Origin of the sequence: Pseudoglutamicibacter albus (genome assembly GCF_022346425.1) — a bacterium.
Classification (GTDB): domain Bacteria; phylum Actinomycetota; class Actinomycetes; order Actinomycetales; family Micrococcaceae; genus Pseudoglutamicibacter; species Pseudoglutamicibacter albus.
Genome location: NZ_JAKRCW010000002.1, coordinates 57,006 through 172,348, shown reverse-complemented (window position 1 = coordinate 172,348; position 115,343 = coordinate 57,006). Strand labels below are relative to the sequence as shown.

The 115,343-nt window shown below is 59.4% G+C and carries 103 protein-coding genes, 1 tRNA gene and 1 pseudogene (2 of these 105 cut by a window edge); 33 read left to right on the top strand and 72 right to left on the bottom strand.

The window, feature by feature from the left end; translation table 11 throughout:
* The 4 genes in view from resB to MHJ63_RS02110 are tightly spaced (at most 18 nt apart) and all read right to left on the bottom strand, a layout consistent with a single transcriptional unit that may run on beyond the window.
* Positions 1–436, bottom strand: the 5' portion of a protein-coding gene (resB, locus tag MHJ63_RS02125; protein WP_083285446.1) for a cytochrome c biogenesis protein ResB. Its footprint begins 1,232 nt before the window's first position; only the first 436 of its 1,668 coding nucleotides appear in the window; the start codon lies at positions 434–436; the stop codon falls past the left edge of the window.
* Positions 433–1,257 (bottom strand): cytochrome c biogenesis CcdA family protein, encoded by an 825-nt coding sequence (locus MHJ63_RS02120; protein WP_239446037.1) that lies wholly within the window; start codon positions 1,255–1,257, stop codon positions 433–435. The genes resB and MHJ63_RS02120 overlap by 4 nt, the downstream gene beginning before the upstream one ends.
* Positions 1,254–1,889: a TlpA family protein disulfide reductase gene (locus tag MHJ63_RS02115; RefSeq protein WP_052048761.1), complete on the bottom strand. Its 636-nt coding sequence runs from the start codon at positions 1,887–1,889 to the stop codon at positions 1,254–1,256. The genes MHJ63_RS02120 and MHJ63_RS02115 overlap by 4 nt, the downstream gene beginning before the upstream one ends.
* A gap of 18 nt (positions 1,890–1,907) precedes the next feature.
* On the bottom strand, positions 1,908–2,576 hold the full coding sequence (locus MHJ63_RS02110) for a histidine phosphatase family protein (protein WP_239446036.1): 669 nt from the start codon (positions 2,574–2,576) through the stop codon (positions 1,908–1,910).
* A 201-nt stretch (positions 2,577–2,777) separates the two neighbouring features.
* On the opposite strand from MHJ63_RS02110, the gene MHJ63_RS02105 reads away from it, so the two are divergent.
* From MHJ63_RS02105 to MHJ63_RS02095, 3 genes are all read left to right on the top strand, one after another.
* Complete coding sequence (locus MHJ63_RS02105) at positions 2,778–3,329, top strand: YceI family protein (protein ID WP_239446035.1); 552 nt, start codon at positions 2,778–2,780, stop codon at positions 3,327–3,329.
* 235 nt (positions 3,330–3,564) lie between these two features.
* A complete protein-coding gene (locus MHJ63_RS02100; RefSeq protein WP_239446034.1) occupies positions 3,565–4,203 on the top strand; it encodes a hypothetical protein in 639 nt (212 codons plus the stop codon).
* Between the two features lie 34 nt (positions 4,204–4,237).
* Positions 4,238–4,921 (top strand): hypothetical protein, encoded by a 684-nt coding sequence (locus MHJ63_RS02095; RefSeq protein ID WP_239446033.1) that lies wholly within the window; start codon positions 4,238–4,240, stop codon positions 4,919–4,921.
* Positions 4,922–5,001: 80 nt separating this feature from the next.
* Here MHJ63_RS02095 and MHJ63_RS02090 read toward each other — a convergent pair whose 3' ends face one another.
* From MHJ63_RS02090 to MHJ63_RS02080, 4 genes and pseudogenes are all read right to left on the bottom strand, one after another.
* On the bottom strand, positions 5,002–7,428 hold the full coding sequence (locus MHJ63_RS02090; RefSeq protein ID WP_239446032.1) for an ABC transporter permease: 2,427 nt from the start codon (positions 7,426–7,428) through the stop codon (positions 5,002–5,004).
* Between the two features lie 4 nt (positions 7,429–7,432).
* Positions 7,433–8,110, bottom strand: coding sequence for an ABC transporter ATP-binding protein (locus MHJ63_RS02085; protein WP_239446030.1), 678 nt, complete (start codon positions 8,108–8,110; stop codon positions 7,433–7,435).
* Between the two features lie 73 nt (positions 8,111–8,183).
* Positions 8,184–8,537, bottom strand: coding sequence for a peptidase inhibitor family I36 protein (locus MHJ63_RS10095; RefSeq protein WP_420876128.1), 354 nt, complete (start codon positions 8,535–8,537; stop codon positions 8,184–8,186).
* A gap of 240 nt (positions 8,538–8,777) precedes the next feature.
* Positions 8,778–9,927, bottom strand: a pseudogene (locus tag MHJ63_RS02080) (IS3 family transposase).
* 141 nt (positions 9,928–10,068) lie between these two features.
* On the opposite strand from MHJ63_RS02080, the gene MHJ63_RS02075 reads away from it, so the two are divergent.
* Positions 10,069–10,764 (top strand): hypothetical protein, encoded by a 696-nt coding sequence (locus tag MHJ63_RS02075; RefSeq protein WP_239446029.1) that lies wholly within the window; start codon positions 10,069–10,071, stop codon positions 10,762–10,764.
* Between the two features lie 80 nt (positions 10,765–10,844).
* Here the strand turns inward: MHJ63_RS02075 and MHJ63_RS02070 are convergent, their stop codons facing one another.
* From MHJ63_RS02070 to MHJ63_RS02035, 8 genes are all read right to left on the bottom strand, one after another.
* Entirely contained in the window at positions 10,845–13,316 is a 2,472-nt protein-coding gene (locus tag MHJ63_RS02070; protein WP_239446028.1) for a hypothetical protein, read from the bottom strand.
* The gene (locus tag MHJ63_RS02065) at positions 13,279–13,968 is read right to left on the bottom strand and encodes an ABC transporter ATP-binding protein (RefSeq protein ID WP_239446027.1); all 690 of its coding nucleotides are present in this window, start codon (positions 13,966–13,968) and stop codon (positions 13,279–13,281) included. The genes MHJ63_RS02070 and MHJ63_RS02065 overlap by 38 nt, the downstream gene beginning before the upstream one ends.
* A 225-nt stretch (positions 13,969–14,193) precedes the next feature.
* Positions 14,194–14,646 (bottom strand): DUF4298 domain-containing protein, encoded by a 453-nt coding sequence (locus MHJ63_RS02060; protein ID WP_239446026.1) that lies wholly within the window; start codon positions 14,644–14,646, stop codon positions 14,194–14,196.
* A gap of 76 nt (positions 14,647–14,722) precedes the next feature.
* The gene (locus MHJ63_RS02055; RefSeq protein WP_239446025.1) at positions 14,723–14,956 is read right to left on the bottom strand and encodes a glutaredoxin family protein; all 234 of its coding nucleotides are present in this window, start codon (positions 14,954–14,956) and stop codon (positions 14,723–14,725) included.
* Between the two features lie 117 nt (positions 14,957–15,073).
* Positions 15,074–15,172 carry a 30S ribosomal protein bS22 gene (locus tag MHJ63_RS02050; protein ID WP_009882927.1) on the bottom strand — a complete coding sequence of 33 codons (99 nt, stop codon included), beginning with the start codon at positions 15,170–15,172 and terminating at the stop codon, positions 15,074–15,076.
* A gap of 145 nt (positions 15,173–15,317) precedes the next feature.
* A complete protein-coding gene (locus MHJ63_RS02045; protein WP_239446024.1) occupies positions 15,318–15,545 on the bottom strand; it encodes a helix-turn-helix domain-containing protein in 228 nt (75 codons plus the stop codon).
* A 217-nt stretch (positions 15,546–15,762) separates the two neighbouring features.
* A complete protein-coding gene (locus MHJ63_RS02040; RefSeq protein WP_275435757.1) occupies positions 15,763–16,308 on the bottom strand; it encodes an ArsR/SmtB family transcription factor in 546 nt (181 codons plus the stop codon).
* Between the two features lie 105 nt (positions 16,309–16,413).
* Positions 16,414–17,610 carry an acetoin utilization protein AcuC gene (locus tag MHJ63_RS02035; RefSeq protein WP_420876124.1) on the bottom strand — a complete coding sequence of 399 codons (1,197 nt, stop codon included), beginning with the start codon at positions 17,608–17,610 and terminating at the stop codon, positions 16,414–16,416.
* A 96-nt stretch (positions 17,611–17,706) separates the two neighbouring features.
* Between MHJ63_RS02035 and MHJ63_RS02030 the strand changes: the two genes are divergently transcribed.
* Together MHJ63_RS02030 and MHJ63_RS02025 are read left to right on the top strand one after the other, a co-directional pair.
* Positions 17,707–19,131, top strand: a complete 1,425-nt coding sequence (locus tag MHJ63_RS02030; RefSeq protein ID WP_239446020.1) for a TrkH family potassium uptake protein — start codon at positions 17,707–17,709, stop codon at positions 19,129–19,131.
* Entirely contained in the window at positions 19,124–19,795 is a 672-nt protein-coding gene (locus MHJ63_RS02025; RefSeq protein ID WP_035757842.1) for a potassium channel family protein, read from the top strand. The genes MHJ63_RS02030 and MHJ63_RS02025 overlap by 8 nt, the downstream gene beginning before the upstream one ends.
* Positions 19,796–19,808: 13 nt before the next feature.
* Here the strand turns inward: MHJ63_RS02025 and proC are convergent, their stop codons facing one another.
* From proC to MHJ63_RS01995, 6 genes are all read right to left on the bottom strand, one after another.
* A complete protein-coding gene (gene proC, locus MHJ63_RS02020; RefSeq protein WP_070492007.1) occupies positions 19,809–20,633 on the bottom strand; it encodes a pyrroline-5-carboxylate reductase in 825 nt (274 codons plus the stop codon).
* Complete coding sequence (locus MHJ63_RS02015; protein ID WP_239446019.1) at positions 20,630–21,469, bottom strand: sugar phosphate isomerase/epimerase family protein; 840 nt, start codon at positions 21,467–21,469, stop codon at positions 20,630–20,632. The genes proC and MHJ63_RS02015 overlap by 4 nt, the downstream gene beginning before the upstream one ends.
* Before the next feature lie 8 nt (positions 21,470–21,477).
* A complete protein-coding gene (locus MHJ63_RS02010) occupies positions 21,478–22,494 on the bottom strand; it encodes a Ppx/GppA phosphatase family protein (RefSeq protein ID WP_239446018.1) in 1,017 nt (338 codons plus the stop codon).
* Positions 22,495–22,502: 8 nt separating this feature from the next.
* Positions 22,503–25,340 carry a type I DNA topoisomerase gene (gene topA, locus MHJ63_RS02005; protein WP_239446017.1) on the bottom strand — a complete coding sequence of 946 codons (2,838 nt, stop codon included), beginning with the start codon at positions 25,338–25,340 and terminating at the stop codon, positions 22,503–22,505.
* A gap of 226 nt (positions 25,341–25,566) precedes the next feature.
* The gene (locus tag MHJ63_RS02000; protein WP_239446016.1) at positions 25,567–26,376 is read right to left on the bottom strand and encodes a helix-turn-helix domain-containing protein; all 810 of its coding nucleotides are present in this window, start codon (positions 26,374–26,376) and stop codon (positions 25,567–25,569) included.
* A 129-nt stretch (positions 26,377–26,505) separates the two neighbouring features.
* Entirely contained in the window at positions 26,506–28,131 is a 1,626-nt protein-coding gene (locus tag MHJ63_RS01995; protein WP_239446015.1) for a DUF7059 domain-containing protein, read from the bottom strand.
* 98 nt (positions 28,132–28,229) lie between these two features.
* Here MHJ63_RS01995 and MHJ63_RS01990 point away from each other — a divergent pair, with 98 nt between their 5' ends.
* Together MHJ63_RS01990 and MHJ63_RS01985 are read left to right on the top strand one after the other, a co-directional pair.
* Positions 28,230–28,928, top strand: a complete 699-nt coding sequence (locus MHJ63_RS01990; RefSeq protein ID WP_052048754.1) for a GNAT family N-acetyltransferase — start codon at positions 28,230–28,232, stop codon at positions 28,926–28,928.
* A 220-nt stretch (positions 28,929–29,148) separates the two neighbouring features.
* On the top strand, positions 29,149–31,548 hold the full coding sequence (locus MHJ63_RS01985) for a DEAD/DEAH box helicase (protein WP_239446014.1): 2,400 nt from the start codon (positions 29,149–29,151) through the stop codon (positions 31,546–31,548).
* A 35-nt stretch (positions 31,549–31,583) separates the two neighbouring features.
* On the opposite strand, the gene MHJ63_RS01980 is transcribed toward MHJ63_RS01985, so the two are convergent.
* The 9 genes from MHJ63_RS01980 to nth all read right to left on the bottom strand — a co-directional run bounded on the left by MHJ63_RS01980 (position 31,584) and on the right by nth (position 38,927).
* Positions 31,584–32,045, bottom strand: coding sequence for an Rv3654c family TadE-like protein (locus MHJ63_RS01980; protein ID WP_239446013.1), 462 nt, complete (start codon positions 32,043–32,045; stop codon positions 31,584–31,586).
* Positions 32,032–32,631 carry a TadE family type IV pilus minor pilin gene (locus MHJ63_RS01975; protein WP_239446012.1) on the bottom strand — a complete coding sequence of 200 codons (600 nt, stop codon included), beginning with the start codon at positions 32,629–32,631 and terminating at the stop codon, positions 32,032–32,034. The genes MHJ63_RS01980 and MHJ63_RS01975 overlap by 14 nt, the downstream gene beginning before the upstream one ends.
* Before the next feature lie 32 nt (positions 32,632–32,663).
* Positions 32,664–32,909 (bottom strand): DUF4244 domain-containing protein, encoded by a 246-nt coding sequence (locus MHJ63_RS01970; protein WP_035757832.1) that lies wholly within the window; start codon positions 32,907–32,909, stop codon positions 32,664–32,666.
* A gap of 255 nt (positions 32,910–33,164) precedes the next feature.
* Positions 33,165–33,815 carry a type II secretion system F family protein gene (locus tag MHJ63_RS01965; RefSeq protein WP_070491994.1) on the bottom strand — a complete coding sequence of 217 codons (651 nt, stop codon included), beginning with the start codon at positions 33,813–33,815 and terminating at the stop codon, positions 33,165–33,167.
* The gene (locus tag MHJ63_RS01960) at positions 33,812–34,492 is read right to left on the bottom strand and encodes a hypothetical protein (protein ID WP_141742513.1); all 681 of its coding nucleotides are present in this window, start codon (positions 34,490–34,492) and stop codon (positions 33,812–33,814) included. The genes MHJ63_RS01965 and MHJ63_RS01960 overlap by 4 nt, the downstream gene beginning before the upstream one ends.
* Before the next feature lie 188 nt (positions 34,493–34,680).
* Positions 34,681–35,889 (bottom strand): TadA family conjugal transfer-associated ATPase, encoded by a 1,209-nt coding sequence (locus MHJ63_RS01955; protein WP_052048742.1) that lies wholly within the window; start codon positions 35,887–35,889, stop codon positions 34,681–34,683.
* The gene (locus tag MHJ63_RS01950) at positions 35,889–37,046 is read right to left on the bottom strand and encodes a hypothetical protein (protein WP_239446011.1); all 1,158 of its coding nucleotides are present in this window, start codon (positions 37,044–37,046) and stop codon (positions 35,889–35,891) included. The genes MHJ63_RS01955 and MHJ63_RS01950 overlap by 1 nt, the downstream gene beginning before the upstream one ends.
* 313 nt (positions 37,047–37,359) lie before the next feature.
* Complete coding sequence (locus MHJ63_RS01945; protein WP_070507240.1) at positions 37,360–38,106, bottom strand: NUDIX hydrolase; 747 nt, start codon at positions 38,104–38,106, stop codon at positions 37,360–37,362.
* The gene (nth, locus tag MHJ63_RS01940; protein WP_370991866.1) at positions 38,103–38,927 is read right to left on the bottom strand and encodes an endonuclease III; all 825 of its coding nucleotides are present in this window, start codon (positions 38,925–38,927) and stop codon (positions 38,103–38,105) included. Before nth ends, MHJ63_RS01945 begins: the two co-directional genes overlap by 4 nt.
* A gap of 335 nt (positions 38,928–39,262) precedes the next feature.
* On the opposite strand from nth, the gene acs reads away from it, so the two are divergent.
* On the top strand, positions 39,263–41,269 hold the full coding sequence (acs, locus tag MHJ63_RS01935) for an acetate--CoA ligase (protein ID WP_239446010.1): 2,007 nt from the start codon (positions 39,263–39,265) through the stop codon (positions 41,267–41,269).
* Between the two features lie 176 nt (positions 41,270–41,445).
* Here acs and MHJ63_RS01930 read toward each other — a convergent pair whose 3' ends face one another.
* Positions 41,446–42,666: a MarP family serine protease gene (locus MHJ63_RS01930; RefSeq protein ID WP_239446009.1), complete on the bottom strand. Its 1,221-nt coding sequence runs from the start codon at positions 42,664–42,666 to the stop codon at positions 41,446–41,448.
* Positions 42,667–42,951: 285 nt separating this feature from the next.
* Here MHJ63_RS01930 and MHJ63_RS01925 point away from each other — a divergent pair, with 285 nt between their 5' ends.
* A complete protein-coding gene (locus MHJ63_RS01925; RefSeq protein ID WP_070491989.1) occupies positions 42,952–43,629 on the top strand; it encodes a Crp/Fnr family transcriptional regulator in 678 nt (225 codons plus the stop codon).
* Between the two features lie 13 nt (positions 43,630–43,642).
* On the opposite strand, the gene MHJ63_RS01920 is transcribed toward MHJ63_RS01925, so the two are convergent.
* From MHJ63_RS01920 to MHJ63_RS01910, 3 genes are read right to left on the bottom strand one after another with little or no spacing between them, the layout of a single operon-like run.
* Positions 43,643–44,662, bottom strand: a complete 1,020-nt coding sequence (locus tag MHJ63_RS01920) for an NUDIX hydrolase (RefSeq protein WP_239446008.1) — start codon at positions 44,660–44,662, stop codon at positions 43,643–43,645.
* Between the two features lie 17 nt (positions 44,663–44,679).
* Positions 44,680–45,174, bottom strand: coding sequence for a RidA family protein (locus MHJ63_RS01915; protein WP_052048736.1), 495 nt, complete (start codon positions 45,172–45,174; stop codon positions 44,680–44,682).
* A 54-nt stretch (positions 45,175–45,228) separates the two neighbouring features.
* Positions 45,229–45,438, bottom strand: a complete 210-nt coding sequence (locus tag MHJ63_RS01910) for a DUF4177 domain-containing protein (RefSeq protein WP_035757824.1) — start codon at positions 45,436–45,438, stop codon at positions 45,229–45,231.
* 153 nt (positions 45,439–45,591) lie between these two features.
* Here MHJ63_RS01910 and MHJ63_RS01905 point away from each other — a divergent pair, with 153 nt between their 5' ends.
* Positions 45,592–47,997 carry a transglycosylase domain-containing protein gene (locus tag MHJ63_RS01905; RefSeq protein ID WP_239446007.1) on the top strand — a complete coding sequence of 802 codons (2,406 nt, stop codon included), beginning with the start codon at positions 45,592–45,594 and terminating at the stop codon, positions 47,995–47,997.
* Positions 47,998–48,001: 4 nt separating this feature from the next.
* Positions 48,002–49,021, top strand: a complete 1,020-nt coding sequence (locus MHJ63_RS01900) for a metallophosphoesterase (RefSeq protein ID WP_141739830.1) — start codon at positions 48,002–48,004, stop codon at positions 49,019–49,021.
* 9 nt (positions 49,022–49,030) lie between these two features.
* Here MHJ63_RS01900 and MHJ63_RS01895 read toward each other — a convergent pair whose 3' ends face one another.
* Positions 49,031–49,978: a phosphoribosylaminoimidazolesuccinocarboxamide synthase gene (locus MHJ63_RS01895; RefSeq protein ID WP_070491977.1), complete on the bottom strand. Its 948-nt coding sequence runs from the start codon at positions 49,976–49,978 to the stop codon at positions 49,031–49,033.
* A complete protein-coding gene (gene purD / locus MHJ63_RS01890) occupies positions 49,975–51,294 on the bottom strand; it encodes a phosphoribosylamine--glycine ligase (RefSeq protein WP_070491974.1) in 1,320 nt (439 codons plus the stop codon). Before purD ends, MHJ63_RS01895 begins: the two co-directional genes overlap by 4 nt.
* 131 nt (positions 51,295–51,425) lie before the next feature.
* On the opposite strand from purD, the gene MHJ63_RS01885 reads away from it, so the two are divergent.
* The 5 genes from MHJ63_RS01885 (at position 51,426) to purM (ending at position 56,220) form a co-directional block, all read left to right on the top strand.
* A complete protein-coding gene (locus MHJ63_RS01885; protein ID WP_239446006.1) occupies positions 51,426–52,493 on the top strand; it encodes an asparaginase in 1,068 nt (355 codons plus the stop codon).
* 129 nt (positions 52,494–52,622) lie between these two features.
* The gene (locus MHJ63_RS01880; RefSeq protein WP_239446005.1) at positions 52,623–53,003 is read left to right on the top strand and encodes a sterol carrier family protein; all 381 of its coding nucleotides are present in this window, start codon (positions 52,623–52,625) and stop codon (positions 53,001–53,003) included.
* 75 nt (positions 53,004–53,078) lie between these two features.
* Complete coding sequence (locus MHJ63_RS01875) at positions 53,079–53,480, top strand: DUF2207 domain-containing protein (protein WP_239446004.1); 402 nt, start codon at positions 53,079–53,081, stop codon at positions 53,478–53,480.
* Between the two features lie 5 nt (positions 53,481–53,485).
* A complete protein-coding gene (gene purF / locus MHJ63_RS01870; RefSeq protein WP_239446003.1) occupies positions 53,486–55,027 on the top strand; it encodes an amidophosphoribosyltransferase in 1,542 nt (513 codons plus the stop codon).
* A gap of 50 nt (positions 55,028–55,077) precedes the next feature.
* The gene (gene purM / locus MHJ63_RS01865) at positions 55,078–56,220 is read left to right on the top strand and encodes a phosphoribosylformylglycinamidine cyclo-ligase (protein WP_070507250.1); all 1,143 of its coding nucleotides are present in this window, start codon (positions 55,078–55,080) and stop codon (positions 56,218–56,220) included.
* 1 nt (position 56,221) lies between these two features.
* Here the strand turns inward: purM and MHJ63_RS01860 are convergent, their stop codons facing one another.
* The 3 genes from MHJ63_RS01860 to clpB all read right to left on the bottom strand — a co-directional run bounded on the left by MHJ63_RS01860 (position 56,222) and on the right by clpB (position 60,343).
* Positions 56,222–57,235, bottom strand: a complete 1,014-nt coding sequence (locus MHJ63_RS01860) for a Sir2 family NAD-dependent protein deacetylase (RefSeq protein WP_239446002.1) — start codon at positions 57,233–57,235, stop codon at positions 56,222–56,224.
* 112 nt (positions 57,236–57,347) lie between these two features.
* A complete protein-coding gene (locus MHJ63_RS01855; RefSeq protein ID WP_070507251.1) occupies positions 57,348–57,578 on the bottom strand; it encodes a DUF3073 domain-containing protein in 231 nt (76 codons plus the stop codon).
* Positions 57,579–57,754: 176 nt separating this feature from the next.
* Complete coding sequence (clpB, locus tag MHJ63_RS01850) at positions 57,755–60,343, bottom strand: ATP-dependent chaperone ClpB (protein ID WP_239446001.1); 2,589 nt, start codon at positions 60,341–60,343, stop codon at positions 57,755–57,757.
* Positions 60,344–60,554: 211 nt separating this feature from the next.
* Between clpB and trmB the strand changes: the two genes are divergently transcribed.
* Entirely contained in the window at positions 60,555–61,403 is an 849-nt protein-coding gene (gene trmB, locus MHJ63_RS01845) for a tRNA (guanosine(46)-N7)-methyltransferase TrmB (protein ID WP_035757793.1), read from the top strand.
* 89 nt (positions 61,404–61,492) lie between these two features.
* Positions 61,493–63,562, top strand: coding sequence for a BCCT family transporter (locus MHJ63_RS01840; RefSeq protein WP_239446000.1), 2,070 nt, complete (start codon positions 61,493–61,495; stop codon positions 63,560–63,562).
* A 98-nt stretch (positions 63,563–63,660) separates the two neighbouring features.
* Here MHJ63_RS01840 and MHJ63_RS01835 read toward each other — a convergent pair whose 3' ends face one another.
* The 4 genes from MHJ63_RS01835 to dnaK all read right to left on the bottom strand — a co-directional run bounded on the left by MHJ63_RS01835 (position 63,661) and on the right by dnaK (position 67,882).
* Entirely contained in the window at positions 63,661–64,158 is a 498-nt protein-coding gene (locus MHJ63_RS01835; RefSeq protein WP_070507257.1) for a heat shock protein transcriptional repressor HspR, read from the bottom strand.
* A 114-nt stretch (positions 64,159–64,272) separates the two neighbouring features.
* Complete coding sequence (locus MHJ63_RS01830; protein WP_035757791.1) at positions 64,273–65,244, bottom strand: DnaJ C-terminal domain-containing protein; 972 nt, start codon at positions 65,242–65,244, stop codon at positions 64,273–64,275.
* Positions 65,245–65,408: 164 nt separating this feature from the next.
* Positions 65,409–66,017, bottom strand: coding sequence for a nucleotide exchange factor GrpE (locus MHJ63_RS01825; protein WP_239445999.1), 609 nt, complete (start codon positions 66,015–66,017; stop codon positions 65,409–65,411).
* An 11-nt stretch (positions 66,018–66,028) separates the two neighbouring features.
* The gene (gene dnaK / locus MHJ63_RS01820; protein WP_239445997.1) at positions 66,029–67,882 is read right to left on the bottom strand and encodes a molecular chaperone DnaK; all 1,854 of its coding nucleotides are present in this window, start codon (positions 67,880–67,882) and stop codon (positions 66,029–66,031) included.
* A gap of 214 nt (positions 67,883–68,096) precedes the next feature.
* On the opposite strand from dnaK, the gene MHJ63_RS01815 reads away from it, so the two are divergent.
* Positions 68,097–68,657, top strand: a complete 561-nt coding sequence (locus MHJ63_RS01815) for a low molecular weight protein-tyrosine-phosphatase (protein ID WP_239445996.1) — start codon at positions 68,097–68,099, stop codon at positions 68,655–68,657.
* Entirely contained in the window at positions 68,633–69,220 is a 588-nt protein-coding gene (locus MHJ63_RS01810; protein WP_239445995.1) for a nucleoside/nucleotide kinase family protein, read from the top strand. The genes MHJ63_RS01815 and MHJ63_RS01810 overlap by 25 nt, the downstream gene beginning before the upstream one ends.
* On the opposite strand, the gene cls is transcribed toward MHJ63_RS01810, so the two are convergent.
* Complete coding sequence (gene cls, locus MHJ63_RS01805; RefSeq protein ID WP_239445994.1) at positions 69,201–70,679, bottom strand: cardiolipin synthase; 1,479 nt, start codon at positions 70,677–70,679, stop codon at positions 69,201–69,203. The genes MHJ63_RS01810 and cls overlap by 20 nt on opposite strands.
* A gap of 162 nt (positions 70,680–70,841) precedes the next feature.
* Between cls and MHJ63_RS01800 the strand changes: the two genes are divergently transcribed.
* Together MHJ63_RS01800 and MHJ63_RS01795 are read left to right on the top strand one after the other, a co-directional pair.
* Complete coding sequence (locus tag MHJ63_RS01800) at positions 70,842–71,807, top strand: aminotransferase class IV (protein ID WP_239445993.1); 966 nt, start codon at positions 70,842–70,844, stop codon at positions 71,805–71,807.
* 10 nt (positions 71,808–71,817) lie between these two features.
* Positions 71,818–72,087, top strand: coding sequence for a DUF4235 domain-containing protein (locus MHJ63_RS01795; RefSeq protein ID WP_070491942.1), 270 nt, complete (start codon positions 71,818–71,820; stop codon positions 72,085–72,087).
* Positions 72,088–72,320: 233 nt separating this feature from the next.
* Here the strand turns inward: MHJ63_RS01795 and mnhG are convergent, their stop codons facing one another.
* Genes mnhG through MHJ63_RS01765 form a run of 6 tightly spaced genes read right to left on the bottom strand, consistent with a single transcriptional unit; the run spans position 72,321 to position 79,197 of the window.
* On the bottom strand, positions 72,321–72,743 hold the full coding sequence (gene mnhG / locus MHJ63_RS01790; RefSeq protein ID WP_052048780.1) for a monovalent cation/H(+) antiporter subunit G: 423 nt from the start codon (positions 72,741–72,743) through the stop codon (positions 72,321–72,323).
* Positions 72,744–72,748: 5 nt separating this feature from the next.
* Positions 72,749–73,144, bottom strand: a complete 396-nt coding sequence (locus MHJ63_RS10010) for an MrpF/PhaF family protein (protein ID WP_070507265.1) — start codon at positions 73,142–73,144, stop codon at positions 72,749–72,751.
* Positions 73,141–73,794, bottom strand: coding sequence for a Na+/H+ antiporter subunit E (locus tag MHJ63_RS01780; protein WP_232219327.1), 654 nt, complete (start codon positions 73,792–73,794; stop codon positions 73,141–73,143). The genes MHJ63_RS10010 and MHJ63_RS01780 overlap by 4 nt, the downstream gene beginning before the upstream one ends.
* Complete coding sequence (locus MHJ63_RS01775; protein ID WP_239445992.1) at positions 73,791–75,521, bottom strand: Na+/H+ antiporter subunit D; 1,731 nt, start codon at positions 75,519–75,521, stop codon at positions 73,791–73,793. Before MHJ63_RS01775 ends, MHJ63_RS01780 begins: the two co-directional genes overlap by 4 nt.
* The gene (locus MHJ63_RS01770; RefSeq protein WP_084590512.1) at positions 75,521–76,108 is read right to left on the bottom strand and encodes a Na(+)/H(+) antiporter subunit C; all 588 of its coding nucleotides are present in this window, start codon (positions 76,106–76,108) and stop codon (positions 75,521–75,523) included. Before MHJ63_RS01770 ends, MHJ63_RS01775 begins: the two co-directional genes overlap by 1 nt.
* Positions 76,105–79,197 (bottom strand): Na+/H+ antiporter subunit A, encoded by a 3,093-nt coding sequence (locus MHJ63_RS01765; protein ID WP_239445991.1) that lies wholly within the window; start codon positions 79,195–79,197, stop codon positions 76,105–76,107. The genes MHJ63_RS01770 and MHJ63_RS01765 overlap by 4 nt, the downstream gene beginning before the upstream one ends.
* Positions 79,198–79,299: 102 nt before the next feature.
* On the opposite strand from MHJ63_RS01765, the gene MHJ63_RS01760 reads away from it, so the two are divergent.
* Positions 79,300–80,667 carry an MFS transporter gene (locus MHJ63_RS01760; protein ID WP_239445990.1) on the top strand — a complete coding sequence of 456 codons (1,368 nt, stop codon included), beginning with the start codon at positions 79,300–79,302 and terminating at the stop codon, positions 80,665–80,667.
* 80 nt (positions 80,668–80,747) lie between these two features.
* On the opposite strand, the gene dcd is transcribed toward MHJ63_RS01760, so the two are convergent.
* The gene (gene dcd / locus MHJ63_RS01755) at positions 80,748–81,329 is read right to left on the bottom strand and encodes a dCTP deaminase (protein WP_070491920.1); all 582 of its coding nucleotides are present in this window, start codon (positions 81,327–81,329) and stop codon (positions 80,748–80,750) included.
* Positions 81,330–81,547: 218 nt separating this feature from the next.
* On the opposite strand from dcd, the gene MHJ63_RS01750 reads away from it, so the two are divergent.
* From MHJ63_RS01750 to MHJ63_RS01740, 3 genes are all read left to right on the top strand, one after another.
* On the top strand, positions 81,548–82,474 hold the full coding sequence (locus MHJ63_RS01750) for a M15 family metallopeptidase (protein WP_239445989.1): 927 nt from the start codon (positions 81,548–81,550) through the stop codon (positions 82,472–82,474).
* 46 nt (positions 82,475–82,520) lie between these two features.
* Positions 82,521–83,321 (top strand): SseB family protein, encoded by an 801-nt coding sequence (locus MHJ63_RS01745; protein ID WP_239445988.1) that lies wholly within the window; start codon positions 82,521–82,523, stop codon positions 83,319–83,321.
* Between the two features lie 135 nt (positions 83,322–83,456).
* Positions 83,457–83,530, top strand: a tRNA-Gly gene (locus tag MHJ63_RS01740).
* Positions 83,531–83,679: 149 nt separating this feature from the next.
* Here the strand turns inward: MHJ63_RS01740 and MHJ63_RS01735 are convergent.
* The 7 genes from MHJ63_RS01735 to MHJ63_RS01705 all read right to left on the bottom strand — a co-directional run bounded on the left by MHJ63_RS01735 (position 83,680) and on the right by MHJ63_RS01705 (position 92,114).
* Complete coding sequence (locus tag MHJ63_RS01735; protein WP_239445986.1) at positions 83,680–85,071, bottom strand: ABC transporter ATP-binding protein; 1,392 nt, start codon at positions 85,069–85,071, stop codon at positions 83,680–83,682.
* A complete protein-coding gene (locus MHJ63_RS01730; RefSeq protein WP_239445985.1) occupies positions 85,068–85,754 on the bottom strand; it encodes an energy-coupling factor transporter transmembrane component T family protein in 687 nt (228 codons plus the stop codon). Before MHJ63_RS01730 ends, MHJ63_RS01735 begins: the two co-directional genes overlap by 4 nt.
* Complete coding sequence (locus MHJ63_RS01725) at positions 85,747–86,343, bottom strand: MptD family putative ECF transporter S component (protein ID WP_035757768.1); 597 nt, start codon at positions 86,341–86,343, stop codon at positions 85,747–85,749. The genes MHJ63_RS01730 and MHJ63_RS01725 overlap by 8 nt, the downstream gene beginning before the upstream one ends.
* 36 nt (positions 86,344–86,379) lie before the next feature.
* Entirely contained in the window at positions 86,380–88,128 is a 1,749-nt protein-coding gene (locus tag MHJ63_RS01720) for an ABC transporter ATP-binding protein (protein WP_005395767.1), read from the bottom strand.
* A complete protein-coding gene (locus MHJ63_RS01715; RefSeq protein WP_035757763.1) occupies positions 88,125–89,912 on the bottom strand; it encodes an ABC transporter ATP-binding protein in 1,788 nt (595 codons plus the stop codon). Before MHJ63_RS01715 ends, MHJ63_RS01720 begins: the two co-directional genes overlap by 4 nt.
* Before the next feature lie 85 nt (positions 89,913–89,997).
* Positions 89,998–91,575 (bottom strand): recombinase family protein, encoded by a 1,578-nt coding sequence (locus MHJ63_RS01710; protein ID WP_070491904.1) that lies wholly within the window; start codon positions 91,573–91,575, stop codon positions 89,998–90,000.
* Positions 91,572–92,114, bottom strand: a complete 543-nt coding sequence (locus MHJ63_RS01705; protein ID WP_232219326.1) for a recombinase zinc ribbon domain-containing protein — start codon at positions 92,112–92,114, stop codon at positions 91,572–91,574. Before MHJ63_RS01705 ends, MHJ63_RS01710 begins: the two co-directional genes overlap by 4 nt.
* A gap of 137 nt (positions 92,115–92,251) precedes the next feature.
* Between MHJ63_RS01705 and MHJ63_RS01700 the strand changes: the two genes are divergently transcribed.
* From MHJ63_RS01700 to MHJ63_RS01685, 4 genes are all read left to right on the top strand, one after another.
* The gene (locus tag MHJ63_RS01700) at positions 92,252–93,172 is read left to right on the top strand and encodes a HamA C-terminal domain-containing protein (RefSeq protein WP_035757757.1); all 921 of its coding nucleotides are present in this window, start codon (positions 92,252–92,254) and stop codon (positions 93,170–93,172) included.
* Positions 93,165–95,807: a DEAD/DEAH box helicase gene (locus MHJ63_RS01695; RefSeq protein ID WP_239445984.1), complete on the top strand. Its 2,643-nt coding sequence runs from the start codon at positions 93,165–93,167 to the stop codon at positions 95,805–95,807. The genes MHJ63_RS01700 and MHJ63_RS01695 overlap by 8 nt, the downstream gene beginning before the upstream one ends.
* A 451-nt stretch (positions 95,808–96,258) precedes the next feature.
* Positions 96,259–97,506, top strand: a complete 1,248-nt coding sequence (locus MHJ63_RS01690; RefSeq protein ID WP_420876123.1) for an NRAMP family divalent metal transporter — start codon at positions 96,259–96,261, stop codon at positions 97,504–97,506.
* 83 nt (positions 97,507–97,589) lie between these two features.
* Positions 97,590–98,420, top strand: a complete 831-nt coding sequence (locus MHJ63_RS01685) for a putative hydro-lyase (RefSeq protein ID WP_239446100.1) — start codon at positions 97,590–97,592, stop codon at positions 98,418–98,420.
* Positions 98,421–98,731: 311 nt separating this feature from the next.
* Here MHJ63_RS01685 and MHJ63_RS01680 read toward each other — a convergent pair whose 3' ends face one another.
* The 5 genes from MHJ63_RS01680 to MHJ63_RS01660 all read right to left on the bottom strand — a co-directional run bounded on the left by MHJ63_RS01680 (position 98,732) and on the right by MHJ63_RS01660 (position 103,839).
* Positions 98,732–99,733, bottom strand: a complete 1,002-nt coding sequence (locus MHJ63_RS01680) for a siderophore-interacting protein (protein ID WP_239445983.1) — start codon at positions 99,731–99,733, stop codon at positions 98,732–98,734.
* A 31-nt stretch (positions 99,734–99,764) separates the two neighbouring features.
* Entirely contained in the window at positions 99,765–100,568 is an 804-nt protein-coding gene (locus MHJ63_RS01675) for an ABC transporter ATP-binding protein (protein WP_239445982.1), read from the bottom strand.
* 105 nt (positions 100,569–100,673) lie between these two features.
* Positions 100,674–101,708, bottom strand: a complete 1,035-nt coding sequence (locus tag MHJ63_RS01670) for a FecCD family ABC transporter permease (protein WP_275435780.1) — start codon at positions 101,706–101,708, stop codon at positions 100,674–100,676.
* A 17-nt stretch (positions 101,709–101,725) separates the two neighbouring features.
* Positions 101,726–102,766 carry a FecCD family ABC transporter permease gene (locus tag MHJ63_RS01665; protein WP_239445980.1) on the bottom strand — a complete coding sequence of 347 codons (1,041 nt, stop codon included), beginning with the start codon at positions 102,764–102,766 and terminating at the stop codon, positions 101,726–101,728.
* A gap of 2 nt (positions 102,767–102,768) precedes the next feature.
* The gene (locus tag MHJ63_RS01660; RefSeq protein ID WP_338110363.1) at positions 102,769–103,839 is read right to left on the bottom strand and encodes an iron-siderophore ABC transporter substrate-binding protein; all 1,071 of its coding nucleotides are present in this window, start codon (positions 103,837–103,839) and stop codon (positions 102,769–102,771) included.
* A gap of 339 nt (positions 103,840–104,178) precedes the next feature.
* Between MHJ63_RS01660 and MHJ63_RS01655 the strand changes: the two genes are divergently transcribed.
* Positions 104,179–105,039 carry an AEC family transporter gene (locus tag MHJ63_RS01655; protein ID WP_239445979.1) on the top strand — a complete coding sequence of 287 codons (861 nt, stop codon included), beginning with the start codon at positions 104,179–104,181 and terminating at the stop codon, positions 105,037–105,039.
* A gap of 61 nt (positions 105,040–105,100) precedes the next feature.
* Here MHJ63_RS01655 and MHJ63_RS01650 read toward each other — a convergent pair whose 3' ends face one another.
* The 8 genes from MHJ63_RS01650 to nrdI form a co-directional block, all read right to left on the bottom strand.
* A complete protein-coding gene (locus tag MHJ63_RS01650; RefSeq protein ID WP_070491714.1) occupies positions 105,101–105,868 on the bottom strand; it encodes an ATP-binding protein in 768 nt (255 codons plus the stop codon).
* Between the two features lie 3 nt (positions 105,869–105,871).
* Positions 105,872–107,116: an IS21 family transposase gene (istA, locus tag MHJ63_RS01645; protein WP_338110362.1), complete on the bottom strand. Its 1,245-nt coding sequence runs from the start codon at positions 107,114–107,116 to the stop codon at positions 105,872–105,874.
* An 11-nt stretch (positions 107,117–107,127) separates the two neighbouring features.
* Positions 107,128–107,514: a helix-turn-helix domain-containing protein gene (locus tag MHJ63_RS01640; RefSeq protein ID WP_239445977.1), complete on the bottom strand. Its 387-nt coding sequence runs from the start codon at positions 107,512–107,514 to the stop codon at positions 107,128–107,130.
* A 109-nt stretch (positions 107,515–107,623) separates the two neighbouring features.
* The gene (locus MHJ63_RS01635) at positions 107,624–108,250 is read right to left on the bottom strand and encodes a transposase (protein ID WP_239445976.1); all 627 of its coding nucleotides are present in this window, start codon (positions 108,248–108,250) and stop codon (positions 107,624–107,626) included.
* Positions 108,251–108,544: 294 nt separating this feature from the next.
* Positions 108,545–109,765, bottom strand: coding sequence for an ATP-binding protein (locus MHJ63_RS01630; RefSeq protein ID WP_239445975.1), 1,221 nt, complete (start codon positions 109,763–109,765; stop codon positions 108,545–108,547).
* A gap of 215 nt (positions 109,766–109,980) precedes the next feature.
* The gene (nrdF, locus tag MHJ63_RS01625) at positions 109,981–111,009 is read right to left on the bottom strand and encodes a class 1b ribonucleoside-diphosphate reductase subunit beta (protein WP_082784698.1); all 1,029 of its coding nucleotides are present in this window, start codon (positions 111,007–111,009) and stop codon (positions 109,981–109,983) included.
* A 114-nt stretch (positions 111,010–111,123) separates the two neighbouring features.
* A complete protein-coding gene (nrdE, locus tag MHJ63_RS01620; protein WP_239445974.1) occupies positions 111,124–113,298 on the bottom strand; it encodes a class 1b ribonucleoside-diphosphate reductase subunit alpha in 2,175 nt (724 codons plus the stop codon).
* Positions 113,295–113,810 (bottom strand): class Ib ribonucleoside-diphosphate reductase assembly flavoprotein NrdI, encoded by a 516-nt coding sequence (gene nrdI / locus MHJ63_RS01615; protein WP_198020675.1) that lies wholly within the window; start codon positions 113,808–113,810, stop codon positions 113,295–113,297. Before nrdI ends, nrdE begins: the two co-directional genes overlap by 4 nt.
* 244 nt (positions 113,811–114,054) lie before the next feature.
* On the opposite strand from nrdI, the gene MHJ63_RS01610 reads away from it, so the two are divergent.
* Positions 114,055–115,343 carry the 5' portion of a phosphoenolpyruvate carboxykinase (GTP) gene (locus tag MHJ63_RS01610; RefSeq protein ID WP_052048584.1) on the top strand. Its footprint extends 577 nt past the window's final position, so only the first 1,289 of its 1,866 coding nucleotides appear in the window; its start codon is at positions 114,055–114,057; its stop codon lies off the right edge, out of view.

Sequence of the window (115,343 nt, the reverse complement as noted above, 5' to 3'; positions counted from 1 at the left end):
GGACTGGTGTGCGTGCTGGCGGGCGTACCGTTGCCCGTGCGTGTTGGCGGGCGCGTGGGATCACGCAACCGATGAGGGAAACGAACAGCAGCAGGTAGATCGCTGAGAACCAGACGGATGTGAAGACATCGAAGAGCTGAAGTTTGTCCAGGATGGGGCCTGCGACCTCGTGCTCTGCGATGTACTGGGCCACACTCTGTGGGTCTTGGTTGCGCTGTGGGAACAGGGAGCCTGGAACCGCGGCTACCGCGAGCAGCATCAGCAAGACCATCGCGGTGCGCATGGTTGTCAGTTGGGTCCATGCCCACCGCATCATGCCGATCGGGCCGAGAGCTGGCGCCAGCTGTTTCTGCTGCTTCGCTTTCTTCTTGGCCTTAGCTTTCTTCGTGGCGGCCTCGTTTGCCGCAGCTTTCTTCGCTGCATCCTTTTTGGTCACAGCGGCAACCTCACTTCGTTAGCGAACCAGTTTTGCAGTTCGGTAATCCACGTGTTCCACAAGCCTGAGGCCATCACTATCCCTAGGAGTATCAGAATCACGCCGCCGGTACGCATCACGGCGAGTTGGTGTTTGCGGAAGAAGGACACCGCGCGTGTGACTTTGGAGAGGCCGAGCGCAACGAGCAGGAACGGGATGCCTAGCCCGAGGCAGTACACGAAAGTGATCAGCGCGCCTCGCGGGACGTTCGCGTTGGGTCCGGTTGTCAGGGCTAGTGCGGCAGCCAGGGTGGGGCCCATGCAGGGTGCCCAGCCGAGTGCGAACGTCATCCCTAGAAGGGGTGCACCCCATAGCCCGGCGGGCGGGCGTTTGGTGATGCGGCGTTCGCGTTGCATGAAGCCGAAACCGCCCATGAACACAACACCCAGCAGGGCGACAATAACGCCGAGCGCTTGGGTGACCCATTGGCCTTCGTGCATCATCCAGATGTAGGCGCGCGTGAACACCGCCCCGATTAGCACGAACACTACGGAGAAACCCAGCACGAACAGGCCGATGCCTGCGAAGACGCGGCCGCGTTTGTGTTGGTTGAGTTCCATGCCGGTCAGCCCGGTCACGTACCCCATGTATCCGGGCAGAAGCGGTAGCACGCACGGGGAAAGGAATGAGATGAGGCCTGCGAGTGCGGCGATGGGTAGCGCAACCAGCAGCGAGCCGTCGGCGATCGATGCGGCTGCTTGGTTACCTGCTGTTGATGCGGCCGTTGTTGCCGTGACCGCGGTTGCTGGGACTGCTGTCGCCGCCAGTGCGGTGTTGATCATGTGGCGTCTGCGGGGGTCTCTTGCGCGGTTTTGATCAGGGCGCGCAGCGTGGATTCTTCAACAACGCCCAGCACCCGTGCCGATACGCGGCGGTTTGGGTCTAGTACGAGTGTTGTGGGCACCGCTTGCGGCGGAACGTATTGGGATAGCGCGAGCAGTACGCCGCCGTCGAGGTCGCGGACGGATTCGTACGGGATTTTGAAGGTTTTATCGAACGCTTCTGCGGCGGCTTTTTCGTCGCGTACGTTGATGCCGAGGAAGGTCACGCCTTTGTTCTTGAATTCGTCTGCCACGGCTTTCAGTGCTGGGGCTTCCACGCGACACGGGGAGCACGCAGCGTACCAGAAGTTCAAAACCAGCACGTCGCCTTCCGCGTACGTTGCGGCGTCGATGTCTGTTCCGTTGAAGGTTGTGCCGGTGAATTCGACTGCTTCGCCGCGGTCTTCGGGTGCGTATTCGCTCACGGAGCCGTCGCCAGCAACATAGCCTTTCCCGCTTCCTTCTTTGTTTTGGTTAGCGAGGTCGCTGGATTCGGTGGAGCATGCGGCGAGCCCTGCGGCTGCTGTTGCGAGCATGAGCCCGAGTACGGCGCGGCGGCCGTAGCGGGGGTTCGGGGTGTGTGGAGCGTTCATTCCGGTGTGATTCATGGTTTATGCCCCTGGAACGTTGATGGTTCCTGGGAGGAGTTCTGCTGCTGGCTCTGAATAGGTGAGGTCTACGGCGGCACCGTTGCGGTCGAAAGAGATGGACGTGACCGAGGCCAGAGTGCATTCGCGGCGGAATGCGTTGAACGCGAGTGAGCGGCCTTCGGTTGCTAGCCGGGTGACCCAGATGGGTAGCTGGTGGGATACGACCACGATGTTGGCGCCGGGCCCGTGTTGCTGGTTTGCATGGTCACGGTGTTTGCTGATGGCTTGGGCCATACGGGTGGCTTGGTGGGCGTAAGGCTCTCCCCACGATGGTGTCAGTGGGTTACGTACGAGCGGCCAGAGGCGTGGCGTTGAGAGCAGGGTGTCCTTAATGTTGCTGTATCCCTCGAGTTGGGATTCGGCTTCGATGACTCCTGGTTCGGTTGTGATGGGTAGGCCGAGTGCTTGTGCGATGGGGGCCGCGGTTTGTTGCGCACGGATCAGTGGTGAGCTGATGAGCGAGACGAGGTTGGTTCCGTGTTCTTTTTGTTCCGCGAAGTGTTCGGCGACCAGGCGGGCCATGTTGTGGCCGCGTTGTGAAAGTTCGTATCCGGGCAGGCGCCCGTAGAGCACGCGGTGAGGGTTTTCGACTTCACCATGGCGGACAAGGTGGACAACAGCATGGGACATAATCCCCATTGTCTCAGAGGGAACGCTCAGGTGGAGATTCAGGGAACGCTCAGGTTGTTTTTCTTAGCTCTCCAGGGCTTGAACCGCTCCTTCTAGGTGGACAGGTGAGCCTCGCTCAGCCAAAGTAGTTGATATATCAACAGTTGATCTATCAAGTTCTGTTTGGTCTTCTGAACTCGAACTTATGAAGGAGAGGCCGCCATGAGCGCACTTCCATTGAACCTGACACCTGGCACCTGGAATCTGGATGCTGCACACACTGAGATTGGTTTCTCGGTTCGCCACGCGGCAATCGCCCGCACGCATGGCCGCTTCACCGCCGATTCCGGTGTGCTGACCGTGGGTGAGAGCTTGGAAGACACCAAGCTAGAAGTAACCCTCGATGTCGCTTCTGTTAACACGTCAAACGAGGGCCGTGACGAACACTTACGTTCTGCCGACTTCTTTGACACGGCAACCCATCCGAAGGCTCACTTCGTTTCCACGAAGATCAGCGGCGAGGGTAGCGCCTTGACCGTTGATGGCGAGTTCACTCTCCGCGGCACCACCAAGCCTTTGACTCTTGAGGTTGAATTCGCCGGCGTGGTAACTGATCCGATGGGCGCTACCCGTTGCGGTGGCGAGGCGACCGCGGAGCTGAGCCGTAAGGAATTCGGTTTGACGTGGAATGCCGCACTCGAAACCGGCGGCGTCATGGTTGGAGACAAGGTCCGCCTACAGATCGATGCGGAGTTCATCAAAGACAACGCATAGTCCAACAGCTGCGCATATGCCGTAACTGCGGCGTTTTTGCCTCGAGAGTTACGGAAGGTTCAAGGGGTTTCGCTCATACCAGTAGCATGGAGGTATGAGCGAAACCCCTGACGTTAACCGAAGTAGCAATCCTGAGGGACCCGCTGGCGGCACCCCGGATGAGCCTCGCTACGGAGTCCGGCGCGAGGATGTTCCTCCGGGCAGTTATCCCCCACCGGTGAATCCGCAGCAGCCTATGCCTGAGCAGAGTGCGTCTGAGCCGCGGCAGGGTAACTACAACGCTATGAACGGCTGGGATTCGAATCCGCAACCTGGCTGGGGGCAACCAGGTTCCGGTTATGACCAGAACGGCTGGCCGGTCAACAACTCTTGGCAACAACAGCAGCAGCCGATGCGCCGGCCCGGACTCATGATCGCCGGTTGTGTGCTCGCGTGGGTTTTGTCCGCGCTCGGTCTTCTTTCAAGCTTCGGTCTGTTTATGGTTTCGAATCTCTCGCCGCAACAGCTTGAACGCGTCCTCGTTGAGGAGATGCCGGCGGAGCTGATTGATGAGTTCCACCGCAGTGTGGACAGTATGGGTGGCTTCGATGCCTTGTCAGGGCTGATGCGCGGATTGGGTATCGGGCTCCTCGTGTTTTGCGCGCTGCTTTCTGTTGCCGCGATTTTCATTATCACTGGCTCCAACGCGTGGCGCATCGTCGGGGTGATCTTGGCTACAGTAGCTGGAGTCTTGGCTCTTTTCGGCTTCACAGAAAATCCACTTGTGGCCATCCTGTGGCTCGCGGCGACCGTCATCATGGTTGTTGGGTGGACTACCCCGGCAACAAACACGTGGATCCGGCATCAGACCCAACTTAAACGTTCACGCCGCTAGACAACGTTCTTCGGAACCGGAGCTTTGAGAAAACATGACGAACACACCTGACACTCCTAACTCCTCTGACCCGTACGGTGAACGCCAACCGCACATGCCGAATCAGGTGACGCCTGCTCAGCATGCCCAGTATGTTCCGCAGGATCCGCATATGTACCAGGCACCTCAGGGTGCGTATGCTCCGCAGGGGCCTGGCTGGGGGAATTATTCGAGTGACTCGATTCCGTCTAGCCCGCCTAAACGCCCTGCGAGTGTTGTGATCGCTTCGATCGCTGCGTGGATTTGGGGCACCTTCTATGTCGTGGGCAGCATTGCAATCTTCGTTTACGCGAGTTCCGCAAGCTACTCGGCTTTGGAACGCATAGCGAAGGATGAAAACATACTGGAAGCGGCGAGGCGGGGTATTTCTGCCGAGCAGTTCTTGGAGAGTATTAGGATCATGCTGTGGATCGCCTCCGCTTTTAGTATTGTCACCGCTTTGTTCGCGTTGATCACTGGCGTGCTGGCTTTCAAGGGCAGCAACGGTTGGCGAATTTTCGGCATTGTCGCCACCTCACTCATGTTGGTTCCGTTCATTGCTGCCACGATTCGGGATCCACACATAGTCTGGTTGCTATTTGGAATCCTGCCGCTTACTTCTCTTATCTGTTGGTCGGTTTCCGGTTCTTGGTATCGGGCGGTCAAGGACTATAAACGGTTGAGCCTCTACCGTCACTGAGAGCGTTGAGAAGGTTAATCGATGGGTGGCGTTCCCCCGAACTAGAGGGGGCACGCCACCCATCGTTTTTGGGTCAACCTTCAGGAGTGAGCGTTGTTCTTCCGACTTGATAGCCCCACAATAAGTAGGCCCACAATCGACCCTAGAACCAGTGCTGCCGCAGCATACAGGATAGTCATCCAGTCAATGGTGAAAGGCAACACATCACCCATGAGTTGTGAGATCAGAGCTGCGGTTCCAAGGCCCGTAATCAGCCCCAGCACGAACGCCTTGACCGCAATACTGCCGATGCTCCATCTGAGCACCCAGCGTTGCCACGAGGCCGGCAGGCCCAGCGTCCAGAACGTTGAATTCAATGCTTCCAAGCTCTTCGCATTAGTGCGGCTCACCATGATCACGATCACACAGGAGCCGATCAACGCGGACGCCAAGCTGAAATACACGTTGCTTGGCGTGCTCGCTTCTTGCTTGAGAGGAACCTGCAAGAGATCGCGGGAAATCCGGCTCTCTAACGCCTCTGCCAGCAGTTCTTTCTGCTGCGATTCAGACAGATCAGTGAAGACCCACCTCAATCCTTCAAGCGATAGCCGATGCTTTTTAGCTGTCTTAGTAAGCATGAATGCAGCTGCGTTTGCTTCCCAGTGCTCGCCGAAATCTGCCTGAGCTGCGGGGAGTAGCTCACCATCTGGAATGCTCTCAGAAAAAACACGAGCTTGAGATCCGTCTAGAAACGCCGAATCACGTACAAGCAGACCCCCCTTATCCAAGGTGGCGGCTTCCTCGCTGCTTAGCGCGCGACCAAGAATCCTCCCAAGATCGTCCGCATCATCAACAGCGCTGATACCGTACGACCCATCGACGCCCTCTATGATGTCGAACTGGCCTCCTGTGTTTGTCACTGCCACCGGCTCCTTGAGCCCGAGCTTATGCGCGAGGTCGTTGACTGTCTTCTCGCTAGCTTTAAGCCCGTTCGGGTGCTCCTGTTCTACACCGAATTGATCCTCAGGCAAGAGTGAGATCAATGACTTGTTATGGGCGGCCGTGATGCTTTGAGCAAAAGTCGAGCTGAACATGAGATTACCGATAGCGACACTGAGCAGAGCGATAGCAAAAACTGTCAAGGCTCGGTGGTACGTAGCTAGTCGCTGCGCGAGCGGCCGTGGTTTGATAGGGAATTTTCGGCTCACATAACCAGTAATTACCAACGACAAGAACAAAGACCACACAGCTACCGGCAGCGGCGCCCACGTTTCGAGGACATCAATTCCTAGTTGCACCGATGCGACACCCACGCCTACCAGCGTGAGAACTGCTGCAACACCCGTTCCCCATAGCAATTTCTTGGAAGAAAATACCCGTTGGGCTCTGTCCGCGGAAGCGCCCACGGCAACGGAGCGGCTTACTCGCGGACGCGTGATAATGCCACCCGCTACGAAACTGACGATCACCCCAACTGCGATGACGGCCAACCACTTGGTTGGGATCTGCGGCCCTGGGCCTTGAATACCTACGAGATCAGCCAGCGCCGGAGCTACCAACCAAGCAACACCAACCCCCAACGCCATACCCAGGACAGATGCAAGGGCGACAGCAAGCCCGATCTTTCTGAATGCGGTTTTCCACAAAGGCGCTGGATTCACACCCAGCGTATACAACTGGTTATTCACCGGTGCTAGAAGTTTCTTAGACCAGGCCCATAAGAAAGCGACAAGGGACATCGGCAAAAGGAGTGCGAATACACCAAATACAAAAGAGTATTGATCGGCTATCCCAAGGTGGGGGCGGTCCTCAACAAAAGAACGAGGTAAGAACCCGGCCCCCAACGTGACACCGTCAAGTGACTCGAGTTGCGCCGCCGTCTTCTCATCGAGATGTGTATAAACATACTCCTCCAGTGCCTCACGGTTAGTCATAGCGCTGGAATACAACGTTGTCGATATGGCCGCAGCACTGATCTCCGATGCCGCGGGGTCGATCGTGTTCCACGTGCCAGGGAACGCCAGAAGCCTTTCTACTCCGGGCAGGAATCTATTTTTGGCTTTACCAACAACCGTCAGGTTTACATTTCCTCCTAACCCGGTTACCGTTTCACCCTCCGAAAGATCGGATTCTCCGGCAACTACGACCTCGCCAGGCTTATCAGCCCACCGCCCAGAAGTGAGGCTATACCCAAACTCCTGACCAATGTGTGGCCAATCCCCCTCGCTCATGGCCCTACGACGCTCTCGATCAGTATCCAAATACAGGTCAGCAGAGGTGGCTATTGCAATCAGGCCGTCCCCTGGCCGGTTCAACGCCGACCGCACAGATTCCTTCTCTCCGGCATTTGAAAAAAGAGGTATCTCTAGTCGTGCTGTTCTGTCTCCAAACTGCATCTGGGCGTCATCGGCAGGTTTCATTGACATTTGTCTGTCAGCTGTGGCCACCCAGCTCAGCATGCCTACCACAACGGCTAGCACCACAAGCACAAAGCGATATCGGCCCTTTTTACCGAGGATCTTCTCCACATACCTACCCACCACGAACCTCACCTGCCTCTATACGCCCGTCAACCAGGGCATAGCCGGTATGGCAGTACTCATTCATGATCGGGTCATGGCTCGTAGCGATCACCGTGCTACCAGCTTCCGCTAGGTCACGGAACAGTCCGAACATTGCATGAGAGTTCTCAGTGTCCAACGCAGCTGAAGGCTCATCAGCAAGCAGAACGCGCCGCTCGCCGCTCAGCGCGCGCGCGATACCGACGCGCTGGCATTGGCCGCGGGAAAGCTCAGCTGGGTAACGGTCAAGTAACTCTCCCAAGCCCACGCGAGTCAACGATTCCCTAGCCATAGCTTCAGCATCGCGCTGCGAAACACCCGCTGCAGACAACACGAGCATCACGTTCTCAGCAGCCGTCAGTTCCTGGATCAACAGGTCGTCCTGGTGCACGAAACCGACCACGTTACGCCGCAGGTCCAGAACCTGCGCCTCACTGGCCTGACCTACATCGACACCAAGAACATCAATTCGGCCCTTATCCAGAGGAATCAAGCCAGCAATGGCACGTAAAAGGGTCGTTTTACCTGAACCGCTCTTACCTGCTAATCCAACAAACTCTCCGGCCGAAGCCTGAAGATCAATACCTCGCAAAACGTGTGTGCGCTGAGCGCCTACACCCAAATACTTGTGGACGTTTTCCACAGTCACAGCAGTCATCATGCCTCTTTAAAAAGACCGGGGTGCAGCTTGCTAACTGCACCCCGGAAACCAGTAAAAACAGTTAGCAGCCGCGATCCGTCCGCCAGGACGTAGCGGTATCATTAGCGAACCATCCGATAGAGTTTTGGATCGAATTTTGCCGCATGGTGTAACACTTACCTTTGCCATCCGCGTGCTCATACCAAGCAGCGTTCCGGCTAGTGCGGTTCATCCACGAGCTCATCTTGTCATTCGCTCCGCTTGAGAGGTTCATCACCTTTAACCCCGCTCGGCGAGATCCTAGAAGTCCTCCGAAGTCCCTATGTTCGAACAAGCAAGCTAGATTGGTGCCGCAGTCTTTAGCTGCGGCTTGCGCGGGTTGAGCGAAACCGATTCCGGCTGCAACCACGGCTAGAGCGGCACAAAGCTTTTTCATCTCCATGTCGTCATCCTTTTGAGCATGGCCTCACGAGGAGGCAGTGTCTTAAAAACACCTATGTGGTGTTGAGAAGATATTCCTATGTGACCTATATCACTGTCAATAGGGAAACACAGAATTTTTTTATGCAGGACCCAGGCTCGACATCTTGCCCGTTTTAACCGCTAAATCCCGGCCTCAAACGCTACGCTTGCGCTTATGAGACCGGGACGAACCAGACCTTCTGGGCCGCCCCCTTCATTCGGTCCGGACGTTTTGTGAGTCGTCGGTTTCGATTTGATGGGTGCATTGCCGAGCGTACTCGACTGGGGTAGGTAGCCGAGCGAGGAGTGTCGGCGGTGATGGTTGTACTCGTTTTTCCAGTCGCCGATCACGACTTGCGCGTGCAGCAGCGAGTAGTAGCTGTTGATGTTGAGGCACTCGTCGCGGAGCCGGCTGTTGAACGACTCGACGTACCCGTTCCGCCACGGCGATCCCGGTGGGATGTAGGACAGGCCGGTGCGGGTGCCTGCCCAGTCGGCCATCGCTTCGCTGATGAACTCCGGCCCGTTGTCCGACCTGAGCACAGCTGGAGCGCCGCGGACGGCGACGAGATCCTCGAGATGCGCGGTGAGCCGGTCGGCGGTGATCGACCGCTCGACCAGCCCGCCGATGCATTCCCGGGTGTGCTCATCGACGATCGAGCAGATCTTGATCGGCCGGCCCTGCTCGTCGGCGTCGAACTGGAAGTCCACCGCCCACACCACGTTCGGTGCGTCCGCTGTCGCCGGGCCGACGGTCGAGGACCCGACGCGTTTGCGACGCCGCCGCTGCAGGACGCGGAGGCCCTCGTCACGCCAGAGGCGTTGGATCTTCTTGTGGTTCACGACCCAGCCCTCGGCGCGGGCATCGTGATAGGCGCGCCGGTACCCGTAGCGGGGGTGCTTCTTCGCCCAGGCTCGCAGCCAGTCCCGCAACGCTTGGTCCGGGTCTGCGGTCGTGTCGCCCTTGAGCGGCCGCCGGTACGCGGAGCGGGACAGCCCGGCCAGACGGCACGCCATCCGTTCACTCACCTGCAGTGTCCTGATCAAGTGAGCGACGGCGGCGCGGCGCCTGCCCGGGCCTAGAAGTTTCCCTCAGCCAACTCCTTGAGCGCGGCCTTCTCCAACTCCGCCTCGGCGATCAGCCGCTTGAGCGTCGCGTTCTGCTTCTCGAGCTCCTTCAGGCGTTTCGCGTCATCGGCCTTCAACCCGCCGTACTGGTTACGCCACCGGTAATACGTCTGCTCGGACACCCCGAGTTCCCGGCACACCGCCGCGACATCCGCGCCGTCGGCGAGCATCCTGTCGGCCTGCCCGAGCTTGCGGACGACCTGTTCCGGGGTGTGACGCTTTCTGCTGTTCGACATGATCTGACCATTCTCCCTGCCCGAACCCTCGGGCGACAGGACGACTCTCAGAACCACCGGACCTACGAAACGGGGTCAGCCCACCCTGACCCGTACGGTGAACGGCAAGCGGATGTGCCGCATTCGTCTGCGCATGAGCCGGTGCCTACGCAGCCTTCGGGGCAGGGCCAGCAGAGCTTCGGATGGGATGGAGCACCGCAGCAACAACCGCACATGCCGAATCAGGTGCCGCCTGCTCAGCATGCCCAGTATGTTCCGCAGGATCCGCATATGTACCAGGCACCTCAGGGTGCGTATGCTCCGCAGGGGCCTGGCTGGGGGAATTATTCGAGTGACTCGATTCCGTCTAGCCCGCCTAAACGCCCTGCGAGTGTTGTGATCGCTTCGATCGCTGCGTGGATTTGGGGCACCTTCTATGTCGTGGCCAGCATTGCAATCTTCGTTTACGCGAGTTCCGCAAGCTACTCGGCTTTGGAGCACCTAACGAAGGATGAAAACATACTGGAAGCGGCGAGGCGGGGTATTTCTGCCGAGCAGTTCTTGGAGAGTATTAGGATCATGCTGTGGATCGCCTCCGCTTTTAGTATTGTCACCGCTTTGTTCGCGTTGATCACTGGCGTGCTGGCTTTCAAGGGCAGCAACGGTTGGCGAATTTTCGGCATTGTCGCCACCTCACTCATGTTGCTTCCGTTCATTGCTACCACGATTCGGGATCCACACATAGTCTGGTTGCTATTTGGAATCCTGCCGCTTACTTCTCTTATCTGTTGGTCGGTTTCCGGTTCGTGGTATCGGGCGGTCAAGGACTATAAACGGTTGAGCCTCTACCGTCACTGAGAGCGTTGAGAAGGTTAATCGATGGGTGGCGTTCCCCCGAACTAGAGGGGGCACGCCACCCATCGTTTTTGGATCGGCCTTTAGGAGTGAGCGCTGCCTCGATTTCGTGATAGACCGACAATCAAGAGCCCTGCCACGGTGCCGATGATGAGCGCCGCGGCAGCGAACACAATAGTCAGCCAATCGATGGTGAATATGAGAGCACTACTCTGAGTGGCGGCAATCAACGCTGCAGGACCAAGCCCCGCGATGAGTCCAAGCACGAACGCTCTCACTACAATGATGCTCACGCTCCACCGCAGAACCCAACGATGCCACGAGTCAGGCAAACCTAAGGTCCAGAATGTTGAGCGGATTGCCTCTAGACTCTTTGCGTTAGCGCGGCTCACCATAACCACAATCAAACATGAACCGATCAGCGCAGTGGCCAAACTGTAGTAGACAATCTCTGGCATCTCTTGCTCCTGCATGCGTGGAATGAGGAGTAACTCACGCGGAACACGTTGCTCGACCGCCTTTTCGATGAGCGCCTTCTTCTGAGGTTCTGACAGTTCAGTAAAAACCCACCTAGTCGCACCCAAGGGGCTTTTGTATTTTTCGAGAGTCTCAGTCAGAAGAATGGCGCCTGCTTCTAGCTCCAAGATTTCACCGAAATCAGATACTGTAGCCGGCAACGTATGTCCGTCAGGGAACACTTCCGTTATAAGTAGTGCTTGAGAACCTTGCAAGAAGCCCGGGTGACGCACGAGCATGCCCCCACTCTGCAAGACTGCTCTCTCCTTGGCATCCAAGGTTCTACCTATTAGACGCTCAAGTTCTTCAGCTCCGTCAACGGCAGAGACACCGAAGGCGCCTTCCATCCCCTCGACCCAGTCGAGCGAACCGCTGCCCGTAAGCAGGCGAACCGGTTCAGCAATACCTAGATCATGCGCAAGTTCAATAACTTTCTTCTGGGTAGTCTTCTGCCCGAGATCATTCGATTGTTCAACACCCACTTGGTCGCTACGAATCACATCCAGCACATCTTTATTCGCGGCAGTGTTGAAGCTCTTCGAGAATGTTCCACTGAAAATCAACATCCCTGACGAAGCCGTCAGAAGAAAAATGGCTATGGCGGTTGTTACGCGGTGACGGGCCGCTAGCCGTCGAGCGAAAACCCGAGGTTTAAGAGGGACTTTCGCCGAGATGGTGCGCACCACGAGCAAGGCTAGAAACAGAGAGAACGCGATGACTGGAATGGGGGCCCACACGTCGAAGACGTCTGGCCCAGTTCTTAGACCAACCAGCACAGTGCCACCGATGACTATTACGGAAGCTAGCCCCGTCATCCAAAGGGCGATTCCAGAACCGATGAAGGAACTACCCCGTTGCATCCGTGCCCCTTCCACCGCTGCCCTGTTCTTAGGATACGGATAGGTCCACAGCGCTCCGGCAATGTAACAGACTGCTATACCCGTGAAAATAAGGCCGAGCCATTTCCACGCCACTTGAGGTCCAGGGCCTTGAATACCAGCAAGGTCCGCAAGGAAAGGGGCCATCAGCCAAGCAACGCCGACCCCGAGCATGCTCGCGACACCAGCACTCAGAATGACACCGATGAAGCTCTTCCTAACTGTTGCTTTCCATAAAGGGGTCGAGTTTACACCCAACGTATATAACTGGCTTTTGACCGGTGCTAGCGCTTTTCGCGACCATGTCCAGAGGAACAGCACTACCGCACTAGGCATCAGAAGCGCGAAAACACCTAAGATGAAGGAGAAGTTCTCAGCGAAACCTTGGTGTGGCCGATCCTCAACAGCAGAACGAGCCAAGTAGCTCTCACCTAAAGTGACGCCTTCAAGGGAGTCCAGCTGCTCTTTCGTTTTCTTATCAACATGCCTAAGAACATACTCTTCAAGGGCATCCTTACCTGTGATGCCGGTTGAGAACAGCGTGGTGTTTATCATGGCACTATGGGTCTGTGCCGCTGCGGGATCAATCGTGTTCCAGGTACCTGGGAATGCCAATAGCGTGTTTGCTTTTGGACTGAACCTCTCGCCAGCCAGGCCAACCACCCTCAGCTTGATGTTGTGGTCCATTGCGGTCACTGATTCACCAATCGTCAGACCGGAATCTCCAGAAGCAACAATCTCGCCGGGTTTGGAAGGCCAGCGCCCAGTGGTGAGGTTATAGCCAAACTGCTCACCAATCTGAGGCCAGTCCCCTTCCAACATAGTCCGGTAGCGTTCTTTACTAGCATCTAGGTAGATATCAGCCGTAGTTGATATAGCCCTAACTCCTTCATCGGGACGGTCAAGAGCAGAGCGAATCGTGTCTTTCTTCCCCACACCTGTGTGCAGAGGTACCTGAAGTAGAGCCTGCGCGTCGCCGAAGAGATGTTGCGCTTTATCGGCGGGTTTCATTACCAGTTGGCGGTCAGCTGTTGCGACCCAAGACAGCAGACCCACCACAACCGCCAGGACAACAAGAATGAACCGATACCGGCCCTTCTTACCCAGAATTTTCTCTACATACTTACCCACCACGAATATCACCAGCTTCAATACGCCCATCAACCAAGGCATAGCCGGTATGGCAGTACTCGTTCATGATCGGATCATGACTCGTGGCAATCACTGTGCTACCAGCGTCAGCAAGATCCCGGAACAATCCAAACATTGAATGTGAATTCTCCGTATCCAGCGCAGCCGAAGGTTCGTCTGCCAGAAGAACTCGCCGCTCCCCACTCAAGGCACGAGCAATTCCCACACGCTGACACTGTCCGCGTGACAACTCAGACGGATACCGGTCTACCAGCTCATCTAATCCGACGCGTGCTAAAGAATCAGATGCCAACCGCTCGGCCTCACGTTCGCCAACCCCGGCTGCAGCCAACACCAGCATCACATTCTCAACAGCGGTCAGTTCCTGGATCAACAAGTCATCCTGGTGCACAAAACCAACTATGTTGCGACGCAAACTAAGAATCTGCGCCTCACTGGCCTGACCTACATCTACACCAAGAACATCAATCCGGCCTCTATCTACAGGAATCAAACCAGCAATAGCACGCAAAAGCGTCGTCTTACCCGAACCGCTTTTACCCGACAACCCAACAAATTCTCCAGCCGAAGCCTGAAGATCAATACCCCTCAAAACGTGAGTCCGCTGAGCCCCAACACCCAAATACTTGTGGACATTCGCCACAGACACAACAGTCATCATGCCTCTTCAAAAAGACCGCGGCGCAGTAATTTATGAACCACGCCTTCCTAGTGTTGAGAAGATATTCCTATGTGGTGTAAGTCACTGTCAATAGGGAAACACAGAAATTTTTTATGCAGGACTCAGGCTCGACATCTTGCCCGTTTTAACCGCTAAATCCCGGCCTCAAGCGCTGATTCGCGCATATGAGACCGGGATGAGCCGGGCCTTCTTACATCAGACTAGCTAGCTTTCTTGGTCGGGCACGCGGACGAAGAAGTTCGAAGAGATCGCTAGCAGTTCACGCATGAGTTCATATTGGCTGCCGTGCATGTTCCAAATCTCGTCTTCGCCGGCCGCCTCGGGCCTCTGATAGATCGACTCAGTGGCGTTAACGTCAGCTAGCCAGCCGTTATCGTAATAGTCCATGAGCGGCTCCATAGCCGCACTGAAAGCCTCAATTGCTTGCAGCCCTTCTGCAGCTTTCACATAAGCAGCTCGCGCTTTCACAAGATTCTCTTGTGCAACGCTCAAACGCTCGAGGCTCGCTCGCTGTTCCGGCGTCGGTTGCGACGAGCCAGCCCCAGTAGCTCCAGCATCGCCAGGCACGCTATCAAAGGCTGCAGCACCAGACGGCGCAGCAGAGGGGCCAGCAGCAGAGGGCTCATCGGCCAAGGGCGCAGTGTTGTTCTCGCTCATAGATTCAGTCTCGCACAAGTCGCTTGGCCACTGGCTGACCCGGCCACACCAAATGAGGCGGTTGCCGATGGCGCTACTATTCGCTGAGGATTCTTCGCAGCCGCTCCGGATCAATATGCCAGAAATCGCGCTGCACGCCATCCACCATGAGCACTGGTATCTCTTCCGCGAAACGGTCCATGAGTTCCGCATCAGCAGAAATATCGACGTCCGTCCACGCCACCCCACGTTCAGCGCAGACCTCCTCCACCGTGGCCCGCGCAGCCTCGCACAAATGACACCCCGGCTTGGTGTACAACTCAACCTTCATACTGATTCCCCTTCCGCATCCACGCCCGCGTCACTACTGGCCATTAAACATCCCGACCGTTAAACACAACGTGGGCCACACCCACAGGGTGGACCCACGTAGAAAGCTCAAAGCTACTTACTTCTTATTGCGACGCTGGTGGCGAGTCTTACGCAACTGCTTACGGTGCTTCTTCTTCGACATACGCTTACGGCGCTTCTTAATGACGGAACCCATCGATGCTCCTTTCCGTCCCACATCGGCCTGACAAGAATCGTGGCACCGCGCGGGCACCATTCACCCTAGTTTACAGGAAGTTCATCGCGGTGCGACTCGACGCCTCAACGCTACCCCTGCGCACGAATCAGCCCCTGCGCACGAATCAGGCAGTACCCGTCTGGCGGTTCCCCTGAACGTTCTGCGTCATGGCCTGGCCAAGATAGTGCTGCACAGCAGACTCCGGAACGCGGTAAGAGCGACCAAACTGAACCGCAGGCAACTCGCCAGAATGAACCAGACGATACACAGTCATCTTGGATACACGCATTACGTCCGCGACCTCTGCAACGGTCATGAAACGAGCATCAGAGAAGTTGCTGGGTTCAGTCATGAAGTGGACCTCTGCTTCCTAGTGAAGTGACAAAGCCGCGCCGCTGACCAAAAGAAACGAAAACGAAGCGTTCCACCAACATCAGGGCGACTCTACACAACAGTTTACGTTGCAGAAGTGCCAAGTGTGAATTCAGTTATCTGGTGTGTCGGATGAGAAAACCCTTAGAAAGCCTTCCACCCTGCACCTGAACCCCGCGTAAACATGCGGGAAACCGCTACTTACGGCGCCCGAAGCGCTGGAAAAACGTCTGTGCCTTCTCCGTCACAGACTCGATCTGACGGCCCACATTCTGCACAATCCGGTGAGCCGCATCATCAGCAACGCTCTCGGCCTCGCCCGCGGCCCCACTCTCAGCATCGGCAACCTCAAGCTCAGCGCTCTCAGCGACCCCCGAGCGCTCGATACTCTCGGCCGACTCATCTGCCCCTTCCGCCTCGCCGGATTCGATGGCATCCGAGCCTGTCCCCGCCGCCGCATCATGAACGCTCGTCAGCCACTTCAGCGCACCCGCCAACGAATCCGGCACCAGAGAGTACAAACGCCGCTGCCCATCAGCCCGCGTCTGGACCACGCCCGCATCACGCAGCACCTTCAAATGCTTCGACACCGTCGGCTGGCTCGCCTCAACCGAAGCCACCAAATCAGACACACTCAACTCATCCACTTCAGACAACAACTCCACAAGCTGCCGTCTAGTCGGATCACTCACAACATGAAAAATATCCTGCACCACACACCCAGCATATTCCTGGGTAGGCATGGAAAAGGGAGGGCGACACGCGTGCCACCCTCCCAAAATTCAAATCCCTGGGGTTATTCTCCCATCAAGTTACCCAAAAACACTGGGTTAATCGAAAACACTGGGTTAATCGAACCACGGATCCAACCCCAGACCAGGGAACGCTTCCTTCCTGGTAGCCATGATCGCCCGATCAACCGGGTCAGCCGGGTCATATCCCATCTCCCAGCCACGCCACCACAACTCGGCCTCATCCCCCATCTTTTCCGGAGCATCAACCCCATACCGCTCCGAAATATAGTCACGGAACTTCTGCGGCACCGGCGTCTGAACATCCAACGGCTTACCCGCCGCCACCGCAACCAAATGCGTCCACGCCCTCGGCACCGTCCGCGCAATGTCATAACCGCCACCACCCGTGGCCAGCCAACGGTTCTCCGTGAGCTCCTGCGCAAGGTAAGCAATCTCAACCGCAGTCTGCCGCTGGCCATCAATACTCAAACGCAGATTAGTCAACGGATCCAACTCATGCCCGTCACAACCATGCTGAGAAACAATCACCTCAGGCTCAAAAGCACGCGCAACAGCAGGAACAATCGCAGTAAACGCACGCAACCAGCCGTTATCGCGAATACCAGCCGGCAACGCGACATTCACCGCCGAATTCGGTGCATTCGGCCCACCCGTCTCATTCGGGAACCCCGTCCCCGGAAACAGCGAACGCCCCGACTCATGCAAAGACACCGTCATCACACGCGGATCATCATAGAAAATACCCTGCACACCATCACCATGGTGAGCATCCACATCGATATACATCACCTTCTTCAAACCCGAAGAAAGCAAACGCAAAATAGCGGCAGCCGCATCGTTATAGATACAGAAACCACTCGCACTGCCCGAATGCGCGTGATGCATACCTCCACCAAAATTCACCACCGGCACACCCGAATCACCCAAAACCAGGGCAGCCCCCATCAACGAAGCCCCATACAACCTCGCCGCCGCATCATGAATATCCGGGAAAATCGGGTTATCTTCCGTACCCAAACCAAAAGCCTCATCCGCGTGCCCCTCACCCGCACGCTTCACCGCCTCAACATACTCAGGCGTATGAATCTGAAAAAGCTCATCATCAGAAGCCGAATACGAAGACGAAAACCGGCCACCCACCTGCTCCATCACATCCAACTGCTCCAACAAATCAGCAGTCATCCGCATCCGTTCAGGGTTCATAGGGTGATTGTCAGAAAACCGGTACGCACTCATATGCCGGTCATAAACAACAGTCACCGAAGGGTTCGCTGAAGACATCACACTCATCACCTTAATTGTCATGGCCCAAGGTGGTTCAATGGAACCGGTAAGCACGCCTATTATGACGCGCGCGAGCGTACCGCACCCCCGCAGAAGGCCTCCATGACACCACGCTACATCCGCACCCCCCAAGACAGGCAACACAATGTCCTGTTACGCGGTATGCAACAAGCGCGGAACCACACCAACCGGCTCATCGCCAGCTCCCCCGCCCGGCTCACCATCCTCGTCTTCGCCGTCGGCATCGCCTTCTTCACGACCCTGCTATCGCTACCCATCGCATCCCGCACCGGCGAACCAACCCCACTCGCTGACGCGATGTTCACCGCCGTATCCGCGTTCTGCGTCACCGGCCTCACCACCGTCTCAACCGCCGGGCACTGGACCTTCTTCGGGCAGCTCATCATGATCATCGCCGTATTCGTAGGCGGCCTCGGCATCATGACACTCGCCTCAATGCTCTCGATGGCGGTATCCCGCAAACTCGGCGTCCGAGGCAAACTCATGGCGCAAACCGCGATGTCCCAAACCGCATCCTCAAAACTCGGCGAAGTCGGCTCCCTACTCCGCGTCGTCATCACAACAGCAGTCAGCATCCAGTTCATGATCGCGCTCTGCCTCACCATCCGGTTCTGGGCCCGCGGCGAAAGCCTCACCCACGGGCTCTGGCACGGCATCTTCTACGCCGTATCCGCATTCAACAACGCCGGATTCACCGCCCACCTCGACGACCTCAACAGCTTCAGCCACGACCTGTGGATCCTCTTCCCCCTCATGATCGCCGTGTTCACCGGCGCACTCGGCTTCCCCGTCATGCTCGTGCTCGTGCGCCACCACTTCCACGCGCACAAATGGAACCTCCACACCAAACTCACCATCACCACCGCACTCATCCTCGTCGTAGCCGGCTGGATCGTGTGGGGCGGCATCGAATGGAACAACAAAGCCACCATCGGCGACCTACCGGTAGGCGAGAAAATAGTCCACGCCCTCTTCGCTTCCATCATGACCCGCTCAGGCGGCATGGCGTTGGTCAACCAAACCGACCTCCACCCCGCAACCATGGTCGTCACCGACGCCCTCATGTTCATCGGCGGCGGCTCCGCATCCACCGCAGGCGGCATCAAACTCACCACATTCGCGATCCTCTTCCTAGCGATCCTCGCCGAAGCCCGCGGTACGCAACACGTCCACGTCTACGGGCGCCGCCTCCCCGAAGCCGCCCTGCGCATCGCGATCGCCGTGACCGCACTCGCAGCAAGCATCATCACGCTCGGGATCACCCTCATCCTCTTCGCGAAACCCGACGCACCCCTGGAACACGTACTCCTCGAATCGATCTCCGCATTCGCTACCGTAGGACTATCAACCAACCTCTCCGCAGAACTCCCCGACTTCGGCAAATACGTCCTCTGCGGACTCATGTTCACCGGACGCCTCGGGACCGTAACCTTCGCAACCGCGCTCACCCTGCGGCAAAGCCGCCAGCTCTACCAGCTGCCAGAAGAAAGGCCAATCATTGGCTGACCAACAAACACCCAAGCACTCCCCCGTACTCGTGATCGGGCTCGGCAGGTTCGGCGTCGCCGTAGCCGAACAACTCGTGAGCATGGGCCGCGAAGTCCTCGCAGTAGAACGCAGCCCTGAACTCGTCCAAAACTTCGCCGACCGCGTGACCCACGCCGTCGCAGCTGATGCCACCAACATCGAAGCCCTCCGCCAACTCGGCGCCAGCGACTTCAGCTCCGCTGTAGTCGGCGTCGGAACCTCCATCGAATCGTCCGTACTCACCACCGTGAACCTCGTAGACCTCGGCGTGGAACACATCTGGGCCAAAGCCATCACCCCAGCCCACGGGAAAATCCTCTCCCGCATCGGCGCAACCAACGTCATCTACCCAGAAGCCGACGCCGGGGTACGCACCGCCCACCTCGTAGGCGGCCGCATGATCGACTTCATCGAATTCGAAGACGACTTCGCAATCGTGAAAATGCAGCCACCCAAAGAAACCCAAGGATTCACGCTCGCCCAATCACGCGTACGTGAAAAATACGGCGTCACCGTACTCGGGGTGAAATCCCCCGGCGAAGAATTCGCCTACGCCGCGCCCGACACCCTCATCACGCCCCGAGACATGCTCATCGTCTCCGGACACGTAGACCTCATCGAACGCTTCGCCGGGCGCCCCTAGCCAGCGCGCAGCTTCAGCCGGCCATGTCAGCGGCGCGGTCAGCGCACGCCTTCTGCCCTGCCACGACAGCCTCGCTGAAACCCTCGCGCCCCATCGTATTAATCGCGGCCTCCGTGGTGCCGCCTGGAGAAGTCACCGCCTGCCGCAACTGCGCGGGCTCACGCTCATCTTGGGCCAGCATCGCACCAGCACCAGCAACCGTAGCGGCAGCAAGCTCACGGGCAAACTCAGGATCCAGGCCCAGTTCCACCCCGCCCTGAGCCATAGCCTCAGCCAAGAAAAACGCGTACGCCGGGCCCGAACCCGAAACCGCCGTCAACGCATCAATGTGCGATTCCGGGATCTCAAACACCTGGCCCGCACCCTCGAAAATGCTAGAGACCAAACGTACGTGCTCATCCGTGGCGTTGGTTCCGCGCACCAAACCCACCACACCAGAACCATACTGAAGCGGCGTATTCGGCATAGTACGGATCACAGGCTGTCCCTTAGCCACGGCCGCCTCAAGCTGTTCCACACTCACCGCGGCAGCAATCGAAACCACCACTGCATCCGGCTTGAGCTGCGGGGCAAGCTCCCCCAAAACATCAACCATCATGTGCGGCTTGACACCCATCAACACGACATCCGCGTCAGAAACCGCCTGCAGGTTAGCCCGCTCATCTTCGCGCTGGGACAACGCCTCAATGCCCTGATTCTTCCTCCACGCTTCAGCGCTCTCAACGCTGCGTGTGGTCACCACCACCGAATCCTTCGAAACACCAGCCTTCAGCGCGCCCTCAAGGATCGCGCCATTCATGTTCCCAGTTCCGATAAAAGCAATCCGCGTATCAGTCATGGGCCCAGTATGTCATTCGAGGCAGGGCGTTGCAGGTGGGTTCGCGTGAAGTCCAGACATTGGGCCAGGACCTGCTCAACACCATCGGGCTCTTTGCGCCAACGCCGCGTAGTGACCTCAACCGTGGCGGAGCCGCGCCAACCTGTTTCCCCCAGGTATTGCAGGGTCTCAGCGACCGGTTGGGTGCCCATCCCCGGCGGAAGGTGCTCATCCTTACCGTTGTCGGTGCCATCGCACACGTGCAGGTGGGTCAACCGGGAACCTAACGCCTGGACTGCGGCCAGAGAATCCGCACCGGCAATCGCGGCGTGCGAGAAATCCCAGGTCACAAAGTCATAGTCCAACGGGACCGGATCATAATGCGGACGATACATTTTGCTGTTCTGCTGCCCCGCGGCACGCCACGGGTACATGTTCTCCACCGCAATCACTACGCCGTATTCCTCGTTGGAGCGGCGCACACCTTCGGCGAAACCCGTCGCATACTTACCCTGCCAACGGAACGGCGGATGCACCACAATTGTGCGGACCCCCAGCTCATGCGCCAACAGAACAGAGCGCTGAATCTTCTTCCACGCACCACCCCACACTTGTTGCGTGAACAGCAGCGTCGGCGCGTGAATCGCAGCGACCGGCACCTGATACCGCTGCATCAAGGCATACAGCTCATCCCCGGTGCGGGTCGTCGAATTGCCGGTCACCAGAACCTCGATGCCGTCATAGCCAAGATCCCGCGCCAACTGGAACGCCCGCTCAGGCCCCTTCGGGAACGCGCACGTAGTGGAAAGATAAACCGGAACTCGTTCGGATGCAGATGACGATGGGTCAACAGACAACGTAACTCCTAGCGTGCCGGCGGGACCAGGTGAAGGTTCTCCTTGAGGGCATCAACATCACCCACACCAGCGTACTCGTCATCGATCACATCGTGATCCCGCAACAGGCGATCAAAGCGGTGCATCAAAAGGCCTTCGCGCAACGCCCACGGGCAAATCCGGACCTGCTTGACCTCCAGCTTCTCCATCACCATCTCAGCGGCGACAGCACCTGCCAACAGCTGCGGGGCGCGAATCGGAGACACACCATCCAGGTGTGCCCGCTCATCGAAGGACAACGAGACCAGCTTCTCAGCCCACTTGCGAACGTCCTTCAACGTCAAGGTGCGCACCAAGAACGGCCCGTCCGCCTCCGATGCCGCGCCACTCATGCGCGCCAACGTACGGAACGTCTTCGATGTTGCGACCACCAAATCAGGCTCGACCTGATCCGCGAACTGACGCAACGGCTCCTCGATGACCCCGGCGATGTATTCGCGCAAACGCCCCACGAGCGCTTCTTTGGGTGGGTCGCCCGGCAGAAAGTCCTTAGTCAACCGAGCCGCACCCAACGGCATCGAAACCGCCAAATCAGGGAACTCGTTACGGCCGATCGCAACCTCAAACGAGCCGCCACCGATATCCAAAACCATCAGATCCCGCACACCCCAGCCGAACCAACGGCGGGCAGCGAAGAACGTCATCGCCGATTCTTCCTCCCCCGTCAGCTCCTGAAGCTTAACCCCAGACAACTGCTCAACCTGGCGAATAATGTCCGGGCCGTTCAACGCCTCACGCAGCGCGGAAGTACAAAACGCCAAAAGGTCTTCGGCCCTGTGGCGGCGGGCGAAATCCACGGCCTCATCCACGAAAGACAACAACGCCTGCCGGCCCTCATCCGTCACCGCGCCGCGCGGATCAAGATAGCGCACCAACGAAAGCTGCTGCTTATAGGAAGCGAACGCCGTGGGGCGGGCACCCGGGAACGCATCCACGAGCAACAAGTGGACCGTGTTGGAGCCAATATCCAAAACACCTAAACGCACGGCGCAGCCTACTCGCTCTTCTTCTTAGCAGTCGAGGTTCGCTTGGTCGCGGTTGCCTTCGTTGCCGTGGTTTTCTTTGCAGCCGTGCTCTTGCGTGCGGCCGGTTTCTTCGCCGCAGCGCCCTTCTTCGCCGCCGTCTTCTTCGTGGCAGTGCCGCCCTTCGCGGCGACCTTGGCGCGCTTCTCCATGAGCAAGTCAACCGCTTGCTCCTTGGTCAACTGCTCAACAGTGGTGCTACGAGGGATCGTCACGTTCGTCTTACCGTCCGTGATGTAGTCACCGAAACGGCCCGACTTCACAACGATCTTCCCGCCCGAATTCGGGTCCTCACCGAATTCAGCCAACGGCGGCTTAGCGGCCCCACGGCCACGCTGCTTAGGCTGAGCATAAATCTCACGGGCTTTCTCCTCAGTGACCGTGAAAATCTCTTCCTCGCTCTGCAGTGACCGGTAATCCGTGCCCTTCTTCAAGTACGGACCAAAGCGACCATTCGCTGCCACAATCTCCGCACCATCGGAATCCGTGCCCACATGCCGCGGAAGCGACATCAACTTCACGGCCTCCTCGAACGTGACCGTGGCAGGGCTCATGCCCTTAAACAAGCTCGCCGTCTTAGGTTTCTTCTTAGCCGGCTTCTTCTTAGGTTTCGGGTTCCCGTTCTTGTAATACTCGGTCGGGATCGAATCGTAATAAGCCTGAAGTTCTTCCTCCGTCATCTCCGGAATAACCTCAGTCACATACGGTCCATAACGGCCGTCCTTAGCCACAATCATGTGTCCAGTCTCCGGGTGGCGGCCCAGCTCGCGGTCCCCCTCAACCGCGGCATCCATGAGTTCCTGGGCCTTCTGCGGCGTCAATTCATCCGGAGCCAAATCCTCCGGAACGTTCGCACGCAACGGCTCCTTGCCCGGCTCAGCATCATCAGGCAGAGACTTCTCAAGATACGGACCGAACTTACCCACACGCAACGTGATGTCATCGGTGATCTTGATCGAGTTGATCGCCCGTGCATCAATCTCGCCCAGGTGATCCACCACGCTCTTCAAGCCGGCATCTGCGGTGTCACCGAAGTAGAACGAAGACAACCAGTCCTCATTCTTCAACTGACCGGCGGCGATCCTATCCAGATCGTCCTCAAGACGAGCCGTGAAATCGTAATCCACGTACTGGCCGAAATGCTCCTCCAGCAAACGGATCACCGAAAACGCGGTCCACGAAGGAACCAAAGCCCCGCCACGTTTAGTGACGTAACCGCGATCCATGATCGTGGAAATCGTTGGCGCATACGTCGACGGACGGCCAATCTCACGTTTCTCAAGCTCAGCCACAATCGAGGCTTCCGTGTACCGGGCCGGAGGCGTGGTCTTATGCCCCGCCGCCTCGACGTCCTGGCTCGTCAACGAATCCCCTTCAGCCAGCTTCGGCAACCGGACCTGCTGACCCTTCTCCTTCGCCTCCTCGCTCTTACCTTCCTCATAAGCAGCAAGGAAACCCTGGAACGTAATCACCGTGCCCGATGCCGAAAACTCAGCAACCCGGCCATCCGCGGCCTTACCTTGAACCTTGACCGTGGCCGTCGAACCCTTCGCATCAGCCATCTGAGAGGCAACCGTGCGCTTCCAGATCAGCTCATACAAACGGAACTCATCCGGGCTCAAAACACCCTTGACCTGAGCCGGGGTACGGAACGAATCACCTGCCGGACGGATCGCCTCGTGAGCCTCCTGCGCCGCCGCATTCTTCGACGAATACACGCGCGGCTTCGGCGCAACATGATCCGCACCATACAGCTCCGTGATCTGCCGGCGAGCAGCGCTAACCGCCTCAGACGAAAGGCTCACCGAATCCGTACGCATATACGTGATGAAACCGTTCTCATACAGACGCTGAGCAACCTGCATCGTCACCCTGGACGAGAAACGCAACCTACGCGAAGCATCCTGCTGCAGAGTCGAGGTCGTAAACGGCGCAAAAGGACGACGCGTGTACGGCTTCTCCTCAACCGAGACCACCGAACACGTCGCCCCAGCCAACCCCTCAGCCAAAGACGACGCATCGGCTTCCTTCAAAACCAGCACATCGGCCTTCGCCGCCGCCGGACGCAACTGGCCCTCATCGTTGAAGTCACGGCCCGAAGCCACGCGGCGGCCATCAACCTGCGTCAAGCGTGCACGGAACGCCTCACCCGTACCAGCAACGAACTCACCGGAAACATCCCAATACTCGGCCGGAACGAACGCCATCCGTTCACGCTCACGCTCAACCACCAAACGCGTAGCAACAGACTGCACACGGCCCGCCGAAAGCCCCGGCCCCACCTTGCGCCACAGAACCGGCGAAATCTCATAACCGTAGAGACGGTCCAAAATACGGCGGGTCTCTTGCGCATCCACCAGATCCATATCCAGATCCCGCAGATTCTCAAGAGCACGCTGAACCGACTCTTTAGTGATCTCTGTGAACGTCATCCGGTACACCGGCACCTTAGGCTTCAAAACCTCCAAAAGGTGCCAAGAAATCGCTTCACCCTCACGGTCAGCATCCGTCGCCAGATACAAAGCATCAGCATCTTTCAGCTCACGCTTCAGATCCGTGACCCGCTTCTTCTTATCCGGGTACACCACGTAATACGGCTCAAAACCATGATCAACGTCCACCGCGAACTTACCCACGGAGGTCTTCTTCAACTCCGCAGGCAACTCTTTAGGTTGCGGCAAATCACGAATATGCCCCACAGACGCATCCACAACGAAACCATCGCCCAGATACTTAGCGATGGACTTACTCTTCGCCGGGGACTCAACGATCACGAGTTTTTTACCGGTTTTATTCTTAGTGGCGGGCACTGCTCTCCTTGAAACCCGACATGTTCAACACACCGAACGGTGCGCTACTCAACAGTTCCTAACCCTAGCGTGCCAAACCGATCTCGCGCTTGTCACCACACATTCACGTGTCACCACGAGTTAATCTGTAGCGCTGAATCTAGGGTTGCGGCCCTGGGTTTACGGTTGCCGTACTGGGTTGCGTTTGCGGCCCCGAGGTTCGTTCTGAGCAGCCGCGTTCGCCGCGTCAGAACCCGTCTTCACCAGGGAGCGGCTGCGTGCGGTCCGGCAAGCCTGACAGTAAATAGTATGTACGCCGGCGCGGAACGGCCGGGTCATCAGCTTCACGCGAACGAGCCGTGAACTCCTTCTCTAATTCGTTGATGCGCCGCAAAAACTCTTTCTCGTTCTCCTCATCCAGGAATAGCGACCCGAAATACATGTACGCCGATGCCGGGATCTCTGAATCATGGCGGCGGTTCTTCTCCCGGAACTCGATTTCCGCGACCAGTTTCTCCCGGTAGGTATCCAGACGGGTTTGCGCATAATTAGTCAGCTGCGAGTACTGCCCACCGCGGGAGGCCGTCACCACAGAATCCCCCATAGCCCGCCAATGCCGTTCACGGCCATCACTGTTGGCCCCTTTAGGTGGTGAAACCCGCTCCACCAGACCGAAACGCTCCAACTCACGCAAGTGATAACTCATCGCCGACGGGGTGAGACCCGTCAACTCCGCAAGCTCAGTAGCCGTACGCGTAGCTCGCGAACCTATCAGCTCATCGATCACCAAAACCCGCGCCCGATGCGTCAACGCCTTAATCGCTTTCGGGTCCGTCACCACAATCTGGCGGCCACCACCAGCCTTGAGCCCTGCAGCAGGGGCCTCTGTGGCAGGGGTTTCTGTGGCAGGAGTTTCCTCCCCGGTAGGCTCCGGCGCATCGGTGTTTGCTGCATTGGTGTTTGCCGCATTGGTGTGTGTCGCGGCGGTGTCTGCCGCAGCGGTGGTTTCAGCGGGGCTCGCTGATGTCGGCTCAGGAGCTTCAGGAGTAGGTAGCACGGATATCCCCCTGGCAACAGTGAGAAAGCCAGGAAGTACCCAGCACAAACACAATATGCAGAAAGAACTACAGATTAAATAATTATCTCACATTGTGGGATGGGTCACAGAAATAGCTCCAGACTCCGCTCATTCGATCACCAAGAGCCCTTGCCGCACCAACGTGGCCGCAAAATCAACCAAGTCCCGAACCTGCCGTTGCGTGCCGTGCTGGCCGGCTGCCGCATCGGCATCGGCATCGAGAGCATCGTCCGTCATGAGTTCAACGACAGCGGCGGCTAATGCACCCACCGGAACATCACCATCGCAGGCTGAAACCAAACCAGCCTGTTCCGTCGTCAACGCATGCGTACGCCGCAGCCCCGAGCCCTGCCGCAACACGATCATCTGCGGATGCGGATCCAAAGGCCGCCCATACGTCTCAGTCGTCACATCCTCGGCAACGACAGCGCGCGCTGAGGCCACATCGAGCCCCACCAACGCATCGGCCGCATCAATCTCACGCTTCAACCACGGCCCCAAAGGGGAATCCACCTCACGCAAAACCTCCTCAAACACGCGCCCCACACCATGCGCACGCCCCACCTCCGGGCGCCTCAACCACACATAACCGAACCCCACGCCCTCAACATCACGCGAGGCGAAATCCTCAAGATACTCACCGAAACGACGCTGCGCTGCCACCGGATCCCGGTCCTCAGAGGCATCCCGCAACCACATCTGCGCATAGTCGGCAGGCGACTCAACATCACGCTGAATCACCCACGCCTCAAGCCCCTGAGGAGTCCACTCATCCAAACGCTGAGCCCAATGAGCACCGGAAGGGATCTCCCAGTTCGCCAGCATCTGAGCCGTACCGCCCGGCGCTAGAACATCACCCAAGCCGCGCCACAAAGTCTCAACCAGCTGATCCCCCGGCAAGCCCCCATCCCGGTACGTGAAACGGTCCTCCTCCGATTCCCCCACCGTGCGCGGAGTAATCACAAACGGCGGATTCGACACGACCACATCAAACTGCCGCCCAACCACAGGCTCCAACAACGAACCCTGCAGCAAAGTGAGGCGCGCATCCATATCAGCGGGATCGATACCCAACTGCTCATAGTTCAGCAACGCATTGAAACGCGTGAACGCCAACGCACGCTCCGAAAGGTCAGTCGCCGTGACGTGCCCGGCATGCCGCAACAAATGAAACGTCTGAATACCGCACCCAACACCCACGTCCAACGCCGTATCAACGTCACGGCGAACCGTATTCGCCGCCAACGTCAACGACGCCTGACCAATCCCCAACACATGGTCCTTACGCAAAACACCCTCACGATGATGCGCCCCAACATCCGAAGCCACCCACAGCTCAAGCCCATCATCAGCCGCATGCGGGCGAAGATCTACAGCTGCCCGCACCCCGCCACCCGGGGCCGGCTCCACCAATCCCAGCCGCATCAAACCCTCAACGCCAACACCCGGCATCGCCGCGCTCAGCTCAGCCGACTCAACCACACCACCCAACACGAAAACCCACACCAACGCCGCCAACCCGGCATCCGTTCCGGCGGTCGACGCGCCGGCGGACCGGGCCTGCTCGACAGCCCAGCGGGCAGCCGCCGGCTGCTCACGAACCAGCGCATCCATCGCGTCCTCGCCCACCAACGCAACCACCGCATCGAACGTGAAGCGTGCCGCCACCAAATCAGCGCGCAAAACATCAACATCAGAAACGGAAGAAAACACTGGGAGATCCGGAGAAACCATGACAACAGTCTAGGTAAAAGCTGTGAATTATTGCCGTTCACGGGACATACATTTCAGCGCACTCCTCGTTACCTACCAGTAGGTTGTAGGCTCAACACATGAACGGTATTGCAAGCGATGAGCTCATCGGCACCTGGGTCAACGGCTGGGCCGAAGCCCGAGGCTTCGACACCTACCACGAAGGACCAGTCCACGCCTACCGCCGAACAGGTCAAGACGAAGCCCACTGGGAATACGTAGTCCACGAACCCGACAACGAACTGCTGAAAAAGCTCGCACACATGATGCGCGAACACAGCGGTCAACGCCTCACCGTCTTCACCGAAGACCCAGACAGCATGCCCGAGAAAGTCCACGAAGTCGGGCTCAAAGTCGTAGCCAACCGCGAAGTCATGATGACCAGCCCCATGGCCGCGCAAGACGTCGAACCACCCATCACCGAAGACAGCCTCGTCTGGCATGAAAAACGCGACGGCGCCCACACCTGGGTCTCCCTCCACCGCCGCGAAGACGGAGCCGTTCTCGCCTCCGGACACATGGCGGCCATCGGCGACTACGCAGTCTTCGACCGCATCGTCACCGCACCAGACCAGCGCCGCAAGGGCTACGGAACACTCGTGACCCGCTACCTCGCATCCGTCGCAACCGAAACCGAAGCCGAATACGGCCTCCTCGTCGCCTCAACCGACGGCTACGAGCTCTACCACCACCTCGGCTGGACCCTACTCGGCGCGATGCTCGCAGTAGAAACCCCAGAAGAAGCAGACGACGCCGCACGCACCGACCACACCAACTAACACGCGTGAACTGACCCGTTGAGCTGTGGCAATACATTTCGGCGCCGCCCTCCCGCACCTTGGGAGGGGCGGCGCCACGGCTTTAAGCCCACATCCGTGAAACAAGACGGTTGTTGCGCGGCTGTGGGTTGGCTGGCGGCGAGTTGGCTGGCTGTGGGTTGGCTGGCCGTGAGGCGGGTGGGGCTCTGTGACGGCGTGGCTGTGGGAAGATGCAGGGGATATGAAAGATTTTCGGACACTGGTTCCCCTGCTGGGCCGCGGCGATGAACCCGAGACGCTACGGCACGTCCGAGTCATGCCCTCCCGCGAAGCCGAATATGCTCCCTGGCCCGAATGGCTGCACCCGGATGCCCGCCATGCCTGGGGTGAGGCCGGAGTCCATCAGCCCTACCGGCACCAAGTCGAAGCCGCCAACCTCATCCACACCGGCCACGACACCATCATCGCCACCGGAACCGCCTCAGGTAAATCACTGGCCTACCTCATGCCGGTGCTCGATGCGCTGACCCGCGGAGCACGCATCAACACGACGCATCACAATGCGGGAGCCAGAGCGCCCCACAACGGTGCCGCCTCACCGACGGCCAGCGTCCTGTCGGGTGGTCGCGGCGAAGCGACCGCCCTCTATATCGCACCAACCAAAGCGTTGACCGGCGACCAACTCACCAGCATCGAGGAACTCGCCGTACCCGGTGTCAGGGCCGCAACATACGACGGCGACACCCCGCCCGAAGAACGACGCTGGGTACGGGACCACGCCAACTTTCTACTCACCAACCCAGACATGCTCCACTACGGGATCCTGCCCAACCACACACGGTGGGCGCCGTTCCTACGGAAGCTCACGCACATCGTGGTGGACGAGGCGCATTCTTATCGCGGGGTTTTCGGTTCCCACGTTGCCGTTCTATTGCGGCGCCTGCTACGGATCGCCGAACATTACGGCGCGGACGTACGGGTGGTCGGGGCGAGCGCGACGAGCGCTGAACCCGCCGCGACGTTCACGCGCTTGACGGGACGGGAAGCGTGCGCGGTAACGCAGGACACCTCGGAGGCCGGGGAGACGACCGTGGTGCTGTGGGAGCCGCCGTTGACCGACCAACGTGGTGAGAACGGCGTGTTCTTGCGCCGCTCCCTCGTCGCTGAAACCGCTGACTTGCTGGCCAACCTCGTCTCTGGACATGTACGGACCCTGGCGTTTATCCGCTCCCGGCGGGGTGCCGAGGCGATTTCCGCTTCGACTCGCCGGCTTCTAGAAGAAGTCGATGATTCCCTGCCGGGTCGCATCGCGGCTTATAGATCAGGGTATTTGCCGCAGGAACGCCGCGCTTTGGAAGACGCGTTACGCTCGGGCCAGCTACTGGGGGTCGCATCGACGTCCGCGCTTGAATTGGGTATCGACATCGCGGGTCTGGATGCGGTGCTGGTGGCGGGCTGGCCGGGGACGCGTGCCTCGTTCTTCCAACAGATTGGGCGTGCCGGTCGCGGCGGGCAGGAGTCTTTGGCCACGTTCATTGCAGGCGACGACCCGCTCGATGCGTTTTTGGTCCATCACCCGGAAACGTTGCTGGATTCCGGGGTTGAGGCGAGTGTTTTTGACCCTTCGAACCCCTATGTTCTACAGCCGCATTTGGTCGCGGCTGCCGCTGAGCTTCCCTTGACAGTCAACGATATGGGCTTGTTTGGGGATACCGCGCGGGAGTTGGTTGAGGATCTGGAGGAACGCGGTATTTTGCGTCGCCGCCCATCGGGATGGTTTTGGGTTCACGCTGAGTCTGCTCACGAGTTCGTGGACCTGCGTTCGGTGGGTGGCGACCCGATGCAGGTCATCGACTCCCAGACGGGTGCCGTGATCGCGACGATGGACTCTTCACAGGCGCACTATCAGGCTCATGAGGGTGCCGTGTATCTGCATCAGGGCAAGCGCTATGTGGTTGATGTTTTAGATGAGGAGAACCACGTGGTCCTCGCTACCGCAGCTGAGCCTGATTTCTATACTCAAGCCCGCGATATCACGAGCGTGAAAGTCCTGGATGTGACGCATGAGGAGAAATGGGGCGAGATAGGCGTCTACTACGGGGACCTACTGGTGACAACGCAGGTGGTTTCTTTCCAACGTAAAGCGTTGATTTCTAACGAGATTTTGAGTGAGGAGCCACTTGAGCTTGAGCCGCGTGAGCTGTTCACCAAAGGCGTGTGGTTCACGATCCCTGAGCCGCGCTTGCATTCGGCTGGAGTTCAGGCTGGCGCTATCCCTGGTTCGTTGCATGCCGCGGAGCATGCCGCGATTGGTCTGTTGCCGTTGTTGGTCACGAGTGACCGTTGGGACATTGGCGGGGTCTCTACCGCGATGCACATTGATACTGAGTCGCCCACCATTTTCGTCTACGACGGCCATGCAGGTGGTGCGGGTTTCACCGAGCGTGCTCACGCGATGGCCCCGTTCTGGCTGGAGGCTACACGGGATGCGATCCGCTCGTGCGAATGCTCTTCCGGATGCCCTTCCTGTGTTCAGTCCCCTAAGTGCGGTAACAAGAACAACCCTCTAGATAAAGCCGGTGCGATCGCTCTGCTAAGCGAAATCCTGCGTTTCGTACCCGCTCACCGTAAACGCCGCTGAGCGCGATTTGCTCCCCCTCCGTATTCTTCCGTGTTTCATTCCGCTTCCTCGATTGTTGGTGGTCCGGCGTAAGACTCAGCTTGCATCGCGGGTAGGGGCCATCCTTTGAACCATCCGCTCCTGTGAGCTTTCGTGACGATACGAACCGTGGCCCCTTCGCCAGCCAACAATGTGCATGTGGTGAGTTCGGACTCGTGCTTGGCAGCTATCGTTGCGGCGAGCGCGCACGGGTTTCCTGCTGAGATGACTCCGCGGTGTGCGTCCGCGGCGGCGAGCGCGGCGAGGTCTGCCGCGGTTTTAGCTCGCGCTTGGTCCGCTGCGGAAACAGCCCACATCGCAACGCTGAGTGCTGCCAGAAGGCCGAAGACCAAGAGGCCGATCACCAGCGCCGTAGCGGCACCGGTTTCCTGCGTCCAATCTTCGCGTGGGATCTCCTTGCGGGAGCTATCTTCACGCGGCTGTTGTTCACCGGTTCTCAGCGGTTTATTTGAGCGCATCGCTGACTACCTCTTCAACGCGTGCTGTCGCGGTGGCTTCCACCGGGATTCCAGGGCCGAGGAATTTCCATAGTTTGACGGTGTTCTTCACCTCAACGGTGACCCATTCGTTGCTGCGTTGGACTCGGTGGGTCGCACCAGCCCCCGCTACTCGCGCAACGTCGACGTGCGCTCCCCTGGCTTCTTCCCTGGCCGCGATTCCGGCCGCGTGTTGGGCACGCACCTGCGCAGTCCCCACTGTCGCGACGGCCCCGACAAAGGCCAGCAACAGTACGAGAGCAGGCAGGAGGACAGCGAACTCCGCTGTGACCGACCCCCGCGCCGCGCGCCCCTGCCCGGAGCAGCGCTGCATGGAGTAACCCTGCGGCGGGTAACCCTGCGGCGCGTAACCCCGTGCAGGATGGTTCCGCGTTTGCCGCATCGGGGCTGGCACTCCGAGCGGTTCCAGCGGCTGCTCTACCACCACGCTGCGTGGGTGAGCGTGTGTCCCGCTCGGGTGGGCCTCTGTCCTGCTCGGGTGGGTCCCTATGCCGCGTGGGTGGATCTGCACGCCACGCTTGCGGGTCTGGTCGGATGACGAGTTCATTGTGTCCTCCTGCCTGCTTGATGTTGTGCCGTCTATGAGCCGAGGGCTTTGGAGATCAACCCCATCAACATTCCCTTGACTTGGCCTCCGCTCAAGATCGTCACCAGCAGCCCCGCAAAACCAACGGCGGCCAGCGTGACGATCGAAAACTCAGCGGTCGCGATCCCTGCTTCGGGGTCGAGAATCTGCCGAGGTTGCGTCCTTCGCTGTGACTGCGGCTGTGTGTGCCGCAGCGGTTGTGGCTGTGGCGATGCGGTTGCGGTGCGGTTCTTTTCCATGTGGTCCTCCTGACCGTTTGAGGTGTTGTGGATCGTGTTTACTGCCGGGAACTACCCGGTTCTTATCGGGTGTTGCCCCGATGTTTAGAGTCTTCCGGCTGCGGTGATACTTCTGGGTTGTGGAAGAGAATCTGTGGATGGCCCCACCTGGAATTCAGAGCCGTGGATAACGGAACTGCGTCTGCACTGGCACCTGTACCTACTCGCCCGCATATCTGCCGGGCCTAGCACACGCCGTGAATGCAGAATGCTGCGTTATTGGTTCCACGGTTGGAGCGCGAGAGCTACCGGGATCACGCCGAGGCATATAAATGCGGGGAGGGCGCAGAGCCCGAGTGGGATCACCACGCGCACACCGAGGCGTTCCGCTTGGGCCTTCATCCGGTCTTCGTTCGCGGCGCGTTGATGTTTACTCGACTGTCTCAACAGTTCGGCCACGGGCGCTCCGGTGCTCCTGGAGACCTGGATGAACGAACCTAGTTGTTGGGCGTTTGGTGCGTAGCTGAACGCTTTTTCGCCTTCTATGCCCCACGCCAGCGCGGTAGCGACCCGGTTGAGCCCTAAAGCGTTACCGGTCGAGTTATCCAGCGTCGCCAACGCGTACTCGAGGGACATGCCTGATTCGATGCATAAGGCCAGGGCCTCGGCTATCAACGGCGCATATTCGGCATCCCCAAAATCATCCGCTAACGAACTCGCCGGATCGCGCGGCAAGGGATTCGCAGAAGACCGAGCCGAAGGGCTAGCAACCTGTTCGCTGCCCCTGGGGTGCGTCGTGGTTAGGCGTTGCCTCCCGTTGGATCGCGGGGCCCACGCCAGGATCGCCACAGCCAGCATCCCGGCACAGATCCATGCGCTCAGCGTCATCGTGGAACCTGGCTGCGCTGTAAGGATCAGTGTTGTCATGAGCCGGCCTCGGTGGTGTTGTAGGACATTTTTCGGATGAGGTGCCGCGACCATATGAGGGATGCGGCCCAGAGCAGGCAACCGGCGAAGAGGCACACGTGCCCTGCAGTGGTCGTGAACAGGGTCCCTACCGGGTCGGCTCCTAGTAGTTGCGCCATGAGGAGTCCACCCAGCGGCAAGAGTGCGAGAATGCGGCGGGTCGTCTGGGCCGCGGCTATCCCGGTGACTTGGCTGCGGATAGCCGCCGCCCGGGCTTGGGCGTGTGATGCCAGCGCTTCAAGCAATTCAGCATGAGCAATCCCGGTGGCTTCTGCCAACTGTTGGGCCCAGTACACGTGCCGCAGCATCGCCGGTAGTTCATGCTCATCCGGGTTCGTTCTCTTGAGGCCTGTAAGAGTCAATGGGGCGCCAAGAGCTATGCGCGATGCGGTCATTGAAGCGGCGTGATGCCACGCCTCTAACTCACGTGCATGAGCCCGTGTTGAAGCGGGGCCGGCAGTTGCTTGGGTTTCAACCTCGAGTGCCGAGGTGAGGGCTTCCCACGCGTAGCGGTGGTGCGCACCTGAACGCATGAGTGACGCGAGCGTTGAGATGACCCGTTGGGCGATGTCATAGGTGACTGCGAGCTCTTCGCTGGGTTCCTCACCCGCTTCTTCTCGCCGATCTTCGCGTGGCACTGCACGCCGCGATGTAGCCGAGGGGTGTTCAGATGCCTTGCCTGTTGATGTCTCCGGGTTGATGGATGAGGTGGCACGGGAGGCCGCGCTCGTTCGGAGGGAGGTTCCTGTCGGCGAGCGCCTGGCGCCCCACCCCTTCCATGACAGTATGCTGACGAACAAGAGTGTTGCGGCAATCCACGCGTACATCACGGCCGCTCCGCCTTCCCGGGGATCCACAGCCCGTCGGCACCCAACCCAGGTGCATCCACGCGTTGAGGGGCACCGGTTTCATCGGCGACATAGTGGACGTCAATCTCGAGCGAACCTTCTTTAGTGAGCCGTAGCGAACCTAGTGCGGACGGGCCTCGTCCGCGATCTGTTCGTTCCACGTGGATCACTGTGGCGATCGCGCTCGCTGCCTGCAGTGCCGTGGTGCTCGGGCGCCACCCGGCGAGCGACCCTAACGCGATCAGGCGTGCTGGGACATCGTTGATCGAGTTCGCGTGTACCGTAGCGCCCGCGCCGGTGTGTCCGGTGTTCAACGCCATGAGGAGGTCCTGGATTTCCGCGCCACGGCACTCGCCGACAATCAGCCGGTCCGGCCGCATACGCAGCGCCTGCCGTACGAGTTCTTGCAACGTGACCTCGCCCGTTCCTTCCGCGTTGGGTTGCCTCGCCTGCATGGAAACCGTATGCGGATGGTGGGGCCGCAGTTCACGCGAGTCCTCGATCATAATGAGCCTCTCGCTGGCCACACATTCGGCCAGCATCCCGGAAAGCAGAGTTGTTTTTCCTGCACCGGTGCCGCCGCTGATCATGAATGTTTCCCTCTGTTCAACCACCCGTTTCAGTACGGGAACCCAGGCTTGCTGCGGCCCCGCCAACATCTCGCCGAGCCGCGCTTGCGCCGGGCTAGGGACGCGGATCGATAAAACAGGGGCATCAACGATGGGCGGCAACACAGCGTGCACTCTGTAGCCGTCCACCACCGCGTCGCCATACGGGTGGGCAGTATCCAACGCACGCCCTGCCCTGCCAAGCACCCGCACCGCTATACCCACAACCTCCGCAGGTTCCAACCACACCCCAGTTCGCTCTAAACCTGCCGTTTCATCGACCCAAACACAGCCATCAGAGGTCACCAGAACATCGCTCACCCCAGGCTTCTCCGCGAACTCCGCGAGCGGCCCCAAACCAGTCAGATTCCGTTGAACCGTTTGCGCAGCCTCACGTAAAGCACCCGGCCCACGCACCACCCCGTCCGAAGACAACAGGCTCGCGATCACCGACGGATCGGCCCGCTCACCCCGCTCGAGCAACTGCTCCCGCACATGGTTCGTCACCTCGTGCGAATACCCACCCCAGCCCCCGTGCCGCAGCACCGTCCGGCCATCCCGTTCACGTGGCGCCCCCATCAGGCTGCCCTCCTCGAACCACCGGCAACCATGTGTCCAATACTTCGCCCCTCTTCCATCTGCGGGATCCACAGTTTCCGAGCCAACGCCCGGGCACCCGCAACAACCCTGCGTCCCTGAATACTCCCAGCCCACGCCGCACCCACCTTCGCGGCCTCCGTACGAGAATCACAGCCACGCGGCCCAACCCCCACAACACTCCAACCAGGACCCACCACAAGACCACCCGCCCCACCACCAGCCGCCGCCCACGGCCTCTGCAAACACACGATGCGCTCGCCGTGCCGCCTCGCGCCGTCCGCCGCGCTCAAGGCGCGCAGAGAGACCGGTCCGCGATCGACGAGCACCACGTCCACGGCTCTCGAGAACGCGGCGACGGCAAGAGAAAGGCTCTCCTCCCCCAGTTCGCCGCCCGTATCGGGTGGGAAGGTGACAAGATATGCGCCCGCCAGCCGAGGCAATAGTTCAAGCGTGCTGGCCGCTGGGCCGTCTTCGATCGCGGCCAACACCGCCGGCCAGCGCAGTCCGCCCGGGGCTGCCCAACACGTGTCCGAGGACGGATCCGCGTCCAGGATCGCAACCGACCAGCCGTGGTCCCCCATCGCTTTGGCGGTACCCGCAACGACCGCCGCGCTATTGCGCGACCCGGGGCCATCGGCGATCTCGATAACCTGCCCCATGACCGGGCCGTGCCGGCTACCCCACACGATCTTGCTCAACAGTTCAGCACCCGCAGGCATCACGATCGGATGCGCTCCCGGATGCCTGGCCGCCGCCGCATACACCGCGGCGGAATCAATCCCAACGAAACATATCTCGGCACCGCTGGCTACCGGGGGTGCCGCCGTGTGAACACCACTCACTTCCACCAGGTGCGCCACAACATCAGGGTTCCCGCGCAACGTGCACGCATCGTCTGTGTTTGCGTCGGTGAGTTCAAGCCCCAGCCCATGCACCACCACGGCCGCTTCACCCCGAACGTCACAGTTCGGACGGCCGCCGCCCAGGCCACTGTTCCTCGCCGCCACGCCACCCAGCGTCATGCTGCCCACCGCCATACCAGCCAGATTGTCCGGCCCTTTCGGCTCAGCTGCGGGATGCCACATCACGATGGGCTTGCTGGCCGGTGCACGCCGGTGCCGGTGGGTCTGAAGCATGCGTGTGGGTGCCGCACTTGTGCGCGGGTCCGCGCCAGAGGCCCGGCCTTGATCGGGGCCGGCGCGGCGCGCTTGAGACGCGCGCCTTTCCCGGGGCGGGCGGTGAGAGCGAGCATCGCCTGAGGTGTTGGTGAGAGTCCACATGCACCCAGCACAACGTATGTGCCACCCGAATGGCGCTGCACATCAAAAACTGTGGAAGAAGGGCGCTATCGACGCGCGTGTGGATTCCGGGACTAGCAGGTCCGCAGCGCCCTGCGCCCTTCACGCGAGCCCCCGCCAATAACCGCCGTGGTCGCTACGTATACCTGTTTCAGGTTTTAGGCTTGACCTTCACGGGGTTGGCTGCCGGGCGCATCCACCCGGTTTCGAGCCAACCGGCATCGGTGAGGATCGAGGTGAGAACGGTCGCGGTGAAGCCCCACAAGAGGCCCTGTTGCAGGCGGTAGGCCGGCATGCGGAACGGTTTTCCGTTGCGTTCGAATTCGGTGATGCACCGTACGTCTGCGCTCAAGAGGTCGGCCACGGGTGTGCGGAAAACATCAACGGATTCATTCACATCAACGGGGGCGACCTTGCTTGGTTTCTCCCACACCGCCAATACCGGGGTGACCTCGTAGCCGGACACGGTCGGTGTTACCGGTAGGGTCCCCAGAACCGTGACTCCTTCAGGGTCCAGCCCGGTTTCCTCAACTGCTTCACGCAACGCGGTATCGACCAGTGTGGCGTCGCCTTCTTCCCAGCCGCCACCCGGGAACGCGATCTGCCCTGCATGCGAACGCAAGCCGTCGCTGCGGCGTAGCAGCAAGACATCCAGATCAGCGGGCACTACCTCGGAAGAATGCACCGCCGGCACCGAGTCAAGAGCACCAAACAACACCAGCACAGCCGCCCGCTTACGCACCGGGAACTTACCGCGCAACCGCGCATACATCGGCAACCGTTCAACATTTCCTTCTGAACCGCTTCCACCGGGCCCGCCTTCGAGGCCTGATTCACCCCCGCGCACGCCTGCATACATATCGACAACGGCCTGGAGTTGTTCGCGTACTGTGCTCATGCGTTCAGCCCGTACCCCATCGCGCGTAGTTGCCGGCGCGAATAGCCTTCAACCATGAGCCGGTGTAGCTCTTCGCGGCCTGGGGCGAGCTCGTACTTCAAAAGCTTCTTCGCCTCTTCCGGGTCGGTTTCCCCTTCGCCATACGATGGGCACCACTGCGCTACGGGGCACGCCCCGCACGCTGGCCGTTGGGCGTGGCAGATGCGGCGGCCGTGGAAGATGAGGTGGTGGGAGAGGTTGGTCCAGTCTTTCTTTTCGAACAGCTCCCCCACTTGGTATTCGACCTTGACCGGGTCGGTTTCCTTAGTCCACGCGAAGCGGCGGGCGAGCCTGCCAAAGTGGGTGTCCACCGTGATTCCGGGGTGCCCGAACGCGTTACCCAACACCACGAAAGCCGTCTTGCGGCCCACACCGGGCAGGGTTACGAGGTAGTCGAGATCGTCCGGGACTTCACCGCCGGTGTCTTCCATGAGGGTCCGGGCGAGGTTCTGGATGTTCGCGGCTTTGGTTTTATAGAAGCCCGTGGCCCGCACCACGTCTTCGACCTCGCTCAGGTTCGCGCCAGCCAACGATGCCGCGTCCGGCCAACGCCGAAACAGCTCCATGGTGACTTGGTTGACTTTCACGTCAGTGGTTTGCGCTGACAAGACAGTCGCTACGAGCAGCTCGAAGGGGTTCTCGAAGTCCAGTTCCGGAACCACGTACGGGTATTTCGTTGCCAGTTCGCGGTTGATTTTCCGGGCACGTCTCTTGCGCCCCAATGGGGTTTCGCGTTCCCACATCCGTTCCCGCTTCTCGGCAGGGGTGAGTCTGCGTGCCATGCCGGTGGTATCCCTTCCTTGGCATGCGCTGGCGGCATGCTCTGGTCTTGCGTTGCAGTTTCACGTTCCGGTTTCATACTCTGAGAGCATGATGCGTCTCACTTCACCCTACCGGTAGGCCACCGCTACGTCCCGCCTGATGCTCGTCTTGCACACCTGCCCGGTAACGGCCCCGTAGGCCGCTGCCTAGTGCGTTCTGTTTTGTGTCTGCTGATTTGCTCCTGAGAGAAAGCCCGTGTATCTCTATTTATAGGGTGACCTGCCTCACATAAGATGGAAGCTAAGTGATCCAGATCACCAGTTGTCTTATCGCTTACTTGTCCTGAGGAGTCTCCATGTCAGAGAACACGGCAATGGATAACCTGAGCCATGAGGATCGTTCGTTCCCTCCTGGCCCGGATTTCGTGAAGAACGCCGTCGCACACGCAGACCTTTACGAGCGCGCCGCGCAGGACCGCTTGGGTTATTGGGCGGAACGTTCGCGTGAGGCATTGACGTGGGCTGAGGATTTCACCACGGTTCTCAACGATTCTGAGGCGCCTTTCTATAAGTGGTTTGAGGACGGCAAGCTCAACGCTGCGTATAACGCTGTGGACCGTCACGTTGAGGCCGGAAACGGTGATCGTGTAGCGATCTATTTCGAGGACGAGACCGGCGCGACGTCAACCTACACGTACGCCGAGCTCGCTACGGCCGTGAAGAAGGCCGCCAACGCGTTCAGTGAGCTGGGTGTTGGTTCTGGGGACCGCATCGCTGTCTACATGCCGATGATCCCGGAGGCCGTGATTACGATGCTGGCCTCAGCCCGCCTCGGCGCGATCCACTCGGTTGTGTTCGCTGGTTTCTCTGCGGATGCTTTGCGTTCGCGTGTGGATGATGCGGAAGCCAAGCTGGTTGTCACCGCTGACGGGAACTGGCGCCGTGGGAAGCCGAATCCGGTCAAGAAGGTTGTGGACGCCGCTCTTGAGGCTGATGGCCACACGGTGACTAACGTTGTGGTTGTACGTAACAACAAGGAAGAGTCTGAAACATGGGTTGATGGCCGCGATGTGTGGTGGCACGAGGTCGTGGAGAACGCTTCGGATGAGCACACCGCTGAAGCGTTCGAGGCCGAGCATCCGCTGTTCATCCTCTACACCTCGGGAACCACAGGTAAGCCGAAGGGTATTCTGCACACCACCGGCGGCTACCTGACTCAGGCCGCGGTCACCGCGAAAGACACGTTCGATCTGCACCCAGAGACTGACGTTTACTGGTGCACCGCGGACATCGGCTGGATCACCGGCCACTCGTATGTCACCTACGGCCCGCTCATCAATGGCGCCACGATGTTGATGTACGACGGCACGATGGACACCCCGGATAAGGGCCGTTGGTGGGATCTTGTTGAGAAGTACAAGGTCACCATCATGTACACCGCTCCAACCGCTATCCGTACCGCTATGAAGTGGGGCCGCGAGATCCCTGACGCCCGCGACCTCTCGTCGTTGCGCGTGCTCGGTTCCGTGGGTGAACCGATCAACCCGGAAGCGTGGATGTGGTACCGCGAAGTCATTGGCGCGAACAACGGCGCCGGTACGGATGGCGCGCCGGGCCCACGCAAGGAATACCCCGCCCCGATCGTGGATACGTGGTGGCAGACCGAAACCGGCGCCCACATGATCAGCCCGCTACCGGGCGTCACGGCAACCAAGCCTGGCTCCGCGCAGACCCCTGTTGCGGGCGTGACCGTCGATGTTGTGGACGATTTGGGCACCCCGCTCGGCAACGGCGAAGCCGGCCTGCTAGTGATCCGGGAACCGTGGCCGTCCATGTTGCGCGGCATCTGGAACGACCCAGAACGCTATAAGGAAACCTACTGGGACCGCTTTGGCGACATGTACTTTGCAGGCGATGGTGCCAAGAAGGACAAGGACGGCGACCTGTGGCTCATGGGTCGTGTGGATGACGTCATGAACGTTTCCGGGCACCGCCTCTCCACCACCGAAATCGAGTCTTCACTCGTCGCTCACGAAGCGGTCGCTGAAGCCGCGGTGGTCGGTGCGGCGGATGAGACCAAGGGCGAGGCGGTTGTCGCGTTCGTGATCCTCAGCGGAGACGCCGATTCCTGGCCTGAAGACATCACGGAACAGCTGCGCCAGCACGTCGCTACCGACATCGGCGCGATCGCCCGCCCGAGGGCCGTATTCGCAGTACCTGAACTTCCAAAGACCCGCTCCGGCAAGATTATGCGTCGCTTGCTCAAGGACGTCGCTGAAGGACGCCCAGCAGGTGATTCCTCGACGTTGGCGGACACCACGGTGATGAACCAGATTTCCGAATCGATGCGGAATAAGGGCTAATTCTTCACCGGGGTACCCCGACGCGCGTAAACGGCGTGGCTGGAAACTTCCCCGCCAGGCCACATAAAAAACGATGCGGTGGACAGACGAACTGTCCACCGCATCGTCCTTTAAAACTTGTTGCCTTGTTACTCGCAGGAATCCGTCGGTTGATACTGGCAGGAACCGGCCGGCACCTACTCGCAGGTGCCTGTTGGCACGGCGGCAGTCCGGCTCGGGGCTTCGGCAACGATGGTTTTGAGCTCATCGTTGGTGATCGCGTAGCCGACGTTGTCTTCATCTTTGGACTTAGCGAAGATCATTCCGCTGAACTTGCCGTCATCATCCACGAGCGGGCCGCCAGAGTTACCGCGTTTGACGTCAGCGGCGAGCTGGTACACGTCCACAGAAGATGAGCCGTTGCCGTAAATGTTAGGCAACTGGGCCGCCGCGCGTTGCTTCACAGCGGCATGCGAAACCGTGTACGGGCCGCCGGCAGGGAAGCCCATGAACGTAGCGTGATCCCCAGCGCGCAGGGTTGGCCCCATCTCAAGCGGCTGCATTCCGAGCCCATCCACCGCGATCACGGCGATGTCTCTGCGTGGATCGAAGGTGACCGTCCGGCCCGTGAGTGCCCGACCATCCGGGGTCTCGACAACGGGTTGTTCGATGCCGCGCACAACGTGGGCGTTAGTGATCAAACGGTCTGGCGCGATCGCGAACGAGGTGCCTGTCTGGTTCACGCCACACGCGCTCGCGATACCGGAAACACGCGCGATCGAATCTTTCGCGGCGTGCTGCTGCTCAGTAGTCTGGGTGCCTTCCGGGATTGAGGCATGCGGTGACGCTGCAGGCGACGGATCCCCTGGGGCCGGGCCGGAAAGAGAGAGCTTCGGAACGGAGATTTCCGGCAGCTCGAGCGCGGCCACCGCCAAGCGAGCCTCACCGAAAGCACGCTCCATAACCTCCGGCGTGGTGTCACGCACCGACTGAACCACTTTGGAATTAGCTAGCTGCGGCGAAAGCCATGGCATCCCCAACGCAGACCACGTGAACGCGAGAGCTGAAATAGTGATCCAGGTCGCCACGAAATACAACACGGAACCACCCAAACGGTCCCACCAGCGCGGGCGTGGACGGTCCATCCAACGCCGGATCTGTGCCGCCGTCGCTTCGCCGAGCCCCTGGCCGAGCGCCAACAAGACAGCGAACGTCAAGAATAGGCCGGCGGCACGCCACGCGGGGTCTTGAATCCAGCGGGCCATCAACGGGATGCAGAAAAACGCCGCGGTAGCCCCAGCCAGAAAACCCGCTGTGGCACCTAAAGAAACAAGGAACGCTTTACGCCAACCGGTCCATAACTGGGCGATGATCAGAATGATCAGAATCCAGTCGATGAGGTGCAGACCTAGAAACACCGCACCCCCTCCATGCGTCGCTACGTTCCTACGGCGCCACACGATTTCAGTCGCGAAGAATTCAATCGCGGCGCTCAGTAATGTGGCACGGCACGCAACTTTACACGCACCTGCCGTGCTGAACATCCTAACTAAGCACGCACGGCCAACCTCACCTTCTTTGCAGAACGTTATGTAATTGTTTTCAAAATAGTGAGGCGCGGCCGAAATCTGCTTGCAAGACGTGTCATGCGGCACAATAGTATTGAACGAAGGCCATAAATCTGCAATTTCTGAAGGAGACCCATGGACATCGAGGTCCTTCGCCGGGCGCCGCTGTTCGCGCATCTGAGCGACGAAGCTTTCAACGTTCTGACCGAAGAACTCACCCAGGTCGATCTGACCCGTGGCATGTCCGTCTTCCACGAAGGCGATCAAGGCGATCAGCTCTACGTGATCATTTCCGGCAAGATCAAGCTTGGTCGCACTGCCGCAGACGGCCGTGAGAATCTTCTGGCCCTCCTCGGCCCGGGCGAACTGTTCGGCGAGATGGCGCTGTTTGATCCGCATCCGCGTAACGCGACAGCTACCGCCGTAACCGAGACCCACCTCGCTGGCCTGCGCCACGAAAACCTGCGCCGTGCACTTGCCACCAACCCTGAGGTTTCCGCGCAGCTACTGCAGGCGCTGGCCCGCCGCTTGCGCCGCACCAACGATTCGCTGGCAGACCTCGTGTTCTCCGATGTTCCAGGACGCGTGGCGAAAGCCCTCCTGGACCTCGCGGACCGTTTTGGCCGCCCGACTGCGGACGGGATCCTCGTTCCTCACGAGCTCACCCAGGAAGAGCTCGCTCAGCTGGTTGGCGCTTCCCGCGAGACCGTGAACAAGGCACTGGCTGAGTTTGTGCAGCGCGGCTGGCTACGGCTTGAGGCTCGCGCCGTCGTAATCCTCGATGCCCAGCGCCTCCGCCAGCGTTCACGCTAGGCATCCAGGAGTCCTAGGTGTCCCGGCGCTGTTCAGGCGGATGGTCTGTCACGAGTTTTAGTCCCCACTCGAATCCGCCAACCATCCGGTGAATCAGCTCCATACGCCCGTGCGACCATGCACGCGGTTGTGACATGAACGCCACCAGACCGCGCGCATGGTTCACTTCTTCCATGACGGCCTGGATTGGCGGGGCTACAGCCTCAGACCAAGGTGCCGCGTTCTTCGTAGCCGAGTTCATCGCAGCCGAGTTCATCGCAGCCGAGTTCTTCGCAACCATGCTCACCGTTGCTGGGCGGCTAGGGTCCGCATTGCCAGGCCATGCCGCGCCAGGCTCGATGCTGGGTGCGGGGCCGTCCGGTTCTGCGATCTGCTTGGCGGCCTCATCGCGGTCTACCGAGACCCACGCACCCCAGCCGTCGCCGCCTGGGGGTAGGGAGACTTCCTGACCTACCGGCAAAGCGATAGCGAATACGGTGCTCTCGACCCTGCGCAGAGCATAATCGGCGCTTTCCCACCGGCACACGAATCTCAACAGATCAGTGCGCAATCCCCATCCGCGATGCTCGATCCATTGAGAGAAACGCGTGCTGTCGGCCTGGATCTCAGACCGTGCCGTGGTCCATTCAGCGCTACCGAGCGAATCCACGATGTCCACATCCGAGACCCCTGCAAGCAGGATCCCTGTCTCCAGGAACAACCCCCGTACCGCGGCCATCACCGAGCGGCGCGCACCTGCAACGTCATCGGTACCGATCCTGGCAGCCCATTCGCGTGCGGAAGGCCCAAACCATCGCACGTTGTCGTCATCGACCGGCTCGACCAGCGCCGATGGCGGCGCGATCGACCCCAACGGCGAGTCCGGTTGCCGCTGCGTAAGCCATGTGACCAGGCCGTGGGATTGCTGATCCAAAACCATGACCTGGCTCGCGTGCCGTACCCTCACCGGATGCGGATGCTCAAGCTCAAACCAGTTCCGGGCCGCGGCCCTCTCCCACCGTGGAACCGGATACACCCGGCGGTTCAGCGCCAAGGGGCGGTACAGACGCTTCAATCGAATGCGACGGTGACTTCGACTTCAACGGGAGAATCCAGCGGCAGAACCGGAACGCCAACCGCTGAGCGCGCGTGAGTGCCCGCTTCCCCGAAGATCTCACCCAACAGTTCGGAAGCGCCATTGACTACACCCGGTTGCCCCGTAAAATCAGGAGTTGAAGCCACGAACCCGGTGACCTTGACAACGCGAGTCACACGGTCCAAGGAGCCCAGTTCCGAACGGATCGCAGCCAACGCGTTGATCGCCGCGGTACGAGCCAAGCCATACGCCTGCTCCGCGCTGACCTCGCCACCGACCTTGCCGGTTGCCGGCAACTGGCCGTCCACCATCGGCAACTGGCCTGAGGTCTGGACCGTACCGTTGAACGTCACCGCAGGAACATAAGCCGCCAACGGCTTCACAACCTCCGGCAACTCAATCCCTAACTCGCTCAGCCTCTGCTCGAAAGAGCCCTGCTTCCCGCTGCCTTCTTGACCTGCAGATGCCATCACAATCCCCCACTCAACTCAGCTATATAGCTACGTGTTTTAAGTCCCGAGCGCTTACTCAGCTTCGAGTGGACGCTTAAAGTAGCCCACCAAGTTCACTGCCGGTGCGGAAACAATCTCAGCGCCGGTCGCCGGAGCCGCAGAACCAGCGGCAGGCATCGAAACAACCTGCACCAGTTCCCAGCCCTGCTTGCCGAAGTTATCCAAAATAGCTTTAGTGTTATGCACCATCAAAGGTGCCGTGAAGTACTCCCACTTAGTCATGCCTCTAAGCCTAACCCGCTCAACTACTTGTACGTGAGCGCTTCCGTACGCATGCAAGCTACATCCACAGACTCGTGTGAATACATCCACAGTCTGACCCGCTTCTAAGGTCCCTCCGGTACGCTAGAGCCTATGTCCCAAGGTAAGTCCCTCATGAGCACGTCTACCTCAACCGTGCGTAGACTCATCGGATTCTTGCTCGCAAGCGTCCTCGCTGGCGCGCTCACGGCAGGCACCCTGGTGCCTCTCGTGGTATTCACTGGCACAGCGACCAACATGGCTTCTGACGCTTACGCATCGATCCCGTCGTTCCCTAAGACGACGTCGGTGCCTGAGTCCTCGGTTGTTTATGACCGCAACGGCAAGGTCGTGGCGAAGTTCTTCGCGCAAGACCGCAAGCCAGTCAAGCTCAAAAATATTTCGCCTTGGATGCAGAAAGCGATCGTCTCCGTTGAAGACGAGCGTTTCTACGAACACGGTGGTGCGGACCCGCGCGGTATTTTGCGTGCAGCTGTAGCTAACTTGGCGGGCGCCGGCGGCCAGCAGGGTGCGTCCACACTGACCCAGCAGTACGTCAACAACCGCAATATCCTCAACCAGATCGCTGACGGCGTTCCAGCTTCCGAGCTGACTATCTCCGGCAACAAGTCCGTTGCCGATAAGGCTCGGGAAATCAAGTGGGCCAACGAGATCGAGCAGACGATGAGCAAGGACGAGATCCTCGAGGGCTACCTCAACCTCGTCTTGTTCTCCGGAACCACCTACGGTGTCGAAGCCGCCGCGCAGCGTTTCTTCTCGATCCCTGCGAAGAAGCTCAGCATTGAGCAGTCCGCGATGCTCGCTGGCATGGTTCAGCGCCCGGGCTACTTCAACCCGCTCACTAACCCTGAAGCGACCAAGCAGCGCCGCGATGCCGTGTTGAGCCGTATGTTGCACAACGAGGCGATCACGAAGGAACAGTACGACAAGGCTGTCAAGAAGGACTTGGGACTGAAACCTTCTGACACCAAGTCAGGCTGCACGGCCGCGAAAGAAGCCCCATACTTCTGCACGTACGTGTACTGGGAAATCTTGAAGAACCCGGAGTTCGGTAAGACCCAGCAGGACCGCGAATACCTGCTCCTCAACGGTGGTCTTCAGATCCACACAACCTTGGACATGAAGCTGCAGAAGGCAGCGAATAAGCAAGTCCGCGAGGCAGTTCCAGAAGGCGATAAGGGCGGCTTGGGCTCCGCAATCGTCTCGCGTGACAACAAGACCGGCGACATCCTCGCGATGGCTCAGAACACGCGTTTCGGAACCAGCGAGAAGAACCCTGCCGCCTACACCGAATACAACTTCACCACGGACCGCTCCCACGGCGGCTCCGGTGGCTTCCAGGGTGGTTCTACCGCTAAGCCGTGGACTGCGATGGCCTGGATCGAAGCCGGTAAGAGCGTGAAATCCACCGTCAACGCGTCCCGCCGTGACTACAGTGGCACGTCGTGGGATGCCTCATGCCTGGCGGGCAAGCGATACAAGATCTTCGAAGAGTGGGACGTCGGCAACGCGATCGCGAACCAGTACAAGAACATGCCGATGAATAAGGGCCTCTACTGGTCCATCAACTCCGCGACCGTCGCTGAGGCCTACCAGTTGGACTTGTGCGACATCACCTCCGTCGCTGAGCGTATGGGCTTGCTCGAGGGCCAGGTCACAACGCAGGGCGAACCTGCTGACGCTAAATCACTGGCGTCCTCCGGCCCTTCGTTGGTTCTTGGCGCTCAGCCCGTGACACCTCTGGCCCAAGCACGCGGTTTCGGTGCCTTCGCTAACAAGGGCATGATCTGCAACAACCGTGTCTTCACCAAGATCAAGGGTGCTGACGGAACCAAGTACAAGGTTCCTGAGCCTGAGTGCAAGCGCGTCTTCGAAGAAAACGACGTCTCCACTCTCAATAGCATCCTCACTAAGATCGCCCGCGAACGCGTGGTCATGGGCCGGTTCAGCGCCCCTACCGGCGGTAAGACCGGTACTAACGACAACGCGACCTCAACCTGGTTTGCCGGCTACACCGAAGGCATGACGACTGTTGCCTGGATTGGCCGTAAGGACGGCACAACCCAGCTTGGTCTGAACAACGGCATCAAGCTGCGCGGTATCCCTGTTCGCAAGGGTGACTCGATGACACACGCTGGCCCGATGTGGGCTAAGTACATGGCTCAGGTGTACCAGAACTACGATCACGGTCGGATCCCGAACGAGGTCAAGCAACCGCACGCCTCTTCCTCCGATGACTCTGATGAAGAGGTAGACAGCATGCCGGCTCCATCCTCCCCGAGGCCGTCCCTAGGCTCGGCGCAGGGCGAGACGGCTTCGGTTGAGTCCTCCTCATCTTCAGACTCGACGCAGTCCTCGACGACGGCATCGTCGTCCGGCTCCTCTTCCCCTGCTTCCTCGCGCAGTGAGTCACGTGGTGCCTCACGCAGTGAGAGCTCGAACCCTCCTCGTAGGAACGAGCAACCGGCTAGGGAGAACAACAACGGCAACAGGGGTAATTCTGGCCAGGAGGACGACTGATCCTGTGCCACGACTGAAACGTTGTGCCGTCTATGCCGGCGGCTCGGCAGTAGCTTTGAGCTCCGTCATCGCCGCGAAGGCCGCCTGGAATGCGCTGGATTTCCAACTCGAAGAGCACACCGTGCCCGTCCTGGAACCGGGTGCCCAGCCGATCCGTCTGCTACACATTTCGGATATCCACATGGCTCCCGGGCAGAGCGCGAAAGCTATGTGGTTGCGTTCCCTGGCTGACCTGGAACCGGACCTTGTGATCAACACGGGCGATAACCTCGCCCGCCACAACGGCGAGGGCCCGCTCATCGAAGCTCTCGCACCGCTGCTCGAGCGCCCCGGCGCGTTCGTTCCGGGTTCGCACTGCTATCACACCTCGCGGCTGAAGAACCCGCTCTCCTACCTCAACAAGAAGCGCCTAACGGGTGAAAAGATCCGTTATGCACGCAAGGACGAACTCGATTGGCGGCGGATGCATGCCGCATTCGAAGACACCGGCTGGGTCAACGCCGCGAATGCGAATGGTTGGATCAAACTCCCCGCAGCGAATACATCGGGTGTCGCGGGTTCTGAGCCGCGCTCTGGGTCAGGCTTTAGGAATGCTCAGGAGGCCGCGTCGGCTACGCGCTGGGTCGCGGTCTCCGGGGTTGATGACCCGCACATCGGGCTGGATCAGCCCACGGGCTGGCCGGAGCCAACTATGGAACAGACCATCGGGACGGTCGCGTTCCGTTTAGGGCTCACGCACGCCCCCTACCGGAGGGTTCTGAACCAGCTCACGACGGCGGGCGCTGACTTGATCTTGGCTGGCCACACCCACGGCGGTCAGCTTGCCCTACCGGGTTTCGGCGCCGTGGTTTCCAACGCTGATATTCCGGCGGGCCGCGCGGCTGGGCTGGGTGTGTGGATCGCAGGCCGCAAACGCACCTACTTGAATGTTTCCCAAGGTATTGGGGCGAGCCGCTTTGTCCCGTTCCGCACCGGTTTCAAACCGGCCGCCTCCCTCATCACCCTGGTTGCCCGCGAGGTTTGATCTCGCTGCTTACGCGTAGGGCTGTGACAGCGGGGTGAATTCGCGGCCGGTGAGGCGCTCGTACGCTTCGACATAGCGCCGGGAGGTCGCCTCGACGATCTCGTCTGGCAGCGCTGGTGGGGCGGTATCGCTGGCTTTGTCCCAACCGGAGGCTTCAGAAGTCAGCCAATCGCGCACGAACTGTTTATCGAAGGACGGTTGCGACTGACCCGGCTGATATTCCGCGGCGTCCCAGAAACGTGAAGAGTCTGGGGTGAGAACCTCGTCGCCCAAAACCGTGCGGCCTGTGACGGGGTCTTGACCGAATTCGACCTTGGTGTCGGCAAGGATGATGCCGCGTTCGCGCGCGATCTTCTCGGCCCGCGTATAAACATCCAGGGTTAGCTCGGCGAGCTCTTCGGCTGCTTCACGGCCAACTCGGGCAGCCATCTGCTCGAACGTGATGTTCTCATCGTGCTCCCCAACCTCAGCTTTAGCGCTCGGGGTGAAGATCGCTGGCTCCAGCTTGGAGCCGTCAACCAGGCCCTCGGGTAGCTCGATGCCGGTCACGGTCTGGGTCTGCTTGTATTCAGCGAGCCCCGAGCCGGTCAGGTAGCCGCGGGCGATGCACTCGATCGGGTACATATCCAGCCGCTGGCAGATCATGGCGCGATGCGCTACAGGCTCCGGCACGTCCGTGGAGAGTACGTGGTTGGCAACGCCTGTGAGTTGTTCGAACCACCATAGGGACAGCTGGGTCAGCACCTCACCTTTATGGGTGATGGGCGTGCTCAGCACGTGGTCGTATGCGCTGATGCGGTCGGAGGCGACCACCAGGACGCGGTCGGTGATGTCTGGATCTTCCGGGACGTAGAGGTCACGCACCTTACCTGAATAGGTGTGCTTCCACCCTTCCAGCTGGATCGGATTGGTCGTGTACCCGCGCGCTGCTTGATGGTTCGTGCCCGTCTCACTCACTGTGCGTCTCCTTCCGTGGATGCGCCTTGGCCTACGCCGACGCTCGTGACGGTGATCTCGCCGCGGGCGGCTTTCAGCGCGATGTCGCTGCGGTGTTGCGCGCCGTCGAAGCTGATCTTGCCTACGCCTTCGTAGGCAGTTTCGCGGGCTTCGTTGAGGTCTTCGCCGAGCCCTACGACGGCGAGGACGCGCCCGCCTGCGGTGATGAGCTCGCCATCGTTGTTGAGTGCGGTTCCGGCGTGGAGGACGGACACGGCATCGTCAGCTTCAGCGGCCTCAACGCCGGTAATGACATCCCCCTTGGAGGAGGACTCGGGGTAGCCGGCCGAGGCCAACACGACCGCCACCGCGGTGCGTTCATCCCATACGAGCGGCTCGATCGTATCGAGCGTGCCACGCGCCGCAGCGAGCAGGATGCGCCCCAACGGCGAGCGCAGCCGTTGTAGTACCGGTTGGGTTTCTGGGTCGCCGAAGCGGGCGTTGAATTCGATGACACGCAGCCCGCGGCTTGTTACGGCAAGCCCGCAGTAGAGGACTCCGACGAACGGGGTTCCGCGGTTCTTCATTGCCGCCAGCGTCGGTTGAGCGACGCGTTCCATGACCTGGGCGACGAAGTTCTCCGGTAGCCACGGCAGTGGCGTGTAGGCGCCCATCCCGCCGGTGTTGGGGCCTTCGTCGTTGTCGAAGATGCGTTTGAAGTCTTGTGCCGGTTCGAGTGGGACGGCGTTGGTGCCGTCGGAGAGCACGAACAGCGAGACCTCTGGGCCGTCGAGGAATTCTTCGATGACTACGCTTCCGCCGGCTTCAAAGCAGGCTTGGGCGTGGGCGAGCGCTTCGGCGCGGTCGGAGGTCACAACAACGCCCTTGCCTGCCGCGAGACCATCATCCTTGACGACGTAGGGGGCGCCGAAGGTATCGAGCGCATCGGCGGCTTCTTCAGCGTTGACAGCAACCCGCGCCATCGCGGTGGGGACCTCGGCCTCGGCCATGATTTCTTTGGCGAAGGCTTTGGAAGCCTCAAGTTGGGCCGCGGCCTTCGATGGGCCGAACACCGGGATGCCGGCGGCAACGAGCGCGTCGGCGGCACCTGCAGCGAGCGGGGCCTCGGGGCCAACGACCACCAGATCAACCGCGAGCTCACGCGCGAGCGCTACGCACGCATCGGGATCTGTGGTGCTCAGTTCGTGGACGGGCACATCCGCGGCGATTCCGGCGTTACCGGGGGCGGCATGCACCTCGGTAACGGAGTCATCACGCAAAAGCGCACGGACAAGGGCGTGTTCGCGGCCGCCTGGGCCAATTACCAAGACCTTCACAGTTATCCATCCTATAGATTCCGCGCCGCATATTCTCGGAGTAGCGCAGTGCATTACTGCAGTGCACTACCCCGGTTGCCCGGCGGCGCCGTGGCCCCGCCCTGCAGTAACTGGTGCACTACCCTGGCTGTATGACTTCAGATGCTTTCACTCCTTCGGATCCGCACTACAACCCGGACCGTTCGATCACTGCCGCTGACGCCGTTGAGTTGGCGCATGTGACCCGTAACGGTGCGGTGGAATCCAGGCACCTCGGTGTCCTTGCCGTGGTGGGTCCTGATGGCGAGCTTGTGGCTTCGCTCGGTAACCCTGAGGCTCTGATTTTCCCGCGTTCTACGCTCAAGCCGTTCCAGGCTTTCGCCTCCTTGCGTGCCGGCGCTGAGTTGGACGATGAGGAGCTCGCATTGGCGTGTGCGTCTCACCAGGGTGGGGTGCGGCACCAGGAGTTGACCAAGCGGATGTTGGCTGAAGCCGGGCTGGATGCGGGGGCTTTGAAGTGCCCGGATGCGATGCCTCGCGATAAGGATGCCCGCCGCGAGAGGATCAAGCAGGATGCCGGCCCGGATAAGCTCGCGTTCAATTGCTCGGGTAAGCACGCCGGGTTTTTGAAGGCAGCGGTCGCTAGTGGCGCGGACACGGGTTCGTATCTTGACCCGGAGCATCCTGTTCAGCAGGATGCGTTGCGGCTTCTGGAGGTTCTGGGTGGCGCCCCGTTGGGTGTGGTGGGCGTCGATGGGTGCGGCGCCCCGGCCCCGCAGCTCACGCTCACGGCTTTGGCTCGCGCGATTTCCCGCTTATCCTCAGGCACGTTGCCTTCGGATGAGGGTTTCACGGATGAGGATGCGGCGTTGTGGTCCCGGATTGCTCCGGCGATGCTCGCCCACCCGTGGGCTGTTCACGGCGAGGGTGAGGAGAACACTGTCACGATGCAGTGCACGGGCGTGGTCGCCAAGCTGGGTGCTGAGGCCGTGTTAGTTCTGGGCACCAAGGATGGTTATGGCCTTGCGTTGAAGATGCTCGATGGCAGTGACCGCGCGAACACCCGTGTTGGCTTGGATGCCTTGGTTGCGTTGGGGCTTGCTGATCCCGATGCGGTTGCGGCCGCGCTCGCTGAGTTGGATCGGCCTGTTTTGGGTGGCGGTGCCCCGGTGGGTGAGGTCCGTAGTTCTGCCGCGGTGGCCCAATTGCGCCGGGGCTGAGCGCCCGGTGACTGGCTTATGTCGTGAATGAGTGCGCTCGGTCACATGAAACGCCTATGCTGGGGTTAAGGTAACTCGGTCCTGGTGGCCGCATACGGCGGTTGCCAGGGGAGCCTTGGGGAGGTTCGTGTGGCACAGAAACGTAAGATCTCGGTTGAGCAGGGCGAAGCTGCTGTTGCTGCGTGGCGCAATGACCGTCAGAGCCTTGATAAGAAGACGGAAGCGATCGCTGTCCGTTATGTTTTGCAGCTTCTCACGGAGAAAGCTCCGGGCGGTTCGGTTGAGGTGCGCATTCCACCGCATGGGGCCGTCCAGTGCATCGAAGGTACCTCGCATAAGCGTGGGACCCCGCCGAATGTTGTTGAGATGACCCCGGATACGTGGCTTCAGTTGGCGACTGGTTCGCTCGAATGGGCCGATGCCGTTGACCGCGGGCTCGTGGATGCATCCGGTACCCGTAGCGACTTGAGTGAGTTCCTGCCTTTGTGCGAGGCCTCCCTCAGCAACTAGCGTTCCTGGCTGCGGCGTTGCGGTTACGTGCACTCCCAACGCCGCATGCACGCACAACTGGGTAGGCTTGTCTTTATGACTGAAAAGCCGATCGAGAACCCTGCATCTTCCGCGCGCCCAGCTGATACCCAAGGTGCCGGCCCAGCTGACGGCACAGCTGAGGCAGGCTCCGCTACTGAGGCTCGACAGCCGGTTGAGTTTGAGGTTCGTGTTGCACCTAAGCCTGGCGCGTTCATGCTCACCGGCGGTGTGCTCGGTGTGATTCTCGCGTTGATTTCGGCGTGGTTGCGTGGTGGGACCGAGGACCATTCGATGGGGGCTGTTTTCGGTTTCCTCGCTGTTTTGTTCGCGATCATCGGCGTGGGGGTCGGTGCGATCGTCTTCTTGATCTTCGACCGTGTGGGCCGTAAGCGCACTCAACACATCTACGCAGTCAAGGAAACCGACCAAGAAACCGGCAGTGGTGTGACAAAATAGGCCGCATGGCTCGTGGCAACGGAATGCTCAATCATGACCTCCTCCCTGATGAACGCCCCGCACAGGAAGAATGCGGTGTTTTCGGCGTGTGGGCGCCGGGTGAGGACGTAGCGAAACTCACCTATTACGGCCTCTACGCTTTGCAGCACCGCGGGCAAGAGTCCGCCGGTATCGCGGTTTCCAACGGCGAGCGCATCAATGTGTATAAAGACATCGGCTTGGTTTCGCATATTTTTGATGAGAACACTCTCAACGCGTTGTCGGGCCACATGGCGGTGGGTCACTGCCGGTATTCGACGACGGGCGCGAATAAGTGGGCTAACGCTCAGCCCACACTCGGGCCGACCCCGTTCGGTACGGTTGCCCTGGCTCACAACGGCAATATCACGAATACGCGTGAGCTCTCCCGCTTGATTGGTGAGCTGCATGGTGAGGAAACACGCGGCGAGGTCCGGGCGGGTAACACGACTGATACCGCGCTGATCACCTCGCTGTTGGATAACAACGCCCACGATTCCCTTGAGGCTACGATCGCTGAGCTTTTGCCTCGCTTGCGTGGCGCGTTCTCTCTTGTGTTCATGGATGAGCACACGCTGTATGCCGCGCGTGACCCGTGGGGTGTTCGCCCACTGGTTTTGGGGCGTCTTGAGCGCGGCTGGGTTGTCGCGAGCGAGCAGGCCGCGCTGGCCACGGTGGGTGCCAGCGTGATCCGGGAGATCGAGCCAGGCGAGATGGTTGCGATCGACGCCAACGGTGTTCGCACGACCCGTTTCGCTCAAGCCGACCGTGCCGGATGCATCTTCGAATACGTGTACCTCGCCCGCCCGGATGCGACCATCCAGGGGCGCAACGTGTATGAGTCCCGTGTTGAGATGGGCCGCGTCTTGGCGCGCGAGAACACCGCTGATGCCGACATCGTGATCCCGGTCCCGGATTCCGGAACCCCTGCCGCGATCGGTTACGCGGAAGCCTCCGGCATCCCGTTCGCACACGGTTTCGTGAAGAACGCGTATGTGGGACGGACCTTCATCCAGCCGACACAGACGCTGCGTCAGCTGGGTATCAAGCTCAAGCTCAACGCGATGGAGTCCGTGATCCGCGGCAAACGCGTAGTGGTTGTGGATGATTCGATCGTGCGCGGCAACACACAGCGCGCAGTGGTGCGTTCGCTACGTGAAGCCGGTGCGGCGGAGGTCCACGTGAAGATCTCTTCCCCGCCGGTCAAATGGCCGTGCTTCTACGGGATCGATTTCGCGACCCGCGCCGAGTTGATCGCCAACGGTGCCGATGAAAAACAGATCGCGCAATCGATCGGCGCTGACTCACTAGCCTATATTTCAGAAGAAGGCATGATCGCCGCGACTGAACAGCCACGAGAACAGTTGTGCACCGCGTGCTTCACCGGCGAGTACCCCATCGCGCTTCCTGACTATAAAGACCTCGGCCCGGAGGTCAGCGAACGTGACCCGGGCCGCCACCCGGAAATCGCAGAGAAACGTGCGCAGGCTCGCGCGCAGGCTCGCGCGCAGGCTCGCGCGCAAGCCTAAGCCCTAGCCCAGAGCCCTAGCCGCCCTTCAAACAAAGGAACTGAAACCCCATGAGCTCCCTTGATCAGCAACCCATTACCTATGCCGATGCTGGTGTGGACGTTGAGGCCGGCGACCGTGCGGTCGAGCTGATGAAGGCCTCCGTCAAAGCGACCCACTCCCCTGCCGTAGTGGGCGGTGTGGGTGGTTTCGCGGGCATGTATGACGCGTCTGCTCTGTTGAAGTACAAGCGTCCACTGTTGGCGTCCTCGACCGATGGTGTGGGCACCAAGGTCGCTATCGCTCAGGCGATGGATAAGCATGACACGATCGGTTTCGACCTGGTCGGGATGGTTGTTGATGACATCGTGGTGGTCGGCGCTGAGCCGCTGGTCATGACTGATTACATCGCGTGCGGCAAGGTGGTTCCTGAGCGGATCGCGGCGATCGTATCCGGTATCGCGGAAGGCTGCCGCCTGGCTGGCACCTCGCTCGTTGGCGGCGAGACCGCTGAACACCCTGGCCTGCTGGGCCCGGATGAGTACGATGTGGCAGGCGCCGCAACCGGTGTTGTTGAGGCTGATGCGATGCTCGGCCCGGAACGGGTCAAGGCTGGCGACCGCGTGATCGCGATGGCTTCCTCCGGTATCCACTCCAACGGCTATTCGCTGGTACGCCGCGTGATCCACGCCGCCGGGTGGGACCTGAACCGTGAGGTCACCGAGCTCGGCCGCACCTTGGGTGAGGAGCTACTCGAGCCGACCCGGGTCTATGCCGGGGACTGCCTCTCTCTCATGCGTGCCCTCAACACCGAACCAGAGTCCCCAGAGGCGCCGTTGCGCGGCTTCTCCCACGTGACCGGCGGCGGCCTGGCAGCGAACCTCGCCCGTGTTCTACCAGCCGGGCTCGCCGCGACTGTAGACCGCGGAACGTGGGAGCTTCCGCCGATCTTCTCGCTCATCAGCGAGCTCGGCAAGGTTCCACAAGATGACCTCGAACGCACCCTCAACGTCGGCGTCGGCATGGTCGCGATCGTCGCCCCCGACGCCGCGGCGGACGCGATCGCGCACCTCAACGCTCGCGGTGTGCAGGCGTGGGACATGGGTCAAGTCACCGAACTCACTGACGAGATCCGCGCGGATGAAGCCACCGTCCAGGGAGCTAAGGGCGTCGACGGCGGCGCAGTACGGCTCGTCGGCAACTACGCGGCCTGACTCACTCTTGTGAGCGCAACAGCCTAGCTTCGACCTCAAGCAAAGCCGGGGTGGCAAGCGTTCGCCACAGCACATCGACCTTGTCGTCGGCGCGGCCTGGGCCCGCGGTGATCGTCGCCGTGGGCTGGCCGCGCTTGATCGCATCAAGCACAAAACGGTATCCCGACATCACAGCCAGCGAGCTACCGACCACCAGCAACGCATCCGAGTCCGCTTTGAGCTCTTCAACCCGCTCGCGGCGCTCCTTCGGCACGTTCTCACCGAAATACACGACCGAAGGCTTCATCCTCTCCGCGCCGCACACAGCGCACGCAACCGTGGTGAAGCGAGCCACATCCGCATCGGACAACGTCACGTCACCGTCCGGGTTCACGTGCGCATCACGTACCGTGACCGTCTCCCGGTACCCAGGATTAGCCGCCTCCAAACGAACCTCATAGAGTTCGCGCGGCTCGGTGGCGCCACAATCGAGGCATTCGACCTCGCTCATATCGCCGTGCAAAGCGATCACATCCGCGGCACCGGCTTGTTCGTGCAAGCCATCCACGTTCTGCGTCACGATCCCGGAGAGCAGACCACGGCGCTGCCATTCGGCTAGAACACGATGGCCCAGGTTCGGGCGGGCCTGATTCATCAAACGATGCCCAATGAAAGCCCTCGCCCAGTACCGCTTCCGGGCCGCCGGGTCAGCACGGAACTCCTGGACCGTCATAGGGCGGGTGCGGCGCAACGAACCCTGCGGGCCACGGTAATCCGGGATACCTGAATCAGTAGAGACACCCGCACCCGTCAAAATCAGGACCTTGCCGCCGCGGACCATGCGCGTCACGGCCTCGCGGGCTTCAGCGTCCGGGGTCGGCTCGGCGCTATGCCCCACGGCACGCTCAAGGGAACGCAACGCAGCCTTATGCGCATCGGCAACGCGAGGATTATCCGTAAACGCCGTCTGCTCCTCGCTCCAGCGAGGCAACGGCGTCACACCCTGACGGCCAGCATGACCAGCGTTATCAGGCACTCAACCCTCCCTGCCTTTCAAACACGAAACGGGAACGCGAAAGGCCGCTGAACCCAACGGGTTCCAGCGGCCTCTCACACGACGTGTACCCACTCACGAGCGGGAGCAACGATCAATATCGGCGATCGTTCTCGTCTTCGTCATCATCATCAAAGGCGCCATAGCGGGCTGCAAGATCCGCGTATGGGTCATCCTCGTACTGCTCTTCAAGCTCGTCCCGAGAGTTCTGAGAACCCCCGATACCTAGCTCGCGCTCGAGAGCACTCAAATCGGTGCCCGGGGTGAAGTACTTCATCTCCCGGGCCTGACGTGTTGCCTTAGCCTTCTGACGGCCGCGCCCCATGGCGTGACCCCCTCTTCCGCTCTTCACCTGGGGAAGTCCCGATAACTGGAAATCCAGCACACGAGAGGCCCCAGTGGATGATCTACAAATGTTTCGTGAGACTGATTCTACACGTTCACCCCTATGCACTGCGAAGCGAGCCGCAGTGCATAGGGAGCGGGACGAAACAGTGCGGTTTAGCGTTCAGCCTCAACCGTGAGGCCATCGGCATCCTCAGCTGCACGATCCACGCGGACCGTCTCGCCATCGAGCACCTCACCGGCAAGGATCTTACGAGCCAACTGGTCGCCGATCTCCCGCTGAACCAAGCGGCGCAACGGGCGGGCACCATAAGCCGGGTCATAGCCCGTCAATGCAAGCCACTCACGAGCCGCAGGCGTGACATCGAGCGTCAAACGACGATCAGCCAACCGCTCATCCAACTGCCGCACCTGAAGATCAACAATCTTCGACAGATCCTCAAGCGAGAGCGGATCAAACATGATGACCTCATCAAGCCGGTTCAAGAACTCCGGCTTGAAGGAGGCCTCAACCACATCCATGACCGCCTTCTTCTGAGCCTCAGCCTCCATGGTCTGATCAACCAAGAACTGCGAACCCAGATTCGAGGTCATCACCAAGATCACGTTCCGGAAATCAACCGTGCGACCCTGGCCATCCGTGAGCCGGCCATCATCGAGGACCTGCAGCAAGATATCGAAAACCTCAGGGTGAGCCTTCTCAACCTCATCCAGCAAAACAACCGAATAAGGCCTACGGCGCACAGCCTCAGTCAGCTGGCCGCCCTCGTCATAGCCGACATAGCCAGGAGGAGCACCGACCAGGCGGGACACCGCATGCTTCTCGGAATACTCCGACATGTCGATGCGCACCATCGAACGCTCATCATCGAAGAGGAACTGAGCCAAAGACTTAGCAAGCTCAGTCTTACCCACACCCGTAGGCCCGAGGAACAAGAACGAACCCGTTGGACGGTTAGGGTCAGACAAGCCAGCACGGCTACGACGCACCGCATCAGAGACCACCGCGACAGCCTGCTTCTGGCCGATCAAACGCTTCCCAACGTTCTCTTCCATATGCAGCAGCTTCTGCGATTCACCCTCAAGCATGCGCCCGGCAGGAATACCGGTCCACGAAGAGATCACCTCAGCGACGTCATCGGCGGTAACCTCCTCAGAAACCATGCGGTCCTGACGGTCATGCTCAGCCTTCTCTTCGGCCTTGGCGAGCTTTGCCTCCAGTTGCGGGATCTCGCCGTAGAGAATCCGGGAGGCCTCCCCCAGATCCCCCTTACGTTGAGCCACGTCAGCCTGGCTGCGCAGATCATCGATCTGAGCGCGAATATCGCCCGCCTCGTTCAGGGAGGTCTTCTCCTCTTCCCATCGCAGAGTCAGCGCTTCGAGCTCTTCCTTCTGATCAGCCATCTCCTCACGCAGAGCAGCCAATCGTTCAACCGAGGCTGGGTCAGTCTCATCCTTGAGCGCCAGCTCCTCCATCGTCAAACGGTCAACCGAACGGCGCAGCACGTCGATCTCCTCCGGCGCGGAATCGATCTCCATACGCAGACGCGATGCCGCCTCATCCACAAGGTCGATCGCCTTATCAGGAAGGCGACGGCCCGTCAGATACCGGTCCGAAAGCGTTGCCGCGGCAACCAGCGCGGAGTCAGCGATCGCGACCTTATGGTGCGCCTCGTAGCGTTCCTTCAAGCCACGCAGGATCGCAATCGAATCATCAACCGACGGCTCACCCACGAAAACCTGCTGGAAGCGACGCTCCAGAGCAGCGTCCTTTTCGATGTTCTCGCGGTACTCATCCAGGGTCGTCGCACCGATCAAGCGCAACTCACCGCGGGCGAGCATCGGCTTGAGCATGTTGCCGGCGTCCATCGAGCCTTCGGAGGCACCAGCGCCGACCATCGTGTGAATCTCGTCGATGAACGTCACGATGCCGCCCTCAGCCTGCTTGATCTCCTCAAGCACAGCCTTGAGCCGCTCCTCGAACTCGCCACGGTACTTAGCGCCGGCGACCATCGCCCCAAGATCCAGGGAGATGAGCTTCTTGCCGCGCAAAGACTCCGGAACATCCCCGGCAACCATACGCAACGCAAGGCCTTCGACCACCGCGGTCTTACCCACGCCCGGTTCACCGATCAGAACCGGGTTGTTCTTGGTGCGGCGTGAAAGCACCTGAATCACGCGGCGGATCTCCTGGTCACGGCCAATCACCGGGTCAAGGTCACCCTTGCGGGCAACCTCCGTGAGGTCCGTACCGTACTTCTCAAGCGCCTGGAAGCTACCTTCCGGATCTTGGGAATCAACCTTCCGATCCCCGCGCACGCTCACCATCGCGGCCTTGAGCGCCTCAGTGGACGCGCCGTTATCACGCAACGCGACACCGGCCTCGCCAGCGTCCGCCGCCAAACCGAGCAACAGGTGCTCAGTCGAAACAAACTGATCCCCATTAGCCTGAGCCGCCTGCTGCGCCGCAGAAATAACCTGCAGCACCTGCCGCGAAGCCTGCGCCTGAGCAACCGAGGTGCCCGAGGCCTTCGGCAGCTTGCGGATCGCCGTCGATGCGGCAACCGAGACCGCATCAGGATCCGCCCCGGCCGACTTCAAAACGGCAACAGCCACCGAATCCCGCTGATCCATCAGCGCCTTCAAAAGGTGCACCGGCTCAAGATTCGGGTTACCGGCAGTCGCAGCGTTCATGCTCGCCGCAGAGACAGCCTCCTGGCTTTTAGTCGTCAAATTCGTGTCCATGCCCTACCCCTTTCCTACTCCTATAAGAGCCATTGAACTTAAAGTTGAGTCTACCTAACTCAACTTCTGTTGGGTAGAAATTATTCCCAGGGATGAACTCTTTTCTTGAATCTCTTGCTGTCCCCAAGCAACAACCGGCCAGCGGGCCATTGCAACTGGCGCCCCCACTTGGTTTCGCACCTAACAGCGGCCGCAGATTAGGGTTAAAGACATGAGCCCCAAACCTCAGCCCCGCCCGGGCCTTGCAGAAACCGACCCAACGTACTTCCGCGCCGAACCCGTCTCATTCGTCCGCCGCGGAGAACGCATGACGAACGCCCAACAACGGGTTTGGGACACACTGCGCGAAACCATCCTGATTGACGTACCTCGCCACCACGCGGCAACCTCGATCCACCCGGACGCGACCATCGACGTCCCATCCCACTTCCCGCACCCTGAGCGCCCCCTCATCGTGGAGATCGGAACCGGGCTCGGCGAAGCCATCGCGCACGCGGCACACAACAACCCCGAGACGAACTTCCTCGCCGTAGAGGTCTACACCCCCGGGCTAGCCAAACTCATGGAACGGATCGAAAAACTCGAACTCACCAACGTTCGCGCAATCCAAGCGAACGCACCCGAAGTCCTCGATGTAGCGCTCACCCCGGAATCCGTGGACGAACTCTGGATCTTCTTCTCCGACCCGTGGCATAAAACCAAACACCACAAACGCCGCCTCATCACCGATGCTTTCGCCGAACGCGCCGCCCGCGTCCTCAAGCCAGGCGGAACCTGGCGGTTAGCGACCGACTGGTCCAACTACGCCGAACAAATGCGCGAGGTCATCGACAACAGCCCGCAGTTTGAAAACCTGCACGCCGGCGAGCGCAGCGGCGAAGAATCCCCGCTGACCGCGATCCGCCGCATCGATGCGGAAAAACACGAGGCAGATCCGGAGTTCACTGACACTCGCGGCGGGTGGGCTCCGCGTTTCGAAGGACGCACACTGACGAGCTTCGAAGCTAAAGCCCACAAGGTCGGACGCAAGATTTTCGACCTCGCCGCGCGCAAGATTTGATGACATTAACCACACATAGCGTCAGAATCGGGTAGCCTGTGAGGTTGCACATACGCAACCTAACTGAGGAACCGTTTTACGGATTTGGCATGAGTAATAAACCCAGCCCCGAAAATAACCAGCGTCCGAGTGAGGAAGCTTCCCCAGCGGACACTACCCAAACGGCCACCAAGAAAGCCCCGCAGAAACGAGGAAACCCCCTCACCCGCGGACGCTCCTCACACGTAGGCCTCTACCCTCACAACATCCACCCGGGGCTGGTTCCCGGAATCGGCGTTGACGAACAGCGTCACGTCTTCAAACTCGACAAGCTCGTCTTCGGCATCACCGCGGCCCTCATTGTCGCGTTCGTCGCGTGGGGCGTCATCAACCCGGCATCCGTTGGCGAGGTCTCCTCGGTAGCGTTCGCGTGGACCATGAAGAACATGGGCTGGCTGCTCAACATCACCGTCATGGTTTCGATCGGTGCGATGCTGTTCATCGCGTTCTCCCGCTACGGCCGCATTCGCCTCGGTAAAGACGGCGAAAAACCAGAGTTCAGCCGCTTCGCATGGGTCGCCATGATGTTCGGTGCCGGAATTGGCGTTGGTATCTTCTTCTTCGGTCCATCCGAGCCGCTCTACTACTTTGTGTCCCCGCCGCCGCAAACCGGTGTTGAAGCAGAAACCCCGGGCGCGATCCACATGGCCGTAGCCCAGTCCTCCTATCACTGGGGGCTCTCCGCGTGGGCGATGTACGCGCTCGTCGGCGGCGCTATGGCCTACTCGAGCTACCGCCGCGGCCGCGTAACCCTCATCTCGAGCGTGTTCCGTTCCCTGTTCGGCAAGCAGACTGACGGCTTCGCAGGACGCCTCGTGGACATGTTCGCGATCATCGCGACCCTCTTCGGTACCGCCGCTTCCCTCGGTCTTGCCGCGATCCAGCTCGGCAAGGGCGTGGAGATCGTCTCCGGTGCTGGGCCCATCGCCAACAACGGGCTGATCATCATCCTCGCGATCCTGACCGCCGCGTTCATCATCTCCGCGGTCTCCGGTGTCTCCCGAGGCATCCGCTACCTCTCCACGACCAACATCGTGCTGACACTCAGCCTCGTTTTGTTCGTGTTCTTCGCAGGACCAACCCTGTTCCTGCTGAACCTGTTGCCATCCGGTGTCACCGAATACGCCAACGAGTTCCTCGCTATGATGGGCAAGTCGCTGTCCTGGGGCGCTGACGTGGTTGAGTTCCAGGCCGCATGGACCGCGTTCTACTTCGCATGGTGGGTCGCCTGGACCCCATTCGTTGGTGCGTTCATCGCCCGCATCTCCCGCGGCCGCACCCTGCGTGAATTCTCGCTCGTGGTGATCGCTGTTCCTACCGCGATTCTGATCTTCGCGTTCACGATCTTCGGTGGTGCCGCGATGTGGATGAAGCGCGCTGGCGTGGAAGGCATCAGCGCAGACGACTCGCCGCAGACGATTCTGTTCCACCTCTTCGACAAGTTACCGCTTGCTAACGTCACCCCGTTCCTCATCATGATCGCGCTCGCGATCTTCTTCGTGACCTCCGCGGATTCGGCATCCGTGATCATGGGTACGTTCTCCTCCCGCGGTAACCCGGCCCCAAGCAAGCTCATCGTGATCTTCTGGGGCCTGGCGATGATGGGCATCGCAACCGTGATGCTGCTCTCCGGCGGTGAGTCCTCGCTGACAGGCCTACAGAACCTCACGATCCTGATTGCGATCCCGTTCTGCATCATCCTGCTACTCATGATTGTCGCGTTCATCATGGACTTGCGAACCGACCCAGCCTCGATCCGCAGCGACTATGAGTCCACGATGCTCTCCAACGCTGTGGTTCGCGGTATCGAGAAATACGGTGATGACTTCGAGCTGACAGTGCGCCACTCCGGCGACGGGCGCGGCGCAGGTGCGGACTTCGACTCCACCTCGGAGAAGGTCACTGAGTGGTATCAGCGCCACGACGAGACCGGCGCGGAAGTCGGCTACGACTACGAAACCGATACGTGGGACGACGGCTACGAGCCAGAAAACCCGGGCCCTATCACCGAGCCGAAGGTCGGCGAGCCAGGCGCTGGCGACAAAAAGCCTGCCGCCGATGCTGGCAAGAACGCTGACGGCGACGCTGAAGCCGGCAAGGACTCGGCGCTGAAGGAATAGGAGCCTTTAGCAAGTGCGATTAAACGGTCGTGGGCCGGAGAACATTTCTCCGGCCCGCGACCGTTTCTGTGTGCTGAAGCGACTAGTCCTCAGTTGATCTAATCCTCGGGTGGCATAAGCTGGAATTGTGCCCACGCCTGCATCGTGCGTTGTTGCAGACGGTCGGTGTCGCGCCCCGTCCGGGTGATCGCGACCTCGCCTGACGCGCCGGCCGCGAAAATCCGCTGCGCCGCGATCGCGACACCTTCGGCACGGCCACGCCACCGCTCAACATCCTGCTCCAACTCAGCCACACGTTCCATGAGCGTTTCTACACGCTTCTCCAAGCCGATCATCCGGCGGATCCCCTCAAGTGAGACCCCCTCGGAAGACAGTTCCTGCACTCGACGCAAACGGTCGATGTCCCGCTGCGAATAGCGGCGATGCTTTCCCGCCTGACGCTTAGGCACAACCAGACCTAAGCGGTCGTATTGCCTCAAGGTCTGCGGGTGCATCTGGGCGAGCTCAGCGGCAACGGAAATCACGAAAACGGGCGCGTCCCACTCGCCGTCCCGCCCGGAACCAGGCTCGAATCGTTTACTTGCTGACGCGTTCATCCACGCCTCCTTCCGTTACCTCGAAACATTCACCACAGCGCTGTGTTCAGACCTACGCCGTGTTCAGAGCTGTGCCGTATCCACAGCTTCGCAGTGTCTACAGTTTTGCAGTGTCTACAGTTTTGCTTGGGAAGCAATGCTAGCCCGCGGGTCCTCGCCGGCTGTAGCCTGCGCATAGTCCTCGATTGCTTTCTTCGCTTCCTCCGAGAGGTCCTTAGGGACCACTACGTTGAGCACAACGTACATGTCGCCTGTGCGTTTAGACGTCTTCACGCCGCGGCCGCGCAAACGCATCCGCTTGCCCGATGGGCTACCGGCTGGAACCTTCATCCGTACGTTCTCGCCGGAGATGGTTGGAACCGAGATCGTTGCACCTAAAGCGGCCTCGTTGAAGCTCACAGGGATCTCAACCGTGATGTCGTTGCCCTCACGCTTGAAGAACGGGTGTTCATTCACGCGCACCGTGACCATCAGGTCGCCGTTGCCGGCCGGGCCTGGTTCGCCTTTGCCTTTCGCGCGGATCGTCTGACCATCACGCACCCCGGCAGGTACGCGGATCTCGATCACTTCACCATCGCGGGTACGCAAACCGATCGTGGTGCCCTCAATGGATCCCTTGAAAGAAATCGTGGTCTCAGCCTTACGGTCGGCACCACGCTGCGGACGTTGCTGGAAGCCACCAAAGCCTCCGCCGCCGCCTCCGAACATGCCGCCCAGCAGATCCTCAAACCCGCCTGCGCCGCCACCGCCAGAGGAGTAACGGACTCGCTGCCCGCCACCGCCACCGAACACGTCCCCGAAGATGTCCTCGAATCCGCCGCCGGAACCACCGGCGCTAAAGCGAGCACCCGAGCCCATAGCGCGGATCGCATCGTACTCTTTACGCTGCTGCTCATCACTAAGCACCGCATAGGCTTCCGAGATGTCCTTGAACTTCTTCTCAGCCTCAGGGTTGTCCTTATTCGTATCCGGGTGATACTTGCGGGCCAACTTCCGGTAGGCCTTCTTAATATCGGCCTCACTGGCGTCCTTGGAGACGCCCAGCGCCGCGTAAAAGTCTTTTTCGACCCAGTCTTGACTGGCCATCGTGACGCCTCCTAGCCTCACTCAAAATCTATAAAAATCTATACCTACAACTATCGAAAACAGGCGACGGCGGGCTCAATAGACCTACCGTCTAGACCCGCCGCCGCACTGAATCATTTCACGCGATCATTTCCCGCGATCATTTCCCGCGTTCACGTCACGTTTTATTCGCCGGTGGAAACCATGACCTGCGCTGCACGCAGAACACGGTCACCGCGTTTGAAACCGATCCTGAAGACCTGCCCCACGTGATCCTCCGGAACACCCTCAACGGGTTGGCGGAGCATCGCCTCGTGGATGGTTGGGTCAAACTCGACACCGGTTTGATCGATCCGTTCAAACCCGATGCTGGCCAGGGAACGCTCCAACTTATCGGCTATCGCCGCGAACGGTCCCTCTTCCAGATCACCGTGAGCACGAGCCGCATCGATATCATCCAGAACCGGAATCAAGCTAGCCACGGCCTTGTTGAGTCCCTCGTCGTGAGCGTTCTTCTTATCCCGCTCTACACGGCGGCGGTAGTTCGTGAACTCCGCCTGCAACCGCTGGAGGTCCTCCTTGTATTCGGCCGCGAGGCCCTCCGCATCCATGTCGCCGGATGCGGAGGCCTCTTCGGCTCGTGCGGCGTCGTCGAGGATCTGCTGGGCTTGGCCCAGTGCATCGGTGTCAGCGGCGCCTTCCTCCGGGGCGGCAGGGGCTTGTTCTTCACCCGCTGCTTCTGGCCCGGTTTCTTCAGGCTGCTGATCGCCTAGATTCTTCTCCTCGTTCGACATGTGCCACTACCTCACTTCTGGTCTTCGTCTTCGTCAACGACCTCGGCGTCTACAACGTCGTCATCATCCGAGCCGCCGGCGTTAGCCGCACCCTCAGCGCCAGCCTCAGACTGAGCCTGTGCGTAGAGAGCCTCGCCCAGCTTGGTCTGGGACTGCTGCAGCTTCTCGAACTTGGCCTTGACCTCGTCGTCGTTGCCCTCAGGGGTTTCAAGTTCCTTCTTGAGCGCATCGACATCAGCCTGGACCTCGTTTTTGACGTTCTCCGGCAGCTTGTCAGCGTTGTCCTTGATGAGCTTGTCCACCGAGTAGGCCGCGGACTCTGCAGCGTTGCGGGTCTCGGCGGCCTCGCGGCGTGCCTTGTCCTCTGCAGCGTGCTCTTCAGCTTCCTTGACCATGCGGTCGATGTCCGACTGATCCAGCGACGTACCGCCGGTGATGGTCATGGACTGCTCGGTGCCGGTGCCCTTGTCCTTAGCGGAGACGTGCACGATGCCGTTGGCGTCGATGTCGAAGGTCACTTCGATCTGTGGCAGGCCGCGTGGTGCCGGGGCGATGCCGGTGAGTTCGAAGGTGCCCAGTGGTTTGTTGTCGCGAGTGAATTCGCGTTCGCCCTGGAAGACCTGAATCGACACGGATGGCTGGTTGTCTTCCGCGGTGGTGAAGGTCTCGGACCGCTTGGTTGGGATAGCGGTGTTGCGTTCGATCAGCTTGGTCATGACGCCGCCCTTGGTCTCGATACCGAGGGAGAGCGGGGTCACGTCGATCAGCAGAACGTCCTTACGTTCACCGGCGAGCACACCTGCCTGCAGTGCCGCGCCCATCGCGACAACCTCGTCAGGGTTGACACCCTTGTTTGGTTCCTTACCGGCCAGTTCCTTCACGAGCTCTGCAACGGCTGGCATGCGGGTCGAGCCACCCACCAAAACCACGTGGGAGATGTCGCTGACCTTCACGCCGGCTTCAGCGATGACGTCGTTGAACGGCTTGCGGGTCCGCTCGAGCAGATCTGCGGTCAGTTCCTGGAACTTAGCGCGGGAGAGGTGCTCGTCCAAGTGGACTGGGCCTTCAGGGGTCACCGAGAGGTACTGCAACGAGATGTTGGTGCTGGTTGCCGAAGACAGCTCACGCTTTGCCTGCTCTGCGGCTTCACGCAGACGCTGCAGCGCGATCTTGTCCTTGGACAGGTCAGCGCCCTTGTTCTTTGCGGACTCGAGCAGCCAGTCAACGATGCGCTGATCCCAGTCGTCACCGCCGAGGCGGTTGTCACCTGCGGTTGCGCGAACCTGAATGGTTGCGAAGCCGTCTTCATCCTTACCGACTTCAAGCAGGGAGACGTCGAACGTACCGCCACCGAGGTCATAGACCAGGATGAGCTCGTCTTCCTTACCCTTATCGAGCCCGTATGCCAGCGCTGCCGCGGTTGGCTCGTTGACGATGCGGGAAACCTTCAAGCCTGCGATCTCGCCGGCTTCCTTGGTTGCCTGACGCTCGGCGTCGTTGAAGTATGCAGGGACCGTAATCACGGCGTCGGTGACCTTTTCACCGAGGTAATCTTCCGCATCGTGCTTGAGCTTCATCAAGATGCGTGCAGAGATTTCCTGCGCGGTGTACTTCTTGTCATCGATGTCGACGGTCCAGTCAGTGCCCATGTGGCGCTTGACGGAGAAGATGGTGCGGTCAACGTTGTTGACGGCCTGGCGCTTAGCGATGTCGCCCACCAGGACCTCGCCACCTTTGGAGAACGCGACCACAGACGGGGTGGTGCGCGAGCCTTCAGCGTTGGCGATCACGGTTGGCTCGCCAGCCTCCAGGATGGAGAGCACCGAGTTGGTAGTACCGAGGTCAATACCTACAGAACGTGCCATTGAATTCCTCTTTTCCGGCCGTTCAGTCAACGGCCTTCACCTTGTCTATTCGACTCAACGCTTGAGTTCCGCGGTTGATAGTTCACCGTCCGGTGATTCACCAACCGAAGCCCCAAACCTGAGCCATCTGTACTCAAGTATGTAACATGAGCCGAGTCTTGTCAACTTATCCTGAGTCACACCGGCTCAACTTTGGTTTAGCTAGTCTGGACTCATGTTGGAAAACGCCTCAACCTCCGCCGGCCACCCCGGCACCACAACGGAACAGAACGCCTCAGACCATGCCCCGTTCACAATCCTTGTGGTGTGCACCGGCAACATCTGCCGCTCCGCGATGGCCCACTACATGCTCCAAGACGCACTCGCCAACGCAGGCATCACCAACGTTCGCGTGGACTCGTGCGGTACATCGGATGAAGAAGCCGGCAACCCAGCCGACCCACGCACCGAGCGCATGCTCAACGAACTCGGCCTCACAGCGAAAGGGCACGTAGCCCGCCAACTCAACGACAACGACTGGGCAGCAACCGACCTGTTCCTTGCAGCAGACGTCCGCCACATCGAAACCCTGCGCGCACTCGCCCCGGCGGAAATCAACCGCTCCCGCATCCGCATGCTTCGCTCCTTCGAACCAGGCGCGGCCCACCAAGACGAAAGCAGCCTGCGCATGGCAGACCCCTGGTACGGCGACATCAACGACTTCGAAATCACGCGCGAGCAAATCACCGCCGCGATCCCGGGAATCATCGAATGGGTACGCGAAGCAAGCCACTGATCATCGCGCTCGACGGCCGCTCAGGGACAGGGAAAACACACCTGAGCTTACGGTTGGCCGAATGGGCGCGGGACGCAGGGCTACACGGCGAGCGCCATAGCGTCGATGTGCTCCACCTCGACGAGCTCTACCCCGGCTGGGACGGCCTCGCCGCAGGCCTTGAAACCTACACGCAACAGGTCCTGCCCGATCTCGTGCGCGACGGCAAGGCGATCTGGACACCCTGGAACTGGCACACCTCACGCCACGATGCACCCCGCACACTCGGGCCCGCGGACATCATCATCATCGAAGGAGTCGGCGCCGGACATCCCGCCGCACGCCCCTTCCTCGCCGGAACACTCACACTCATGCTTGAGACCGCTGCCCGCAAAGAACGCGCACTCGCCCGCGACGGCGCAACCTACGCGCCCTACTGGGACACCTGGGCCGCACAAGAAGAACAGCTACCCGCCGCAAGCGACGGCCCCAACGACATCAGCATCAGCGTCGATAACGGGAACGGCGACGTGCTCGCCCAAGCCCAAGCGTGGTTCAGCACCCTTACTGCACGACCGCAGTGAGGCGCACTACGTTATCCAGCCAGCGTTCGATGCGTGAACGCGAAGCCCACACTTCTTTCGTGAGTAGCTCCGATTCGGCTTTATACGAATCCATGATCTCGTTGAGGGAGGCCACACATTCACTGCCCAGCGTCAACACGGTGATCTCGTTGTTGAGGCTGAAGGAGCGCATATCCATGTTGGAGGAACCGAACACACCCACCGTGTCATCGACCGTGACGCACTTGGAGTGCAGGACATCCGGTGACGGGTATCGGTAGATCTCCACGCCCGCTTCCAACAGGGTGTCGTAGTAGGACTGTTGCGCGTGGTTGGTGATCTTGTTATCGCCCTCGCGGCACAGATACAGTTCCACATCCACCCCGGCTTGCGCGGCAGTCGTCAACGCATACAGTAGCGAATCATCCGGAACCAGGTACGGGGTCGTGATGCGCACCTGCCGGCTCGCGTTATAGATGAGCGAGTTGAACATACGCAGGTTGTTCTCCTGCGGATACCCCGGCCCGGAAGGGATCATCTGCGCGAGCGTGTCCGCGGGACGGTCGTGTTCGGCGAACTGGAGCTGATCGAACACTTTCTTACCGGATTCGAGGTACCAGTCTGTAGCGAAGATGAGGTCGAGGTGGTCCACCATCGGGCCTTCGATGCGGGCCATCATGTCTATCCATTCGCGCCCCTTGCGGTGGGCGGAACGCCGCAGATAGCTTGGCTCGATCAGGTTGATCGAACCGGTCATGCCCACCCGGCCATCGACCACCAGGATCTTGCGGTGGTTACGCAGGTCCGGGCGGCGCCAACGCCACTTGAACGGCGCGATAGGCAACATGCGGTACCACTCGATACCCGCCTCAGTGAGGCGTTCCTTCATCTTCCGGTAACCGGGCAAGCGCCAGCTACCGATCTGATCGAAGAGGAAACGCACCTTGACCCCGCGAGCGGCAGCCCGCTCGAGCGCTTGGAACACCGGCTCGGTGTATTCCTGATCAATACCGGCGATATAGAACTCGACATGCACGTAGTCGTTGGCGGAGTCGATGTCCTCGGCCATCGTCTTCAGGATGTTCTTATAGTCGGCGTCGAAGCGGAACCGGTTACCGCCAGCCAGCGGGTAGCCGGTCAGGTTCTGGTTAAGTTCGGAAACACTCGTGACCCAGCGCGGGAAATGGCCGGGAACTCTATCGAGCGGGTCCGGGCCGACCGCCGTCATGATCTCCCAGTTGACGGCCTCTTGGCGTTCACGCCGCGGCCTGTTGAGCCGGTGCGAACCGAACAGCAAGAAAATAATCAGGCCGACGTAGGGCAACAGGAAGATCGCAAGCAGCCACGCCATCGCGGTGGTGGGGCGGCGGCCCCCAGGCACAATACCGAGCATCGCGATACGGATCAGCAAGTCCACCGTGAGCAACGTGTACGTGAGCCACTCAGGCCAATTCGCTGGCAAAAGCCAGATATCGCCCATCCGGGAGTCCTCTCGCGTTCGTTCCCTGTCGTCGCCGCATCAACCGGCCCGCATGTGAGCCGCCTCAATAAATACCGATACGTGTAACTCTATCTGTGAACGCGCTGTACACCGGTACGCTGAGACAATAATCCTTTGTGGCGGCCTACACGCGGAGGGCTCATGAGCCAGCAGAAGAAGCCGAATTCGATGGTCGCGGTGTGGATCGAGCCCTGTACCGCAACTGTGCCAGAGCCAGCAGCCTCCGATGCGCCGGCGGCTATCGATGCGGGCGCGGGTTGGTCTGTTCGTTGCGTTGATCCTGCGGCGGGCTGGCTGCGGCTTGACGATGCGGGCGTGACCCGCGGTGACGGCGTATTCGAGACATTGCTGTACCGGCGCGGCAGGATCCGGTCTGTGATCGAACATTTGGCGCGGATGGAGCGCTCGGCAGCGGCGCTTGCTCTCGAGATTCCGCCGGCCGCAGTGTGGGAGCGCGCAATCGCGTTGGGCCTGGATGCGTTCTTAGGTCAGGATGCGGATGGCGAACCCGAGGCGTCCATCCGTTGCGTCGCAACCCGCGGAGCTCCTGGCACAGGCCCCGCGTGTTTTGTGACCCTCTCCCCCGTCCCTGCGAGGGATCCGGACCCGAAACCGATCAAGGTTCTGACCCTTGATCGCGGATACGATTCGGGCGCGGCACAGCGCGCCCCGTGGCTGCTGTTGGGCGCTAAGACGCTGTCTTATGCGGTCAACGTCGCCGCGTTGACGTACGCGAAGAAGCACGGCGCCGATGACGCGATCTTCGTGACCAGCGACGGTCTCATCCTCGACGGCTTGACCGCCTCCGTGGTCGCTTCGTATCGCTCTGGCGAAGGCTCCGGGCAGATTGTTGTGCGCACCCCGAGCGTTGAAACGGGCGGCCTCGCTGGCACAACGGTCGCGGCGGTTTCTGAGGCCGCCCGAGCCCTCGGCTGGGAGGTCGAGGCGGTTCCGATGCGGCCTGCCGACCTGCTCACGGCGGATGCGTTGTGGCTTGCGAGCTCGGTCAAGATGCTACGCCCGGTCTCGCATGTGGATGGGGTTGAAGTCGGTGTAGATGCGCAATTACATCGGATTCTTTCCCACGCGCTCGAACAAACGCTGTAGTGTGGAACCCGTGAATGCTTTGAACAAGATTTTCGCGTCCATCTTTTCGCTCGTTGCGGGAATCGTGGGTTCCCGTGTTCTGGAGAACGTATGGGCCCAGGTCACTGGTGCCGACGCTCCAACGAAGAAGAACAAGGAAGCCCGCGAAGAAGCCTCCGCTACCCGCGTTGCCCTGTTTGCGGCGATCTCCGCTGGCATGATGGCTTTGATCCAGACCTCGATCGAGCAGGGCTCTAAGAAGGCCGCCAAGCGCTCTAAAGACAACCCGGAAGAAATCTAGACTCTCCCGGACAAAGATGCACTGCTCCCCATGAGTTGGGCTGTGTCAACAGCGCCCAACTCATGGGGAGCAGTGCTCGTATCAGCGAAACCGCCGAGGCCCCAATACGTGTACGGAACGCCTAATTCGTCAGCAGTGACATCGACGCGAGGCCACTCAATATTGCTCTAGCGCTGTCAGTTGTGGCGGTCATATCCGCCTCGTGATCACTGCTCAACTCACTGATCACTGCCCTAGTGATGGCCGTCGACTTCCGCCTGGACAGCCGTCGGGTGGTGCAACGCTTCACCTCGCGGCGTGCGGTGGTCTTCCGCGTCCTCGGCGGCCTTCACCACGGCCTCAAGGTCGTCCTCGATCAGCGTCGCCCGCTTCAGATGCTTAGAACGGTACGCGGCACGCCCCACCATATGAGCCGAGACCGGGTTGGTCAGAAGCATCATGAGCCAGATCAACGCCAAAACCGGGATCCACTGCCACACCGTGGTTTTGATCGCTACCGCAAGCAGCATCATCAACAGCCCTAAAACCTGCGGTTTAGCCGCCGAGTGCATGCGGGAGAGTACATCCGGGAACGTGAGCATACCGATCGCCGCAGACAAGCTCATGAGGCTGCCGCCGATCATCAAGACCGCGGCGACGATGTCCCAAAACAGCATCCAGTTCACGCCGAATCACCCCGCTCAGCCGGCGCCTGCGCTGCCGGAGCCTGCGCTGCGCCCGGCGTCGCGTCCCCGGCGGCGTCCGTGCCCGTTCCTTCCACGGGCATCTGAGTCGCAGCAGAAGAGGCCGTGACGCGGGCGACCGTCACCGAACCTAAGAAGCCGATCACCGATGCCAAGAAGACCATCGGCAACGAAGAGAAATCACTCGATACTGCCATCCAAATCAACAGGCCGCACGAGATAATCACCAGCAAAACATCCGAGGCGATAATCCGGTCCAGAAGCGAAGGCCCCCGCACAATACGCACCACCGTCAAGATGGCGGCCAAACCCAATATGACCGCAGCCACCATCGCGGCCCAGCCGAACCAACCGTATTCAGTCCACCACATCATCGGGCGTCACCTCCCTTACCGCGCTGAGCATCGACCGCGGCATCAACCGAATGCCAGCCATCAGCTTCACGACGCGCAGCGACCAGCTCACGCGCCACACGTAGCTCCTCTTTACGCAACAGATCCAGCTCCGCGCGCGAACCCATCACATAGATCAGCCGTCGCTCGATCTCCAGGACATCGGCCCGGAACCTGTTCGCGTCTTCCGTGTTCCTGATCCCCAGAACATGCAGGTACAGCGTCCCGTGGCGGCGATCAACATCAACCACGAGTGAGCCCGGGATCAGCGAAGCCACATGTCCCACCGCGGTCATCAGCAAGTCGTCACGGGTACGCAACGGAACCTCAACCACGGCGTTCGTGACGTCCTTGCCCTGCCTCCAGGAAACCCACGTGACCTGGAGCGAACCAGAGACAATCTGTCCCACAAACCAGCCGAGGAACGCCAGCCCACGCACCGGCGAGAAACGGCCCGAAAGCACCACCGGCGGCAAACGGAAAACCCGGACGATCAGCAGCGAGAGCGCCAACCCGAACAGTATGTTCGCCAACGCGAAGGACTGCCACAGGATGCACCACAGCACCACGAGCCACACCAGCAGGGGTAGCTCAACCAGCAGGCGGCGCGTCATTTTCCCGAAACGCTTCACTTGCCTGCACCACCTTCACCGGATCGGTTGGCTTCACCGGACGGGTTCTCCAACGTGCGCCGCTCACCATCTGTTGGGCCGCCGCGTTCCGGTTCGGCGCGGTTCGAAGCCTCGTACACGGCCACGCGGTACTCCTTGCCCTCGAGCATCGCGGCTGATGCTTTATCAGTCAGCTGGAACAGTGGGCCCGCGAAGATCGTCAAAGACAACGATGCGCACACCAGCGCTGCCGTCGAACCGACCATGATGCCTGGCAGGACCTTGACATCGCCGCGGTCTGAATAACGCGAATCCGGGAACTGGGCTACCGCCTCGTAGGTGCGTACGCGGCGGAACTTCTTGTTCATCGCCTCAAGCAGCATCGGGTCCGCGTCCTCAGCGTCCTCAGCACGCCGCCAGAACGCACGGTTCCATACGCGAGCCACCGCGACCAGCGTCAGCAAGCTCGTCAGCAGCGAGGCCGCGATGTTGACCCACGCCATCGCCGTACCGTCCTCGACACCGCCGATGACCAAGCCGACCTTCCCGATGAAGCCCGAGAACGGCGGGATACCGGCAAGGTTCATGGCTGGGATGAAATACAGGACCGCCAAGAACGGAGCGAGCTTAGCGAGCGAACCCAGCCTCTCGATGTTCGAGGTGCCGCCGCGCCGCTCAATCAACCCCACAACCATGAACAGCGAAGTCTGAACCAAAATATGGTGCGCCACATAATAGATCGCGGCAGCGTAACCGGTCTGCGTGCCCAGTGCGATGCCGAAAACCATGTAGCCGATGTGGCTTGTGAGCGTGAACGAGAGCATACGTTTGATCTCGGTCTGGACCAGCGCACCCAGAATACCGACGATCATCGTCAGTACCGCGACCCACATCAGAAGAGCCGAAAGATCGTTGTCCCGGAACAGCAGCGTCTCGGTACGAACAATCGCGTACACGCCCACCTTGGTGAGCAAACCCGCGAACACCGCCGTGACCGGCGCCGGAGCGGTCGGATACGAGTCCGGCAGCCAGAAACTCAACGGGAACACGGCCGCCTTGACGCCGAACGCGATCAGAACCATCAGGTGCAGCAACGTCTGCGTCGTCGGGCCAAGCTGAGCGATCTTATCCGAAACATCCGCCATCGAAACCGTGCCCGTCGCGGCATAGATCACACCGATCGAAATCAGGAACAGCATCGAAGACACAACCGAAACAACAACATAGGTTGTACCGGCGCGGACACGCTCAGCGGAACCACCCAGCGTGATCAACACGTAGGAGGCTGTCAGGAAAATCTCGAAGCCCACATACAGGTTGAACAAGTCACCGGCGACAAACGCGTTAGAGACGCCCGCGACCAAGAACATGTAGGTCGGATAGAAAACCGAGATCGGTCCATCACCGTTCTGGTCCGTATAGCCCTGTCCCGTCGCATAAATCAGCACCGCCAGCGAAACCACATTCGAGACCACCAGCATCAGGGCCGCGAACTCGTCCACCACCAGCGTGATGCCAAACGGTGGAGCCCAGCCACCCATAGTGACCGCGGCAGCACCCAACGAATAAGACCGCAACAGCAACACGAAACCGATCAGCAACGCAAGCGACAGCGTTGTGATCGAAACGAACCGTTGAGCACGCGGGGAACGCTGGAACACGAACGTCAACGCAGCGCCCAGGATCGGCAGCACAACCACCAGCGGAGTCAGCGAAACAACATCGAAAGGCAACGCTTCCCAATTCATCAGCGCTCACCCTTCTCTTGCTCTTCGCGTTCAGCTTCCCGCGCCTTCTCGGTCATGTATTCATCAACAACCCTGCGCGCCTCCGCACGTGTCCGCGCAGCCTGCGCCGGTGTGCAGTTCTCAGGGTCCTCACCCAGGCCGCCATCGTCATCGGAATCAACTTCATCCTGGGTCGCGAACTCCGAATCCTCAACGGGCATCTCGCCGTCCTCTTCAGGGTCGTGCACAATGCCTTCCTGCGAAACACGCACGTCTTCGGCGTCGGCCTGGATCTCATCGGCACGCGAAAGCCACCACGAACGGTAGATCATGCCCAGCAAGAAAGCCGTGACGGCGAAGGAAATCACGATCGCGGTGAGGATCATCGCTTGCGGGAGTGGATCCGAATAATCCTCCGCAGGCACTTCCCCACCTACCAGCGGGGCCAAGCCTCCCGGCCCGCCGGCCGTCAGAATCAAAACATTGACGCCATTGCCCAACAAGAGCGTGCCCAACAAAACCCGGGTCAGGGTGCGCTCAAGCATCAGATAGATGCCCGCGGAGACCAACACCGCGACCATCAACAGCATCGTCACATCGATCGTCATCGGGTCACCTCCGGGCTTGCCCCGGTTCCTTCAGCTGTGTCATCGCTGAGGCTGCCTCGCATCATGTTTTGGCCGCGGACCGCTTGCCCCTCGAAGCCCACCAACGCTTGTTTCGCCTCATGTACGTGATGAATTTCCGCGTCCAAGCGCACATCAAGCTCCGAACCGAGGGATTCCAGCACATCCAGAACCAGGCCCACCACAATGAGGTACACACCGATGTCGAAGACCGTTGAGGTCACAAAGTGGTGTTCACCGAAGAACGTGAAATCGATGACCGCGGATTGGAAGATCTGCCCGCCGAAGAACAGCGGCACAACGCCTGAGATGACCGCGAGCGTCAAACCCGTACCGAGCAGCGCGCCCGGACCCACACGGATCGCTTCTGCGAGCTCAACGCGGCCTCCGGCGAGGTAACGCAGCACGAGCGCAAGACCTGCGAGCAACCCGCCTGCGAAGCCACCGCCTGGCGAATTGTGGCCCGCGAACAGCAGATAGATCGAAAACAGAACGAACGCGTGGAAGATCAGGCGGGTGATGACCTCGATGATGATCGAGCGGCGCTCCGGCGCCAGCGTCCGGCCGGCCACGAGCCACGCCGAGGAGGATCCCGAGCGGTCATCGTCGAGGAACACGCTCGCGACACGCTGACGCACCGGCGAGGCATAGACCGTGCCGATCGAACCGGTGTCCACGCTGCCGACCCTCGTCCTATCCGCGCCGCGAGCCACCACGAAAATCAGCGATGCAACACCGGTTGCCGCGATCGCGAGCACCGTGATCTCACCAAAGGTATCCCACGCGCGAATGTCAACGAGCGTCACGTTCACGATGTTGTGGCCGTGCCCGCCATCGACTGCCAGCTGTGGATACTTCAACGAGATCGGGTCAGCGGTCCGGGCAGCCATCGCGAGCCCTCCGGCAACCGCAGTGAACACGCCGAACGCGACCGCAACCAGAAGTTGCATGCTGCGGCGTCTCCGCGGGCGAGCCTGCCACGCCGAAGCCGGCAAAACACGCAGAGCGAGCAGGAAAGCGATCAACACAATCGTCTCAACCAAAAGCTGAGTCACAGCCAGATCCGGTGCGCCGTGGAACGCGAACAAAGCAACCATGCCCGAGCCGGTCAGCGAAACCATGAGCACACCCATGAAACGCCGGCGCGAACGCATCGCGGCGACCGCGCCGACCGCCATCACAACCAGGATCAAGACGTTGACGAGCTTGGTTGTGAACACCAGGGTTGTGGTTTGCTCGCCGCGGTCGAAGGAGACTCCCCCGCCGATGAGGACCCCGACGGTCGGCACCAGGAGCGCAGTCACGATGATCACGCCGAGGTAGTAGGGCAGCTGGCCGCGCTGCAGTGCGGCGGTTACGCGGTGGGCGGTCCAGTCGATCCCGCTGATGATGTAGCGGTAGGTGCGTTCACCGTCGATGAGCGCCGGTACACGGGCCTGCAGCTTGGATACAGGTTCCCGGGCGAAGAACATGATCAAACCAAGAGCGATGATCCCTGCGGTGATCGCAAGCTCGATGGTGAACCCGTGCCACAGCTCGAGTGGCGCGGTGTGCGGTTCCGCGTCTGGGAAGACGTTGGCGGCCGGGCTCAGTAGCGCATCGGCAGGACCGGGGACGAAACCGAGGGTCACGCTCGCAAGCGTCAAGACCGCGATGGGCACCGCCATCGTCGGTAGTGTCCAGCTGATCGGGGTCGGGTCAACCCCTGGCTTGGTAGCGAATGAACCCCACACGAAGCGGGCCGCGTATGCGAACGTGATGACCGCGCCGATCGTGAACACGACGGTCACGAAAGTGCTCGCGCTGGTTGGTGCGTCGATGAGTGCGGCGAGCGCGGTTTCTTTGGCGATGAACCCGAACGTGACAGGAAGCCCAGCCATCGACGCCGCGGAGATCACGGCGCACACGAACAATACGGGGCGTGCTTTCCACAGCCCGGAGAGGTTCCGTAGATCGCGGGTACCGGTTCCGTGGTCGATCGCACCGACAATGAGGAAGAGCGCGGATTTGAACAGACCGTGCCCGAGCATGAGGGCGAGCCCACCGAGCATCGCTGATGGGGTACCCATCCCGATGACCGCGATGATGAGGCCAAGCTGGGACACGGTCCCGTAGGCAAGGACGAGCTTGATGTCAGTTTGACGCAGTGCGCGCCAGCCACCCAGCAGCAACGTATAGAGACCGAAGCCGACGGTGAGCAGCGTCCAGCCCGGAACGTCCGAGAACCCGGGCGCCAATCGAGCCACTATATAGACGCCGGCTTTGACCATTGCGGCCGCGTGCAGGTAGGCGGAAACCGGGGTTGGAGCGGCCATAGCGCCCGGAAGCCAGAAGTGGAACGGGAACAGTGCGGACTTAGAGATCGCACCAACCAGGATCAGGATGATCGCCGCGGTGACTACAGCGTTGGATGGGGTGATGGGGTTGGGGCCGGTGAGGTCCCCGGTCATCATGAGGATCTCAGAGAGCCGGAAGGTTCCGGCCGTTACTCCGAGCATCACGAGCCCACCGAACATCGCAAGCCCACCAGCGGTGGTCACGATGAGCGCGGTGAGTGCGGAACGGCGTGCTGAGAGCCTCGAGCGGGCGTAACCGATCAGCAGATAGGACAAGATGGTGGTCATCTCCCAGAAAATAAAGAGGGAGATCAAGTCATCTGAGGTCACAAGGCCGAACATCGCGGCCGCGAACGCGGTGAGTTGGGCTGCGAACGGGCCGATCGAGGCGTCTTCAGATTTGAAATAGCGGGCGCAATACAACAACACGAGCGCGCCCACGCCGAGGATCAAAAAGCTCAGAACGGCAGCCAGCGGATCCAAGCGGAAAGCGAATTCCACATCGAACGTAGGAATCCACGTATATTCCTCTTGATGAATAAGATCTTGTCCGACGGTTCCCGGGGCCAGCACCCCCAGTTTTCCGGGCATTCCACGCACAGCCACCACAGTGAGCCACACGAAGCCCGCTGCCGGAACAACAGCCAAAAGATAGAAGGCATTCCTACCGATCCAGCGCACTAAAAACGGGGCTACAAACGCCGCTAGGAACAGTGCAAGCAGGACCGGAAGCACGGTGTCACCTTACATATAGAAGTGCGTTACACGCCGGGACTGCCCAACCAAACAGTCCACAATGCTCTTTCATTCTACAGAACACCGCCATAGGCTCTTCACATGAACACAAGACCGGCTGCCCCATACACGTATGGCCAGGGGACTAAAAAACAGGTTTTCACGTGGTCCTTATGGGACTGGGGCGAGGGCGTCACCAACGCCATCATGCTCACGTTTGTGTTCACCGTTTACCTGACATCTTCGGCGTTTGGCGACCCGGATGCCAACGCGTCATCACTTGCGTTAGCGGTCGCGCTCACGGGCGCGGTGATCGCTCTCACGGCACCAGTCTTGGGGCAACGGGCCGACCGCAGCGGTAAACGCAAACACTGGCTTGGCTTCCACACTGCGGTAATTGTGCTCGCGACCGCCGCATGTTTCTTCATCAAGCCAGACCCTGCATACCTATGGCCGGGTATCTTCCTGATCTGTGTCGCGACGTTCTTCAGCGAGATCGCGAGCGTGAACTATTACGCAATCCTCCCCCAGATCGCACCGAAGGAAAAGATCGGCCGGATCTCCGGCATTGGCTGGGCTTTCGGCTACCTGGGCGGGATCGTATCCCTCGCCGTGGTCTTGTTCGTGTTCGTCCAGCCTGCGACCCCTTGGTTCGGTTCAAACCCCGACGAGGGCTTCAACATCCGCCTGGTCGCTGTATTTTGTGCCGTGTGGATGGCGGTGTTTTGCGCACCGATGTTCTTCACCATCCCGGAGATCCCCGCAACGCCGGGACCTAAAACGAGCTGGCGTGAGTCTTATGTATTACTGTGGCGCAGCATCAAGGGCTTGTGGCATAGGGACCGACCGACGTTGTGGTTCCTGTTGGCTTCTGCGGTGTACCGGGATGGTTTGGCGACTGTTTTCACGTTCGGCGGGATCATCGCGGGAACGGTGTTCGGGATGAGCACGGCCGAGGTGATCATGTTCGCGCTGGTTGGCAACATGGTCGCGGCAGCTGGCGCGTTCATTGGCGGTTGGCTCGACGACGTTGTGGGCCCGCGCGCGGTGATCATGACTGCGCTGTTCGGGCTGATCGGCGCCGGTCTGGGCGTGTTGTTCGCTCAGCACAGCTGGCAGTTCTGGATTTTCGGGCTCGTCCTGTGCCTCTTGGTAGGCCCGGCACAGTCCTCTTCCCGCGCGTTGCTCGCCCGCCGTACCACCGAACACACCGCGGGCGAACTCTTTGGTCTCTACGCGACCACGGGCCGCGCCGTCACTTTCCTCGGCCCGGCACTGTTCGGACTCTCAAGCTTCGTTGCGTCGAACATCATGGACAGCGCAGGTGTGACCGGTAGCGCTACCCGCTACGGCATCGTAGGCATCCTTGTGATTTTCGTGGTCGGGATCGTGTTGTTCTCGCTCGTGCCTGGCATCAAACGTGAAGACACCACTGTCCATGAGGACGCAACCGCGCGCGTTGCGAAATAGCCAACGCTAGGCGGCCGGCAACCGGCGTGGAAACGCGGCGGGGCGCCTAGTCTTCGATGCTTCCTAGTCTTCGATGTTGCCTAGTCTTCGATGCGGGTGCGGTGGAAGTTCAGGTGTGAACGCGAGGCTGTCGGACCGCGCTGGCCCTGGTAACGGTTGAGGTATGGGCCGGTTCCGTATGCATGTTCGGCGGGTGAGGAGAGCTGGAAGAAGCACAGCTGCCCCACTTTGGAGCCGGGCCACAGCATGATCGGCAGGGTCGACATGTTGGATAGTTCCAAGGTGACGTGCCCGGAGAAGCCTGGGTCGATGAACCCTGCGGTCGAGTGGGTCAGCAGACCGAGCCTGCCGAGTGAGGATTTACCTTCGAGACGGGCAGCGATATCGCCGGGGAGGGTCACTTTTTCGTACGTGGCGCCCAGCACGAATTCACCGGGGTGCAAGATGAACGGCTCGTCCGCATCAACTTCAACCAGGCGGGTCAGTTCCGCTTGCTCTGTTGAGGGGTCGATGTAGGGGTACTTGTGGTTGTCGAACAACCGGAAGTAGCGGTCCAGGCGCACATCCACGCTGGAAGGCTGGACCATGTCCTCGCCTCGTGGTTCGAGCGCGATCTTACCGGAATCTAGGGCCTTACGAATATCACCATCTGAGAGCAACACAGGCCCAGAATATCGCGTGTGCACGCTCGCCGGCGTGAGGGTTGCATTCCCGCAAGGAATTTCGGAACCTCGGCAGCTGCATCGGCGGCATTAACCGGCGCCCTTTAATCTGACATAGTAAAGAGGTGCGTAGCGGGTGCGGCGTTTCCGACCGAACGCGTTCACGTTGCGCCCATTCAACCGGCACTAAACCAGCACTTAACCAGGAGGATCAGCTCGTGGTAGGCAGGCATGCTGCGGCGTCGACACAGCGCATCCCGCGCTGGGTTATTCCTGCGGGTGCGATGCTGGCTGTTCTCGCGCTGGTCTTGGTGTTCGTTCTCCCCCGCTTCACATCTGGCCCTACCAACGATGCTTCGGGCACCTCAACCGGGGCGTTCAGTGACACGAAGCAGCGGGCCGGAGCGAACGCATCGGGCACTGATAGTGATGGGCGTGGCGCTGACGATGATCGCGGCAGTATCGCAGGGCCGGAGGTCACCGCCCCGGCTTCAGAATCTGAGTCAGAGAAGCGCGAGAAGAAACCGAAGCGTTCAAAGAAGCCGAACGATAAGGATTCGAAAGACTCCGCGGGAGGCAACCCCGAGATCCCGAGCGATCCTAAGAACATCGAGGTTCTGGCGAATAAGAAGCGGCCCATAGAGCCATTGACGTACGCGCCGACCGACCTAGTGAGTATCGGTAGCGGGCAGAGCCTGCGTAGCGAGGCGGCGAAGGCGTACAAGAAGATGCGGGACGCCGCGGCGGCCACGGGCGTGAGGTTCCATCCCATCAGCGGTTACAGGTCATACAGCCAGCAGGCGGCCACATATAACCATTGGAAAGCGACATACGGGCAGCAACACGCGGATTCGGTTTCCGCAGCGCCCGGCACGAGCGAGCACCAACTAGGGCTGGCCGTGGACGTGACCGATGGGATCTGTAAACTGCGGCGATGCTTCGGCAACACGGAGGCCGGCCAGTGGGTCGCCAAAAACGCGCACAAATATGGTTTCGTGATTCGCTACCCGGAAGGTAAAACCGACATCACCGGTTACTGGCCCGAGCCGTGGCATCTGCGCTACGTAGGGGTGGACCTCGCTAAAGAGCTCACAACGAAAGGGCTAACACTCGAGGAACACTACAAATGGAAGCCTGATAAATAGTGCGTCGTTTGCTCACGGTGGGGTTGAGCTCCGGTAGGTTGGAACTATGAGCACACATGAGCCAGACTCACACGAGAACCAACAGCCTGAGCAGGTAGAACAGCCTGAACAGCTGGATCAGGTGACCCCGGCTGAACAGCCAGTGCAGACTGAACCTGCAGACGAGGTTGCGTCTGCTGATCAGGTCGCGCAACCAGAGTCGGCTGAACAGCCAGTGCAGCAAGAAAAAGCCGAGCACGTTGAAGCCCCGGCGCAAACGGAAGAGTCCGTGCCAGCTGAAGCGGCCGCGCATGTTGAAGATATTGAGCCGGTTGAGGATGCTGGGCTTGCTAAGGACGCGGAGCCGGTAGAGCAGCTCGAGGGTGTTGAGTCCGCCGAGCAGGCTGAACAGTTCCAGGGTGATGAGCACGCTGACGATGCGGAAGCTGCTGAGCCTGAAGACGGTGAGCGTGTTCTGGATGCGAGCGAGCTTGAGCCGTTCAATGACATTGAGCGTGTGATTCTCGAGGGTTCTGAGGGCAAGCTGGCTAGCAACGAGGTGCTCTCCAAGATCGCCGCCGCGAACCTGTTCTTCCTCACCGAGGAAGAGGTTACGGATGAGCAGCAGGAAGTTCAGCCGCTGCTGTTGCAGGGCCCCGACGAGAAGACCGTGCTCGCGGTGTTCACTCACCCTGCCCGTGTTGCCCAGCAGTTTGTTGACATGGCGCCGTATGCGGTCCGCATGCCGGGTTTGCAGGCGTTTCAGCAGGCTGTGGGCGTGGGTATCGCGATCAACCCTGGCCATCCCATCGGGCTCGTGCTGGATGCGGAGTCTGTCGAGAATATCCGCGAGGTCCTCAACAGCTAACCCGCGGCAAGGCTTCTTGTCCTGGCGCCGGCCGTCTTCCCCACGGTTGAGTTACGGTTGTTACCGCAACACGTTTTGGAAAAACGACGTGTGGCGTGCCAGAATCGGAGAGTTCACCCAGCTGGGGTGAACCACGCGGGTGTAGCTTAATGGTAAAGCTCTTGCTTCCCAAGCAAGCGACGCGGGTTCGATTCCCGTCACCCGCTCCACTTAGACGTCGGATTTGATAAGTACCCTTTTGCGTTAGCGAGTATCGCTTAGGGGGGTGTGAAAAATCGCTTGCGTTAGCGAGTGTATAGCGCGTTTGCCCTGACCTGCGGAAATGCTTTCCTCTCTTTCGACCGAGCGAGCGTTTGCGTTAGCAGGCGTTGATTTGGTCGAGGTGGATAGCGTGGTCGGCGACCTCGGTAACGAGTTCAGCGTCGTGGGTGATGACGATGACGACGGCACCAGTGTCAGCGAGTTTACGCATTACTCGGGAAATCGCGACAAGGTGCTTGTAGCCAACACCTGATGTCGGCTCGTCGAAGATGTAGACCTTCTTGTTCGCGGCAAGCGCTGTAGCAATAACCAGACGTTGACGTTGCCCACCAGAGAGTGCTTGGGGATGATCAGCCTCATGGTCGGTGAGGTCGAGTTCTTTAAGGATCGCCTGGGCGTCGATGTGTTGTTTTTCGGCTCTCGTTATCCCGAGCGTGACTTCGTCAATAGCGGTGTCTGAGAATAGCTGCCGGGTGGGGTCTTGCATTACGAGGTATGCGTCCCGGTTGGTGAATTTTTGCCTATTGAGTGTGATGGATGCACCTTTGGCTTTTTCGAGTCCGCAGATGATGCGTGCCAGTGTTGATTTGCCTGACCCGCACGGGCCGAGGAGCGCTGTGATTTTCCCTGCCGGAAAGAGCAGATGGCCGATGTTGAGAACCGTGTTTCCGTGGCGGTAGGCGAAGGTGAGGTTGTCAATCTCAAGCCCATCTCCTGCCGGTTGCGGAAGTTGTGGCATAGGCACAGTCACTAGGGATCGCAGCCCAAGCTGTTTGCGCTCCTCATCCGAGGTAGCGTAGAACTCTTCGCCGGTTGCGGTGAGGGCGATGTTACCTTTATCGAAGCAGTAGACACGGTCAGCGATCCCGGAAAGGAAACTTAGCCGGTGTTCAGCAATGATGATGGTGTGTCCATCAGCTTTGAGCCTGGCGATGAGTGTGGCGAGTTGGTCGATAACGTCAGCTGAGAGGTTCGCGGTCGGCTCGTCAAAGACAATCAGCGACGTGTTGTTGCACATGGCGACGGCGCAGGCCACGCGTTGCCTCTGTCCGCCTGATAGTTGTGTGACGCGGGATTCCAACAGGTCGGCGATACCTAACTCGGCTGCAACCTCGTCAATGCGGGCACAGATCTCCTGCGGGTCGCGGCCGAGATTTTCTGGGCCGAAGGCGAGTTCTTGACGCACGTGAGTGGTGTAGAACTGGGTGCGCGGGTTTTGAAACACTGTCGAACAGTGGTGGGCAAGCTCTGATAAATCTACTCGTGCCACGTCAATGTCGTCGACTGTGACGCTTCCGGTAAGGTCGCCGTCGTGGAAGTGCGGGATGAGCCCGTTAAACAGCCGCAACGCGGTGGTTTTCCCCGACCCTGACGCACCACACAGCAAGGTGACGGTTCCAGGTGTGATGGTGATGGTTACGTCATTGATTGAAGGGTGGTCTGCTCCCCGATAGGTGAAGGTGACCCCAGTTGCTTGGGCTGTTGTCATAGGACGATTCTCCATATCGCGAAGCTGATAACGATGAGCAGAATGACCGCGTCGATCGCACGGAATTTCACGACCGTGACTGAGGTGGGCTTTGCGGTTCCGCCCAGTCCGCGTACAAGGGCAGCAGATGCCAGTGCGTCTCCGCTGCGTACCACGGTCGATAGCAGCGGGATTGTGAAGTACTGGGCCGCACGCAGGGAAAGCGCGGACATGCCGCGTAGTTTCATGGCATCTGAGATCGCTTTAACCTCGTGGCCGATCACGGGCAGCACACGTAACGCGACTGAGATCGGGATCGTGAAACAGGTCGGGATTCGTGAGCTGGCGAGTGCTTTTTGCAAGGTGGCAGGTCGGATCACACCGATCGCGTAGGCTCCCATTCCTGCGCTGACACTGAATCGCCACATCCACTGCAAAAACAGCACGAGGAACGCGCTGGCCGTTGACTTCCACACCAGTGGTATCACGAAGACGAGTGTGCCGAGAGCCGCAAACGTGGCCAGGTAGACGGCAACCCAGCTCGGGCGCACGAGCGTGTTGGGGTTGATCGTAGCGCTCGCCAGCATCACGGCGGCGAATCCGCCCAGAGCACACACGAACCACGGCGAGTAGGCACTGTAGATCGTGGTGGAGACGATGACGAGCGCTACGATAATCGTGCGCGGGTCGGGAAGTTTAGACAAGACCGGCCCGTTCAAAGTGTTTGCGCGCCACCCGGGTTCCCAACAGACCAGCAAGCCAGCCAACGATGAGCATCACGACGAAGAAGCCCAACAGAATCGGAATCGTGACAACCTGCGCCATCTTCGCGGCATACTCGGCACCCATTTGTTCGGCGATCTGCGACATATATGCGTCTTGGTTCATAAATAGCGGAATCCACGGGGAAACATAGATCGGCAGGATAAACAGTGCATATGCCAGCGGGACACGAACTTTCACGCTCTTCGGCCCCTTGGTGATCACCAAGTCAGCGAGCAGGCCGAACACAGCGGCGATCGCAATTCCTCCCACCCAGTGACCCGTTACGAAGAAGAGGACTTCGATGAGGATCAGCATGATTGTCAATGCCCCCATCTTCGGAGTGCGGGCAGTAAACAGCGCGAACACGGTGCCGTTGACGAGAATGGAGAGTAAGAAACCGGCATACATGGCAGCCGGAATGAACCCGAGCATTCCGAATGCAAACACGATGACAAACATCAAAGCGGTGAAGACGCCGATATTGATGAAGTCGCGCGTGTTTAGGCGCGAGGACGTGGGTGTGGACATAGTTATTCCTTTCATGATTGTGAACAGTGCTGTGTTTTAGACGAGTTGCCATCCGGCGGCGTTGATGCGCTCTTGCCAGAAATCGCGGTATTGACCTGGCTGGTTGACCAGCTCGTCGTGGCACCCGCGCTGGGCGATACGCCCACTGTGGGAGAGCACAATGATTTGGTCAGCTTGGCGAATGGTTTCAAGTTTGTGGGCGATCACGATCAGTGTGGAGTGCTTGCGTAGCTCGTTCATCGCCGCAACAATGTTGGCTTCATTTTCCGCATCCAACGCGCTGGTGGCCTCGTCAAACAGCACGATCGGGGCCTTCTTCACCAAGGCGCGGGCGATAGAGACGCGTTGGCGTTCCCCACCTGACAGTGCGCGCCCGCCGGCACCCGCCAATGAATTCCAGCCGTCTGGGAGCCGGTTGACGATTTCGGTCACGCCCGACAGGTCAGCGGCCCACCTGATTTCTTCATCGGTAGCTTCGGGGTTGCCAAGGCGAATGTTGGCCTCGAGCGTGTCATTGAATAAATAGACGTCTTGGAAGACCAGGGATATCTGGCGCATCAAATCTTCGGTGGTCTGCTCGCGCACATCAACCCCGCCAACGCGTACGCTGCCGGACTGCACATCCCAGAAACGTGCAACCAACCTCGCGATTGTGGTTTTTCCGCAGCCGGAAGGGCCAACCAGGGCACACATGCCGCCTTGCGGGACATGGAAGGTAATATCACGGAGAACCGGGGTGTCCGGATCGTAGCCGAAGGCGACGTCCTCGAACCGAACATCACCAGGAGCACTCACCGGTGTGGAGACATCGGGTTCGGACAGTTCGGGAGCGTCCATGATCTTGTCGACGTGATTCATCTGCTGGCGGCGTTCTTCCAGCCCGGTCATGCAGCCACCGATGTCTTGGAGCATGGTGGTGAACCGCAGGCACATGCCGATGGTGACCACAGCGTTCAACGCATTCATCTGCCCGCCGAGGGCGAGTTGGGCGGTCAGCCAAATCATTACCACGACAAGGGCTTGGACGAACATTCCGTTTATCAGGTTCGCTAATGTTTCGATCCACAATGCTTTGCGGCTTTTGCGGTCAGCCTGTTTGAATGCCCGATCAAGGGCCGGGTAGTCGTCGGCGACGTGACAGGAGCGCAGCGCGCCTTGGCAGGTGGCGAATTCGACCATGCGAGCCGCCAACTCTGACTCGGCTGGTTCGGAAACCTGCTTACCTTTATCAAGAAGCACACGGGAAATATGAAGGAAGGCGAGCATGATCGGGAACGCGATCGTCAAGGTTAGACCCAGTCGCCAATCCCAGAACCACGTGCCCACAGTGACTACGAGCACGGCCGAGAGTTTTTGGACGAGGGCGAAAATGAAATGTGCCGCCGACTCGCCCAAGTTCATCATTTCCTGGGTGACCATGCGCGACAGCCGTCCAGAACTACCCGAATCAAACACTCCCAACGGTAGGCGGGCTACCTTGTTGCCGACCGCTTGGTGGACGTCGTGAATGAACCCGAGGGCCCCGATATAGCCGGTGCGCATGCCATAAAACTCCGTGCCCACGCCCAGCACCGCGATTACCGCCAAGGCGATGAGCCATCCCCAAAACGATAACCCCCACACCGGCATTCCGGTCGCTAGGGCACTTGCTGCGGGAAGCAGAGTCAGCAGGGCAAAGCCGTGACACAGTCCTGAGACCGCACCCCACGCTTGACCGACCGAGAGGTCTCGCCACGAGGCGGGTTCCATCAAACGCTTAAAGCGTGGCAGCAATAGTTGATTCATCGTGTCATCTCCTCGCATGCACCTTGGGCAAGAAGTGCCTGATAGTGCGCATTACCCAACAGCTCGTCGTGTTTACCGACCACAGCAATGCGCCCGCGTTCCATGACGACGATTTGCTCTGCCCCTCTGACCGAGGCCAGTCGGTGGGCGATCACAATCACGGTTCTGCCTTTGGCAAGAGTCGAGAGAGCTTGTTGGATTTTCGATTCCGATTCCGGGTCCGCCATCGCCGTCGCCTCGTCCAAGACCAACACTGGGGCATCAACCATGAGCGCCCGGGCGATCGCGATACGGGCTGCCTGCCCGCCCGAAACGTGGGTATCCTCACCCAACACAGTGTCGTAACCATCTGGCAGGCTCATGATGAACTCGTCGATCTGCGCCGCCCGCGCCGCCTGCCGCACCTGATCCAAGGTTGCGTCTGGCGCGCCAAGAGCGATGTTGTTTCGAATGGTGTCGCGAATAAGCTGTGCATCTTGCAGGACGAATGCGACCGTCGAATACAACACATCCTGGGAAATGCTCTTTAGATCAACCCCGCCGATGGTGATCGTGCCAGCATCCGGGTCATCGAAGCGGGCAATCAAACTCGCCAACGTCGACTTCCCCGCGCCCGAAGGCCCAACCAGCGCGGTCACCGTGCCTGCCGGAATTCTCAGGCTCACTTCGTCTAACGCTTGGGTCTCGTCATAGGCATACGACACACCCCGAATCTCGATATCATGACCGTGTGGTGTCTGCGGCGCATCGGGCTGACTCAACGCCGGTAGCTCCATGACGTTCACCAGCCGTACTGCCGCAGACCCTGCGAGCTGGTACGACCAGGCGATGGTTGCGACTGCCATCAACGCTCCCGGCAACACCAAGGCGATCAACGTCGTCGTTATCACCTCGTAGATGCTCACCCAACCGGCGTTCATCATCAACGCGCCACCGCCAAGGTTCACGATCAACAACACCGGGATCGACACCCACGAAAATGAGGCGACCGACATCGACACCAGCGGCATGCACCACGCCCGGTAGAACTTAGAAAACTCGTTAGCTGCATCTAAATAGGCTTTATGTGCTTGGCCGACCTTGCCGAACGCTTTCACCACTGAGATACCGGCAACGAACTCGGCCATCGTTGCCGAAACCTGAGCGAGCTTGGTGTCCATTTGTGCGGTCTTCTCATTCATCCCACGCATCGACATGCCATACATGCCCACATAGATCGGAATCGTCGCGATCGACAGCAGAGCGAGTCGCCAATCCACCACGAACGCATAGGCCAACAAGGCGAGCGGGGATACGATCGCGTTCAGTTTCTCAATCGGCCCGTGCGCGATCACTGTGTGCACCGTGGCCGTATCATCCTGAATGGTCTTGCGGATCTTCCCCTCACCCTCGCGGGTAAACCACGACAACGGAGCAGTCGACATGCGGGCGGCAATCTGGCGGCGCATCTGGTTACGCAACGACAGGTCAATAAAATGCGTCACGCCCAACGCAACAAAATACAAAGTCAACCGGGCCATGTAAGCAGAAACAAGGAGCATCACGATCCAGTTCACCCGCGCCGGGTCCACCCGGTCTTGCATCAGCGCAGCTCCCAGCTCCACCAAAGCCACATAGGGTGCGATAGCCAACACACCAGAGGCGAACGCTAAGACCTGCGCGACAAACAGCTTGCCTTTCACCGGCTGCGATAGCTGACGAATCGCGTTCTGGCCAGCGACAGATTTTTCCTTCGCCGACCCATACTCGCCTTCAACAACCTGATCAATTACACTATCGTCCACGCAAACACCATCCTTATTAGGTAAGGGTAACCTTACTTTATTTCTGGGAGGTGTACCTAACCGTGCACGTCAACTGATATGAGCATCACCCTTTCAGGGCAATCCTCACCTGTTCACCGGTGCGGAACACGAACCGGATCCCGTCCTCGTCTACGATGGCGTGGTCGATGAGAGCGCTCCACTGTGAGGGGCGGAACTCGCTCACAGGTTCGCCCGTCAAATCGCCTAGGGCTGTGGTGATGGCGGCGTGCTTGGCGGTGTTCGCTGCGATATCTGCTTCCAGGCTTGTTTTACGTGCGAGCGTCTTACGGTAGATAGTATCGAGTTCGGTGTAGCGGGCTTGGTAGGCGTCCTGGTTGAGCGCACACCGCTGGTTTTCCGCAATCAGCGCCTCGATCTGCTCGGTCAGCTCCACGATTTTTGTTTGGCAGGCAGCGGCCTGTTCTTCCAAACGGCTCGTACCGAACATGTCGCCAAGCACCTGCGGTAGCTGGCTTTGCTGCGGACGGCGGGCGATCAGTTGATTGAGCGCTTGCACGAAAGAATCCTTGATCTGCTCGTCTTTCACCGTCGCGCTGCTGCAGGGATGTTCGTCTGTGTATTTGTGGTTGCATTGCCAGACTGTGTACTTGTATTTCGTGTTCGACGCCCACGTCTTACGCCCATACCACACCCCACACCGAGCACATTTGAGCCGGGTGGAGAACAAGCCGACTTTCGCTGACGATATGTTGCCATGCCTGGTGGCGAGCTCGTATTGCACTTGATCCCAGATGCGTGGAGCAATAATCGGCTCGTGGTTGCCTGTTACGTAGTATTGGGGTACTTCGCCTTCGTTGACCTTCATCTTTTTAGTAAGGAAATCGGTGGTGAACGTCTTTTGCAGCAGGGCGTCGCCTTTGTATTTCTCGTTCGACAGGATGGAGCGCACTGTCGATGTCGACCACACTTCTTTCCCGCGTGGGGTGAGGATCTTGCGGGCAGCGAGTTCGGTTTTGATTTCGCTGATGGCCATCCCGTCAAGGAACAGCTGGTAGATCAGCCTGACGGTCGGAGCTTGGGTTTCGTCGATGACGAGGCTGCCGTCTGCTCCTTTCTTGTATCCGAGTAGGGATTTGTAGGGCACCATGACTTTCCCATCTTGAAAACGCTTCCTGTGCCCCCAGGTGACGTTCTCGGAGATCGAGCGGGATTCTTCTTGCGCCAGTGAGCTCATGATCGTGATCAATAGCTCGCCTTTGGCGTCAAAGGTGTAAATATTTTCTTTCTGAAAATAAACCTCGACGCCTGCGTCTTTGAGCTTGCGCACGGTAGTGAGCGAGTCGACGGTGTTGCGTGCGAACCGGGACACACTCTTGGTGAGGATCAGGTCGATTTTGCCTGCCAGGGCGTCATCGATCATGGTTTGGAAACCTTCGCGACGTTTCATGGAGGTGCCAGAGATGCCCTCATCGCAGTACATGCCCGCGAACTGCCAATCATTACGGGAATGAATGTAGGTGGTGTAGTAGTCGATTTGAGCCTCGTAGGAGGAGGTTTGCTCTTCCATCTCGGTGGAAACTCGCGCATACGCGGCCACCCGCCTGTGTGCTGGTACACCAGATGAGGCTGCGGCAGATCGAAGCTTCTTTGTTGCGGGTATCGCTGTGACGGTGCGACTCATGCCAACCTCCCCTCACTGGTTAACCCCACCGGCGTCATGGTTCCATCCGCGAGGTGGAATGTGAGCTGATGCTCGAAGGCCTCGATCATCACGACCTGCTCAGCAACATGGACAGGATCGAAACCCTGGGTGCCGAGCATGTCTGCGCAGGCGTGTTCGAGGAGTGTTTCGCGCAGGTTGTGCCCCCTACAGGGGTTGCCGTTCCCGGTGCAGGCACTCCAACAGCGCCAAAACTTATACGAGGTTCCAGACTTGTAGGTGCGGGTTTTGCGTTGATAGTTCTTCCCGCACGCGCCGCAGCAGATCCGTCCGGTGAATACGCCCGTGTTCTTTGACGGGGTCGCCGCCGGACCCACCTCACGCCTGTGCGCGATTTCTGCCTGCACCGCGTCAAACATCACCTCATCAATGATCGCTGGGAGGGCTTGCTCAACCCAATATCGCGGCAGCTCCATCGTGGTTATCGAGACCAAGGGCGAGCATTTGAAGAACGACGATTCTAACCGCAAGATCAGGCTCGGGAGGGCGTGGGCGAACATGTCCGGCAATGGCTACCGCTACTACATGGTCTTCGAGGACGGCGTCACTCCGCCTGACGGGGCGGTCACTTTGTCGGAGCTCGTGCGTATCCTCGAAAAGCTGTAGGCGGGAAGGACACCTCTTGGGAGAAGACGAGATGGCACATGCGACAATCGCGCCAACGCTGCGCGGTGACACGTTTGCGTCCACGTTCACCGAGGTGAAGCATTCGAACACGTTAGGTCTTCGAAACGACGAACAGTTACGCCTGTTCCATCTGTCTGTCCAAAACAACCGCTTCGACCACACAGCCCTCGTCAAGTTCCTCAAACGCAACGTTGGACGCTACGTCTTCTCCCGCGCCGAATACGAAGGCTATAAGCAACGAGACGATCTCGAAGAGGTCGCTCTCGACGCGGTGAACCGGATGCGTTCACAACAAGACGGCATGGGGCTGGGCGAAATCTTGCTCTACGTCCTGCTCGAACAAATCCTCGAAGCACCCAAAGTGCTGAGCAAGATCGAGCTCAACCAAGCGCAAGGCCAGATCCACAGCCGCTGTGACGCCATCCACCTGCTCACACCAGACGGTCAGCGAACCACCAGCAGTATCGTGTTTGGAACCTCCAGCGTGGTCGGCAACATTGGGGATGCTATCACTGCAGCATTCGACCGCGTTGTAGATATAGAACAGAATCGCTCAGACGAGGTTCAGCTCGCTGAGAATACCGTGTTCACCAAGACCCTCGACGAAACGACCGCAGGATACGTGAAAGATCTGTTGATCCCGAAGCCGGGTGGGGCACCCGTGTTCGATACTGCCTATTCGATGTTCCTGGGCTACGACATCGGTTTAGATCCAAAGAACTATGGCAACCAGCAGTATCGGGCTGCGCTCGATCAGAAAATGCAGGGTGATATCGCAGCACACGCCCAAATGATCGCCAACGAGATCAACACACGAAACCTCGATAACTACTCCTTCTACATCTACGTTTTGCCCCTCAATGAAGTAGACGTTGACGCGGTCGCAATCATGGATGGGCTCGTGGGCGGGCAAGGTGGTAGCCATGTCTGACAAGCAAGTAACCGTCGGTGATCTCGTATTTGCCGATATCGATTCCAACGAATTTCTCAAACAGCTGTACGCCAACCTGCTCTACAACTACGGCTTACATCGATTGGGGCTGGTGGATCGTCAACCATACGATGTGGATCTTGAAGCCGCCCTGCGGTTCGCTGACCTGCTGTCGAAATCAACCCACCCCACCAATCGTGACCAGCACAGGGTGTGGGCGCAAGAAATCGCGCTCCTCTGCCACATCCTCTACTCAGAAGACGTGCGAACGAAAGCGTACGTTCCTGCAATCTTCACCACGCTAGGTAACTACCCAGGCCTGAAGCAGTTGGGCGTGACTTCCGATGCGGGCATCCTCGACGTCGCATTCAACGCCTATCAAGCCGAGTACCTCACCGTGCCCGGTGACAAATCAATGAAGTTTTTCGCGCCGCAAAAGGAGATCTACGACCGCCTTAGCGACGGCAAGTTTTCCTTCTCAGCCCCAACGTCGCTGGGCAAGTCCTTCATCATGCGCACCTTCATCACCAACCAGATCAAATCCGGGGTGAAGGCCAACTTTGCGATCATCGTGCCGTCAAAAGCGCTGATTAACGAGACCCGCTCGAAACTGATCGCTGACCTTGGCGAAGACCTGGAACGGCACAACTACCGAATCGTCAGTGCTGCCGGTGACATCGTGCTCGAAGGCGATCACAACTTCATCTTCGTACTCACCCCAGAACGCCTGCTTTACCTTCTGATCGGCAAACCTGCGATCGAATTCGAGTACGTCTTTTTCGACGAATCGCACAAGCTTTCTGGCAAGAACAGCCGCGCCCCGTTCTACTACCAAACCGTGACAATCCTTCAACACCGCCACAGGCCACCACACTTCGTCTTCGCTTCACCCAACATTCCCAACCCAGAGGTATTCCTGAGGCTGGTTGATCCAAACTCTGACGAGAATGAGACCAACGCGGTCGCAACCCAGTATTCGCCAGTGGCGCAGTTCAAATACCTCGTCAACCTGCACGAGAACAGCATTTCCAGCTACAACGACCACACCCAAGAATTCACGCACCTAGCCTCGCTTCAAGCTCAGGACGCTACTACACAGGGCGTAACCCGATTTGTTAGTGAATCATCACGAGGTTCAGATCACCGTGGGCAAACCATCGTGTTTCATTCTGCCCGGCATCACGCAGTGCAAGCGGCGCGTGACTATGCCCAGGGTTTGGCAGACCTCAACGATAAAGACTTGGACGCTCTCGCAAAAGACATCGAACGCGACGTCCACGAGGACTACTACCTCAGCGGTCTCATCCGTAGAGGCGTCAGCTACCACATCGGCTACCTTCCACCAGCAATCCGCGAACGCATCGAAGGTCTGTTCCGCGAAGGTAAAATCTCGACACTATTTTGTACCAGCACGCTTCTAGAAGGAGTCAACCTTCCCGCCGACAACCTTGTCATCACGACCAACAAAATCGGCAGAGCAGGAATGACAGCAGTCGACTTTAAGAACCTGATCGGCCGAGTCGGGCGTATCGAGTTCAACCTCTACGGCAACGTATTCATCATCGTGGGCGACCAACTTGCATCCGAGCGACAGGCCAAGGAACTCCTGCAAGCGAATGTTCCTGAACAGAAGCTATCTGTGCAAACTGACTCACAAATTATCAGCAAGAAAATGAAGCAAGGAGTCGTTGCTGATCTTCAAGAAGGACAGATCGAGTTCGCCAAGGGAGATGAAAGCTACGAGCGCTACAACATGAAGCGCAAATTCGGCCTCATGCTCTTGCGCGACATCACCACAGGACGTCAAAGCCTAGTGCGTGAAGAATTCTCCGACTACCTCGACGACCAAACCGTCAGCCAAATCCGCGAATCCTTCGCGCACCGAGAAGGGCAACAAGACGACGACATCAACGTATCCGTCGACCAAGCAGAATCCTTAACTCAAGCTGTCCGAGCCGGACTCAAATACCCACACATCTCCCCGGACGGGAAGTTCAACTACGACGAAACTCTCGCGTTTCTCCAAAGGCTCGCCTCAATCTTCAAATGGCGCGTCTACGACCCCGAAACACTCGGAAAAACAGATAAGTACAGCAACCAACTCACGATGCTGCGCTGGTACACCGTATTACTCACACAATGGATGGAAGGTCACGGACTCCGTTCGATCATGAACCGTGCCCTCCAGTACCGCCTGCAACAAGGAACGCTCTACATCAAAGGGCAAGGAGAGATCCGTTACGAGAACACGCTCCAGCACCGCAACATCGTTATCAGTGAAATCCTGAGAGTTCTTGAAGATGTCATCCTCTTCAGTCTGTCGAACTACTTCCTCAAATTCTCCAACGAATACAAGAAGGTCCACGGAGTAGAGCAGTTCGACAATGACTGGTACGAGTACATCGAGTACGGCACAACAAAGCAGGAAACTATCCTTCTCCAACGGCTAGGATTCACCCGCGAGAGCGCCACCTACATTCGAACCAACGTCTCCAATGCAATCTTCCTTCACGAAGAAAAGCCTTACCTGAACCCGATTCTCCTCGAAAGCTCGAACATCAACGTCCGCAAAGAAGCCAACGAAATCAGATACAACGTGCCAGAAGCCTTCTCGATGCCAGATTTTATGTTCTAACCCCCGCACTAGGTACCCGCTAACGCAACCCCACCAGCAGACCCCCTCAACCAGAAATATGCACCAAACCAACGAACCGAACGGCGATGAGTACCCTATAGCTGAACCTCCAGCACGCCAGCGAACAGCCCCAGAAACAACAAACTCCCTGGTCAAAAGGGGTTCAGGAACTCACGCGGCTTTTATCATTTTCGACGTCTAAGTATCTAGAAAAACGCCGGCTTTTCAAAGCCGGCGTTTGCGTTAACGGATACTTCCTGCGGGAGGTAGTGTGTAGGTAACAGTTCAGCCCGCCTCGACTCCGGTCGAGAGTGGGCTGGATGTTTTCTACCGAAAAGTCATCCCGGGACACGGTGGCGCGTTCCTTTAGGTCAGCTGTGTTTCTCCTCACGGTTTACTGCTAGCATTCTCGAAATACTCGTTCTTTTTCTTCTAGCCTCGAGGACGCACCATGGCTACACATCATGAGAATAGCGGCGACGCAGTTACCACCCCGGCGGGCAAGCCGCACCTGACAAAGGGCAACCGTACCGCGCTGATGGGCGCCATGTTCTTGATGGCGACCTCCGCCATCGGGCCTGGTTTTATCACTCAGACCACCAATTTCACGGTCCAGCTGGGCGCTGCGTTCGCGTTCGCGATCCTCGTGTCCATCCTCGTGGACATCGCGGTGCAGTTGAACGTGTGGCGCATCATCGGCGTATCCGGCCTGCGCGCGCAAGAAATCGGCAACAAGGTCCTGCCCGGTGTGGGGTGGGTCCTCGCGATCCTCGTGTTCATCGGTGGACTCGTGTTCAACATCGGCAACATCGGCGGTACCGGCCTCGGCGTCAACGCGATGTTCGGCTGGGATCCGCGCATCGGCGGCGGGATTTCCGCGGCGATCGCGGTCCTCATCTTCCTCTCCAAGTGGGCCGGCATGGCCCTGGACCGCATCGTGGTGTTGCTCGGCGCGAGCATGATCCTGCTGATGCTCTACGTCGCGATCGTCTCCGCCCCACCCGTTGGCGAGGCCCTCAAGAACACCGTGATGCCTGAGCAAGTCGATTTCCTGGTCATCACCACTCTGATCGGCGGGACGGTGGGCGGCTACATCACGTTCTCGGGTGCACACCGCATGATCGATTCCGGCATCAAAGGCCCCGACGCTGTACGGCAGATCTCCGTCAGCTCGGTGCTCGGCATCATCGTGACCGGCATCCTGCGCGTGCTGTTGTTCCTCGCGATCCTCGGAGTTGTTGCGACCGGCGTGACACTCGCGCAAGACAACACTGCCGCGGACGCGTTCTACCACGCGGCCGGGGAGATCGGCTTACGGATGTTCGGTGTGATCCTGTGGGCGGCCGGCCTCACCTCCGTGATCGGCGCGTCCTACACCTCGGTTTCGTTCATCACTAAGCACGATTCGAGCCCTCGCCTGCGCAACATCCTCACCGTCGCGTTCATCGCGGTCTGCGCGATCGTGTACCTCATCATCAACCAGGCGCCACAGACCCTGCTGATCTTCGCTGGCGCGTTCAACGGCCTGATCCTCCCTATTTCGATGACGGTGTTGCTCTACGCTGCGTGGTTCCGCCGCGATCTGCTCAACGGCTACAAGTACCCGGCGTGGCTGTTGTTGATCGGCGTGTTTTCTTGGCTGCTCACGCTGTTCCTCGGATGGAACTCGCTTGGCGGGCTCGTCAAGCTCTGGGCATAAATAGCTAGGGCCTGATGCGTGAGAGCATCAGGCCCTACGCTTGTACTAAGCGGAGGAATAAGCAGGCGGACGAAGGAGAACAGATGAACCCCACGGCGGTGAACAGCGCTGACCCACACAACGGAGCCGGCGACGATGTGGCACGCTTGAGCCCGGCGGAAGCTCGCGCGCGCTTCCGCGCAGGCTTGCGACGGCCTACCGCGGGCTTCAGCGACGGTTGGGCGCAAGCCAACCTGCTTATCGTGCCGCAGGATCTGGCGTTCGATGTTTTGCTGTTCGCGCAACGCAACCCGAAACCGTGCCCCGTGCTCGGCGTCCTGGAGGCCGGCGCCACCTCGGGGCCGTTGCTGGCCGGCGGCGACATCCGGACCGACGCACCCTCCTACACCGTGTACCGGGATGGCGAGCTCGTGGACACTCTTTCGGATGTGCTGGATTATTGGCGCGATGACCTCGTGACGTTCATCATCGGGTGTTCTTTCACGTTCGAGGCGCCGCTGCTGGAGGCGGGAATCCCGGTGCAGCACATCGCGCAGGGCCGCAACGTGCCGATGTACCGCACGAACATCGCGTGCGAACCTGCAGGCCGGATGTCGGGGCCGCTCGTGGTTTCGATGCGACCTATCCCTGCGGACCGGGTGGCCGATGCGGTGCGGATCAGCTCCCGCTACCCCGGCGTGCACGGCGCGCCAGTGCACGTGGGGCATCCGGAAGCTATCGGTATCGAGGACCTTGGGGCGCCGGACTTCGGGGACGCAGTAGACATTCCTGACGGCACGGTTCCGGTGTTCTGGGCGTGCGGCGTAACCCCACAAGCGGCGGTCATGGCGTCGAAACCCGAGTTCGCGATCGGTCACGGGCCCGGGCACATGCTCATCACCGACCTCAAGAACACAGACCTGCAAGTTCCCTAGTGGGCGGGGACCCGTAGTAGGCAGGAGTCCATCCGAGGCAGGAAACATAACCCCTGTCCCTCTGAGGACAAAAGTTTCGATCTCCAGTTTCGTCTCATTCATCCAATGGCTCATACGTTCTCAACGTACCGTGGATAAAACTGCACAACGTGCCCCTTGGACACCGCAGGCTTATGTTTGACACCGTTATATGCTCCTGAGTTCCACAACGCATGACGGATTGGCGGGGTCATTACATAAGTAGCTTGAGAACAGCTTGGGCTCCAACCACTCTCAGCCTCTGTTAGCTGGCAACCCAACAGGTCTAATGATTATCCTTTCGCGGCGTAGCCCCGCTTCCAATACCCCATGAATGACACCTGATTTCTCGGAACTTGGCATTCCTTCACCAGTAGCCTCCGCATCCGAACCACCGCGGAAGATTCACCTGCAATCCAGAAGTAAGTCCCGGATAGCGTCGGATCTAGGGACTCTGTGTTGGCCTGGTCTTCACTTCTGCCATAGGAAATATCTTCACCGGACTGCGAAAAGCTTGGAGTCTCCCACACCAGAACGCTGGCGTCATTTTCGCCCGCCGGTATGGTGGTTGGCGATGCGTTCCTTTCGAGAACGTTTGACGGCGATTCTTGCGGGGCCTGGCTTGACGCATTGTCGACAATCTTCACCAGCCTGGAGTACAGCAGCTCGCCCGAAGAGTCGCGCTCATCTTCCGCTCGCGCCAGCCACTGCACTGAGACTCCAGACGGTACTTCTAGTTGCTGGGCATCGCTTATACATGGAATCTCAATAAACACATCTCCCTGTACTCCCTCAGGCCATTCCTCCAGAGTCTTGGCAATTGCCGGCAAGGCAGTTTCATCTCCAAGCATCACGATGCGGCTACTAGCTCCAGGGGCGAATTCGATGCCGTGGCCGGACGCATCGTCTCGTGTCGGTGCGATGATGAGCAGCTCGTCACCGACCTGTGCCTTTGTAGCCCAAACAGACGCTGGTCCAGCGGCATTGGGGTGCAACACGAAATCGATGTCGAGTTCATCAGGAGTGTTGTTTGACAAGTCGCGTCGAAAAGCGCGGATTGAATACGTGCGGATATGACCGCGAGTTTGGGGGTCAAGGTCTTTCCATGCAGTGAGCCAGTTCTCCTCAGGCAGGTCTGGAAGCTGGCCCTTGGTTGGGATAAGGACTTTGATACGGACGTCTCGAATCGTGTCCTTTGGACCGACATTCTCCACGCCGTGAAATGTTATGCGCTGAAAGTGCGGGGAAATCTGTCGGGTGCGGGCAACGCGAACGCGGTGTGGCTGGTATCCCATAGGAATCCTTAATCTGATGAGTTGTTTACATCTACTGAGCTAGTTTTGAGTGATGTCGCCCAATGGGCGTAACCGTGGGTAGCCCTGAGACCGGATCGGTAATAATCCGCGATTCGAGGTCGAACGCTTCTCTGGTTAGATCTTGTGTGAGCACGTCGACAGGCGCGCCTGCGGAATGCAGTCGGCCGTCGCGCATGGCGACTAGAACATCCGAATACCGGGCAGCCAGGTTGAGGTCGTGCAGCACCATGATGATGGTGGTGCCATGACGATGATTGAGATCAGTTAGTAAATCGAGGACTTCTAATTGGTGTTTTAGATCTAGGTAGGTTGTAGGTTCGTCGAGAAGCAGCACATCGGTTTGTTGCGCGAGTGCCATTGCGATCCATACACGCTGACGCTGGCCACCGGATAGCTCTTCGAGGCACCGCCCAGCGAGGTCTGAGACTCGGGTAGCTTCCATAGCTTCGGCGACGATGTCGTAGTCGGCTGAACTCCAGCGACCCAGTATTCCCTGGTACGGGGTTCGACCACGGCCGACTAAGTCTGCGACAGTGATGCCGTCAGGAGCGATGGGCGTCTGTGGAAGTAGCCCGAGCCGCTTTGCCAATTCGCGGGAGGAATAAGAACTTAGCTCCTTGCCATCCAGCTCAACGGCTCCAGCTGATGGTCGAATCAATCGAGCTAGCGTCCGTAGAAACGTTGACTTGCCACAACCATTTGGCCCGACAATCGAAGTAATCTTTCCTGTCTCGAATGACAAAGTCAGGTCTTTCACGATGGGTTTTTCCCCATATCCAGAAGCAAGGGACTGAGCATTCAGTTGTGCGGCCACGGTGAGTGACTCCTTGGTATTTAGGTGTTGCTGACAGTGATGGTTGCAGCCATTCACACGCCGGGAATGAAACGGTGTTCATGCAATGTGATGAACAAAGTAGAGCTATCGAGATGCTCTGACGAGCAGATAGATCAAAAAGGGGGCCCCGAATGCACCGGTAATAACGCCGACGGGGTAACGCGTACCGAAGAGGTATTGACCGGCTAAGTCCGCAGCAAGTACTAAGAGGGCTCCGACCAATCCTGATGGCACTATGAGGTTCGCGCCGGGCCTGAAGATCCGAATCGCGATGGGGCCTGCCATGAATGCGACAAATGAGATTGGGCCGGTTGCGGATGTCGCCACTGCGATGAGCATGACGGCTCCGACAATCAGGGCCCCGCGAAGCAAGTTCACGCGCAGTCCGAGTGAGGTGGCAACGTCGTCTCCAAGCTCCAAGATTGATAGCTTATGCGCGCCAATCAATAGCAACGGCGTCACGGCTAGAACCGTAATAACTAGCGGAAATCCGCGCTCCCAGGACATGTTATTCAACGACCCAGTCAACCAGCGTGTTGCCGTCGGCAGGTCCCACGCGGAAGCCTTCGACAGTACGTAGGTGGTCCACGCCTGCAACATCGCGGCAATGCCAATTCCCGTCAGAATCAGGCGGGTGCCAGTAAACCCCGATTTCAACGCCAGCAGGTAGGTCAGCGCAGCCACGCCTAACGACACCATTAGCGCCACCGTTGACACGGCCGCCTGAGAGGCATGGAATAGCACAATCATGGTCGAGCCGGCAGCGGCCGCACCAGCGGAAATACCGATAATGTCCGGTGAAGCTAACTGGTTTCGGAGCATCGTTTGGAAGATGATTCCTGATACGCCAAATGCAAAGCCGGCGACAATTGCAATCGTGGCGCGTGGTAGACGTAGTTCGCCCACTGCGAAGGATGCACCGGGAACAGTGTCACCCTTGATGACGCTGACGACGTCGGCAAGGGTATAGAAAGAATCTCCAAACATGAGGCTCAGCATCCACAGCGCGGCCGTAAGCGTTGCAAGAACCACTAATGTGAGCGTAAAGCGAATTCGGGCTCTGCCACGTTGTTCTTGGATAGAGTTCGCTAGTTCGCTGACCCTATTCCGGGGGCACATGTCGGGAACGAGGTGTGTCATAGGTCCCGCATCCTTGTCCGTCGCACGATCCAAATAAACAGTGGGGCTCCGATGAGAGGCATGATGATGCCGACTGCGATTTCGGATTGGTCACCGACGAGGCGCCCAACAGTGTCAGCAAGCGTGAGTAATACTGCTCCTGTCAGGGCGCTTGCTGGGATAAGAACGCGGTGGTCGGTCCCAAGGACCATCCGTAGAACGTGGGGAACGATGAGACCGACGAAAGCAATCGGGCCAGTGACGGCAGTGGTGGTTGCGCAGAGCAGCACCGCCCCGAGTGTTGCCAGGACTCGCGTACGGGTTAAGTTGATGCCGAGGCTGGTGGCGACATCATCGCCAAGAGAGAGCGCGTTGAGCCCGCTGCTGGTTAAAGAGACGATGACGAATCCGAGACCAAGCAAAGGAAAGGCGATCTTCAGTGATTCCCACTGCGCACCGCTGACGGAGCCGATTTGCCAGTTGCGGAACGCGTCCATGACATCGGCTCGCGGCAACAGAATGGCACTGGTCAAGCTGGATAGGGCGGCGGCCGTGGCAGCTCCGGCAAGAGCTAGTTTGAGTGGAGTGGCTCCGCCGTGGCCGATTGATCCCACGCAATAGACAAACACTGCAGCCGCGAATGCACCCATTGATGCAATCAGCATTGTCGGCATCGTGCGACTGATGTTGAAGAAGGTGATACCGATAACAACTGCTAATGAAGCGCCGGCAAGAACGCCGAATATTCCGGGGTCTGCGAGTGGGTTTCGAGTGACAGCTTGAAATGCTACGCCCGAGGTGGCGAGCGCTGCACCCGCGCACAGTGCTAGCACTGTGCGCGGGATGCGTGTCCATGCTGCTGCCTCTCCCGCGGTGTCGGTAGATCCACCTAAGGCGGAAAGCGCCTCGGTTAACGTAATACTGCGTACGCCAAACATCACCGAGACGACCACCGATATCAGTCCAAGTATCAGCAAAAAACCGAATACAGCTGACTTGGTGGTAATCGAAGGCCGGGGAACGGACTTTGCTGAAACAGCGTGGACTGAGGTTGGCACTGTTACTTCTTCAACCCTTCGTTAAGCGCTCCGAAGTAACGGTCGATGCCCCAAGGGATAGCGAGCGGTGAGGGGTTCGCGGAGGCTCCTAGTGGGCCATCTTCAAGGAAGGCAATGTTGCCGTTCTTCACCGCTGGAATCTTGGAAAGCAGTGGATCTGCCTGCATATCCTTGACCTTCTTTTCCTCCTTGGCTTTATCGCCCGAGGAGTAGGAGATGATGAGATCGACATCATCGAATTGCTCCGGGTTCTCAGTAGAGACTTCTACCGAGAAATTGTCGGCAGTCTTGGACTTTTCCTCGACGATCTTCGGCGCTGCAAGACCGTGGTCCATGAGGAATCCCATACGAGGATCTTCTGTGGAGTAGAAGCTAAGCTTGGATGGGTCTGAGCCGTTGCCGGGGGTGGTAAAGAGTGCCTTCTTACCCTTGAGGTTCGGGTATTTCTCAAGCGCGTCGGCGATAGTGGCATCCAGGTTCTCAGACAACTTCTTGCCTTCATCGGCCTTACCGATCGCCTTGGAGCTAATCAGAACCATGTCTTCCAATGATGTGCCCCATGCCATGTCTGGGTAGGCAATGACGGGTGCAATCTTGGAGAGTGTTTCGTAGTCCTCCTTCGAGATTCCGGAGTAAGTGGCAAGAATAATGTCGGGCTTTGTTTCTGCGACTTGTTCAAACGGAATGCCGTCGGTTTCATCGAAGAGCACCGGCTTCTTGTCGCCGGAGTCTGCGCCGAGTTCCTTCAGCTTGTCTTCAACCCATGGAAGGATGCCATTGTCGTCATCGTCGCCGTAGGTGGCCTTGGTCATACCAACGGGTACCTGTCCCAGAGCAAGTGGGACTTCTTGGTTCGCCCAGCCGACACACGCAATTCGCTGCGGAGCCTCTTTGATAGGGGTCTCCCCGAACCGGTGTTTGATGGTTATAGGGAACTGCGTGGTGGAATCCGAGGCGCTGACGCTACTGGTGTTGTTTTCGCTACTCGCCTCGTTGCTTCCGCAGGCTGTCATAGTGAATGCAATAGCACCGCTGGCCACCGCGGCCGTCAGGGTTTTAAAGATTTTCTTCACGTCGGTCCTTTGTTGTGTGCGGAGAGTTTCGGTGGGTGCCTCCGAGTCCAGCAGTTCGCTGTACTTCGGAAAGAGTAACATAAGGTTAGGCTAACCTAATAAGAGAAGCAACGTCGGACTTAAATTGTCGATATGTGTTGAAGTGACCCTTAGAGGTGCTGCAAAGCACGCCCACGTCAGACCTTCACCGCACGAACAACAAGTCTGAGCCTGCCTGGCGAAGGTCGGGGCCACTGGCTGTTTCGCTGCAAACAGATAGGTTTAGATGAGGCCTCCGCCGAGGCCTCCGCCGAGGCCTCACAGTGGATCTACCTGGCTGCCTGCGGAAGGAGACGCTGAATGGGCAACGTTTCGGCGATGCTTGGTGTACTGTCCGGCTTCACAGCTATCTGGGTTGTGATCGTGGTCGGCTACATTGCCGGAAGGCTCAACGTCTTGGGCCCCGAAGGCCGCTACGTCCTCAGCCGGCTCACGTTCCTCATCGCAAACCCTGCCCTACTGTTCCAAACGATCGCGCGAGCCGACATCTCCGTGATCTTCGGGCCGCAAGTGTTCATCGCCGCGATCGGCGCGTTCACCGTCATGGCCCTCTACGTGCTGATCGCATGCCTAGCCCTCAAACGCAGGTCAGCTGAACTTACCGTGGGCGCGCTTTCAGCCGGCATGGTCAACTCGGCTAACCTCGGCATCCCCATCGCGATCTTCGTGCTCGGCGACGCCACCTACTCCGTGCCGGTCCTGCTGTTTCAGCTCGCGATCCTCCAGCCGATCTCCCTCATTTGCCTCGATGTTCAGACCCAACGTGTCGGCTCCGGCGTGGTCGGCGCGCTCAAAGGCATCGCAACCAACCCGCTGATCCTCGCCTCACTCGCCGGCGTCATCGTAGCCACCACTGGAGCCACCATCCCAGAAACCGTCATGAACCCCATCGAAATCCTCGGTGGCGCCGCGGTCCCGGCGATGCTCATGGCGTTCGGAATCTCCCTCGTAGGTTCCAAGCCGCTCCAGCACGGCAACGGCCGCCGGATCGACGTCATGCTCGCAGTCGCCTTCAAACTCATCGTGCACCCGCTGATCGCGTGGTTCCTCGCCGCCGTCGTATTCCAACTCGATTCCGCCGGCATCTTCATGGCCGTGATCCTCGGCGTGCTCCCCACCGCCCAGAATGTTCAGACCACCGATTTAGTAACGCCATGGTGAGGATCGAGTAACGCCCGGGTGAGTATCCAGTAACACCCGGGCGTTTGGGGGTTGGGCGGGGTTAGTGGGTTAGGCGCATGTTGTCTCCTTCTAGTGTGATGATCTCGGCGCCGACGGCGAGCCGGTTGAGGATCGACTCAGCGATGACAGCGTCGGGGATGGACTTGCACCATTCGATGGGGGCGAACTGGGATGTCACGATGGTCGCTCCTCGGTTTTCTCGTTCCGCAATGATGGTCAACAGTTGGTGCGCGGTGGCTTCATTGATCGGGGTGGTGAGAAAGTCATCGAGTACGAGGACATCGGTGTTGTGAATGGCTTCGAGGAACTTCACGCGCTCAGGATCCGAGTGATGCAGCACGGCGAGTTGGTTGGCCAACGAGTCGGTGCGGAAGAACTTGGCGGAGTAATCCTTTCGGCACGCTGCATTGAGCAGTGCTTGGGCGAGGTAGGTCTTGCCAACGGAGGATTTGCCCAGGATGACGACGTTTTTCGAATCCTGGCACCATTGGCATTGAGCAAGTCGGGTGATTTGCTCTTTGTTGATGTTGCGGCTGGGCGTGTAAACGATGTCTTCAACACAAGCATCGGGGTTTGGCGATCGTGATGTTTTGAGCAGTTTGTTGACTCGTCTTTCGTGCCTGGCTGCGACTTCTTTATCGAGTGCGTAGAGGATTTTGTCTGAGAAGCTCCACTGGTCGAATGCTTGGTCCGCGGCAATGTCGATGACTGTGCGGCCGAAGGCGGTCATCCGTAGTTGTGTGAAGATGGGCAGTACTGATTCGTCTAAGAATCGTGCGGTTGTTGATGCTGGTTGTGGCGCATCCATGGGTTAGTTGTTTCCTTTCTTCGTGAGGTTTTCGATGCTGAACTGCTCCGCGCCGCCGAGGTACGCACCGCGCGTATCACGCGGGATAGGTGCTGCTGCAGTGTTGGTGGAGGTGGCAGCGGCATCTCGCGCGTTGGGGTCAGGCTGTGTGGTGGTGCGTACCGTGTCTTCTTTGCGTACGGCTGCCATCATGTTTTTCACGGCGGTGTAGGACACTGCCTGACGTCGGCCTTCAAGGTCGACGAGCCGCCGGCAAGCTTCTTCCAAGATGGGCTTGTTGTCGTGTTTTCCCATGGAAAGCACGTTGCGGCATGAGAAGAACGCTTGTGCTTTGATTGGGCGCGCATCCATAAGCTCAGCGATGACCCGGCGGGTGTGCGGCCCTACCCTGGCAGCTTCGCGTAGGAAGTATTCACAGGTCCAAAGCCCATGGGTGTTGGCCATCTGCGGCGGGATATGGTCGGTGTCGGTGACGAAGGTGCCGCGTTGGTGCGCAAGCGTATGTACTGCTTGTCGCTCGCCGGCATCGAAAACCGTAAGCGTGTTGCCGGTGATACGTACATCAACAGTGCGGCCGACAAGTGTGTAGGGCACGGAGTAATGCACGCTGCCGACGACGATATGGAAGTCGGGAGCGACTTTGGCCCGCTTCCATTCCGTGCGCTGCCACCGCTGTTTGGGAAGGTCAGTGAGCAAATCAGCCTCAAAGTCTTCAAACAGCTGCCGCCGACTGATGGTGTTGCCGCGAAACGGGGTGTGCGCATTAATCGCGTCAACTCGTTTGAGTATGCGACTGTTGAGCTCATCAAGGCTGACGCACTGGTGGTCGTCAAGGGCATGGATGACCTTTTGGGTCACAATCTTGACCGCTGCCTCAACATTGGCCTTGTCTTTCGGCCGTCTTGCCCGCGCTGGCAGCGCAGCGGTGTTGTAGTGCTCCAGAAACTCCTCGTACGTGGTGTTGACACGACGATTGCGATCGGCAGCGCTTATCGCGTTCGATGCCGTCGAGGCGTTGTCCGGGACGATGACCTCTGCCACCCCGCCGAAGTACTCAAACGCCTGCATATGCGCGTCCAGCCACGCTTGTTGGCGTTCATTGCTACACGCACAAGCAAACAGCATCCCGGAATACGGTAGCGAAGCGACAAACACACTGAGCTTGCTTGGACGGCCCCCGGTGGGGTCGAACAGGCGCATCTTCGTTCCTGCCCAGTCCACCTGCATTGTGTGAGCTGGTGCGTGCACGATCCGGGCGGTTACCCGGTGGCATCAACATGCTGTGCGACAAGCTGGCGAAACCGCTCGTAGCTGTAGTACCGCTGCCCGGGCAGCGCTGGCGTTGAGGTGTACTTGCCCCACAGGACCTGCAGCGTGGTCTTATGTCTTCCGGTCCGTGCTTTCACCACGGAATCGAAATCGATCGGGACGAACACACCCTGACCTGTGGATCTTCCGTCATGAAACAGCACAGCTACGGCTTCATCATTAAGCCCAGCAATCTGGGCCGTGGTCGTGATCTGCTCTGCTTGCAGCACTTTACGAACTTTTTGCACCGTGGAATGCGAGCATCCCATCGTCGCTGTGATCTGGCGAACGGACCAGCCTTTGAGCACGAGGTCCATCACCGCCCTGTAGTCAGTCACAATCGGACTCCTTTGGCAATGCCGCGTGCCCTGAAGTCACGCGGTCACCAAAGAGTTTCCCCCGAAAACAGCAGTGTTACTCGATACTCACCATCGCGTTACCCGATACTCACCACGGTGTTACTAAATGCACGCGCGCAACAGTCAAAGCGCGCGCAATCACAAGCAAGTCCCGGCCAGCGGCTGTTTTGGGTCGTTGTGTAGTGAACTGGGTGACCCGTCTTGAAGCATGCACCAAACAGCGTTGATGTTTCGTGTCAGGCCACTGAGTACGTAAAGCTTTCGCGAAACCAGTCCCGCCGTCAGACACGACCATATAAGGAGCCGCGATCCGCTTCATCAGCCCCTGGTACGCCCCGGAGTGCTCAGTCTTAGCGAGATACCAGCCGAGGACGTGCTGAGGTGCAGACGCAATCAAAACAACAGCTTGACGCCCCAGGTAAATACCATCGATAAACACCACAGGGTGAACTTCATCAACGGTTGGGAACACCGGCCACAAGTCCCAACACCAGGCAGTGTGACGACGGAAGGTACGTCCTCCGCCAGGCATATCCCGCATCAAAGTACGACCCAGCAGCCATTTCATGAATTGTTTGAACTGGTGCGTACGCTTGTCGATTTGTTGCACTTGAGAAATGCCACAAACCCGGCAACGCCAACGGGTTTTACCAGAACTGGTGTGACCGCCACGATGCAAACGACGACGACAAAAAGGGCAGTGAGGAACGTTCATTCAGCCAGACTGGCAAAAATGAAACCCTAAACACGGGTAATGCGCGTAAACACGGGCAACGAACGCTATTTATGCCACACATTTTGTCCAGGTAACAAGTTTTGTGGGTAAAAGATGAAACCCGATTCTGCCGCGTAAACACAGGGGAAAACCGGGATTTTTGCCACACATTCTGACCTATAACCCCAACAGGAGCATGACGGCTAGATCGAGAAAAACAAAGACCGGCCCTGGGCTCCCACCAAAATGGGTAGCGGTACCGGTCATGTTGGTATTCAGGCTAGGCGATGACACCTAGCTGTGCAACGGTGAGGGCTCGACAAGCCACTCGATAATGTTTTTGTGTTGGATCCCGTCGCGGCTCATGTCGAACTGGTCCATGCTCAGCACGGTTTTCGGGAAGTTGTCGGTAACCCCGCGAAGGGCACCGAACTCGCGGTCGACGGTGTTTTGGCTGCCGAGCAGGTAACTCACCTGGAAGTACTCGGTGTCGGAACCTCTGCGGGCGATGAAGTCAATCTCGCGCGCGCCGGCTCTTCCGACACTTACCTCGTACCCGCGCGCAAGCAGCTCCACGCACACGATGTTTTCGAGGGTCAGCTCAATGTCGGCCTGGTTCGAAAGGCCGAGCGTTTCACGAAAACCGTGATCCACCGCATAGTACTTCTCAGTTGCCCGAAGCCTCGCCTTCCCCGCAATGTCAAAGCGCGGAACCCGATAAATCAAGAAAGCGTTCACGCAAAACTCAAGGTAGTTCAACACGGTATCAACCGAAACGGTGCGCCCCTCGCTTTTGAAAAAACGCACCAGTGACTGCGCCGAGAAGGTTTTTCCAATATTTGCGAAGCAGTAACCGACGATGCGGTGAAAAATGTCGACGTCGCGGATCTGGTGATACTCAATCACGTCTTTGAGCACAACCGAGTTGTACACCGAGTCAAGGTAGTCGAGCGAGGGTTCCCGGTCGAGGTTGAAGTATTTCAACGCCGGGAAACCGCCGAACTGCACAAAGTGCTGGAAGTGTTCGCTCAGTGTGCGGTCGCTTTGGCGGTGCAGCTCGACAAATTCCGCAAACGAAAACGGTTGGATCAAGAACTCAACGTAGCGACCGGCAAGATGTGTGGCGAGATCACCGGAAAGCATGCGCGAATTCGACCCGGTGACATAGATATCTGCGTCATAGTCGACGCGGATCGCGTTGATGGCTTTCTCCCAGTCGGCGACCTGCTGAATTTCGTCAAAGAAGAAATACGCGCGGGTGTTTTTGTTGAGGTTTTCGGCTTCGATGCGCCGTAGCAGCGCCGCTGCGTCTGTGATGTGAAGCCCGTCAGCGGACTCAAAATTCATCGCAAACACTTGTGGATCAGCGCTGCCCGCGCGAATCACTTCTTGCAGCTGCTGCAGAATCGTAGATTTGCCGCAGCGACGCACACCGGTGAGCACCTTCACGAGGGGTTTGTCGATAAAGGGCTGGATCCGCGAAAAGTATCTCGGGCGTTCAATGATTCTGTCCACCACAAACCTCCCTGTTTTGTCGAGTATAGTCGACAAGCTGCTACTTTGCGGAGGTTTTGTCGATCTTAGTCGACAAGAATCGCGCTGGCTCGGGCACAAAACAGCGCACCGCGGGAAGGTTGCCGGCGTGTGCCAGCGTCCAACCCGCGGTGCGCTATTCGGACGGTGCGGCCCGAATCGAGCCGCTGAGCCCTCGAGCCGTTAAGCCCTTGAGCCTAGAAGTCCCAGTCGTCGTCGGTGGTGTCTTCGCCCTTACCGATGATGTAGCTCGATCCTGATCCACTGAAGAAGTCGTGGTTTTCGTTGCTGCCAGGTGACAGCGCCGCGAGAATCTCAGGGTTCACTTCGGTCTCTTCAGCGGTAAACCGCGACGGGTAACCGAGGTTCATCAGCGCCTTGTTCGCGTTGTAACGCACGAACACGGCAACGTCGTCCATCAGGCCGAGCGGCTCGTACAGCTCACCCGAGTACTGCAGCTCAAGCTCGTAGAGCTCTTCCAGCAGGTCGAAGGTGAACTTGCGCATCTCTTCCTGACGCTCTTTGCTCTGCGTCTCGAGTCCGCGCTGGTACTTGTAACCCGAGTAGTAACCATGCACTGCCTTGTCACGCAGAATCAGGCGGATCATGTCTGCGGTGTTCGTCAGCGTCGCGTGCACCGAGAAGTGCAGCGGCAGGTAGAACCCTGCGTACAGCAGCAGCGACGACAGCAGCGTCGAAGACACTTTACGCTTGAGCGGATCATCGCCGTAGTAGTGGTGCAGCACCTTCTTGCAGCGTTCCTGCAGCAGATCGTTGGCAACTGCCCAGCGGTAGGCGTCGTCGATTTCCGGGGTGCTCGTCAGCGTTGAGAACACCGAGGAGTACGAGCGGGCGTGCACCGACTGCATGAACGCAATGTTGGTGTAGACGGCCTCTTCGTGTTCGGTGCGGGAGTCTTGGATCTGCACGATCTCACCGACAGTTGCCTGCACGGTGTCGAGCATGGTCAGACCGGTGAAGACGCGCATCGTGAGGGTGCGCTCTTCCTGGGTCATTTTCTGCCACGCGGGGATGTCGTTTGACAGCGGCACCTTCTCTGGCAGCCAGAAGTTCGCGGTCAGACGGTTCCACACCTCGAGGTCTTTGTCGTCGGTGACGCGGTTCCAGTTAATGGGGCGCAGCCGGGCTGTCGGGTCGTGGCGGTACGACGGCGGGGTGACCGAGATCTCTTGCAGCGGGCGGTCGGTGTTCAACGGATCAGTCATAGTTCAATAAAGCTCTTTCACTAATGGTGTCTGGTGGTCAGTGCGCGGAGTGCGCGGACGGCGCGCGGTGCGCCCGCGCGCGCAGCACGGGCGCACACGCGGGCGCGAACGCGACTACAGCGCGCAGGAAACGCAGCCTTCGATCTCGGTTCCCTCGAGCGCGGGCTGGCGCAGGCGGATGTAGTACAGCGTCTTGATGCCCTTGCGCCACGCGTAGATCTGCGCGCGGTTGATGTCGCGAGTGGTCGCCTCGTCTTTAAAGAACAGCGTGAGCGACAGACCCTGATCCACGTGCTTGGTCGCAGCAGCGTAGGTGTCGATGATCTTCTCGGCGCCGATTTCGTAAGCGTCTTCGAAGAACTCGAGGTTGTCGTTTGTCATGTGCGGAGCCGGGTAGTACACGCGGCCGAGCTTGCCCTCTTTACGAATCTCAATCTTCGAGGCGATCGGGTGGATCGAAGCCGTCGAGTTGTTCACGTAGCTAATCGACCCGGTCGGTGGCACCGCCTGCAGGTACGCGTTGTAGATACCGTGTTCGCGGATCGACTCGCGCAGCTGTTCCCAGTCCGCAACCGTCGGCAGCGCAACTCCAGCCTCGGCGAAGAGCTCACGCACCCGCGCGGTTTCTGGCACCCACTCCTCGGCCGTGTAACGGTCGAAGTAGCTGCCGTCAGCGTAGTCGCTCTTCTCGAAGCCCACGAAGGTCGCACCGCGGTCAATCGCCAGCTGGTTCGAAGCGCGCAGCGCGTGGTAGGTCACCGTGCGGAAGTACGCGTCGGTGAAGTCAATTCCCTCTTCGCTGCCGTAGTGGATGCGCTGCGAAGCGAGGTAGCCATGCAGGTTCATCTGGCCGAGGCCGATGGCGTGTGACGCACGGTTACCCTCGGCAATTGACGGCACCGCCTGAATGTCGGTCTGATCCGACACACTCGTCAGCGCCCGCACCGCAATCTCAACGGTTGCGCCGAAGTCCGGGCTGGCCATCGCCTGCGCAATGTTCAGCGAGCCGAGGTTGCACGAAATGTCGTGACCGATCGTCTCGTACCCGATTGCGGCGTCGTACTCAGAGGCGGTGTTCACCTGCAGAATCTCCGAGCACAGGTTCGACATGTTGATGTGCCCCTCGAGCGGGTTCGCACGGTTCACAGTGTCTTCGAACAGCACGTACGGGTAGCCCGACTCGAACTGCAGCTCAGCGAGGGTCTTGAAGAACTCGCGCGCGCTGAGCGTGGTCTTGCGGATCCGCGGGTTCGCGACGAACTCGTCGTAGCGCTCGGTGATTGACTGATCCGAAAGCGGAATACCGGTTTCGCGAAGCACATCGTAGGGGCTAAACAGGTGCATATCTTTGTTCTGCTTAGCCAGTTCGAAGGTCACATCCGGAATCACAACCCCAACCGACAGGGTCTTAATGCGGATCTTCTCGTCAGCGTTTTCACGCTTCGTGTCGAGGAACCGCATAATGTCGGGGTGGTGCGCGTGCAGGTACGCAGCGCCTGCGCCCTGGCGAGCGCCGAGCTGGTTCGCGTAGCTGAAGCTGTCTTCGAGGATCTTCATCACGGGAACAACACCGGAAGCCTGGTTCTCGACCTGCTTAATCGGGGCACCCGCCTCGCGGAGGTTTGACAGCAGCAGCGCCACACCGCCGCCGCGCTTGGACAGCTGCAGCGCAGAGTTAACGCTGCGGCCAATCGATTCGAGATTGTCTTCAACGCGCAGCAGGAAGCACGACACGAGCTCGCCGCGCTGTTTCTTACCCGCGTTCAAGAACGTCGGAGTTGCCGGCTGGAAACGGCCCGAGAGGATCTCGGTGACCGTCTTCGAAGCCAGTTCCTCGTCACCCTGACCGAGGAACAGCGCCGTGGCAACAACTCGCTGCTCGAAGTTTTCGAGGAAGAGGCTGCCGTCGAAGGTTTTCAGCGCGTAGGAGGTGAAGAACTTAAACGCACCGAGGAAGGTCTGGAACTTGTGCCCGAAAGCGTCGGCCTGTTCGTGGAGGCGCTCGACGAAGTCCTTGTCGTAGGCGCGCAGGTATTCGGCTTCGTAGTACTCGTTTTCGATCAGCCACTCCAGGCGTTCCCACACCGAAGCGAACTGCTTCGTGTTCGGGATGACCTGCTGGTTCAGGTAGGCCTCCGCCGCTTCGTGATCCTTGTCAAACTGGATCGACCCGTCCGCCGCAAACAGGTTCAGCTGGGCGTTGAGCGCGTGGTAGTCCTTCCGCTCGCCGACCCCGCCAACCCGTGCAGTGTTGGGGGTGGTTGTTTCTGATGGTGTGGCGATCGTCATGCGACGTCCTCCTCATTTGCTTCTGCTTCTAATGTGTTCTGTCGTGCCCAAAATTCGTCTAAACCAGCCTTGACTCGAGCAACGTCGCGGTTGGTGCCAAGAAGTTCAAAGCGGTACAGCTCAGGAACTTTGCACTTGGCTGAGATGATCGGTCCTGCGATGCAGTAGTGCTCACCGAAGTTGGTGTTCCCCGCGGTAATCACGCCGCGGATCAGCGCGCGGTTTGCAGGATCGTTCAGGAACGTAATCACCTGCCGCGGCACCGCCCCGGCCTGCGCTCCGCCGCCGTAGGTCGGAACCACGAGCACGTAGGGCCTGGTCACTCGGATCATTCCCTCTGTGCGCGGTCGGAGTGGGATCCGCACCGCCGGGCGCTCGAGCTTCTCGACGAAGCGGAGGGTGTTCTCCGAAACGCTCGAGAAAAACACCAGGCCAGGTGAATCTTGCCCCTCGAGCACTCGCACCTCCGCGACGCTTCGTGTTCGGCCTTCCCTGCGTTCACTCATCAGCATGTTCTCCTCTCAGCATTTGCGCCTCAGCAATCCCACCCCTACATCTAGTCCTGACCCACATTGCGGGCACCACATATAGTGTTTATCACGAGCACTCTCACAAATCTACGACACGCCGAAGTGCAGACTACGTCATACCGAACCCAAGACTCAAAGGGGATACTTATGGTGCTGTCAGACTCGACGTACTACGGTAGAGAGCACAAGTGAGACCCGGAAACTAAAGAATGAATGAGGGCGCCTGATGACCGCATCAAAGCAATTTCAAGTTCCTCCAGAGATTCACGTGGAAAGCGTTCGCGCTTTTGTGAGCGAGTGGGCAGAGATCACCAATCCTGAAAAGATCGAGCTCGTCTCAGCAGCGGATGACACCAGGCTGCTCGAAGAGGCCATCGCCGCCGGCGAAATGCTCCGCGCAGGCAAAGGTCGCTACTACTCACGGTCACACCCGAAAGACACCGCCCGCACCGAAGAGCGCACCTTTGTCGCCACGGCTGACGAGGCGGATCGCGGGCGCTACAACAACTGGCGCCACTCAAGCGAGGTCAAACCGCTGCTGACGAGCCGCATGCGCGGCGCTTCGGCGGGTAAAACCATGTACGTGGTGCCGTACCTGATGGCCCCTCCCGGCACCCCGCTTGCGAACTTCGCGCTCGGAGTTGAGCTCACCGACGACCGCAACGTGGTGCTGCAGATGATCCGCATGGCCCGCGTCGGAATTGAGCACTTCGACGGTGTCAGCGACCAGGACTTCTTCGTGCGCGGTGTGCACGTCACCGGTGACCTGACCGCGCTGCAGCAGGGCACCGACGCCGACGAGCGGATGTTTGTGACCGTCGCAGACGAGCGCACCATTTTGCACTTCGGCTCCGCGTACGGCGGCAACGCGCTGCTTGGTAAAATCGCCCACGGTCTGCGCCAGGCGTCCTACGACGGTTACGCCTCAGGGAAGTTCCTCGCGGAGCAGTTCCTGCTGCTTGGGATCCACGACCGTGAAACCGGCGTCACCACGCACGTGTGCGGCGGCTTCCCGAGCGCGTCAGGGAAAACCAACCTCGCGATGACGCTGCCGCCAAACGGACTCGGCGACCGCTACCGCGTTGATTTTTACGGCGACGACATCGCCTGGATGTGGGTTGACGACGAAGGGAAACTCCGTGCCATCAACCCCGAAAACGGTGCCTTCGGTGTCGCAAAAGACACCAACGAGGGTTCCAACCCCACCGCGATGGCGGCAATCGCTGAGGGATCGGGCACGATCTTCACCAACACCGCCTACAACGAAGTCACCGGCGAGGTGTGGTGGGAGGGTCTCACCCCCGAACCCCCGGCCGACCCGGCAGGGTGGCTCGACTGGACCGGCGCGAAAATCACCGACCGCACCGCCGAGCAGCAAAACGAACCGTGGGCGCACCCGAACAGCCGCTTCACTATTCCGCTGGAGCGCATCCCGAACCTCGCCGAAGACGTCTCCAAACCCGAGGGCGTGGTCGTTGACGCGATTATCTTCGGTGGCCGCACCCGCGATCGTGA

Coding starts and splice junctions, on each gene's coding strand:
- MHJ63_RS02120 (WP_239446037.1), bottom strand. CDS start 1,257: ATGATCAACACCGCACTGGCGGCGACAGCAGTCCCAGCAACCGCGGTC.
- MHJ63_RS02115 (WP_052048761.1), bottom strand. CDS start 1,889: ATGAACGCTCCACACACCCCGAACCCCCGCTACGGCCGCCGCGCCGTA.
- MHJ63_RS02110 (WP_239446036.1), bottom strand. CDS start 2,576: ATGTCCCATGCTGTTGTCCACCTTGTCCGCCATGGTGAAGTCGAAAAC.
- MHJ63_RS02105 (WP_239446035.1), top strand. CDS start 2,778: ATGAGCGCACTTCCATTGAACCTGACACCTGGCACCTGGAATCTGGAT.
- MHJ63_RS02100 (WP_239446034.1), top strand. CDS start 3,565: ATGCCTGAGCAGAGTGCGTCTGAGCCGCGGCAGGGTAACTACAACGCT.
- MHJ63_RS02095 (WP_239446033.1), top strand. CDS start 4,238: ATGACGAACACACCTGACACTCCTAACTCCTCTGACCCGTACGGTGAA.
- MHJ63_RS10095 (WP_420876128.1), bottom strand. CDS start 8,537: ATGAAAAAGCTTTGTGCCGCTCTAGCCGTGGTTGCAGCCGGAATCGGT.
- MHJ63_RS02070 (WP_239446028.1), bottom strand. CDS start 13,316: ATGGGCGTATTGAAGCTGGTGATATTCGTGGTGGGTAAGTATGTAGAG.
- MHJ63_RS02065 (WP_239446027.1), bottom strand. CDS start 13,968: ATGATGACTGTTGTGTCTGTGGCGAATGTCCACAAGTATTTGGGTGTT.
- MHJ63_RS02060 (WP_239446026.1), bottom strand. CDS start 14,646: ATGAGCGAGAACAACACTGCGCCCTTGGCCGATGAGCCCTCTGCTGCT.
- MHJ63_RS02055 (WP_239446025.1), bottom strand. CDS start 14,956: ATGAAGGTTGAGTTGTACACCAAGCCGGGGTGTCATTTGTGCGAGGCT.
- MHJ63_RS02050 (WP_009882927.1), bottom strand. CDS start 15,172: ATGGGTTCCGTCATTAAGAAGCGCCGTAAGCGTATGTCGAAGAAGAAG.
- MHJ63_RS02045 (WP_239446024.1), bottom strand. CDS start 15,545: ATGACTGAACCCAGCAACTTCTCTGATGCTCGTTTCATGACCGTTGCA.
- MHJ63_RS02040 (WP_275435757.1), bottom strand. CDS start 16,308: ATGCCTACCCAGGAATATGCTGGGTGTGTGGTGCAGGATATTTTTCAT.
- MHJ63_RS02035 (WP_420876124.1), bottom strand. CDS start 17,610: ATGAGTGTGATGTCTTCAGCGAACCCTTCGGTGACTGTTGTTTATGAC.
- MHJ63_RS02030 (WP_239446020.1), top strand. CDS start 17,707: ATGACACCACGCTACATCCGCACCCCCCAAGACAGGCAACACAATGTC.
- proC (WP_070492007.1), bottom strand. CDS start 20,633: ATGACTGATACGCGGATTGCTTTTATCGGAACTGGGAACATGAATGGC.
- MHJ63_RS01995 (WP_239446015.1), bottom strand. CDS start 28,131: ATGGTTTCTCCGGATCTCCCAGTGTTTTCTTCCGTTTCTGATGTTGAT.
- MHJ63_RS01990 (WP_052048754.1), top strand. CDS start 28,230: ATGAACGGTATTGCAAGCGATGAGCTCATCGGCACCTGGGTCAACGGC.
- MHJ63_RS01985 (WP_239446014.1), top strand. CDS start 29,149: ATGAAAGATTTTCGGACACTGGTTCCCCTGCTGGGCCGCGGCGATGAA.
- MHJ63_RS01980 (WP_239446013.1), bottom strand. CDS start 32,045: ATGCGCTCAAATAAACCGCTGAGAACCGGTGAACAACAGCCGCGTGAA.
- MHJ63_RS01975 (WP_239446012.1), bottom strand. CDS start 32,631: ATGAACTCGTCATCCGACCAGACCCGCAAGCGTGGCGTGCAGATCCAC.
- MHJ63_RS01970 (WP_035757832.1), bottom strand. CDS start 32,909: ATGGAAAAGAACCGCACCGCAACCGCATCGCCACAGCCACAACCGCTG.
- MHJ63_RS01965 (WP_070491994.1), bottom strand. CDS start 33,815: ATGACAACACTGATCCTTACAGCGCAGCCAGGTTCCACGATGACGCTG.
- MHJ63_RS01955 (WP_052048742.1), bottom strand. CDS start 35,889: ATGGGGGCGCCACGTGAACGGGATGGCCGGACGGTGCTGCGGCACGGG.
- MHJ63_RS01950 (WP_239446011.1), bottom strand. CDS start 37,046: ATGCTTCAGACCCACCGGCACCGGCGTGCACCGGCCAGCAAGCCCATC.
- MHJ63_RS01945 (WP_070507240.1), bottom strand. CDS start 38,106: ATGAGCACAGTACGCGAACAACTCCAGGCCGTTGTCGATATGTATGCA.
- nth (WP_370991866.1), bottom strand. CDS start 38,927: ATGGCACGCAGACTCACCCCTGCCGAGAAGCGGGAACGGATGTGGGAA.
- acs (WP_239446010.1), top strand. CDS start 39,263: ATGTCAGAGAACACGGCAATGGATAACCTGAGCCATGAGGATCGTTCG.
- MHJ63_RS01925 (WP_070491989.1), top strand. CDS start 42,952: ATGGACATCGAGGTCCTTCGCCGGGCGCCGCTGTTCGCGCATCTGAGC.
- MHJ63_RS01915 (WP_052048736.1), bottom strand. CDS start 45,174: ATGGCATCTGCAGGTCAAGAAGGCAGCGGGAAGCAGGGCTCTTTCGAG.
- MHJ63_RS01910 (WP_035757824.1), bottom strand. CDS start 45,438: ATGACTAAGTGGGAGTACTTCACGGCACCTTTGATGGTGCATAACACT.
- MHJ63_RS01905 (WP_239446007.1), top strand. CDS start 45,592: ATGAGCACGTCTACCTCAACCGTGCGTAGACTCATCGGATTCTTGCTC.
- MHJ63_RS01885 (WP_239446006.1), top strand. CDS start 51,426: ATGACTTCAGATGCTTTCACTCCTTCGGATCCGCACTACAACCCGGAC.
- MHJ63_RS01875 (WP_239446004.1), top strand. CDS start 53,079: ATGACTGAAAAGCCGATCGAGAACCCTGCATCTTCCGCGCGCCCAGCT.
- purF (WP_239446003.1), top strand. CDS start 53,486: ATGGCTCGTGGCAACGGAATGCTCAATCATGACCTCCTCCCTGATGAA.
- purM (WP_070507250.1), top strand. CDS start 55,078: ATGAGCTCCCTTGATCAGCAACCCATTACCTATGCCGATGCTGGTGTG.
- MHJ63_RS01855 (WP_070507251.1), bottom strand. CDS start 57,578: ATGGGGCGCGGCCGTCAGAAGGCTAAGGCAACACGTCAGGCCCGGGAG.
- clpB (WP_239446001.1), bottom strand. CDS start 60,343: ATGGACACGAATTTGACGACTAAAAGCCAGGAGGCTGTCTCTGCGGCG.
- trmB (WP_035757793.1), top strand. CDS start 60,555: ATGAGCCCCAAACCTCAGCCCCGCCCGGGCCTTGCAGAAACCGACCCA.
- MHJ63_RS01840 (WP_239446000.1), top strand. CDS start 61,493: ATGAGTAATAAACCCAGCCCCGAAAATAACCAGCGTCCGAGTGAGGAA.
- MHJ63_RS01835 (WP_070507257.1), bottom strand. CDS start 64,158: ATGAACGCGTCAGCAAGTAAACGATTCGAGCCTGGTTCCGGGCGGGAC.
- MHJ63_RS01830 (WP_035757791.1), bottom strand. CDS start 65,244: ATGGCCAGTCAAGACTGGGTCGAAAAAGACTTTTACGCGGCGCTGGGC.
- MHJ63_RS01825 (WP_239445999.1), bottom strand. CDS start 66,017: ATGTCGAACGAGGAGAAGAATCTAGGCGATCAGCAGCCTGAAGAAACC.
- dnaK (WP_239445997.1), bottom strand. CDS start 67,882: ATGGCACGTTCTGTAGGTATTGACCTCGGTACTACCAACTCGGTGCTC.
- MHJ63_RS01815 (WP_239445996.1), top strand. CDS start 68,097: ATGTTGGAAAACGCCTCAACCTCCGCCGGCCACCCCGGCACCACAACG.
- MHJ63_RS01810 (WP_239445995.1), top strand. CDS start 68,633: ATGGGTACGCGAAGCAAGCCACTGATCATCGCGCTCGACGGCCGCTCA.
- cls (WP_239445994.1), bottom strand. CDS start 70,679: ATGGGCGATATCTGGCTTTTGCCAGCGAATTGGCCTGAGTGGCTCACG.
- MHJ63_RS01800 (WP_239445993.1), top strand. CDS start 70,842: ATGAGCCAGCAGAAGAAGCCGAATTCGATGGTCGCGGTGTGGATCGAG.
- mnhG (WP_052048780.1), bottom strand. CDS start 72,743: ATGCTGTTTTGGGACATCGTCGCCGCGGTCTTGATGATCGGCGGCAGC.
- MHJ63_RS10010 (WP_070507265.1), bottom strand. CDS start 73,144: ATGATGTGGTGGACTGAATACGGTTGGTTCGGCTGGGCCGCGATGGTG.
- MHJ63_RS01775 (WP_239445992.1), bottom strand. CDS start 75,521: ATGAATTGGGAAGCGTTGCCTTTCGATGTTGTTTCGCTGACTCCGCTG.
- MHJ63_RS01770 (WP_084590512.1), bottom strand. CDS start 76,108: ATGACGATCGATGTGACGATGCTGTTGATGGTCGCGGTGTTGGTCTCC.
- MHJ63_RS01760 (WP_239445990.1), top strand. CDS start 79,300: ATGAACACAAGACCGGCTGCCCCATACACGTATGGCCAGGGGACTAAA.
- MHJ63_RS01745 (WP_239445988.1), top strand. CDS start 82,521: ATGAGCACACATGAGCCAGACTCACACGAGAACCAACAGCCTGAGCAG.
- MHJ63_RS01735 (WP_239445986.1), bottom strand. CDS start 85,071: ATGACAACAGCCCAAGCAACTGGGGTCACCTTCACCTATCGGGGAGCA.
- MHJ63_RS01725 (WP_035757768.1), bottom strand. CDS start 86,343: ATGTCCACACCCACGTCCTCGCGCCTAAACACGCGCGACTTCATCAAT.
- MHJ63_RS01720 (WP_005395767.1), bottom strand. CDS start 88,128: ATGAATCAACTATTGCTGCCACGCTTTAAGCGTTTGATGGAACCCGCC.
- MHJ63_RS01710 (WP_070491904.1), bottom strand. CDS start 91,575: ATGAGTCGCACCGTCACAGCGATACCCGCAACAAAGAAGCTTCGATCT.
- MHJ63_RS01705 (WP_232219326.1), bottom strand. CDS start 92,114: ATGTTCGCCCACGCCCTCCCGAGCCTGATCTTGCGGTTAGAATCGTCG.
- MHJ63_RS01700 (WP_035757757.1), top strand. CDS start 92,252: ATGGCACATGCGACAATCGCGCCAACGCTGCGCGGTGACACGTTTGCG.
- MHJ63_RS01695 (WP_239445984.1), top strand. CDS start 93,165: ATGTCTGACAAGCAAGTAACCGTCGGTGATCTCGTATTTGCCGATATC.
- MHJ63_RS01690 (WP_420876123.1), top strand. CDS start 96,259: ATGGCTACACATCATGAGAATAGCGGCGACGCAGTTACCACCCCGGCG.
- MHJ63_RS01685 (WP_239446100.1), top strand. CDS start 97,590: ATGAACCCCACGGCGGTGAACAGCGCTGACCCACACAACGGAGCCGGC.
- MHJ63_RS01680 (WP_239445983.1), bottom strand. CDS start 99,733: ATGGGATACCAGCCACACCGCGTTCGCGTTGCCCGCACCCGACAGATT.
- MHJ63_RS01670 (WP_275435780.1), bottom strand. CDS start 101,708: ATGTGCCCCCGGAATAGGGTCAGCGAACTAGCGAACTCTATCCAAGAA.
- MHJ63_RS01655 (WP_239445979.1), top strand. CDS start 104,179: ATGGGCAACGTTTCGGCGATGCTTGGTGTACTGTCCGGCTTCACAGCT.
- MHJ63_RS01650 (WP_070491714.1), bottom strand. CDS start 105,868: ATGGATGCGCCACAACCAGCATCAACAACCGCACGATTCTTAGACGAA.
- MHJ63_RS01635 (WP_239445976.1), bottom strand. CDS start 108,250: ATGAACGTTCCTCACTGCCCTTTTTGTCGTCGTCGTTTGCATCGTGGC.
- nrdF (WP_082784698.1), bottom strand. CDS start 111,009: ATGACTGATCCGTTGAACACCGACCGCCCGCTGCAAGAGATCTCGGTC.
- nrdE (WP_239445974.1), bottom strand. CDS start 113,298: ATGACGATCGCCACACCATCAGAAACAACCACCCCCAACACTGCACGG.
- nrdI (WP_198020675.1), bottom strand. CDS start 113,810: ATGCTGATGAGTGAACGCAGGGAAGGCCGAACACGAAGCGTCGCGGAG.